Raw genomic sequence first — 112,403 nt, forward strand, 5'->3', positions numbered from 1 at the left:
GTTCGGGTCGTTCGGTGGCTCAGGTGATCTCCAGCATCCGTTCCCTGACGGCGTAGACCACGGCCTCCATCCGGGAGTGCAACTGGAGTTTGTCCAGGATGTTGCGCACGTGGTTCTTCACCGTGTTCTCCGAGATGAAGAGCTGCTTGGCGATCTCGCGGTTGTTCATGCCCTTGGCGACTAAGCGCAGCACCTCCATCTCACGGTCGGTGAGCCGGGGCACCGGCAGTTGCGGAGGCCGTTCGGCCTCCTTGCGGCTCATGCTGGCGAACTCGCTGATGAGCTTGGCGGCCATCGCCGGATTGATCAGGGACTGCCCCTCGTGCACCCCGCGCACGGCGTCGGGGACCTCGTCGAGCTGCACGTCCTTGAGCAGGTATCCGGTGGCGCCCGCCTTGATCGCCTCGAAGAGGTCTTCTTCCTCGTCGCTCACCGTCAGCATGATCATTCGTGTGCTCGGCACCGACTCCTTGATGCTCCTGGTCGCCTCGATGCCGCTGAGCCGCGGCATCCGGACGTCCATCAGCACCACGTCGGGGAGGAGGCGGTCGGCGAGCTCGACCGCCTCCTTGCCGTCGCTTGCCTCTCCGACCACCTCGATGTCCGACTCGGCGGACAGGGCGAGCTCCAGACTTCTGCGGATCAGCGCGTGATCGTCCACGATCAGCACGCGGATCGGCTCGTCGTTGCCGCCGCCCCTCCGGCCCGTCTCGGCGGATCCCGTCTCAGGCCCGGTCACAGGCCCTCCTTCACCGGCCTCGCGCACGCGGCGTCCCTCTCCTCGTACGAGACGCCGTGCCTCGTGGCTCGCTCGCTCACAACTCCTCCTCGCCGTGGGGTCTAGAGCCTCTGATCCGCCATGATTACACGGGTTCCGGCCTTCGGGACGGTCGAAAGGATCTTCATTTACCGGTTGTCACGCCTCCACGAGGCGAAGGACGCCGTAGTCGTATCCGCGGCGACGGTAAACGACGCTCGGCTGTCCGCTCTCCTTGTCGCGGAAGAGGTAGAAGTCGTGTCCGACGAGCTCCATCTCCAGCAGCGCCTGGTCGATGGTGATCGGGTCGGCACGGTGGAATTTCTCCCGGACCACCAGCGGTCCTTCGCCGTCCATCTCGATGGGCACGATGGGCTCCTCGTCACCGCGTGCGGTCGTGGTGGTCGGGGCCGCGCCGGCGACCGGGCGTTCGGCCGTCTCCAGGTTTCGCGGGGTCGGGGCGACCGCCGCGGGCTGAGGAACGATGTCCTGGTAGGCGGGGACGGAGGTCAGTTCGGCGATGGACGGGGGGTTGCGGTTGCCGTGGTGGACTTTGCGCCGGTCGGCTATCCGCCGGAGCCTGCTCTCCAGTTTGTCGAGCGCCAGGTCGAGGGCCGCGAACCGGTCGTCGGCCGATGCCTCGGCGCGCACGGCGGGGCCGCGCGAATGGATGGTGAGCTCGACGCGTTCCCGCTGGTCGGTGATCCGCGGGTTGCGTTCTTTGGACACCTCCACGTCGACTCGGATGAGCTTGCTGTCCAAACGCTCGATCTTGGCCAGCTTGACGGTCACATGGTCGCGGAACCGGTCACTCACACCGGTGTGCCGTCCCTTGACGATGACGTCCATGCAACAGCCCCCCTTCGTCCCTTGACAGTTGCAACGAACCCACCCGGTGGACCGGGTGACTTCCGGCGGACACGCAGATGACTCCTCCTTCACCTCGCAGTGGAGTCGTCACAGACGCTTCATTACCTGGAGGGGCGTCTGTTAACCGGGAATTTTGGTGGCACCCGTCCGGCCGACCTGGTCTTCGTCCCCACATCCGCCTGCTGAGGGGCTCGCGGCTCCATGCCACTACTGCCCTTCTCTCCTGGCGGAGGGCATCTGACCCTCCGGGGAGGCAGGACTTACCTCTAAGCCGCACCGTGATCGATCGACAAAAAGTCGTCTTACGTGGACCGTTTCGCCTGCGGCTGGCATCGGTTAGCAGAGCCGGGAGCCCCGGCCCTGCGCAACCACGGACCCGAACGGGTGCCATGTTCCGAACGCTATCCGGAACCTGCCCGAATGTCAGCCGTGGGATCTACCGGTTGATCACTTTGCGTGATTTTGTAGAGATGTGCCCACCCGGCAGATGCCCGGATTGCCAGGATTCGCCGTCACCACGGACCCGCCCACCGGCCGCTGAGCAGCACCGGCGACGGGACGGACACCGAGATGTGTCGCAACGGAGAGGGTAAGACGCAATACCACATATCACCCAACGTGACCAGCAGGTTTTCGGTCGCCTCGGCGTGTCGTTTCCGTCCCTCCACGGCCCCGCACATGGCGCGGACGCTCACCCGCGCGTTCCTGCGGCCTTTGGCGGGTCCTCGGGGTCGCCGCCAGGGTGACGGCCAATGGGACGCCTACTCCGGCCGCCCGTAGGGCACGTGCGGCCTCGGCGAGCGTCGCGCCGGTGGTCACCACGTCGTCGACGAGCACCGCGACGCCCTCGCCGCGCCAGGGCTCCCCGCCCCGGCGGGCCGGTGGGCACGCCCGGAAGGCCCCCGCGAGGTTGACGGCGCGCTCCGCCGCACCCAGCCGCGCCTGGTCGGCCACGTGGCCGCACGGCTCCACGGCACGGGCCAGGGTCACCGGCCACCCCTGCCGCGCGAGCGTGCGGACGGCGAGCGCGGCCAGCCGTCCGACTGGATCGTGCCCACGCCGCCGACCGGCCCCCGGCGCGCTCGGCACCGGCACCACCCCCACCGGCCCGCCGGGCACCACCTCCGCCATCGCCACCGCCAGCACCCCCGCCAACGCGTCCCCCAACGGCCCTGCCAGCGCCACCCGCCCCCGCTCCTTGTAGGCGATGACGGCCCGCCGCACCGGCCCCGCGTACTCCCCGGCCGCCCAGCACACCGGCAGCCCCAACGGCCCCGGATCCGGCCCCCGCACCGACGGCCTCCCCCGCACCGCCACCTCACACCCCTCGCACAGAACGGCCCCCGCCACCCCGCACCCCCCACACCGCGCCGGCAGCACCATCTCAAGCATCTCCCCGAACACACCCGCCACCCTGCCATCCACCACCGACAGTTTCCGTCCAGCCACCCTCCGCGGTTAGCCGAGGGGGAGGGTGGGGGAGGTGGTGTGGGATTTGGTCAGTTGTTGCCAGGTGCCCTTGGCGTCCCAGTAGAGGATTTCGCGTTTGTCCTTGTCGGTTTTGGAACCCTCGGCTCCCGCGAGGACGCGGTCTTCGAAGGCGGTGATGGAGGCGATGCGGGAGTCGGCCTTCAGGGGCTCGGTGGTGCCGTCGGTGACGGAGAGGGCCGTCAGTTCGCGGCCGGAGTTGCTGCTGGTGAGGATCAGGAGGGTGGTGGCGTCGCGCCAGGCGATGTCCTTGATCTCCTCGCCCTCGGAGGCCGTGACGAGTGTCTGCAGGTTGGCGATCTGGGGCTCGCCGCGTTCCAGGACCACGCCGACGCGGACGTGGGTGCCGGCGTCGTCCTCGACCACGGCGGCGACGCGGACGCCGTCCCTGGCCATTCGCAGGGCCTTGACGCCGACCGGTTCGAGGCTGGGGGCGGCCACGCGGACCTGCTGTTTGCCGTCGCTTCTGAAGACGCGGGAGGAGCGGTCACCCAGGCGTTCGACGGACCAGACGCGGTCGTAGCGGTCCCAGGAGGGCGCGGTGAGGGCCTTTCCGGTGATCCAGCGCCGCCACTGGCCGCCCTCGGTCAGAAAGGCCACGTCGACGCCGTCTCCGGGCTCGTTGAGCGCGGCGACCGCCCGGTTGCCCAATCCGGACATGGCGGGCTCGGTGTGCTTGCCGCCGGTCCGTCCGGCCTCTCCTGGGACGGGCGTCAGTTTGCCCTCGGCTCCGACCGACGACAGCGCGCCGTCCTTGAGCACGTAGGTGTCCTTGGGGCCGCCGGTCAGCCACGGGTCGAAGTGCCCGTAACGGTCGAATCCCACGCGCAGTACGCCGCCGGTGCCCGCGTAGAACGGCTCGCCGTTGATCCGGACCTCGACCTCCCAGCGCTCGGTGAGCTGGTTGAGGGTCCAGCCGATCTGGGCGGCCATGGCGTCGACGTCGCCGCCTCCGGCCCCCGTGGAGATCGCGTTGGCCGCGGCCTCGTTCACATCGACGATGATCTTGTCGTCCTCGGTCCAGATGTCGCGCAGCCGGGTGCCCGCGGGCAGCGCGTTGCCGACGGCCTCGCGCAGCGTGGCCGTCGGGCCCTCCAGCAGGCGCTTGACGATGCTCTCCGCGAAGTCGGTCCTCGGGTCCAGCGGGATCCGGACCTCGTCCACGACCAGGCCCCGCTTGCTGTGGTCGAGGTAGTAGAGCTTGACCGTGCGGTAGCTGCGCCGGACGTCGGCCTCGGTGAGCAGGAGCCCGTGGGGGACCTCGGCGATCCGCCACCCCTGGGGTTCCCGGACCAGCTTGAAGTCCTGGCTGAACGGCCGTCCCGACGGCTGCGGCTCGGCGGTGTACTTGCCCTCGTCGTTGATCGCCCCGGTGGTGGTGCCGCGCAGCGTGACGGTCGCCTCCTTGGCGTCCGGCGCGGGCGTGGACCCCGAGGGGATCGCCTGCTTGTCGTAGACCGTCACGCGCACGTTGGGCCGCCAGGTGGCGGCGGCCTCCGCCGTCAGGTAGCTCCTGGCCACGCTCCAGCCGGGATCGTCCACACCGGCCATCGCCGACAGGAAGCCCATCAGGACCTGCTCGGGCTTCCACTCGGGACGCGGCGGCATCGGGATCACCCGCACGTACGGCTTGCGCAGCGGGTCGCCCTGCACGCCCTGCTCGAACTCGGCCGGGCTGCCCGTCGGGATCGTCGCGCACGACGACGCGAGCAGCGAGCACGCCACCACGACGCCGCCCACGGCCAGCGCCCTGGCCCACCGGCCGATCACCGGACGCCCCCGCCGGGGATTCACCGGGCCCCTCCACCGGGGATTCACTGGGCGCCTCCGTCGAGAACGCGCTCGCCCGGAGCGGAGGTGAGAGCCGGGGTGATGTGCCCGCGCCAGGTGCGACGCATCTCGATCTCCGGCGGCACCAGCGACAGCGGCGAACCCTTCAGCTCGGTCCCGGCCACGCGCGGCAGCGAGAGCCGGAACTGCGACCCCTCGCCCGGCGAGCCCCACGCCTGCAGCCAGCCGCCGTGCAGCATGGCGTCCTCCCGGGAGATGGCGAGTCCGAGGCCGGTGCCGCCGATCGTGCGCGCCCGCGACGGGTCGGCCCTCCAGAACCGGTCGAAGACCATGTTCTCCTCGCCCGCCCGCAGCCCCACGCCGTGGTCGCGGACCGCGACCGCGACGGCGTCGCGGTCGGCTCCCACGGTGACCACGATCTCCTTGCCCTCGCCGTGCTCGATGGCGTTGAACAGCAGGTTTCGCAGGATGCGCTCGACGCGGCGGCTGTCGACGTCGGCCATGCACGGCTCGCTCGGCAGCCGCAGGTCGAACCGGGTGCCCTGCTTCTCCCCCAGCGCCTCGGAGTCGGCGACGGCGCGCAGCACGACGTCGCGCACGTCCACCGAGTCGACGTCGAGCGTGGCCGCCCCCGCGTCGTAGCGGCTGATCTCCAGCAGGTCGGCGAGCATCGACTCGAAGCGTTCGAGCTGGGCCTGCATCAGCTCGGCCGCCCGCGAGGCGGACGGGTCGAAGCCCTCACGGGCCTCGTAGAGCAGGTCGGCGGCCATCCGGACGGTGGTCAGCGGGGTGCGCAGCTCGTGCGAGACGTCGGAGACGAACTGCCGCTGCACCTGGGACAGCTCCTCCAACTGGTGGATCTTGAGCGCCAGGTTCGCCGCCATCTCGTTGAACGAGGCGGCCAGGCGGGCGAGGTCGTCCTCGCCGCGCACCTTGAGGCGCTCCTCCAGGCGTCCGGCGGCCAGGCGCTCGGCGGCCTGGCGGGCCAGCCGTACGGGGGTGACGACCTGGCGGGTGACCAGGGAGGCGATCGCCGCGAGCAGCAGGACCAGGGCGATTCCGACCACGACGAGCGTCTGCCGGACCGAGGACAGCAGTTCGGCCTCTTCCGTCAGCGGGAAGAAGTGGTAGATCTCGTAGCCGTTCTCGATGCGCACGCCGATCACCAGGCCGGGCTGGGGCTCGGGGTCGCCGATGTGGTAGAGCGTCGAGGTGAGCTGCGGGATCGGCTCGTTCAGTTCCTTGTCGCGCAGATCGTGTTCGAGCTTGGGCGGGATGCTGCGCGGATCGATCTCGTTGGTCGCCCGGGAGGCGCCCGGGACGGCGAGGTTCCTGATGATCACGGTGTACCGGCTGGACTCGCCCGCGCGGTTGGCCAGCGCCGTGGCGGCCCTGTCGATCGGCAGGTCGCCCGCGCTCTGCGGAGGGTCGCCCAAACCTCCGGCGCCGTGCTCGTCGGTCTCGGCCGACTGCTGGTTGAGCTGTCCCACGATCGCCGTGCGGTCGGCGAGGGCGTCCTTGCCCGCGGCGGCGACACGGCCCTGCACCACCGTGGTGGTGAACTGCGACATGAGGAAGAACCCGAGTACGGCGACGACCGCGACCGAGATCACCAGCGTGCTGGTGACCACCCGGAGCTGCAGCGACCGGCGCCAGAACCGCCGGATCCGGCCGGCGAGCCGGCGCGCTCGCCTGCGCACGCCGCGCACGATCTGCATCGGCGTCCTGCGCTTGGTCTTGCCTTTCCGCGGGGGCATGTCGGGTCCGTCGTCGGGGGGACGTTGCCGGGCCTTGGGGGCGGCCGTCAGGCCGGGCCGGCCTTGTAGCCGACCCCGCGCACCGTCACCACGATCTCAGGGTGCTCGGGATCCTTCTCGATCTTGGCGCGCAGGCGCTGCACGTGCACGTTGACCAGCCGGGTGTCGGCGGCGTGGCGGTATCCCCACACCTGTTCGAGCAGCACCTCGCGGGTGAACACCTGGCGCGGCTTGCGCGCGAGCGCGACGAGCAGGTCGAACTCCAGCGGGGTGAGGTTGATGGTCTCGTCGGTGCGCTTGACGGAGTGCCCTGCCACGTCGATGGTGATGTCGCCGATCTGCAGGATCTCGGGGGTCGGCTCGTCGGTACGGCGCAGCCTGGCGCGCACCCTGGCCACGAGTTCCTTGGGCTTGAACGGCTTGACGATGTAGTCGTCGGCGCCGGACTCCAGCCCGAGGACCACGTCGATGGTGTCGCTCTTGGCGGTCAGCATCACGATCGGCACCCCGGATTCGGCACGGATGCGCCTGCAGACGTCTATGCCGTCCGCTCCGGGCAGCATCAGGTCGAGCAGGACCAGATCCGGGCGGGTGTCGCGGAAGGCGTCGAGCGCCTTGTCACCATCGGAGACGAAGGAAGGTTCGAACCCCTCTCCGCGCAACACGATGCCGAGCATCTCGGCGAGAGCGGCGTCGTCATCGACGACAAGCACGCGTCCTTTCATGGCCCCTCTTTTGTTCTACGCAGTTTGGGAGTATTCGGGCGAACCCACACGATCCGTCGAAGGGTACCCTTGTCCAGCGGCCGGGCGGTACAAGGTCGAAAGCCATAGCCACCGGAAGCCGAATTTTAGGCGCATGCGACGTGAACGTGCCTGGATTCCCTCCCCCGAGTGGCCACAGCACCATCCGGCGGGGGCCGGACGGCTGTTGCCACAACCAGTCTGCGTTAAGGAACGGGCTTTCGGCCATCCCTCCGGGCCGATCGGCCGCACGATCATCATCGATCATCGCCGACCATCACACGGTCTCGCCCACCATGCCAGGATTGGGATATGTCAGACGGTCACGGCACCACGCCCGAGCCACCGCCTCACTGGGCGGCCGAACAGCCTCCCCCGTACGGCGGCGGCCCCGGCGCGTCCTCCTGGACCGTCCCGGGCGCGAACCCCGAGTCGGACGCTCCCGCCGGGCCACCGCCCCAGGGAGCACCGCCCCAGGGACCTCCGTTCCAAGCACCTCCGCCTCAAGGCCCCCCGTTCCAAGGACCCCCACCGCAGGGACCTCCGTTCCAAGGGCCTCCGCCTCAAGGCCCTCCTTTTCAAGGGCCTCCGCAGGGTCCGCCCTTCGGGCCGCCTCCGGGGCACGGCCAGGGGCCGTACCCCCAATGGCAGGGCCCGCCCCCCGCGCTGCGGCCCGGCATCATCCCGCTGCGCCCGCTCGGCGTCGGGGACATCCTGGACGGCACGATCAAGCTGATCCGGTCGAATCCCAAGGCCGTCCTCGGGCTGTCCACGATCGTCGCGGCCGTGGTGAGCATCCCCGTCGCCATCGGCCAGGCGGTGCTCGTCGGTGACTTCCGCAGCGTCCTCACCGACCCCACCCGCGCGAACGACCTTCCGTCGCAAGGGATCCTGGGTCAGTACGGCGGGGTGGTCCTCACCACGCTGCTCTCCTTCGTCGCGGTGACGATGCTGACCGGCGTGCTGACCCGCATCCTCGGCCGTGCGGTCTTCGGCGGGAAGATCACGGCGGGCGAGGCGTGGCGGCTGGTGCGGTCGCGGCTGCCGGCCCTGTTCGGCCTGGTCATGCTGATCGGCCTGGTCATGATCGCGCCGGCGCTGGCGCTCGTGCCGCTGATCAGCGTGGTGGCGTCCACCGCCGGCGTCGGCACGACGATGCTCGTCACCGTGGTGGGCGGGGCCGTGTACCTCGCCTGGGTGCTCTACTTCTACGCGCGGTTCGCCTTCGCCGCCCCGGTGGTCGTCCTGGAACGGCGCGGCGTGATCGACTCCCTGCGCCGGTCGTGGAACCTGGTCACCGGCAGTTTCTGGCGGGTGCTCGGCATCATGATCCTCGCCTACCTGATCGTGCTGCTGATTGGCTATGTCGTGAACATCCCGTTCACCCTGATCGCCTTCATCATCGGGTGGTTCGGCGACGGGTCGGTCGGCTCGATCATCCTCTCCACAGTCGTGTTCGTGATCAGCGGCACGGTCAGCGCGATGATCTCCTATCCCATCCAGGCGGGCGTCGCGGGGCTCCTCTACGCCGACCGCCGGATGCGCAGTGAGGCGTTCGACCTGGTGCTCCAGACCGCGGCCATCGAGCAGCAGCGCCAGGGCTGGGTCCACTCCTCCGCCGACGACCTCTGGATCCCCGGCTACGGCCAGACCGGACACGCCGGGCCCGGCCGGGATTCCGGGGGTTACGGGTAGCCGTGAGCCCGATCGAGATCGGACGCGACGCAGCCGCCGAGCGCGCGGCCCGGGAACTGGCCGAGGCCGGGTACCAGCACGAGCCGTTCACCGACTGGGTGGTCCGCGTGGTCCAGCAGTTCTTCGGCGACCTGCTGGATCCGCTCGGCAGCGGCGACGCCACCTCGGCCGGCATCTCCGCGCTGATCATCGTGGCCGTCGTCGCCGCCCTGGGCGGGCTGCTGTTCTGGAGCGCGCGGCGGGCCACCCGCTCGCGGGCCGCCACGGCGCGCGACGTCTTCGGCGACCATGTGCTGACCGCCGCCGAGCACCGCGCCCTGGCCGAACGGCACGCCGCCGAGGGCCGCTTCGCCGAGGCCGTCCGCGAGCGCCTGCGGGCCATCGCGCGCACCCTTGAGGAGCGCGCGATCCTCGACCCGCGGCCCGGCCGTACGGCGGGCGAGCTGGCCCAGGAGGCCGCGGCGGCGCTGCCCGTCCTCGCCGGTGAGTTCCACGCCGCCGCGCGGGTCTTCGACGACGTCACGTACGGCGAGGCCGAGGGCACCCCGGCCGGGTACGCCACGTTGCGCGACCTCGACGAGCGCCTCAAGACCACCAGGCCCGGCACACCCGCCGTCGCCGCGTCATCTGCGGCCTCCGCGTCCACCGTCCCCGGCCCTCCGGAGCGTCCCCGGTGAGCCTCTCCCCAGATACGACGGGAGATACGACGGCCAGGCCGTCCGAGCCCGTGACGCCCGAGCCTGTGGCACCTGAGCCTGAGACCTCCGCGCCGGTGACCCCGACGCTCCGTCAGGCCACCGCGCGCACCTGGCGCTCCTGGCGCGGGGCGTTGCTGCTCGCGCTCCTGGTGCTGAGCGGGGCGATCCTGATCGTCCTGATCTCGGGTGAGAACGAGCCCGGCAAGGAGCTCGACCCCGCCGACGGCAGCCTGGTCGGCAGCAGGGGACTGGCGGAACTGCTGGGCGAGGCCGGGGTCCGGGTCGTGCGCGTCACCGACGCCGCGTCGGCGGAGGCCGCGGCCACCGACGACTCCCTGCTCCTGGTCACCCACACCACCCGCGTCGACAGCGGTGAACTGGGCGAGCTGGAGCGGCTTCCGGGCGACCGGCTGATCGTCGGCGACTCCTACTACCGCAAGGTGCTCGCGCCCCAGCTCTCCCGCAAGGACGACGCGCGCACCCGGTCCCGTGACCCGGAGTGCGTGCTTCCCGCCGCCGCCCGCGCGGGCAGCGCCTACATGGGCGGCATGACGATGATGACGCCGACCGGCGGAACCGCCTGCTACCCGGCGGGCGAGGGTCACTCCCTGGTCTCCTACCCCTACGGCGGGCGCACGATCACCGTGGTGGGCGACGGCCAGTTCATGACCAACCTCCGGCTCGGTGAGGACGGCAACGCCGCGCTGGCCATGAACCTCGTGGGCACGCACCGCACCGTGATCTGGCTGACCGCGCCCGACGACACCGAGGGCGAACAGGTCGATCTGGCGGGGCTGGGCGGGCGGAGCCTCACCGACATGATCCCGCCGAGGTTCGGCTGGGCCGCGATCCAGCTCGCGATCGCCGTCGTCCTGGTGGCCCTGTGGAGGGGCCGCAGGCTCGGCCCCGTGGTGCCGGAACGGCTGCCCGTCGTGGTGCGGGCGGCCGAGACCGTCGAGGGCCGGGGGCGTCTCTACCGGGCGCGCAGAGCCCGCGACCGGGCCGCCGCCGCTCTGCGGTCGGGCACCCGTCACCGGATCGTCCCCCGGCTCGGGCTCGGGGCCGACGCGTCCATGGACGCGGTCACGACCGCGATAGCCACACGAACAGGGCAAGATGCACATCAGGTGAGAAGCGCCCTCTACGGGCCGCCGCCCGCCGACGACGCGGGGCTGGTCGCCCTCGCCACCTATCTGGACACCCTTGAGAGGCAGGTTCGAGACTCGTGAGCACACCTGACGTCGCCGCCGATCGCGCGCTGTCGGCGCTCTCGGAGCTGCGGGCCGAGGTCGCCAAGGCCGTCGTCGGCCAGGACGCGGTCGTCACCGGCCTGGTCATCGCGCTGCTGTGCCGGGGCCACGTGCTGCTCGAAGGCGTGCCAGGAGTGGCCAAGACCCTGCTCGTCCGCACCCTGTCGGCGGCGCTGGCGCTGGACTTCAAGCGCGTGCAGTTCACCCCCGACCTGATGCCCGGCGACGTCACCGGCTCCCTGATCTACGACGCGAAGACCGCCAGGTTCGAGTTCCGCCCCGGGCCGATCTTCACGAACCTGCTGCTCGCCGACGAGATCAACCGGACGCCCCCGAAGACCCAGGCGGCGCTGCTAGAGGCGATGGAGGAGCGCCAGGTCAGCGTGGAGGGCGACGCCCGGCCGCTGCCCACCCCGTTCGTGGTCTGCGCCACCCAGAACCCGATCGAGTACGAGGGCACCTACCAGCTCCCCGAGGCCCAGCTCGACCGGTTCCTGCTGAAGCTCACCGTGCCGCTGCCGCCCCGCGACCAGGAGATCGCGGTGCTCGAACGGCACGCGCAAGGTTTCGACCCGCGCGACCTCAGCCACGTCAAGCAGGTCGCCTCGGCCGAGGACCTGGCGGCGGGACGCGCCGCCGTCTCACAGGTCCACGTCGCCCCCGAGATCCTCGGCTACGTGGTGGACCTGGCCCGGGCCACCCGCCAGTCCCCCTCGCTGCAGCTCGGCGTCTCACCGCGTGGCGGAACCGCCCTGCTCGCGGCCTCCCGCGCGTGGGCCTGGCTGTCCGGCCGCACGTACGTCACGCCCGACGACGTGAAGGCGCTGGCCCGCCCGACGCTCCGGCACCGCGTCCAGCTCCGGCCCGAGGCCGAGCTGGAGGGCGCGACCGCGGACGGCGTGCTCGACGGCATCCTGGCCTCCGTCCCCGTGCCGCGATGACGGCCGCGACGAACACGAGGACTTCCGCGACGGGCCGGCGGGTTCCGCCGTGGCGCTGACCGGGCGGGCGGGGCTGCTCGCCGTACTGTGCGCGGTGGTGGTGCTGGTCGCGCCGCGATCCGTGCTCGCCATCGTCGGGGCGGGCCTGCTGCTGCTCGCGCTCATCGTGTTCGACCTGGCGCTCGCGGGCGGCGTCCGCGAGCTGCGGTTCCGCAGGGACGGCGACCGCCTGGTGCGCCTGGGCCAGGCCGCCCGCGTGGACCTGATCGTGGAGAACCCCGGCCGCAGGCGCGTCCGGGGGGTGCTGCGCGACGCGTGGCCGCCCTCCGCCGGGGTCACGCCACGTCACCTGCCGCTCGACGTGCCCGGCGGCGAGAGCAGGCGGCTCGCCCTGACGCTGTCGCCGACCAGGCGCGGCGACCGCGAGGCCGTCCGGGTGACGGTCCGCTCGCTCGGCCCGCTGGGCATCGCGGCCCGTCAGGGGTCGCACCATGTGCCGTGGTCGGTACGTGTGCTGCCGCCGTTCCTCAGCCGCAAGCACCTGCCGTCCAGGCTGGCCAGGCTGCGCGAGCTGGAGGGCCTGCACCCCGCGCTGGTGCGCGGCCAGGGCACCGAGTTCGACTCGCTGCGCGAGTACGTGGTCGGCGACGACGTACGCTCGATCGACTGGCGGGCCAGCGCGCGCCGTCACGACGTCGTGGTCCGCACCTGGCGGCCGGAGCGCGACCGCAGGGTCCTGATCGTGCTCGACACCGGGCGCACCTCGGCGGGCCGGGTCGGCGCGGCGCCGATCCCGCTGGCGGGCGAGATCCCCGCCGCCGCCCGCCAGGCCGACGCGCAGCGGGCGCTCGACGGCTTCCGGGGCGAGATCCCGATCCCGCCCGGCTGGCCGCGTCTCGACTGGTCCATGGACGCCGCGCTGCTGCTGGCCGCGCTCGCCGCCCGCGCGGGCGACCGAGTGGACTTCCTCGCCCACGACCGGTCGGTGCGTGCGTGGCTGTCGGGGGCGGGCCGTACCGAGCTGCTGTCGTCGCTGGTCAACGCGATGGCCCCGATCGAGGCCGAACTGGTCGAGGCCGACTCCAGCGGCATGGTCGCCGCCGTCCTGGCCAGGGCCAAGCGCCGCTGCCTGGTCGTGCTGCTCACCGACCTCAACTCCGCGTCGCTGGAGGAGGGCCTGCTGCCGGTGCTGCCGCAGCTCTCCTCGCGTCACCTGGTGCTGCTGGCGGCGGTCTCCGACCCCAAGGTCGCGGCCATGGCCGCGACCCGTGGCACGGCGGAGCAGGTGTACGACGCGGCGGCGGCCGAACGGCTGGCCGCCGACCGCCGGGCCATCACGGCGCGGCTGCGACGGCACGGCGTCGAGGTGGTGGACGCGCCGCCCGACGAGATCGCCCCGGCGCTCGCGGACGCCTACCTCGCCCTGAAGGCCGCCGGACGCCTCTAGCGCCACCGTGGCCCCAGTGCGCCCTTGGGGGTTCCGGAGAGGGCGTCCGGGGCCGCACAGGCGACCTCAGCGCCGCGGACGGCACGGCTCACCGGCCGTCCGCACTGCCGTCCCTGCCCTAGCCGGCCGTCGGGGCCACGTCAGGGGCGCGTTCGATGTCGCCGGTCTCGTCGCGGGCCAGCGCGCGGCGGCCGAACACCACGACGTACACGAGGAAGATCACCTCGGCCGCCGCCCCGATCGCGATCCGCGCCCACGTGGGCAGCCCCGAAGGAGTGACCATGGCTTCGATCAGGCCGGAGACGAACAGCACCGCGATCAGGCCGAGGGCCACGCTCATCACCGCGCGCCCCTGCTCGGCCAGCGCCTCACGCCGGGTGCGCGGTCCGGGGTCGATCACCGTCCAGCCCAGGCGCATGCCGACCCCCGCCGCCAGGAACACGGCGGTCAGCTCAAGCAGCCCGTGCGGGGTGATCAGGCCGAAGAAGACGTCGAGCCGGTCACGCGAGGCCATCAGCCCCGCCGAGACGCCGACGTTGGCCGCGTTCTGCCACAACACCCATGGAATGGGCAGGCCGAGGAACAGCGAGAACACGATGACCTGCATGGAAACCCAGGCGTTGTTCAGCCACACCTGGCCCGCGAACGACGTGGCGGGGTGCTCGGAGTAGTAGTCCGCGAAGTCGTGCTCGACGAGCTGCCTGATCTCCTCGGGCGAGCCCACCGCGGCCTGCACCTGCGGGTCGCCCGCGACCCAGAAGCCGAGCACGACCGCCACGACGGTGAACGCCGCCGCCGAGGCCAGCCACCACCAGCGGGCCCGGTAGGCGACCACCGGGAAGGTGACGGTGACGAAGCGGGCCAGCTCCCGCCAGGCCGGGGTGTGCGCCCCCGTGACGGCGGAGCGCCCCCTCGCCACCAGGCTGGACAGCCGTCCGATGAGGATCGGGTCGGCGCCCGCCGAACGCGCGATGGACAGGTGCGTAGCCACCCGCTGGTAGAGGTCGACCAGCTCGTCCACCTCGGCCCCGGTGAGCGAGCCACGACGGCGGATCAGCCGGTCGAGCCGGTCCCAGGCGGAGCGGTGCGCCATGACGAACGCGTCGATGTCCACACCGAGAGCCTATTCGTCCCGCCGCTGGGGAGGCGGAAACCACCGCGAACCGGACGGCCGACCGTGCCGGGTGGATCAGGAGGCCGGCGAGCGGGCGGGTCGGTAGGCTTTCCGGTGTGTCCGATGTCGTGATCGGCGAGGCCGTTGTCGTCGAGGTTCGTCACGCGCAACTGCCCAGCCGGGCGGTCGCGGTGTTCATCGACCTCGTCGTGCAGTTCGTCCTGCTCGTCGGCGCCAACCTGCTGCTTGAGAACATCGTGCCGTTCACCGACCTGGCCATGCTGACCGCGCTGTCGATCCTGCTGAGCGTGCTGGTGGTCGTCGGGTACCCGGTCGCCTTCGAGACCCTGTCGCGCGGGCGCAGCCTGGGCAAACTGGCCATGGGCCTGCGGGTGGTGAGCGACGACGGCGGGCCCGAGCGGTTCCGGCAGGCGCTCTTCCGCGGCCTGGCCGGGGTGCTGGAGTTCTACATGTTCCTCGGCGCGCCCGCGCTGATCAGCTCGCTGGTCTCCGAGCGGGGCAAGCGCCTTGGCGACGTCTTCGCGGGCACCGTCGTCATCTCCGAGCGCGCGCCGCGCGACCGCTCGCTGCCCGCCGCGATGCCGCCGCAGCTCGCGGCCTGGGCCTCGCGGCTCGAACTCTCCGCGCTGCCCGGCGAGGTGGCGAGCACCGCCAGACAGTACCTGGCCCGGTGGTACGAGCTCTCGCCGAACGTCCGGCACGAGATGGGCGTGCGCATCGCGACGCAGGTTTCGGCCTACGTCTCCCCTCCTCCGCCGCCGGGGGTGCCGCCGCACGCGTACCTGTCGGCGGTGCTGGCCGAGCGGCATCGCCGCGAGGGGATGCGCCTGGCCAGGCAGGCCCAGCAGTCGTCACAGGCCACGCAGGCGCAGTTCACGCAGGCGCAGTTCACGCAGTCGCAGTTCACGCAGGCGCAGTTCACGCAGGCGGCGGCCATGCCGTACGGCGGACCGGCCCCCGCCCCCACGTACCCGGCCCCCGCCCAGCCGTACGGCCCGCAGGGCGGATACGGACACGGAGCGCAGAACCAGGGACAGGTTCCCGGAAACACGCAGGTCAGCGGGCAGATGGGCGGCGATCCCGCCGGACCCACCCCCGGAGGATTCGTCCCACCTGCGTGAGATTAGCGCCACATTTCGGCATAGAGACCGCAAAGCAGGGCAAGTGGGTCAAAGCGGGCGATGGGGCATTGCTCGCTCAAGGGGGAGTGGGGACCGCTCGCGTATGAGGGAGAGGCTACGCGGGCGGTCCCCCTTTAATCCGGTGTCCCCCCATGTCCGGGAACGGCTCCATGGTGACTGGCCGGAGGAGCCGCCGCCCGGGGAGATGCCGCCTATGACGAAACCGTGTTTACGGCCTCCTGTCGAGATGGTGGAGCCGGAGGTTACGCAACCGTTGAGCGGGCGCGATCGCAGGGTGATACCAATCCCGTGTCGATCCATCACCGAATCACTACATGATCGGATTGACGCGCCGGTCTGACGGCCCCTCCCGGCCCCGGTTTCCGAAGGTTCCGGAGCCCGGGAGGGGCGCCTTCGCGTGGATCGGCGGACAGGGTCAGTCCCGGCCGTGACCCCGGCCGCGCTCGCCGTACGACTGCTGGGTCTGGACGTTGAGGATGTCCATCCGCACGCCGTTGGCCTGGTTGGTGCGCTTGTCGTTGAGCTTCAGGATGTCGAAGCCCTTGTTGAACTCGCTGCCGTAGATGTAGCCGTTGTAGTAGTACGCGGACCAGTACCCCGCGCTGAGCGGCACCGAGAACGGCCCGCGCTCGAAGTAGGCGATCTCCTGCGGACGCGTGGAGTCGGTGAAGTCCCAGACCGAGATGCCGCCCTGGTACCACGCCTGCACCATGATGTCCTTGCCCTTGACCGGGATCAGCGAGCCGTTGTGCGCCACGCAGTTCTCGGTGTCGGCCTGGTAGCGCGGGATCTTGAAGTAGCTCTTGAAGACCAGCCGGCCACGGTGGATGTCATAGATGGCGTCGGCTCCGCGCGTGGGTCCGGTGGCCTCGTTGCAGGTGGCGGCGCCGCCGCCGCCCAGCTCGTCGGTGAAGACGACCTTGTCGCCCCGGTTGTTGAACGTCGCCGAGTGCCAGAACGCGAAGTTCGGGTCGGTCACCCGGGCGATGATCCTCGGCTGCTCCCGGTTGGAGATGTCGAACAGCACACCGTCGCCCATGCACGCGCCCGCCGCGATGTCCTTCTCCGCGTAGGCGGTGATGTCGTGGCAGCCGGAGGTCGGCAGCAGCAGGCCCGGCTGAGTCTCGTTACCGCCGTCCGGGAACACCACGGGGGTGCTCACGATCGCGGCGGCCGACGGGTCGTTCAGCGGGACCTTGATGATGGTGATCTTGTCGTGCGGCGGCTTGCAGTTCGGGAAGTTGGGCGCGGGCAGGTAGGACGACACGTAGATGTAGACGGCCTTGCCCCGCTTGTCCGGGACGAGCGTGTGCGTGTGCGAGCCGCAGTCGGTCTCGATCGACTTGATGTACCTCGGATTGGCCTTGTCCCTGACGTCGAAGATCCGCACCCCCTCCCACGACTCGGGGATGGAGGCGCTCTGCGCGGTGCTGCTGCACGAGTCGTTGTTCCTGGACGAGTCCACCGACCCGAACAGCAGGTTGCCGTACACCGAGACGTCCATCTGCGACCCCGGGCACACGACCGAACTGACTGCGGTCGGTTTACGGGGGTTGCGAATGTCGTAGATGGAAAGTCCACCGTAGTTACCGACATACGCGTAGTTACCCTGGAAGGCGATGTCGGTGTTGATGGTGTTGGTGATCGGCGCGGGTTTGGGGATGTTGGCGATATGAGCCACATTGGGGCTCATCACGATCTCCTCAGGCCCGGGGATCGCCAAAGCCTGTGCCGGGATCCCCGAGAGGACCAGCGCGGCCGTGGCCCCCGCGGCGATGAGGATCCGAGCGGTCATACGGGCCCTTTTTAGGGTGGACACGAAGGACCTCCTAGCTCCCACTCACACCTGGTAGGTGCGCACAAATACGCCAAAGTCTCTCCCGCGTATCTCGTTCCATCTAGGCCGCAACGTGTCAAGAAAAGTGATTGTTTGTCACCTTTACGAAGGGCGTTGATCAGGGTTAGGGTGCACGCTTGATGAGTCATGCCAGGCGATTCGGTCAGGTCAGGCGAGCAGCCGAAACGCATGACGACGGAAGGGAGTGACGTGCGTCCCGCGCTATCCGTCGCCGCGGCCGTACTCACCATCACCGCCGTACTGACCGGCGGGTGCACGGCCACCTCCACCGGCGCCGCGGCGCCGTACACCGCCGCCCCGGACGGCCCGGTCATCGCACCGGGCAGGCCGGGCGAGGCGGCACGAACACTCTCCCCCGGCGAGGCGGCCACCGCCGTCCCCTCACCCACCGCGAACGCCGCCGACGTGCGGTTCGTCCAGGACATGGTGGTCCACCACCGCCAGGCCATCGCGCTCAGCGCGCTCGCGCCCACCAGGGCGTCGGCGGAGCCGCTCAAGCGCTTCGCCGCGCGGATCGAGGACGTCCAGGGGCCGGAGATCTCCATGATGGTCGCCTGGCTGCGCGAACAGGGCCAGAAGGTCCCCGACCACCACACCGCCCACCAGAACATGCCAGGAATGGCCACCCCAGAGCAGGTCGCCCAGCTCACCGCCGCGTCCGGTCCCGCCTTCGACCGCCTCTACATCCGGTTGATGACCGTCCACCACCGGGGCGCGATCACCATGACCACCAAGGTCCTCACCGAGGGCGCGCACACCCGCGTGCAGGAGATCGCCGAGGACATCTCTGTCACTCAGGCCGCCGAGATCGGCCGCATGTCCCGCCTCTGACGGGTAGGCCGAAAGGCGATATCGGATGGACCGTAAGAAGATGAGAGGAGAACCGTAAGGCGAATCCGGGAGTGTAGGCCGTGCCGGAAGCGAGCCGCACAACCGAGAGGTCCACCCCGATGAAGACCGCCGAGCACGAGATCGCCGGGCACAAGGCGACCGAGTACGAGATCGCCCGTGACTTCGCCGCCGTGCCGCCTGAGCAGGTGTACGCCGCGTGGACACGCCCGGAGCGCCTCGCGAGGTGGTTCGGGCCGCGCATCTTCACCACGCCTCCCGACCGGGTCGTCCTCGACCCGCGCCCCGGCGGCTCATGGCAGGCCACCATGCTCGGCGAGGACGGTTTCGAGGTCACGCTGGGCGGCGTCTACCGCGAGGCCGTCCCGCCGGCCAGGCTGGTCTTCACCACGGGCGACCCCGACGACCCCGGCGACGCACCGGCGTCGGTGGTGACCGTGACGCTCGAAGAGCGTCCGGACGGTACGGCGATGCGCTTCCATCAGTTCGGCATCAATACCACCGCAGAGCACGCCGAACAGGCCAGAGCGGGATGGATGGAGTTTTTCGACAGGCTCACCGAGCATCTTGCGGCTAAGCTCACGCCGATCGACTCGTGATCGTCAGCCGACCCATCCCATCCCCCACATTCGAGTCGAATAGGAGTCCGACCATGCGCAAGATCGTCAACGCCACCTACATGAGCCTCGACGGCGACATCTCCAACATGCAGGACTGGCACTTCGAGTACTTCGACGAGGACGCCGAGCGCGCGGCCAACGAGCAGCTCTTCGCCAGCGACGCGCTGATCATGGGCCGGGAGACCTACGACGGCTTCTCGACGGTCTGGTCCGAGCGCGGCGACGCCGACGAGTTCTCCGCCCGGATGAACGAGATCCCGAAGTACGTCGTGTCCTCCTCGCTGAAGGACCCGAGCTGGAACAACACCCACGTCATCTCCGAAGACGTGGCGTCCCGCATCAGGGAACTGAAGGAGCGGCCGGGCGCGAACATCCTGCAGTACGGCTTCGGCTCGGTGACCCGGCTGATGCTGGACAACGGCCTGCTCGACGAACTGCGGCTCTGGATCCACCCGGTCATCTCCGGCAAGGCATCCGCCGAGGAGCTGCTCTACCGCGACGCTCCCAAGACCAAGTTCACCCTCGCGGGCACCGACGTCCACAAGAGCGGCATCATCATCCTCCGCTACGAGGCCATCAAGCCCGAGTAACCCCGCCCGCCGCCGACCGGCCCCCTGACCCCACCGGTCGGCGGCTCCGCCGTACCGAAGACCTCCAAGCGGCCTCGCTCCGGCGCCCTGGCGTACACCTGACACTGTCGGTGGCCACACGTACGCTCAGTGCAGCTCCCTCCGCAAGCGCGCTCCGCTCCCTTCCGTAGCTCGTCCGCAGCTTGGAGGTTCTCCCCATGGCGTCCGTGCCCTCCCATCGGTCCCGCCCCCGCGTCTCCAACGCGGGCGCGTCGGCACATGCCCGCTACCGCACCGAACTCGCCGCCGGACGTCCCCGGCGCCTCGCGCTCCGCGCCGTCATGACGGCGGCGGCCGGCGTCGCGGGCTGGCTCCTCGTCGGCTGGCAGGCGGGCCTGGCGCTCGCCGTCATCGCCGCGGTCGCCGACACGGTGTACCGCTGGCGACGGCACGAGGCCGTCCGCACCTGGCGGCGCGGCGCGCTCGGCGAACGCCGTACGGCCCGCCGCCTCCGCCGCCTGGAACGCGCCGGATACCTCGTGCTCCACGACCGCGCCCTCCCCTACGGCCGCGCCAACGTCGACCACCTGGCCATCGGCCCGACCGGCGTCTTCGTCATCGACAGCAAGGTCTGGCACCGCGACCGCCGCATCACCCGCCGGGGCCGCTACGTCAACGTCGGACGCCGCTGGGGCTCGGACGAGGTCCGCTCGGCCGCTTACGAAGCCACCTCCGTGGCCAAGGCCCTGAGCAAACGGCTGGCCACCCCCATCGAGGTCACCCCGGTCCTCGCCGTCCACGGCCCGTACGTCCCCCTGCGCGGCCTGACGGTGGACGGCGTCAAAATGCTCCGCGCCACCGTCGTCCCCAGCTGGATCATGCGCCGCAAAACCCGAATCACCCCCGACCTGATCACCCGCCTCCAGTCAGCGGCTGAAGACCTCTTCCCCATCTACACCGAACAACCCTCCTCCCCCTCAACGTGACCGACAGGCCACTTGCCGATCGCATACGCGTAGCCGTACCGTCACGCTGAGCAGTCATCGAGGGAGGGGTGCCCATGGGCAAGCACGAAGACCCTAAGAGTCCTAAAGACCAGCCGGTCACCGGGCCGAAGAACCCCAACCCAGACAGGAACCCTCGCCCCGGCGGGGCCCACACCAAGCCGGGCGAGAAGAAGTAATGACCGACGCCACCGCCACGGAGATCGACCGTCTGATCGGCGAGATCGCCTTCGTCAACGCTCCCGAAGCCGTCATCGGCGCGTTGCGGGCGGTGGCGCGTCACCGGTTCATCCCGGCCCTCGGACTCGCCGCGCCGCTGGATGCCCCTCCGTACCTCATCGACCGCGACGCAGCCCCCGAAGACTGGCGAAAAGCCGTCTACAGCGACGTCTCCATCGTCACCCAACTAGACGACGGCGCGACGGACCTCGGCGGGAACCTTGCCGGGAACCTCGGCGAAACGGACTACACCTCCTCGGCCTCGGCCCCCAGCGCGGTGGCCGACCTGCTCACCCTGCTCGATCCGCTGCCCGGACATCGGGTCCTTGAGGTCGGCACCGGTACCGGCTGGACCGCCGCCCTCCTCTCCCACCTGCTCGGCGAGACGCGCGTGACCTCGATCGAGGTAGACGCGTCCGTCGCCCGAACCGCCGCCAAGAACCTCGGCGACGCCGGGTTCCAACCCCACCTGATCGTCGGCGACGGCGCGGACGGCTGCGCCGAGCGGGTGCCGTTCGACCGGGTGCACGTGACCTGCGGGATCCGGCGCGTGCCGTACGCCTGGGTGGAGCAATGCCGCCCGGGCGCGGTCATCGCCGCGCCCTGGTGCCCCGGATTCGGCACCGACCACGCGCTGCGCCTGGTCGTCACGCGGGACGGCACCGCACACGGCCGGTTCCCCCGCTTCGCCTCCTACATGATTATGCGCTCCCAGCGCCCTCTGGCCGATCAGCCGGCCCGCGACGACGCCGACAAACACCACCTCACCACGACAATCGATCCCCGCACGATCGCCTGGGCCCCACCCGGAGCCGACCTCGCCATCGCCGCCACCACCGGCCTCACGTCCAACACCGCCGGCGACACCGACGAAGCCGGCGACCTGCATCGCCTCTGGGTCTCCGACCCCACCGCCCCCCACAGCTGGGCAGCAGCCGTCTGGCGCCCGCACACCGACGAGTACCAGGTCTACCAAGTCGGCGACCGCCCGGTATGGGAGGAGACCGTCGAGGCCTACTTCCGCTGGATCTCCCTGGGCGAACCCGACCGCGAACGATTCGGCATGACGATCACCCCCGAAGCCCAACACATCTGGCTGGACCACCCAGACCACGTCATCTCCCCTGAGCGTCCTTAGCCCGTCCGCCGCGAACAGTCTGTCCGGGGGTCAGGCCGCGCCCGGACGGGGGCCCGTGCCCGCTCATGTGAGGATCTCCCATGCGTCCCCGGCCACCGTCACCGTCGCATCACCCCGCCGATGCGCGGTCACCAGCGTCATGCTGTACCGATAGACCGAACCAGCAGCGGTGAGCACCAACCGTGCCAGGCGCACCCGCCCCCGCCGATCGCGGCCTGTGGTTCGACCAGAGCCTGGTCTATACGCTCGCCGGAGACGCGAGCCGGGCCGGTGCGGTCCACGACGGGCTGCTTCGGGGCACCCGTCCGGAAGACGCCTCGTCATCTTGGAAACCCCACAGAACCGGACGCGACCGAGGACGGGGCGGTCGTTTTCGTTTTCGTTGGTGAGTGCGTGGGCACCTGGGGTTTCCTGGAGTTCGACCATGGCATCCCCGCGGACCATATTCTCACCGAACTCAGCAGAGATTCACGCGTGTGGACGGTCACCCTGGGCCCGCGCGGCCATTGCGCACCCCGCTACACGGCGGGCGGCAAGACCAGGGCCGAGATTCAGAGTTTCGTCTTCGGCGACCACATCGTCGAAATGGGCGATCCGAGCGTCCTCGCTGATTTCCGCACCACGCCGGCCGGCCTGGATCCGGAGGACTTCGACGGCAGGCGCGCTGCCGCCCTGGCCTTCGTCGAGGCAGCCACCGGCATGGGAATTGAAGGCGAGTGGCCCGACGCGGACGAGGCTCCTGTCGCCATACTCGACAACCCCGGCCGCCTGACTGCACCGCCGACCGCCTCTGCCTGAGCCCATCGGGCGGCCTCGCCGTCCTGCCATACGTGATCGGGCGCCCCTCGGATACGACCCTCTGCGGCGGGCGGCCCCGTCGGGCCAGTTCGGTTCCACGAGCGCCCGGTCCGCCATTGTGGACGACTCGGATCCCCCTCTATGCCGGTGGGCCGGGACTGATGTCGCCCCGGCCCACGTCGCGGTTCCGCTATTCGAGCCTCACGGCACGAACACGGCCCGGGCGCCCTCTTCCCACCGCCTCACGATCGCCTGCCTCAGATCCACTGGGCCCGGATCTTGAAGGTCATGATGTCGTCATTCCACTCATCACCGACGTATGGGACCGGCCCAGCCCGCGTGGGGCTCCACGTTCCCCACCGGTCGTTGTAGTCGGTGAGCCAGCACCGTCCGTGGACCCGGAAGGAACTGAGCGCCCAGCCCCAATACCTGGCGGAGAAGTCGAACGTGTAGCCGGCGGCGTCGCAGGTGCCGTAGTCGCCATAGATGCCGGAACTACCGCCACCGAAATTGGCGTGCTCGTAGAAGGTCATCAGCAACGAACGATCGGCGACCGCCGACGCGACCGTCTTCTCGTTTCCGCACACCTTGCGGAGCGGCTTGGGCTTCCTATTGGGGTCGGCCTTGTCGGCGATGAAAATGCATTTCTCTGGACCGCCGGTGGTGGCGGACGCGCTGGCGGAGGTCGCCAGCGGGGCGGCTACGAGCAGCGCTGTCATGACGAGCGCGTGCACCAACAACCGCCGGATGGATCGGATTCTCATGCTTCCTCTTCCCCCGTAAGGCTTGTAAAGCGTGACTATAAATTTCATCGATCCCACAAAGAAGACCGGATACTGACAAAAAGCGCGGGTTTCTGGACGATCGATGGCGGCGCGGATGTGCGCGGATGCGAGGGGGCGAGGAATTCAATGGGGCTACGGCCACGAATCAGCAGGAGAACGGCCACATGTCCGCGTCGGCCGCGTGTCCGCCTCGCCGTCACGCCGGACTTGATGCGGTGCCGCTTGATGGCAGACCATCCCGGCGCGCCATCTCGGATGTTCGACTCGTCGCTCTCCGAGGTCGGGAGGGGCCCTCTTGGCCGGTGCCGTAACGGCGAGATGTGCACGCGCTCGGTAAGCGCCGGACGCCGGGGCTGGGCCGGGCATGGGCGTCGGACGGTGGGGGCTTGCCGTACGCGAGCGGCCCCGGGACCCCGGCGGTGCGGCGTCGGGCGAAGGTGCCGGAGGTCAGGGCGGCGCGGGTACGGGGGTGGGGGTTGGTTTGGGGGGTGGGGAAGCATCGGTCAAAGAAACGGTCATCTAGGCCGTTGATCCGATATTTCCGCCCTTACAGTCGCAATAGGGATTAATGCCGACTTGGGGGGTCGCATGCCCGACTGCACTGTCGTCGTGATCGCGTACAACGATGCCGCCCGGCTCCCCAGAGCCGTGCGGTCTGTCCTGGGGCAGACGTTGCGCGGGGTTGAAGTGATCATCGTGGACGACGCCAGCACCGACGACACCCCCCAGGTCACCGCCGCGCTCTGTGCCGAGGATCCAAGGGTGCGTGTCATCCGGCGGGCCGCCAACAGTGGCGGGTGCGGGGCACCGCGTAACGACGGCATGGCCGCCGCGACCGCCCCCTTCGTGATGTTCCTGGACAGCGACGACACCCTCCCCCGCCACAGCTGCAAGAGCCTGCTGGCCGAGATCGAGCGGACCGGCGCCGACTTCGTGACCGGGCAGGTGCGCCGCGTCTACGAGTGGGACCGCAAGCCGCAGTGCTACTTCCCTTCCCTCTACCGCCGCCGCGTCGTCGAGGGGATCCGCAAGGACCCCGAGATGTTCCTCGACACCTTCTCCACCAACAAGCTCTACCGGACCGCGTTCCTGCGTGAGCACGACCTGCGTTTCGAGGAGCGGATCCACTTCGAGGACCACATCTTCACCGCCCGTCTGTTCTGCGCGTCGCGGTGCTTCGCCGTCGTCCCGTGGGTCGTCTACGACTGGCATCGCGCGCCCGACCGGCCGGGCGTCAAGACGTCGATCTCGCTGCGGCTGCGGCAGATGGACAACGTCCGGCAGCGGGTGCGCGCGGCCTGGGCGAGCGATGTGGTGCTGATGGCCAACGGCTTCGCCGACCTGATCCCGGAGCGGCAGCGGCGGTTCCTGCGCCAGGACATCCGCGTCTACCTCAACCCGCTGCCGTCCCGCGACCGGGTGTGGGTGAAGGAGTTCGCCTCGGTGGTCCGGCCGTACCTGGCGGAGATCAAGCCGGACGTGTACGCGGGCGTGGACGCGATCACGCGGGTGTGCTGCCGGCTGATCATCGCCGACCGGATCGAGGAGCTGGAGGTCGCGGCCCGGTCGATGAGCGGGCCACGGGCCGCGCCGAGGCGCGCCGTCCGGCAGGACGGCCGGACCTACTGGGGCGCCGAGCCCGACCCCGGCCTCGACATCACCTCCCTGCGGATGGCCGAGCTGCCGTTCACGGCGAGCCGGTTGCGCCATGAGGTGACCGAGATGTCGGTGTCGGGCACGGCCCTGTCCATGACGATCCGGACCTACGACCCGTTCCACGTCCTGGACGCCAACCCGGGCTGGCACGCCGAGCTGCGCCTGCGTCACGGGTCGGTACGGCTGGCCCCCGCCCTCCAGGACGACGGCGGCTACCTCAGCGAGGTCACCGTCGATCTGCGCAAGACGGTGTCCGGCCCGTTCGGTCACGACGGCTCGCAGGAGCCCCGGATCGCGATCGTCCGCCCGGACGGCCGCAAGACCACCGACCGCCTGCTCGTCGAGCCCACCACTCCCCCGATCGAGGTGCGCGTCCCGGGCCACACGGTCACGCTGCGCGCGGACGGCCAGGCCGCCGTGCTGCGCGTGCGCTGGCGCCGCGAGGGCCTGCGCCGCCAGGTGCCCAGACTGGCCCGCCTGGCCAGGCGGGTGCTCCGCACGGCCGCCGACCCCCGCCTCAAGCTGGGCGTCTACCACGGCCTGATCCGCCTGCTGCCCCGCCGCCCCGACCTCGCCGTCTTCGAGGCCGACGTCGGCAAGGGCTACACCGGCAACCCCCGCTACATCTACGAGGAGGTCCGCCGCCGGGGCCTGCCGATCAGCGCGGTGTGGTCGGCGTCGCGGCGGCGCACGGACTTCCCGGCCGACGTGCCGCTGGTCCGGCGGATGAGCTGGCGCTACGTCTGGACCCTCGCCCGCGCCGCCTACTGGGTGGACAGCCACGGTTTCCCGCTGGACTTCCCCAAGCCGCGCGGCACCCGCTACCTGCAGACCTGGCACGGCCAGGGGATCAAGACGATCGGCTACAACGCGCCCGACCTGCGCGGCGACTTCGACGGCCCGCGCCGCCAGTGGCGCTCGGCGGTGGCCAGGTGGGACGCCCTGGTGTCGCCCGGGGAGGAGTTCGAGCGCACGTTCCTGCCGTCCAACGGCTACGGCGGCCCGGTGCTCCGGTACGGCTCGCCGCGCTGCGACGTGCTGGTCAACGGCGATCCGGCGGCGGCCCGCCGGGTGCGCGACCGCCTGGAGATCCCGGACGGCCGGCGCGTCCTCCTCTACGCCCCGACCTACCGCGACAGCGCGAAGTACTCCGGCGCGTCGGTCCGGGCTGACCTCGTGGAGATGGCCGAGGCGCTGTCGGACGAGTGGGTGCTGGTGCTGCGCACGCATCCGGTGGAACGGTTCACCGTGCCGCAGCACGTGCGGCACTTCGTCCGGCCCGCCGGTTCGTACCCGGAGGTCAACGATCTGATGCTGGCCGCCGACGCGCTGATCACCGACTATTCCTCGCTGATGTGCGACTTCGCGGTGACCGGCAAGCCGATGCTGTTCCTGATCGACGACTGGGACGAGTACCGCCGCACCGAGCGCGGCGCGTACTACGACCTGCCCGCGATCGCCCCCGGCCCGTGCGTGACGACGACGAGCGGGCTGATCGAGGCGGTCCGCGAACTCGGGCCGCTGTCGGCGGCGTTCGCCGCGAAGTACGCGCGGTTCCGCGAGATGTGGTGCGCCGACGAGCGGGGCGAGGCCGCGGCGCGCGTGGTGGACGCGTTCTTCGAACGCAGGCCGGTCGGTGAGAAGACGCCGGTGCCGAGGTGAGCACGGTCGTGTTCGCCTGCCTGGACGCCGACACGCTCGGCGGGATCCAGCGGGTCACGCACACCGTCGCCCAGGGACTCGCCGCGCGGGGCCACCGGGTGCACGTGATCGGCCTGCACCGGGCGCGTCGCCCGTTCAGGTACGTCGAACGGCCCCGTTACCGCCGTCACGTGATCCACCGGACGGCCGCGGGCCCGGTGGCCCGGTGGTCGCGGCGGCTGGGCGACCGGCGGCTGCGCGCCCTGCTGGAGGGCATCGGGCCCGGTCACGTGGTGATGACGTCCCCGTCGGTGGTGAGCCGGATGCTGGCGCTGCTGCCGGACGGCCTGGCCGGGATCGGCCACTACCACGGCTCCTTCGAGCACGCGCGCGGCACCTGGCACCTGGGTTCGGTGCGCCGCAACTGGGCGCGGCTCGACCAGGCGGTCTTCCTGAGCGACGACGACGCGGGCCTGTTCGCCGAGCACGCGATGCTGCCCAACACCTGGTCGATCGCCAACCCGCTGCCTGGCTGGCCGGTCCGCACGGCCGACCTGTCCGCGCACCGCGTCCTGGGCGTCGGACGGCTGGCCGGGGTCAAACGCTTCGACCGTCTGATCACCGCGTTCGCCGAGGCGTCCCGCCGGGTGGGCGACCCGTGGGAGCTGCACCTGATCGGCGAGGGCGAGGAGCTGCGGCGGCTGCGCGAGCACGCCCACGCCTCGGGAGCGGGCGATCGGGTGGTGTTCCGCGGGAGGGTGTCGTCGAAGGCGATGGCCCGGGAGTACCTGGGCGGCTCGGTGCTCGGCCTGTCCAGCGAGCACGAAGGCTTTCCGCTGGTGGTGGCCGAGGCGGCGGCGTTCGGCGTGCCCGCGGTGGCGTTCGACGTGTCCGGCGGCATGCGGTCCCTGGTGGTGCCGGACGGCACCGGCGTCCTGGTCCCCCCGGGCGACGTCCCCGCCCTGGCCACGGCCCTGGCGAACCTGATGTCCTCCCAGGACGACCGGCGACGGCTGGGCGCCGCCGCCCGCGCCCACGCGGAGTCCTTCCGCCTGGACCCCATCCTGGACGGCTGGGAGGAACTCCTCACCCACCTCGCCCGGTGACCCGTCCGGCGTCCCCCATGGCGCCGGACGGGCGGTTCCGGGGTGTTACTTGGTGGCCAGTTCCGGGGACTCGGTGCGCTGGCGAGGAACGCCGGCGAGGGCGAGCTGGCCGTCGGTGAGCTGGGCGCCGACCGGGTTCTGCTCGCGCATGCGGACGAAGCGGTCGAAGGTCTTGCGCTTCATCCGGGCCAGCTTGCGGCGGGCGGCCACCCGCTCGTAGGCGGCGAGGCGGGCCATCGAGATCTTCTCCGCGCCGGTCAGGTCGTACCCGTAGGCGCGGAGCCGGTCGGCGAGGACGGTCTCACAGAGCGAGATCTCCCACGGTTCGAGGCGCTGTTTGAAGCTGCCGGAGCGGGAGGTGGTGACCTCGCCGTGGGTGCGGGCGTGCCAGACCTTGCGCTCGGGCACGGCCACGTCGGCCATGTGCTGCGGCTGGCACATGGCCGGATCGAAGTCCTCGCCGAGGAAGCCGCAGAGCGCCTTGAGCGTCGTCTCCGGGTCCTCGATGAGGTGCTCGTACTGCAACTCGTGGTAGCTGCCCTCGGGCATGCGCTGGGCGCCGTGCCTGGCGAAGTCGATGGCCTCGGCCCAGCCGGACACCGCGCTGTAGATGTTGCCCTTGTACCAGGGCATCTCCTTCAGCGAGGCGACGCAGTCGCGGCCGTCCCTGATCAGGTGGACGAACTGGGCGTCCGGAAAGAGGCGCAGCAGCACCTCGATGTGCTGGAAGTACGACGGCCGCTTGTCGCCCCAGCGGGCCTTGCCGAAGCGCTCGGCGTAGGCGCGCAGCACGATGCCGAGCGCCGAGCCGAGGGTGCCGGGGCCGTCCACGATCTGGCGGGTGACCTCCTCGCCGGACAGGCCCAGCTCGTAGAAGCGGGTCTGGCGGCGGTTGACCACCCAGTCGGCGAGCTTGCGCCGCCTGGCCGGGTCGCGCAGGTCGCCGAAGGCGAGCCTGCGGTGGTAGGCGCTCATCATGAACCGCGTCTCCGGCGGAATCGCGATGTTCGGGTGCGAGTGCATCATGAGCTGGAGCAGCGTGGTGCCCGAGCGCGGGCAGCCGATGATGAAGATCGGCCGATCCTGCTGGGCGAGTTGCTGGCGCATTTGTTGGAAACCCCCGTAGAACCCCGTGAGAAAACCCCGTGAGAGAAAGCTTCTGGAACCGGCCCCCCGGCCGGGCGACCGGACTCAGCCGATGATCGGCGCGTCGATCCGGTTCTGTTCGCGCGCCGCGCGCCGTTCGGCCTTCTCGGCCTTGACTGTGAGGCGGCGCATGGTGCGTTTGAAATCGCGGGTGGACATCCACAGCTTGTAGACCAGCGCGCTCTCGAAGAGCATCAGCAGCCCCCCGGCCACCGCCACCGCGTACGGCACCGCCGCCGGGCCGAGCAGCGGGCCGATCACGAAGACCGCCATCTGGTACTCGATCCCACTGATCAGGTGGGTGCGGATGCGGTGCGCGAGCAGCGCCTCCCTGGCCCGGGTGTACCAGGGGAACCGTGACCGGAACCCGGACTGCAACCCCTCCCTGGCCTGCACGCGCAGTTCCACGTGCTCCCCCGAGCCGGGAACCGGCGCGGCGGCGGGCGGGTCATGCCGGTGGTCGTCCGCCGACACGTGCTCGGCCTGCGCCTCCTCGGCGTACCGGTCGAGCCGCCGCAGCGCGGCGGACGGCTCGGTCTCCCGCGCCTCGGCCATGGCGGCGACCAGCCGCTCCCGCATGGCCCTGCGCACCTTGGCCATGTGCGGCCCGTTGAGGTAGCGGAACAGGTCGAACGCGATGATCACCGCGGCCAGGTAGGCGGCCTCGACCCGGCCGGTCTGCTGGTAGATGCCGTACGACAGGGCGAACGAGCACATCACCAGCCGGACCTGGTCGAGGCTGAAGTCCAGCCACAGCCCGAACGAGGTGCCGTTGCCCTTGAGCCTGGCCAGCTTGCCGTCCACGCAGTCGGCGATGAACCCCAGGTGGTAGAACACCGCGCCGAGCGCGAGGAACCCCCAGCTCCCCACGCTGAAGCAGGCCGCGGCGCAGGTGCCGAGCACGAACGCGACCGCGGTCACCTGGTTGGGCGTGATCGACGTACGGCCGGCCACCAGTCGCACCAGGCGGCAGGCGATCGGGTCCACCAGCAGCACAGTCCACCAGGCGTCCCGTGCCTTGCACACGGCACGCACATCCGCGAGTGAGTACGTCGTCATGACAGACAGCATGATGAGATCGGGCGTTGTGGCACCGGAGCCTAGCCACCTCCGGAAACTGTCCTGGCCGAGTCTTTACCGGCCTCTTGAGCAACATCGCCGACATCCGGCTGAACCAGCCGGATCCTGCACGGACCGGTCGGCCGTCGCCGTTCCACCAGCAATGACTCGCCGTCTTCGTCCTCTCTGACCAGCAGGCGCGACTTGCGGACGCGTCCGCGCCTGCGCAGGCCGCCGGGGACGGTGACCTCGGCGTGCAGCCGCCAGGGGCCCTCGCCAGGAGCGACACCGTCCGGGACTGTGCCGGTAAGGGTGCCGGTAAGGGTGCCGGGATCGATCTCGGCGGTGAACCGGCCGCCGGGCCCGCCGGTGTACTCGATCGGGATCTTCCGGCGGGTGCCGGTCTCCACGAGCCACAGCCGCAGGTCGGTCTGTGCGCGTTCGACGGGCGCGACGCGGGCGTGCCCGGCCAGCCACAGCCGCCCGTCCCGGTAGGAGACGCGTTCGACCCGCGCGCGGAAGGCGATCTCGTCGGTGACGTCGAAGACGTCCGGGGGCAGCTTGCGGGACCGGTCACCGAAGTAGGGATAGGTGGCGTACCAGCGGTAGGTCTTACGGCCCCGCCGTACGACGGGGGCCTCGGCGACGCGGCCCTCCTGGCGGGCCTGGCGCACCTCGGCGAGTTCGGCGATCATCCGGCGGCGCAGCAGGTGCAGCTCCAGCCGCCGGACGGCCGGCAGTTCCCGCACCGCCTCCTCGCGCAGGCCGTCCACGAACGGCGCGACCAGGTCGAGCAGCCGGGCCCGGTCGCGCTTGTCCTCGGCGGCGATCACGGCGGCGGCCACGATGCCCAGGTCCCAGGTGGCGATCATGCCGTCCAGGGCGGGCCGCAGGCCGGGCGCCTGCTCGTCCAGGAACTCCTGGACCCCGCGCAGCGAGGCGATCCGCTCCTCGACGTTGGCGATCTCGGCGCGGCGCTGGGTGATGGAACTCTGCCCCTGCTCGCGGATCCGCCACAGGTAGACCGTGTCGGGCAGCAGGTCCACCCGGGAGGCGTGGACGTGCGCGGCGATGGCCACGGGCGCGTCCTCGTACAGGCCGGGCGGGAAGCTCAGGCCGGACGCGGTCCAGAAGGACCGGCGGTAGACCTTGTTCCACACGGTCCGGTCGCGCATCAGGTTCGGGTACTTGGTGATGTGGGTCCGCTGGCGGGTGCGGCGGAACAGCTTGGCGTGCAGGACCGACGGCGACTCGCCGTCGGGGCCGATCCGCAGCACGCCGCCGCAGGCGATGTCCGAGCCGGTGCCCTCCAGGCTCTCGACGAGCATCTGGTAGGCGTTCGGCGGCACGACGTCGTCGGCGTCGGCGAAGGCCAGGTACTTCCCGGTGGCCTGACCGATCCCGAGGTTCCTGGCGATTCCAGGTCCCTGGTGGTCGCGGCGGATGAGGGTGAAGCGGGGGTCGGCGGCGGCGTACGACTTGGCGACGGCCTCGCCGCCGTCGGTCGAGCCGTCGTCCACCATGACGACCTCGATGCGGTTCAGGGACTGTGCGGCCAGTGAGGCGAGGCACTCGGCAAGGTAGTCCTCCACGTTGTGGAACGGCACGATGACACTGAGCAACGGCTCCATGGCGTCAAAGATGCCGTCGGCTGCCCAACGACGCCGACCGCACTACCGGGCGATGACCTTCGCTTTGCGCAAGCCTTTGCCTCTCGTCACCACCCGCTGTCGGTACTCTCTGTGTCAGCGCGACCACGAAAGGTGAAAGATCATGCTGAGACCGATCGGGGAGCACGAACTGGAACGGGTGCGGCGCTGGCGTAACCACCCCATGGTGCGGGCGGCCAGCTTCACCACCCACGAGATACCGCCCACCGAGCACGCGCGGTGGTGGGCCGCCGTCCGCGCCGACCCCTGCCGCAGGGTGCTGGTCTACGAACACGGCGAGCCGGAGAAGACCCCTGCGGGGGTGGTGACCTTCGAGGGGCTCGGCGCGTTCGACCGCAGCGCCTCGTGGTCCTTCTACCTCGACTTCACCGGCCTGGAGCGGGACGGCACGCTGCTGGCCGCGTGGATCGGCGTCGAGCGCGCGGCGATCGACCACGCCTTCGGCCCGCTCGACCTGCTCACCCTGCACGGCCAGGTGCTGGCCGCCAACGAGGCCGTGCTCGCGCTGCACCGGCGGTTCGGGTTCAGCGAGAGCGCGCCCTACCTGCGGGAGATCGACGGCGTGCCACGCGAGGTCGTCCGCATTCGACTGGAGAGGGAGGACGCCCGATGATGATCGCCGGACGGCCGATCGGCCCCGAGCACCCGCCGTACGTGGTGGCCGAGATGTCGGGCAACCACAACGGCGACCTGTGCCGGGCGCTGGCCATCGTCGACGCCGTCGCCGACGCCGGAGCCCACGCGATCAAGCTGCAGACCTACCGGCCCGACACCATCACGGTCGACTGCGACCTGCCCGCGTTCCGCGTCGGCGACGACCACGAGCTGTGGGGCGGGCAGACGCTCTACCGGCTTTACGAGGGCGCGCACACCCCGTGGGACTGGCACCGGCCGATCTTCGACCGGGCCGCGGAGCGCGGGCTGACCGCCTTCTCCTCGCCCTTCGACCCCACCGCGATCGACCTGCTGGAGTCGCTGAACACGGCGGCCTACAAGATCGCTTCTTCGGAGGTCGTCGATCTGCCGTTGATCGGGCTGGCGGCCCGGACCGGCCGGCCACTGATCGTCTCGACCGGGATGGCGAGCGTGGGCGAGATCGACGCCGCCGTGGCGGCGGCTCGCCGCGCGGGCTGCGCCGAACTGGCCGTGCTGGGCTGCACCGCCTCCTACCCGGCCCCGCCCGAGCACAGCGACCTGCGCGGGCTGCCGCTGCTGCGCGACCTGACGGGGGCCGTGGTCGGGCTGTCCGACCACACGCCGGGGATCGGCGCGGCGCTGGCCGCCGTGGCGCTCGGCGCGTGCCTGATCGAGAAGCACGTGACGCTGTCGCGCGACGACGGCGGCGTCGACTCCGCGTTCTCGCTGGAACCCGCCGAGCTGGCCGCACTGGTGACCGAGAGCGAGCGGGCCTGGCGGGCGCTCGGCACCGCGCGCCTCGGGCCCCGGCCCAGCGAGCGGGAGGGGCTGCGGTTCCGGCGTTCGCTCTACGTGGTCGCGGACGTCCGCGCGGGCGAGACGGTGACCTCGGGGACCGCGGGGAACGTCAGGTCGATCCGCCCGGCGGGCGGGCTGCCGCCGGACCAGATCCCGCTGGTGGTCGGGCGGCGATTCACCCGCGACGCCAGCGCGGGCACCCCCTTCACCTGGGACCTCGTCTGAGACCAGCGGTTCAGCGGATGCGGGCGAGCGCGTCGGCGGCGCGCTCGCGGCCCAGGCCGTCGATCACCTTTCGGCCGCGGCGGGCGTATCGGGCCCGCCGCCCCGGATCGGCCAGCAGGTCGCGCAGCGTGGGGACGGCGGAGCGCGGGTCGTTGCCCGCCCCCAGCCCGGCGGCCAGCCCGCGTTTGGTGACCGCGTGGTAGCCCAGGAGCTGGTTCTCCCGCACCCAGGTGAGCGCGGTGGGCACCCCCAGGTAGAGCAGCTCCCAGACCGTCGTGCCGGCCGCCGTGATGACCAGGTCGGCCTGGGCCATCAGCCGGGGCAGCTCGTCGGTCGGCGGCAGCACCGAGATCGGCAGGCCGGGCGGCGGCGCGACCGGCCCCGGCGCTATCACCGTGGCCGAGAACGGCACGCCGGTCTCGGCCAGCGCGTCGAGCCAGCCCACCGTGACCCCGGTGGCGTCGGTGCCGCCGAAGAAGCACAGCACGTGCGGTATGCCCCCGGCCGGAACCGACCGGTATCTCCGTACGTCATCGCGGAGCAGCACGTAACGGGTGCCGGCCAGCACCGGCAGGCCCACGTGGCGGTCCTCCGCGCCGAGGTTCTGGTCGAGGTAGAGGTCGGCGGACTGCCCCCGGGTGTCGCCGTCGATGATCGCGAGCACCGGGATGCCCGCCCGGCGCAGCGCCATCCCGGTCTCGGGGGGCAGTTCGTAGGAGTCGAGCACCACCGAGTCGAGGCCCAGGGCGGCGGCCTGCGCGCCGAGCGCCTCGGGGCCTGGCCGCGCGGGCACCAGCGGCAGCCCCCGGCGCTGGAGCTGGGCCGCCGCCCACGACAGCCCGCCCAGGTCGCCCAGGAAGACGACCTCGATGCCGCGGGCGCCCAGTTCCTCGGCCAGCGCCACGCACCGCACCAGATGGCCGACGCCGACCCCGGGGCCGGCGTCGCAGCGTATCCCCACCCGGCGTCTCACGCCTCCTGCAGCTCCTTCTGGCGCACGTGGGCGTTGATCCCGGCCAGCTCGGGGCGATCTCGCAGCCACCGCACCAGCGTGCCGACCGGCATCGGGTCGTCGCCGACATGACCGGCGATCGCCTGGATGAGCCGCCAGTCGTCCTCGGTGTCGAGGGTGACCCGCAGGTCGTCGGCGGCGGGCGGGTAGCCCAGGCCGAGCACCTTGAAGCGTTCGGCGTGCGTGTAGACGTAGGAGGTCACGTGGACGCGGTGGTAGCCGGTGGCGAGGCGGTCGGCCTCCTCCAGCGCGCCACGCCCGACGATCTCGACGTCGGTGCCGCGCGGCAGCGTGCCGCCGAGCCCGGTGGCCGCGTAGTCGAGCCCGGGGACCGCCCGGAAGACGCTTGCCACCTCGGCGACCAGGCCGGGGTCGAGCAGCGGGCAGTCGGCGGTGAAGCGCGCGACCGCGTCGGCCGGGCGGTCCCGCAGCGCGGCGGCGAACCTGGCCAGGACGTCGTCCACGGGGCCGCGGTGGCAGGCGACCGACAGCCGGTCGCACTCGTCGGCGACGGCGTCGTCGGCGGGCTCGGTGGTGGTGGCGACCACGAGGTCGTCGAGCGCCGCCGACGAGCGCGCGGCGCGCACCACCCAGCCGAGCACGGACCTGCCGGACAGCTCCCGCAACACCTTGCCGGGCAGCCGTGTGGACCCCATGCGAGCTTGGACAATCCCGATAATACGCACCGTTGCCCCATTCCCCCGTGTGACAGTGAGTGCCTATCCGGTCGCGCTATGCTACCGGCTCGACCGGACCGGAAGCATCCGGCAGTCTCAAAACTCGGGGGAGTCACGTGGGCGTTCTGACCGGATCATCGATCCTGATCACCGGGGGAACGGGGTCGTTCGGCAAGGCGTTCATCCGCTATGCCCTGGATCGGCTGGCCCCCCGCCGGCTGGTGGTCTTCTCCAGGGACGAGCTGAAACAGTACGAGGCCCGTCAGCAGTTCGGCGACGACGACCGGCTGCGCTGGTTCATCGGCGACGTCCGCGACCGCGACCGGCTGGTCCGCGCCATGCACGGCGTCGACCACGTCGTCCACGCCGCCGCGCTCAAGCAGGTCGACACCGCCGAGTACAACCCCTTCGAATACGTCCGAACCAACATCGCGGGCTCGCAGAACGTGGTGGAGGCGGCCATCGACACGGGGGTGCGCAAGGTCGTCGCGCTGTCCACCGACAAGGCGTCCAGCCCGATCAACCTGTACGGCGCGACCAAGCTGGTCGCCGACAAGCTGTTCGTGTCGGCCAACCACTACGCCGCCGGGCATCCCACCAGGTTCGCCGTGGTCCGCTACGGCAACGTGGTCGGCAGCCGGGGCTCGGTCGTGCCGTTCTTCCTGCGCCTGGCCAAGGAGGGCGGCAGCATCCCGCTCACCGACAAGCGGATGACCCGGTTCTGGATCACCCTGCCGCAGGCCGTCAGGTTCGTGGTCGAGTCCTTCGACATGATGCAGGGCGGCGAGCTGTACGTCCCGCGCATCCCCAGCATGCGGCTGCTCGACCTGGCCGAGGCGCTGGCCCCCGACTCCCCCACCTACGAGATCGGCATCCGGCCGGGCGAGAAGCTGCACGAGGAGATGATCGCCCCCGACGACGGCCGCAGAACGCTGCGGCTGGCCGACCGCTACGTGGTCCTGCCCACCATCGCGACCTGGGGCTACGTCCCGCCGCAGGCGGGCGAGACGGTCCCGGAGGGCTTCTCCTACCGTTCCGACGGCAACGACCAGTGGCTGACCGTGGCTCAGCTACGCGAGATGATCTCGGCGGAGGTCTGATGCTCCCCTACGGCCGGCAGTCCATCGCCGACGTCGACGTCGAGGCGGTCTGCGAGGTGCTGCGCGGCGACTGGCTGACCACCGGTCCCGCCGTCGCCGCGTTCGAGGCCGAGCTGGCGCTGTGGACGGGCGGCGTGCCGTGCGTCAGCGTCACCTCGGGCACCGCCGCCCTGCACACCGCCTACATCGCGGCAGGGGTGCGTCCCGGCGACGAGGTCGTCACCTCGCCGCTGACCTTCGTGGCCACCGCCTCCGCCGCCTGCCTGCTGGGCGCGCGGGTGGTGTTCGCCGACATCGAGCCCGACACCGGCGCGCTGCACCCGGACGCCGCCCGCGCGGCGGCCACCCCGTGCACCCGCGTGGTCACGGCCGTCGACTACGCGGGCCATCCCGCCGACTACGACGCGCTGCGCGAGGTCACCGACGCGGCGGGCGCGATCCTGGTCGCCGACGCCGCGCACTCCATCGGGTCCCGCTACAAGGACCGGCCGGTGGGGTCGCTGGCCGACCTCACGACGTTCTCGTTCTTCCCCACCAAGACGGTCACCACGGCCGAGGGCGGGGCGGTGGCCGCCGAAGACCCCCGGCTGCTGTCGGCCGCCGCGCTGTTCCGCAGCCACGGCGTGGTCCGCGATCCCCGGCTGATGCGCCGTCCGGGCGAGGGCGAGTGGTATCACGAGGCGCAGTCGTTCGGGCTCAACTACCGGTTGCCCGACGTGCTGTGCGCGCTCGGCATCAGCCAGCTCCGGCGGCTGCCCGCGTTCCGGGCGCGGCGCGTCGAGCTGGCCGCGCGCTACGACGCCGCGCTCGCGGCGGCCGACGGGCTGAGCCTGCCCGCGCGCCGGACGTACGCCGACCCGGCCTGGCACCTGTACCCGGTGCGGATCCACGGCGGGCGCAGGCGCGAGGTCTACGACCGGATGCGCGCGGCGGGGATCGGCGTCCAGGTGAACTACATCCCCGCCTACTGGCATCCGGTCTTCGAGGACCTCGGCTACCGGCGCGGTATGTGCCCCGACGCCGAGGCGTACTACGCCGAGCAGCTCTCGCTGCCGCTGTTCCCGGGCCTCACCGATGGGGCCCAGGATCGCGTCATCGCGGAGCTGCTGGCCGTCCTGGAATAGGTGATCACTTGGCGCGGCGGCGCAGGCGGCGGCGGAGCCGCGTGGGCATCAGGATCCGCATCAGTCGTTTGTGCAGCGGCTTCCTGCGCTTGTGCCGCGCCTTGGTGTTCCAGCGGGGCGCGACCGGTGCGGGCTCGGCGGGCAATGGCAACGTCTGCTCCTTTTCCTCTTCCTCCTCCGGCAGGCCCGGCGCCTGCGGAGTCTCCGCGCCCGGGGCGCGGTCCAGGTGGATCACCGTGCGCCCGGCGACGGGCTCGGTGTGCGAGATCCACTCGTCGGGGTGCCCGGCCAGCCACCGAGTCAGTTCCTCCTGCGGCGTGCCCGCGTCGCCCCAGGTGCCGTAGAACTTCTGCGGCGTCAGGCAGATCGGGTGCAGGCCGTGCGCGGTCACCGCCTCCCACACGGCGGCGGCGATGCCCGGCGCTCCCTCGAAGCGGTAGTCGTCCACCACCACGATGCCCTCGGCGACCAGCAGCTTGCGGGCCGCCGCGAGGTCGTCGCGGACGTCTTCGTAGGCACGGGACGCCGCCAGGTGGGCGAACCTGCACGAGTCGGGCTCGACGTGGTCCAGGATGACGGTGGACGGCCCCTGCACGATCTCCGGGAGCCGCTGGTGGAAGGCCAGGTAGTTGGACTCGAACCCGCCGCGCAGCCCGGCCTGGTCGAACCGGTCGCACACCACGAACCGCTCCTCCTCGCGGCGGTGGCGGCCGATCACGATGGCGCTCTTGCCCTGGTCGGCGCCCAGCTCGACGAGGTCGCCCGGGGTGAAGAAGCGGGCCTGGTAGCCGAGCAGCCAGTCGAAGACGCGCATGTCGGTCTCGTGGAGCCGGCCGGGTATGTTGTCGAGCGTCCAGGGCGCCGCGGGCAGTGCAGTCAACGCGGATCGGTCCTTTCTCTGAGAACCAGGTTGCAGTTGCCGGACCGCGTCACCACGAACCGGCGGTGGTCGGCCTCCCCCTCGACGTGCTCGGCGGAGTCGAACGCGAGGGGCACGGCGCGGGCGCCCCGGTGCCGCAGGGCGAACCGCCAGGCCGTCCCGGAGCCGATGCCCGCCAGCGGGATGTCGGCGGTGAACCGCGACACGCCCCCCGCGCGAGAACCGTCCAGTTCGGCGGGGAACGCGACCCCTGCGGCCGTCTCGTCCTGCGGGACCACGGCGACCTCGGCGGGCGGCGGCAGGTTGGCCCGCGCCCAGCCCGAGATGCGCAGCCCCGCGCCCTGGGGGACGCACCGGGTCACGGCGGCGCGGGCGCACCGCACGCGCAGCCGCAGGCGGCGGTGGTTGCCGACGGCCGGGATGATCCACAGCCCGTCGCCGATCCGCAGCGGCCCCTGGCCGAACAACGGGTCGGCGGCCGGGGCGGCCACGCCGGTCTCCAGGTCAAGGCCGCGCCCGGCCAGCTCGGCGCGGATCTGCCAGGTGCCCTCGGCGTCCTCGCACTCGGCGAGCGGCAGCGTCTCGCCCAGGTCGAGTTCGAAACGGACCTCGTCGCCGTCGGCGACGATCGCCGCGGCCTCGCCGTGCGCGGCCGTGCCGGGTGCCAGCCGCCACTGCCCGAGCGGGACGGCACGGCCCTCCTTGCCGCCCTGGCGCAGCGCGAGCCGCAGCCGGGCGCCCGCGAGGTCGGCGACCCCGGCGCCGGGCAGCCAGATCCGGCCCTGGGCGCGCAGGCCGCCGCCGCCGAACCGCAGGCGGTCGACCCCGGCGCGCAGCCGCAGCTCCCCGGTGACGTCGTGGCTGTCGGCCGGGATCCGGCGGTCGCCGCGCAGCGGGTAGTCCGCGTACCAGCGGCGACGGCGCAGCCCGCCGGGCCTGACCCGCACCGGCGCGTCGGTGTCGTGCGCGAGCACCGAGCGCAGCTCGGGCAGCATCCGCCGATGCAGCAGCCGCAGTTGCAGCCGGGTCAGCGCGGGCACCGCCCGCCAGGTCTCCTCCTCGACCCCGTCGAGGTAGTCGCAGGCGAGTTCGAGGAGCGGATCGCGCTCCTCGGGGCTCAGCGCCACCACGGCCTCGGCCGCCACGCGCAGGTCGATCTCCATCGACTCGGCGTCCAGCAGCGGCTTCAGCTCCGGGGCGCGGACCTCCAGGAACGCGGCCGTCTCGGTGACCGACAGCAGCCGGTCGCGGACGTTCTCCGGCTCCAGGCGGCGCTGGGTGATGGAGCCCGCGCCGTCGTCGCGCTCGCGCCAGTGGTAGACGACCTCGGAGTGGACGTCCACGCCGTCGGCGAGCACGTGCGCCGGGATCATCACCGGCTGGTCCTCGTACATCCGGGCCGGGAAGGCGAGGCCGTGGGCGTCCCAGAACGCGCGGCGGAAGACCTTGTTCCAGGCCATCCGGTCGCGGACCAGCTCGGTGTGCGCGCTGATGTGGGTGCGCGGCAAGGTCGCGGCGAACGCCTCCCGGTGCGCCCACGACTGGGTCAGCCTGCGGCCGGTCAGCCGCCGCACGTTGCCGCAGGCGAGGTCGGAGCCGGTGCGTTCGAGCGAGGAGACCAGCAACTGGTACGCCCTGGGCGGGATCACGTCGTCGCTGTCGGCGAAGGCCAGGTAGCGGCCGGTCGCGGCGGCGGCCCCGGCGTTGCGCGCGGGGCCGAGCCCGGCGTTGGGCTGGGTGATCAGCCGGAAGCGCGGATCGGCCGCCGCGTAGGCCGCCGCCGTCGCGGCGCTCGCGTCGGCGGAGCCGTCGTCCACGCAGATCACCTCGAAATCGCTGAGGGTCTGCGCGGCGATCGACGCCAGGCAGGCGTCGATGTACTTCTCGACGTTGTAGAACGGGACTACGACCGACAAGAGCGGCACTTCGGATACTCCTCCCTCAGCCTCGCCGTACCAGGCGGGCACCGGTTCGCAGCGGCCAGGTCATGCCGCGCACCGCGCGGTTGGCGAACGAGTGGCGCATGGCCACCACCTTCCTGCGGGCCCGGCGCAGCTTGCGCCGGGTCCTGCGCAGTTCGCGCTCACGGCCGGTGAGCTTGATCTCCAGGCGGTCGATCCGGGCCTGCGCCGAGGTCAGCGACTCCCGCATGCGGTCGCGGGCGGCGAGCACCACCCGGTAGGTCTCGGGCGGCGACGCCTGCGGCGCGGCGGTGCCGAGCGTGGCGGCGAGGTCGGCGTCCAGGGCCTTGGCCTCGGCCAGGGCTCCGGCGTCGAAGGGCAGGCCGCACAGCGCGAGCAGGGTGCCGGTGAGGCGGTCGGCGTCGAGGTCCCACGGCCAGGGGTGGTGGTGGCCGCCGGCGAGCAGGCCGTCGGCGAACCGCCACAGCACCCGGGACAGCGCCACCGGCAGCGGCACGGGGGCCAGCAGCGACCAGCCGGGGTCGATCGGCCACGGCCGGTCGTCGTCCCAGGCCAGGTTGTCGGTGGTGGCGAAGGCCAGGTGGCCGGGCAGCAGGCCGTCCACGGCCTGGCGGGACAGCCAGCCGCACAGCGACCGCAGCGTCTCACGGACGCGCGGCAGGTCGTCGAAGGCGCAGGCGGTGAGCAGCACCTCGTCCAGCAGCCGCCCCTGCGGGAGGGGGCCGGACAGGGCGTCGGGCTCGCGCAGCACGCGGTCCATGCGGAGAGTCGCGGCGACCGGGAGGGGACGGCGGGTCCAGGTGCCGTAGATCTCGTCGTGGACCAGCTCGCACACGCGGGTCCACGGGTGCTCGCAGATGTTGTCCTCGACCAGCGCGGCGGGGGTGGGGAACGTGTCGGACGCGTAGGGCTCCGGACGGTGGGCGACCGTCAGCCACAGCGGCGCGAGGCGGTCGGCCAGGCCGTACTTGAACGCCTTGGCGGCCAGGCGCACCGGGTCGGCGATCACCTGCCTGCCGTGGTGGCGCTGCGCGCAGGCGGCGACGGTCACCGCGTCGGGCAACGGCGGCGCGCCGTTCAGGGTCTCCACCGAGAACAGCGCGCGGGGCGCGTGCGCCGACGGGAACCCGGCGTAGCAGACGCGTTCGGCCAGCCCGTGGGAGTGCAGCTCGCGGGTCACGGCCTCGTGGCGGGCCGGGTAGGTGGGGTCGAGCCCGGCGGGGAACCAGTCGCCGTCGGTCCGTTCGTACGGCTTGGCCTCGACGAAGGCGTCCATGCCGAGATCGTTCCTGGTGGCCAGGACGAGCGTGCCGCCCTCCGACACCAGGCCCGTGACCTGGGCGAGCGTGTCGCGCCAGGTGTGGCCGGGCGACTCGGCCGAGTGCACCCGGTCGAACCCGTCGAGCGCGCAGACGACGTCGAACGGCGGCAGGTCGGGCAGCTTGTCGAGCCGTCCGCAGTAGACGGTGAATGCGGGCACCCCGAGGTGGCCCCGGCCGAGACGGCAGGCGTCGGGGTGGGAGCGGAGCACCACGGCCACCGACGCGGCGCGCTCGGCGACCCAGGAGACGAAGTCCTCCGGGTGCGGGCCGACGAGCAGCACGGCTGCGCCGTCGGGCATGATCCGGCGCAGCAGTTCACGGACGGCCTGCCCGCAGCGCGGCGGCCCCGCCGCACGGCAGGGGGCGGTGGCTTGCGCGGCGGGATGGTCGCTCTCCGGCGGCGCCGGGTCGTCGGACCACAGCAGCATCTCCCCGCCGACCAGGCGGACGTTTGGCGGGAGGTCGGCCACCCGCGCCGGTTCGTCGGCGGTCATGCGCATCTCTCCCGTTCGAGCACCAGGGGCCTGCCGCCGGGTCTGAGGTGACGGCGGGCGTGCCGGTCGGGGTCCCAGCCGAACAGGGCGCGCAGTTCCTCCGGGCCGGTGAGGTGGGCGAAGCCCAGTTCGTAGGTGGCGATCTCGCGGGCGGCGACCGGGTCCACGCTGGGGCCGTGCAGCTCGGGGTAGAGCCGCATGCGGCGGGCGGTGCCGCCGTACTCGGGGCGTTCCTCGGCCAGGGTCATCGGGTCGCCGTAGACGGCGATGTCGCAGCCGACGGACGCGCCGTAGAGGATGGCGCTGGTGAGCCGGTTGGAGGCGACACGCCGGTGGCTGCGGAGTTCGGCGAGCTGGCGGAGCAGGAAGTCGCGGCCCTTCTGGTCCCAGCGGGAACCACGTTCACCATGGCAGATAACCCGGAAGCCCGCTTTTTCGTACCATTTCCGGATTTCGGGGTTGCGGTATTCCAGCCAGTAAAGGCACACCGTCACCGGGCCGGTCTCCACGTCCCTGATCTCGTCCACCAGGCGCGCGTGGTCGCCGTGCACGGCGTGCTTCTCCCAGCCGTGGAACGGGTACCAGATGGTGCCCTCCCGCGCCGGCGCCGCGCCCGCGTCGGTCATGTGCGGCTCCATGGCCAGCAGGTACGCCCAGGGCGAGCCGATCACGTAGTGGCCGCGCCGTCCCATGGACCAGCCCCGCCGCGCCAGCACGTCCGACCAGACGAAACGCGGGTAGCCGGAGGTGCACCAGCGGTCGTTGGGCGGGAACCCGTGCAGGTAGTTCCAGCCGTGCTGGACGAAGCCGCGGATGCGCGGCACCTGGCGCTGCTGCAGCCGACTGATCCCGCAATAGCGGGCGAATATCCGCGAATGCCCGTACCAATGATTGGACTCGTCCATCACTCCCCCAAGCGCGCGTGAACGGCGCGGCGAATGCGCCGCCACGACGATGGCAGCCCGCCACCCGCGGTGCGGCGGCCTATACGCTTCCATTACCTTGAGGAGAAACGCACAGTAGCTACGCCGTTACGCAAATGCAACACTAACCCAGCGGCCACTCCGGAGCCGGTATCCACAACGCGTTCATTCCGAGTCGCACGCTTGGCTACACTCCGTGGATACTCGGACACGTTGAGTGGAGAGGGGCACGCGGTGAACACCACGGATCCGGTCCAGCGCCTGCGCGCGGTCTTCGCGCGCGCACTGGGCCTCGGCGAGGGCGCGCAGGTCGACGAGCTGGAGTACCGCTCGATCCCGCAATGGGACTCACTGGCGCACATGTCGCTGGTCGCGGCCATGGAGGACGAGTTCGACATCATGATCGACACCGACGACGTCCTCGACATGTCCTCCTTCACCAAGGCGGCGGCCCTGCTCGCCAAACACGGTGTCCCCGTCCCCGGCTGACCCGCCACCCTCGCCATCTGGTGGGCGGGTGGTGCTGGTGACGGGGGCGGCGCGGGGGATCGGGTATGCCGTGGCGCGGGGGCTCGCGCTGGGCGGGGACACGGTCGTGGTGCACGGGCGGACGCCCGAGTCCGCCGAGCGGGCAGCGGCGGCGCTGGCCCGGGAGACCGGCGGGAAGGCCGAGGCCGCGCACGGCGACGTCGCCGACGCCGAGGCCGTGGCTGCGATCATGCGCGGCGTGCACGGACGGCACCGGCGGCTCGACGGGCTGGTGGTCAACGCGGGCGTGCACGAGGCGGCGCTGCTCGGCATGATGGGCGCGGCCTCCGTGGAGCGGCTGTTCCAGGTCAACGCGGTCGGCGCGGCCCACACCCTGCAAGCGGCCGTCCGGCTGCTGCGCCGTGGGGTCAACCCGGCGGTGGTGCTGGTGTCGTCGGTGATGGGCGTGTCGGGCGGGCCGGGGCAGGCCGTCTACAGCGCGACCAAGGCGGCGGTCGCCGGGCTGACCCTCGCGGCGGCCAAGGAGCTCGGGCCCGCCGGAATCCGCGTCAACGCGGTCGCCCCCGGCTACATCGACACCGACATGCTCGCCACCCTCGACGCCACGGGCCGCGAGGCCCGAGTCCGCGCCACCCCCCTGGCCCGCCTCGGCACCCCCGCCGACGTCGCCTCCGCCGTCACGTTCCTCCTCTCCCCCGAAGCCTCGTTCATCACCGCCCAGGTCCTCTCCGTAGACGGCGGAGTCGCCGTATGACCCACTGCGGGGTGCGGAGGTGATCCATCGGCCTTGGGTGCCGCATCCGGGGGCTCGGGTGGTGGACGCCGGGAGCGGGCGGGAACTGGGCGGGGCCGAGTTGTGGGAGCGGGTCGAGGCGGAGGCCGCGCGGCTGGGCGGGCTGCCCGAGGGGTTGCTGCTCAGCCCCTCGCCCTCGCGCGTCGCGGCGGTGGTGCGTTACCTGGGGGCGTTGGCGTCGTGCCGTCCGGTCGCGTTGCTCGATCCCGCGATCCGGCCCGAGACGTTGCTGACGCTCGTCGAGCGCTACTCCCCCGCCGTGGTGGCCGACCCGCCGTCCGGCATGCCGGTTCCGGCCGGATACACGCCCGGGGCGCAGTGGATCCGCGACGACGCGCCGCCCGTGCATCCCGACCTGGCGGTGTTGCTGACCACCTCGGGGTCCACCGGCAGTCCCAAGCTGGTGCGCCTGTCGCGCGACGCCGTGCTCGCCAACGCCGGTTCGGTCGCGCGGGCGCTCCGGCTGACGCCTGACGACCTGTGGCCGACCACGCTCCCGCTGCACTACACCTACGGCCTGACCACGCTCAACGCCCATCTGGCCGCCGGAGCCGGGGTGATGCTGACCGGCGACGGCCTGCTCGACCGCCGGTTCTGGGAGACCGCCGACGCCTTCGGCGCGACCTCGATCGCGGCGGTGCCTTACCAGTTCGAGATGCTGCGGCGGCTGCGGTTCGACCCGGCCGCGCATCCGGCGATCCGCATGATCACCCAGTCCGGCGCGCGGCTGCGCGCCGACCTGGTCGCCGACTTCGCCGCGCGGATGGCCCGCTCCGGCGGTCACCTGGTCAAGATGTACGGCATGACCGAGGCCCCCCGCGTCGCGGTCCTGCCTCCCGAGCACCTGGCCGCCCGCCCCGACTCCGTCGGCCTGGCCGTCCCCGGCGGCTCGCTGTCCATCGACGACGGCGAGGTCGTCTACCGCGGGCCCAACGTGATGATGGGCTACGCCGAGAGCGCCGCCGACCTCCTCCGCGACGACGAGCTGGGCGGCGTGCTGCGCACCGGCGACCTCGGCCGGCTCGACCCTGAGGGGTTCCTGTTCCTGTCCGGCAGGCTGCGCCGGATCGGCAAGGTCTTCGGCCTGCGGGTCGGCCTGGACGACCTGGAGGAGCTGCTGCGCGGCCACGGCCCGGTCGCGGCCGTGGCGGGAGACGACCGCGTGGTGGTGTTCGCCGAGGCCGTCGAGCCGCGCATGCGCGAGGAGCTGGCGCGACGGCTGGCCGCGCTCACCGGCGCGCACTGGAGCGGGTTCGACGTGCGGGGCGTGGAGCGCCTGCCGTTGCTGCCCTCGGGGAAGGTCGACTATCGCACTCTGGAGGCCGGGCTATGACGCCGTTCTCACTGCCGCAGCCGGTCAAGGAGGCCAGGCTGCTGCCGGAGCTGGCCGCGCTGACCGAGCACCACCGGGCCGCGTGCCCGCCGTACGCGCGGATCCTGGCCGCGCTCGGCGAGGCCCCGCCGTACTCGTCGGTGGCGGCGCTGCCCTGGCTGCCGGTGCGGCTGTTCGCCACGCACGAGCTGAAGAGCGTCCCCGACGACGCGGTCTTCCGGACGCTGACCTCAAGCGGCACCACGGGCGGACCGCCCAGCAAGATCTTTCTCGACCGGGCGGCGGCGCAGGCGCAGGCCCGCGCGCTGGCCGCCACGCTGCGGGCGGTGCTCGGCGAGCGGCGGATGCCGATGCTGGTGGTCGACTCCCGGTCGGTGATCCGCGCCGCCGCGCTGAGCGCGCGCGGCGCGGGCGTGCTGGGCATGATGAACTTCGGCAGAGACCACACGTTCGCACTCGACGACGACGGCGCGGCCGACCTCGCGGCGGTCCGCGGCTTCCTGAGCCGCCACCGCGGCGACCCCTTCCTGATCTTCGGGTTCACCTTCATGACCTGGCGTCATCTCTACGAACCGGCCCGCGATCACGGCCTCGACCTCTCCGGCGGGGTGCTGATCCACTCGGGGGGCTGGAAGAAGATGGCCGACGAGGCCGTGGACAACGCCGAGTACCGCCGCAGGTTCGCCGCCGACACCGGCCTGACCCGGATCCACAACTTCTACGGCATGGTCGAGCAGATCGGGACGATCTTCCTGGAGGGCCCCGACGACGACGGCGACGGCGGCCTGTACGCGCCCGACTTCGCCGACGTGATCATCCGGGATCCCGAGACCTGGCAGGAGGTCCCGCCGGGCGTTCCCGGGCTGATCGAGGTGGTGAGCACGCTGCCCACCTCCTACCCGGGCCACGCGGTGCTGACCGAGGACCTCGGCGTCGTCCACGGCGTGGACGACGGCGTGTGGCCGGGCAAACGGTTCGGCGTGCTCGGCCGGCTGCCGCGCGCCGAGGCGCGCGGGTGCAGCGACACGTACGGCGGCGCGTCCCGGGAGGCCGCGTGAACGTCCGCCAGGTCTTCCCGCCCGGCCCCGACGCGCCGGTCCGCCGGGTCGCCGCCCAGGTGCGCGAAGCGCCGCCCGGCGGGCCGCTGACCGTGGGCGACGAGCGGATCCGCGCGTTCCTGGAGTCGGTGTCACGCCGCCTGGTCGCCCCCGCCATGGCCCGGCGCCATCCGGAGCTGACCGCGCTCGGCTACTTCCTGCGCCGCTCCGAGGTCACCCGGGTGCTGGCCCGGCTGCGGCCGGACGACGCCGATCCGGTGCTGCGGGTGCCGCGCGGGCTGGTCTTCCACATCCCGCCCGCCAACGTCGACACCCTGTTCGTCTACTCCTGGGCGCTTTCGGCGCTGGCCGGCAACCACAACGTGGTCCGCCTGTCGCCGCGCGCGGGCGGCCCGGCCCGCGCGGTGGTCGAGGTGCTGCTCGACGCGCTCGCCGACGCCCACCCGGCCGTGGCGCACTCCCAGCGGGTGGTCGGCTACGAGCGTTCCACCGAGGCCACCGGGTGCCTGTCGGCGGCGTGCGACCTGCGGGTGATCTGGGGCGGCGACGAGGCGGTGCGCGAGATCAGGCGGCAGCCGCTGCCCCCGCACGCCCGTGACGTGACCTTCCCCGACCGTTCGTCGTTCGCGGTGATCCGCACCTCGGCGTGGCTGTCCGCGCCGCCCGAGGAGCGCGAGCGGGTGGTGACGGGCTTCGCCAACGACGCCTACTGGTTCGGCCAGGCGGCGTGCGCGTCGCCGCGCACGGTGTTCTGGGTCGGTTCCGGCGACCGCGCGGCGGCGGCCGGCGACTTCAACGGACGGTTGACCGAGCACACCGCGCGGCGGTGGCGGGTGGACGCCGCGATGGCGGTGCGCAAGCGCGTCGCCGCCTACGGCCTGGCCGCCGACGGCGTGGCCGGGCGGCTGTCGTTCCCCGGCAACGAGGTCACCGTGCTTGAGCTGCCCGAGCCCGCCGACCCGGCCGCCCTGCCCCGGCGGTGGCTGGGCGCGGGCGTGTTCGCCCACACCGGCCTCGGCTCCCTCGACGGCCTGCTCCCGCTGGTCGATCGCAAGGACCAGACGATGACCCACTACGGCTTCGAGCGCGCCGAGCTGCGCGAGCTGGCCGAGGCGCTGGCCGGGCGGGGAATCGACCGGATGGTCCCGATCGGGTCGGCGCTGCGCTTCGACGGCGTGTGGGATGGCGTGGATCTTCCCGTCGAGTTCACCCGCCTGGTCAGCGTCGCCGCCCCTGGCGATACCGGGCTCAGCCCGTGACCAGCGCCCGGTCGCGGAAGACCCACCGGTCCAGCACCGCGAACCGCACGATCGTCATCACCACGTAGGCCGACAGCAGCGCGGCCAGTTCCAGCGCCCGCCCGTGCCCCGGCAGCGCGTGCACCACGCTCACCACCACCGTGGTGGTGAACAGGTAGTTGATCGCGAACAGCAGCCCGGCCCGGGAGTGGACCCGCGTCCGCGGCCCGCCGCGCCGTCCGAAGGTCCAGCGCCGGTTGGCCTCGGTGTTGGCCGCCGCGGTGACGGCCAGCGCGGCCAGGTTGGCCCATTCCGGCGTCCAGACCGTGCGCAGCGCCGCGTAGAGCGAGGTGTGCGCGACCGTGGAGACCACGCCGATCAGCGCGAACGACACCAGCTTGGCCAGCAGCGGGTTCGTCGGCGGGGCGACCACCGCGTCCGGGTGGACGGGGGCCAGTTCGCGGCGCGGCGGCAGGTCCACCCGCGCCTGGCCGCGCGACATGCGCCGGGCGACCCGGATCATCCCGCGCAGGTCCTGCCAGGCGGTGCTGACCACCTTGACGCGGGAGTCCACGTCCTCGAACCAGTCCACCGGCGTCTCGTGCACCCGCAGCCCGTTGTGCTCGGCGAGCAGCAGCAGTTCCGTGTCGAAGAACCACGCGTCGTCCTGGACACGCCCGAGCAGCGGGCGGACCACGTCGGCGCGCACGGCCTTGAAGCCGCACTGCGCGTCGCGGAACCCGGTGCCGAAGCTGAGCCGCAGCGCCAGGTTGTAGCAGCGGGAGATCAGTTCGCGCCGGGCGGTTCGCCGCACCCGCGAGGACCTGGCCAGCCGCGAGCCGATGCCGATCTCGGAGTGCCCGCTGAGCAGCGGGGCCACCATCGGCAGCAGCGCGTCGAGGTGGGTGGACAGATCGACGTCCATGTAGGCGACGATCTCGGCCGGGCTGGCGTTCCACGCGTGCCGGAGGGCCGCGCCGCGCCCGCGCGTCTCGATCCGGGTGGCGTGGACGCCGGGCAGGCGGGCCGCAAGGCCGGTGGCGATGTCCCAGGTGGCGTCGGTGCTGCCGTTGTCGGCGACGGTGATCCGCCAGGTCAGCGGGAAGGAGGCGGTCAGGAAGGCGTGCAGGGTCTCGACGCAGCCGGGCAGCGCGCGTGCCTCGTTCAGCACCGGGATGACGATGTCCACGGTGGGCTCCGGGGCCCGCGTGCCGGGCGTGGCGAGCGTCCCGGACACTGCCGGGGTGTGTGCGGCGACGGCCTCGCCGACGACGTTCTCCCGCATCGCGGCCCTCCGGCGGTCGACATGGCACGGGTACGCGGCCAGTCTCGGCCGGGGGCGCGGCGACGCCGGACGGTGACGCGCGACCTCGCCTAACAGATGACGCGGGGTTTACACGAAGGGGGAGAACGGGTCGGGGTTGGCGATCCACGGGACGATCTCGTAGACCGCGCAGTCGCCCGCCCGGTAGCGCAGCGCGGCGAACCGGGCGACCGCGCCGCGCAGCAGCGGGTCGCGTTCGTCCACCAGCAGCCAGCGCACCCGGTGGACGGCGAGCAGCCGCCGCGCCGCCGCCCGCGACGGCGATCGGAAGATCGCGTCGTTGTCGTCCAGCCGGGCCTGGTCCCAGAAGATGAAGTGGGTGTAGTGGTCGGCCAGGTAGTCGACCACCCGGCCGAGGTTGGTCGGGGTGTAGCCCCAGCCCTCCACGAGCAGCCGCCGTTCGGTGTAGGCCGAGACCCAGAAGTGCCGGTTGTCGCAGTAGCGCACCCGCACGCCCCGGCAGTGCACGTTGGTGGCGAGCACCTCGTCGGGGCGGGTGTTGGCGCGCAGCCACCGCGCCGCCTCCATCCCGCCCGCGGGCACCTCCGGCACCTCGGGGATCGTCTGCGGCGCGCCGGAGTACGACCGCACCAGGCCGTCCGCGCCCGGCGCCGAGCACAGGCCCGCGACCAGCAGCAGCACCACGGCCACACCCCCGGTCGCGCGGTGCAGGACGAGCGCGCCGACGGCGACCGCCCCGGCCAGCACGCACACCGGGACCAGCGCGGACTCGACCGTCAGCGCGGTGCCCGCGGCGCTCCGCGCGTCGATGCCGAAGGCCGCGCCACCGGCCAGGCAGAGCGCCACCAGCGCGGGCCGGACGGCACGCGGCACCCTGCCCATCGCGATCCGCAGCCCGGCCGCCGCCACGATCGCCAGGTAGGGCCAGCCGCCGCGCAGGAAGTAGAGCTGGCTCAGCCCGGGATGCCCGAGCAGCAGCGCGGCCCCGGCCGAGGACGTTCCCGCGCCGAGGCAGATCAGCAGCAGGGCCCGGCGACGCCGGGGGCACCGGAGATACGGACGGCGGCGCAGCAGCACCACGCCACCGGCGAAGACGGTCGCCCAGCCGAGCGCGAGCGCGCCGCTGACCGCGGCGGTCAGCGTGCCGGGGTCGTCGCCGGGCGCGGGGTGGGTGGCCACGAGCCAGGCGGCGAGCGCGCCCGGCCGTACGCTCATGCCCTGGGACGCGCCGCCGAACAGCACGAACTGGGCGAAGGCCAGCACGGCGGCGACCATGGCCAGCAGCCCGAGGACCAGGCGGTCGCGGCGGTGCAGCAGGAGGGCCACCAGGCCCGCGCCGATCAGCGGCACGTAGGTCGCCTTGGCCCCGGAGACCGCCACCAGCAGCGCCAGGATCAGCAGCAGCCCGGGGACGCCCGGCCTGCGCAGCGCCATGGCCACCGCGAGCACGAGCGCGGCGAAGATCGCCGAACCGAAGGTCTGGGTGGGACTGAGCCAGGTCAGCGTGCCCACCAGCGACCCGCTGGGCAGCGGGCTCTCCCGCCAGCCGAACAGGTCGGGGGTCGCGGCCAGGTACGAAAGCGCGACGGCCGCCGCGCCCGCCCACCAGGACCCGGCCGCCATGCGCCCGAGGCCCGCGATCAGGACGGTGAACGCGGCGGCGATGGGCAGGATGGCCAGCCGGTAGAGCACGGTCTGCGCCTCGATGCCGGTGGCCCAGGTCGTGGCGGCGACGTCGGCGTAGAAGAACCAGTGGTAGGCCAGCGGCTCCCCCGCCACCTCGGGGACGGTCGGCGGCATGTGGTGGCGCAGCTCGCCGACGAGCGAGAGGTGGAACGGCATATCCACGTACGGCGCGGCGTTGGACGGCCAGCTCAGCCCGTGCGCCCGGTAGAAGGCGGGCGCGGCCCACACCACGAGCGTGGCGACCAGCCCGGCGAGGGTCCAGGCGGCGGCGATGGGAACGTGTTCGCGCCGCGTGCGCGCGCACCGGCGGCGCAGCGCGGGGACCGCCGCGCAGGCCACGACCACGAGGGCGGGGGCGACCAGGAACCAGCGCGGCTGCCCTGCGGCCCGCGCGGCGGCGTAGGCCCCGATCTCCAGGGCGTATCCGGCGGCGGTGCCCGCCGCCAGCTCCACGGGCAGCGAGTGGCGCCCGGCCAGGCAGACCCGCCAGATCAGCGTGCCCGGCAGGACCACGCCCAGCGCGAGGTAGCCGAAGAAGGCCGCGATGTCGGCGCCCTGCGTGCCGTGCGCGGTGAGCGTGGCGACCGTCACGACGGCCAGCGCGACCCCGGGCATTAGTCGCACGACCGATATCGCACACCGGGCCGGTCCGGAACGGGTCCGCTGCTCGACTCGACGTGGAGCGGCGACGACAAGGGTCAAGGCTGGCTCGCAATCCGGCCCGGGAACGATCGAGCCTGGATGCGTAATGTAGCGAATCGATCACCGATGGGAGCCGAAGCGTAATCGTGTGTCCCGGAACACTTCCGACACTCATCGCGATAACCGTTTGATACGTGGTGATTTAGGAAAGCGAGGGTCTGATCCCCCTATTAGGTACGGTGTGTACGGTGACGCGCATTTTGCGCATGACAAATGGAGGAACGAGGCATATGCGGTGGCAGTGGCGATTCGGCGGCGCCCTGGTGACGGCGGGCGTCTTATTCTCCTCAGCCCTCCCGGCCCAGGCGGCCACACCACGGGCGACCACGGCCGCGAAGCCGGTCAACTGCGCCCGCCTCAAGTGCATCGCGCTCACCTTCGACGACGGCCCCTCCCCCTACACCCCGAAGCTGCTGGACACCCTGGCGAAGAACGGCGTCAAGGTGACGTTCTTCCTGGTCGGCGAGATGGCCGAGCGCCGTAAGTCGGTGGTGCGGCGGATGGCCCGCGAGGGGCACGAGATCGCCACGCACACCTACTCGCACCCCCGGCTGACCGACCTCGACACCGACGAGATCGCGGACGAGATCCAGGGCGGGCAGGAGGTGGTCCGCAAGATCACCGGCAAGCGCCCCAAGATGGTCCGCCCGCCGTACGGCCTGACGGACGAGCACGTGCAGTCGGTCGCGCAGTACCTCGGGCTGCCGCTGATCCTGTGGTCGGCCAGTTCCCGCGACTGGGAGCTGCGCCGCGCCGACGCCATCGCCAAGAAGACCATCAGCCTGGCCAGGCGCGACGGCATCGTGCTGATGCACGACATCGTCCCCGGCACCGTCGCCGCCATGCCGCGCATCCTGAAGGTCCTCAAGCAGCGCGGATACACGATCGTGACGGTCACCGAGGCCCGGCGCGGAAGGCTGCCCGGACCAGGCGAGACGTGGCCCGCGCGCTGACCTGCGGACAGCCGGCATTGTCAGAACACGGTCAGGCGACTGTCAGATTCGGAGCAGATCCTCAGGTGGTTGCCGGTGCAGAAGTGACAGATGTGGCGATACGGTAGTGCGCTGCCCGAGTTAGTCAATCTCGTATTAAAGCGAGGAGCACCCCGATGGCTCGCCATCAACGCGCCCGGCTCCCCCTCGCCGTGGCGCTCGCCTCGACGCTCGTCGGACTGGGCGCGGCAGCACCCGCCGCCCACGCCGACGCACCCAAGAAACCCGCCAAGACCGCGAAGCCGGCCAAGCCCGCGGCCAAGAAGAAGGGAGCGAAAGTCGACTGTGCGAAGGTCAAGTGCATCGCGCTGACCTTCGACGACGGCCCCGGCAAGTACGCCGGCAAGCTGCTCGACACCCTGAAGAAGTACGACGTGAAGGCCACGTTCTTCCTTGAGGGCCAGTACGTGAAGTCCCGGCCCGCGTTCGCCAAGCGGATGGCCGTGGAAGGCCACGAGCTGGGCAACCACAGCTACACCCACCCGAACTTCCGCGAGATCTCCGACCAGGAGATCGTCGACGAGCTGAAGTCGACGCATGACGCCGTGGTCAAGGCCACCGGCAAGGCGCCGACGATGATCCGCCCGCCGTACGGCGAGTTCGACTCGCGGACCGTCTCCGTCGCGGCCGAGATGGGCCTGCCGGTGGTGCTGTGGAACGGCGGCTCGCGCGACTGGGCCACCAAGAACGAGACGGCCATCTACAAGGAAGTCCTGCGCAACGCCAAGCGTGACGGCGTCATCCTGATGCACGACTGGGTTCCGGCCACCGTGACCGTGATGCCCAAGCTGCTCAAGGAGCTGAAGCGCCAGGGCTATCACATGGTCGGCGTGTCGTCGCTGCTGCGCAACGGCAAGAAGCTCCAGCCCGGCGAGATCTACCCGCAGGTCAAGCAGGAGGAGCTGGAGTCGCCCCCGGAGGACATGCAGTCCCCCGAGGACGGTACGTAGGGATCACTCCCACTCGATGGTGCCCGGCGGCTTGCTGGTGACGTCGATCACGACCCGGTTGACCTCACGGACCTCGTTGGTGATCCGGGTCGAGATGCGCGACAGCACGTCGTAGGGCACCCGAGCCCAGTCAGCCGTCATGGCGTCTTCCGAGGTGACGGGCCGGAGCACGACCGGATGGCCGTAGGTCCGCCCGTCGCCTTGGACGCCCACCGACCGGACATCGGCGAGCAGCACCACCGGGCACTGCCAGATCTCGCGGTCGAGCCCGGCGCGGGACAGCTCCTCGCGGGCGATGGCGTCGGCCTCGCGCAGCAGGTCGAGCCGGTCGCGGGTGACCGCGCCGATGATGCGGATGCCCAGCCCGGGCCCGGGGAACGGCTGCCGCCACACCATGGCCGCGGGCAGCCCCAGCTCTTCGCCCGCCCGGCGCACCTCGTCCTTGAACAGCGTGCGCAGTGGCTCGACCAGCTCGAAGCGCAGGTCGTCCGGCAGGCCGCCGACGTTGTGGTGCGACTTGATGTTGGCCGTGCCGGTGCCGCCGCCGGACTCGACGACGTCGGGGTAGAGAGTGCCCTGGACGAGGAAGTCGACCGGGGCGTCCTGCATGATCGCGCGCTGTTCGTCCTCGAAGACCCGGATGAACTCGCGGCCGATGATCTTGCGCTTCTCCTCAGGGTCGGTGACGCCGTCGAGCGCGGCCAGGAACCGGTCCGCGGCCTCCACGACCCGCAGCCGGACGCCGGTGGCGGCCACGAAGTCACGCTCCACCTGCTCGGCCTCGCCCTTGCGCAGCAGCCCGTGATCGACGAACACACAGGTCAGCCGGTCGCCGATGGCCCGCTGCACGATCGCGGCGGCCACCGCGGAGTCGACGCCGCCGGACAGCGCGCAGATCGCCCGGCCCTCGGGGCCGAGCTGCGCCCGGACCGCCTCGACGGCGTCTTCGACGATGTTGAGCATGGTCCAGTTCGGCCGGCAACCGGCGGCGTCGAGGAAGTGCTTCAGCACGGTCTGGCCGTGCTCGCTGTGCAGCACCTCGGGGTGGAACTGCACGCCGTACAGGCCCTTGGCGGGGTTCTCGAACGCGGCGACCGGGGTCTCGGCGGTGGAGGCGGTGACCGTGAAGCCCTGCGGGGCGGCGGCGACGCTGTCGCCGTGCGACATCCACACCTTCAGCTCGGCGGGCAGCCCGGCCAGCAGCACGCCCTCACCGAGGACGGCCAGCGGCGTGCCGCCGTACTCGGCCACGCCCGTGCGCTCCACCTGGCCGCCCAGCTCCCGCGCCATCGCCTGGAAGCCGTAGCAGATGCCGAAGGTCGGCACGCCGGTCTCGAACAGACCGGCGGGCACGGCGGGCGCGCCCTCGGCGTAGACCGACGACGGGCCGCCGGACAGGATGATCGCCTTCGGCTTGCGCTCCAGCATCTCCCCGACCGGCATCGTGCTCGGCACGATCTCGGAGTAGACGTGACACTCGCGCACCCGTCTGGCGATGAGCTGCGCGTACTGTGCGCCGAAGTCGACGACGAGGACGGTGTCGAACTCAGACAACGGTAAGACCTCCAAGGAGCGCGCGGTACTCCGAAGTCTATCGACCCCCGCCCTCATCGGCGCCTTCGCGTCGGCGGGGCCCTCTCAGGGCGGCGATCGCCGTGTCATCACCACAAGCGACGAGGCGTCCTTCATCACCGGCACCCACCTGCTGGTGGACGGCGGCGCCTCGACCATCGACCGCTGCCCCGCACGCTCTCGGGCCGGGTCACACCACCTTGCCGACGCCCGCCGCGACCTTGAGCTTGGTCATCGGGGCCGGGTCGTCAGGCCACCAGTCCTGCACGTCCACCAGGCCGGGTTCGAGCATCTCGAAGCCGCCGAAGAAGCGGCCGATCTCCGCTTTGGTGCGGAAGCGCATCGGCGACGGCGAGTTGACCGAGATCTCCTCCAGCTTCGCCCTGGCCGCCGGATCGCTGCCGTCGGCGCAGAACTGCGAGATCATCACATGACTGCCCGGCACCATCCGCTCCCGGAACCTGGCGACCAGCCCGGCCGGGTCGTCGTCATCGCCCACCAGGTGGAAGAGCCCGACGAAGAGCACCAGGATCGGCTTGCCGTAGTCGAGCAGCGGCGCGACCTCGGGGTGGTCCATGATCCCCTCTGGATCACGAACGTCCGCCTGGATCGAGACCACGGTCGGGTCGGTGGCCAGCAGCGCGTTGTTGTGCACGCTGACGATCGGGTCGTAGTCCACGTAGACCACGCGGGCGTCCGGGTTGATCGCCTTGGCCGTCTCGTGCACGTTGGGCGCCGTGGGGATGCCGGTGCCCACGTCGAGGAACTGGTCGACGCCCGCCTCCGCGCACATCCGCGTGACCCTGAGCAGGAACCGCCGCTGCGCCCTGCCCAGCACGGGCAGATCCGGCGCGAGCCGCATCACCTGTTCGGCGGCGGCCCGATCGACCGCGTAGTTGTCCTTGCCGCCCAGGACGTAGTCATAGGCCCTGGCGTGGCTCATCTTGCTGACGTCGATACCGGGCGGCACGCGCTCTTGCTCACTCACAGTGGAGATCCCCTCACTGCCGTACAGGTAGATCAGGGCCGGATCTTAACCCAGTAATTGCCGCCGCAACGGATAGTTCACCGTACTTTTTACGTATTAAAGCGGCATGACGTAAAAAACGGCGAAGACGCAGATGCCGAAGCGGGTCCAAAACCCCAGAGCGGACTTTTCCGCGCCTGCCGTCCCCTCCGGGCCGGGTGCCGACACTCCGCGCTATTGATGGTTTGACCTGCGCTTTCTCACTTCTGCGAGCGGACGGTCACCCCGGTTGGTCCATTCGCCGCGAGAATCGGACGGCCGGTCACATACTCGGGGTGACAGAGCGTGATCACAGGAGGTCCGATGCCCCCGATCCCCCGATCCCCCCGATCCCCCCGGTGCCCGGCGGCTCCCTCGCCCAGTACCGCGACCACAGCGCGGTCCTGCGCGCGCCGAACACCGCTACACCGACGGCCTCCGCACCGCCCACGAGCTGCGAGACCCACCCGCCTGGCGCACCACCACCTCCTGCTCGCGAACATGGCCCTCTACCAGCGGCGCCCCACGGTCGCGCTGGACCACGCGTTCGCCGCCGAAGGCCGGCTCCGCGACAACGCCCTCCCCTGCAACGGGCCGCCGGGCTCCTCACCCGCGCGCGTGCTCTCCGCCACCCGCCGCGACCCCGCGAACCTGGCGATGCTCGACCAGGCGATCGGCCTCGCCACCCGCCGCACGAACCCGACGCCGCCGCACCTGTTCTGGCTCACCCCGGAACGGATCTCCAGGCAGGTCCTCTTCTGCCAGGTCGGCCTGAAGCAGACCGACCCGCCATCGCTACCGCGCAACGCCTCCTCCGCACGTCAGAGCGGGGATGGGTGCGCGTGAACGGCGAGGTTCGTCTCGAAGGCCGTCTGCCCGACCTCATCGGCCAGGCCCGGGAACGCCTCCAGCCGTGGGCCACCACCCGCCACGTCCGGGCGCTCGACGACCGGCTCCACGCCCTGGCCATCGCGCCTCGCCGCCCAGGTCCCGCGTAGCCCGGCGGACATCCTCTACAAAGGCATGACGCCGTGTCAGCAGATGTGGACGATCGCACCATACCGAGGCATTGCTGCGACAGCGCGAAGCCCTTGAACTGGCGTAGTACACCTGCTAGATGCGACGATGCTGAACTACAGATGCGGTTCTACCGCTGTGCGGCGCGGATATCCTCGATGTTCAATCCAATGGTCAGGCAATAGAATGCTGGTTCGCGGGCTTACGATAGAAAATATAAAAGGATTCGGCGAGAAGGCGGGCAGGGTTTCTCTCAGTTTCGATCGGGACGATGGGAGTCTGCCTCGCTGGATCGTTATCGCCGGTCGCAATGGAGCAGGCAAGTCGTCATTTCTCCAGGCGATAGCCCTTGCCATCGCAGGCCCCTCGGTGGCGCGAACACTCCGCGAAACGTACGCGGACTGGATTCGAGAAGGCGCCGGCGAGGGGCACGCGACGGTGCATCTAAAGTTCTCGGACGTCGATGCCTTCGCGCCCGGCCGGAAACCGAATTTCGACCCCCGGGCAGGTCTCAAATGGATTCGACAGGACGAAGGACCCGAGCCTGCGATTGCAATGGCCCCTGTCAAGAAGAGTGAATCATCGACCCCCGGGCGTGGCCCTTGGGCCGCCAATCCGCAAGGCTGGTTCCTTGCCGGATACGGGCCTTTTCGTCGCCTATCGCTGGCACCCACTGAGGCCCAACGCCTGATGATGACGCCTGGACGCCCTGCCGGGCTTGCCAGTCTCTTTCGAGAGGAGGCGTCGCTCTCCGAATCCGTCCTCTGGCTTCAACAGCTCTACCTGCGCCGACTGGAAGGCTCTCAGGATGCCCACGCAGTCGAAAATGCGGTCCTGAAGCTGTTGGATGACGGCCTTCTCCCCGAGGGAATGCGGGTCGAAAAGGTGACCTCCGAAGGCCTTTGGGTGACGACGCCGGATGGAATCTCCCTTCCTCTGCGCTCGCTGAGTGATGGCTATCGCACAGTAGCGGCTCTGGTTCTCGACCTGGTCAAGAAACTGTATTCGGTATATGGCGATCTCAAGGAAATCGAGGGCGAGGCGATAGCCTTCGGACATGAAGGCGTTGTCTTGATCGATGAAATCGACGTGCACCTGCATGTGACCTGGCAGCAGAGAATAGGCTTTTGGCTCAAAGATCACTTCCCTAATCTCCAGTTCATCGTCAGTACACACAGTCCGTTCATCTGCCAGGCGGCCGATGACAGGGGACTGGTCCGGCTCTCTGCGCCAGGGGAAAACAACGGTGCTCGCATCGTGGAGGGCGAGCTGTTCAATCGAGTGGTGAACGGCACCGCCGATGACGCGGTCCTCACCGACCTCTTCGGCCTGGAAACGCCGTACTCCACGAAGACCATGGCGTTGCGCAGCGAAGCCGCCACGCTGGAGAAGAAGGCGGTAGCGGAGAGCATTTCCTCCACAGAAAAGGCTCGCCTTAAGGACATCAAGTCCAAACTGCCTCGCACACCCTCATCCGATGTCGCGGATGCCCTAAATCAACTAACGCTGAGCTTCGACGATGCAGAAGATTGAAAGACTATCCCTTGAGGATGCCACAGTTCAGAAGCTTGCCGATCTCACGCAGCGTGTGCGCACAGCAAGCAACCCGGGTAGCGAGGCACGCGATCAGTGGGTGAAGCTCGACAGAGAGCTGCGGAGAAAAATTCAGGCGGTACTACAAGATATGAGCACCGGGCTCAAGCGGTGCATGTACTGCGAGGATAGCGAAGGCACAGACATAGAGCACTTCTGGCCAAAATCCACTTATCCGCTCATGGCGTTCGATTGGCTCAACTATTTATTGGCATGCACTCGCTGCAACAGTAACTACAAGCGTGCTCGATTCCCACTGGACGGCCAGGGAATGCCGTTGCCCATTGATCCCACAACCGACGATCCGGCCGACCACCTGCAGCTCACTCCAACCACCGGCATATACGTGGAACTGGATGTGAAGGGCGAGAACACCATTGATATCTGCGGACTGAACCGAGATGTTTGCGTAGCCGGTAGGACCAACGCGTGGACGGCCATTGAGGTCCTCATCCCCGCTTACGGTCCCGAGCTTCTCTAGCAAGGAGATGAATCGGGCTTGCTTTACGTTCGGCGCGTTCGCCGTCACCAGCAGACGGCCACGTCCGGGCGCTCGACGACCGGCCCCACGCCCGGGCCATCGCGCCTCGCCGTTCAGGTCCCGCGTAGCCCCGGCCCGGCGTGGAGCTCACCCTCCACGCCGGGCCGGGGTCCGCGGCATCCTCCATGATCTACGCCATGCCCGAGAGAGGCCCCTCTACACACATCGGGCAGATCATTTTCGTGCGACATTCACCGAGAGAGGCCGACCTTGGACCCCATGGCCCTGAGCCGCTTCCACGAGCTCGCCGAGGCCGCCGACGCGCGGCGGCCACTGGAACCAGGCGAACTGCACGAGGTCGGGGCGCTGCTGAGCGAGGTGCTCCAGGCCGCCGCGACGTTGGCCGGGCATGTCACCGCGGAGACCGCGAGGTTCGCGAAGCGCGAGGATCTGCGCGACACCACCGGCGCCCCGGATCCGCGGGCGCGGCTCGCCGAGGTGCGCACCCGCATGGACCTGCTGGCCGCCTTCCTCCGCAAGGCCGACCAGCACGCCCGCCGTTCCCACGCGGCCATCGGTCACATCGTGACGACCACCGCCCCCGCCGCGGACTGACCACACCCGGAGGAAACGGGCGATTCACCGCGAACCTTTGCCTCCGCCGACGCATCCACTTCAGAGTGAACAGAATCCAGCGCGACCTCGCCCTATCGGCCGTCTCCCTCCTGTCGGCCGGGGCGCTCGCCGCGTCGCCCGCCCACGCCGCCGCCTCACCCGACAGCACCTACTGCCCCACCCCGTCCAAGGCGGAGTTCAGGAAGGCCAAGTACAACGAGCCGGAACACCCGCCGCGCGGGGCCGCCGCCGTCAAGGGGCTCCGCGTCGGCCACATCCCGAAGGGCTTCTTCCAGGGTCACGTGACCGCCGCCAAGCACGACGGCATGACCGAGTACGGCTATCGCTGGACCGACGGACGCGACGACGTCGATCGCGAGCACCGGTCCCTGTGGGTGCGGGTGGCCTGCTGGCCGGGCGCGAACAAGCCGACCCGGCTGAAGAACGTCCCCTTCGAGATCGGCCGGTTCCAGTCCGACGCGAAGACCAGGCGGATCGGCGGTCGCAGGGTGCTCACCCAGCGGGCCGACGGCGCACTGGGCCACGGGCGCTACGTCGGATGGGTCGAGCGAAAGGGAATCGTGATCACCGTGCTGGTGAGCGACCCGGTCGTGCCAAGGCTCGGCGAGATCGTCAGGGGGATCCGCCTGGCGAACCGCTGACGGCCCGCGCCCCGGTGCCGCCGGTGCTGGTGCCGCTGATGCCGGTTCGGCCGGTGCCGGTTCGGCCGGTGCCGGTTCGGCCGAACGCGCCCCACCGCGCGTGGAAGAGTCCCATCAGCAGCACGCCGGACGCGCCCGCCGCCAGCGCCCAGTCGGGCGCGCGGTCCGGGTGCGCCCACCGCACGCACAACACGGTCAGCACCAGGCCAGCCCATCCGGCGACGACGTTGATCACCGGAGAGTCCCCGAAGACGGTCGGGTACCGCTCCCCGGTGATGCCCCGGACGAAATGCGGGACGCTGTTCGCGCCGATGAGCCCGGCGAGAAAAGCGAGAAGTACCGTCTGTCCCATGTCCCGAACATAGGTCGATCAAGGGGCCGGGCCGGGGTGCTGCACGGTCTCCGCACGATCCCTCCCCATATCCGTCAGCCCCGTTACGCTGGAGTGCGTGCGACCCGGACGACGGATCAGGATCAGACGACGGAGGCGTGGAGGCACATGAGCGATGCCGATCCGCACATCCACGTCGAGCAGAAGGTGATGCAGGCCGGTGCCGCCTACCGGAACCTGATCGTGTCGTTGCTGGGCCGGGTGCCCGACTCGCCGAGCGTTGTCACCACCGGCTGCGGCCTCCAGGTCCCTTACGCGATGACCTCGTCCCGCCCGGAGAGCGTCACCTGCCTCGCCTGCCGCGAGCACGCCCACCGCGAGCACCTGCGCTTCGCCGACATGGTGGAACGCCTGAGCCGGATGCCCGGCAGCGCCATCCCCGGCGACCAGGCCGCCGAGGCCGTCCGGGGCGCGCGCGAGCGCGCCCAGCGCTTCTCCAGCGAGTAGGCGAGCCGGCCGCCCCCAGGCCGAGTCGCTACCGGGCCGCTACCGAGCCGGCGCGAGCCAGTGCCGGCCGAGGTCGCGGACGGCCGCCTGCCAGGCCTCCGGTTCCGCCCCGGCCGCGATCGCGTCGGCCACCCCGTGCAGGACGGTGAACAGCATCGTGGCCGCGATCTGCGGGTCGATCCGGCGGAACGCGCCGTCGTCCATGCCCCGGCGCAGCGCCTTGGCGATGGCGTCGATGACGGCCTGCCGTCCCTCGTCCACGGGCATGTGCGTGGGGTGGAAGACGGCGGCGTGCAGGCCGCCGGGCCGGGAGATCATCTCGACGGCCGCCGTGCACTCGGCGTCGATGGTGGCCCACCAGTCGATCGGCTCGGTGGACTCGGCGAGCTGGTGGAACCGGTCCACGTAGCCGCGCAGCACGCGTTCCCGCACGGCGGCCAGCATGTCATCCCATGAGGAGAAATAGACGTAGAAAGTGCCCTTGGCGGCGTCGGCCTCGGTCGTGACGGCCTGGACCCAGTTGGTCACTTCCTGCCCGGAGTCCAGGAGCCGGATGGCGGCGTCGATGAGTTCACCGCGCCTGGCCTCGGGAGTGAGGCGGCGCCGGCTCCTGGGGACGATCATCGCATCAGGGTAGCCGACCGTCCGGCTCACGCCGGGCGTCGCGCTCCGCCGCCACCGTCACCGTCGCCGTCACCGTCACCGTCACCGCCACCGTCACCGGATCACGCCCGAGTGGGCGACGCGCAGCTCGCTGACCCCGCGCAGGTTGATGTGCTCCCGATACGGCGGCGGGTCGGCGAGCAGCCTCGGCTCCCGGACCCGGCGCGCGAACGCGCCCAGCGCCAGCCGTCCCTCCAGGCGGGCCAGCGGCGCGCCGAGACAGAAGTGCGCCCCGAACCCGAACCCCAGATGCCGCACCTGCTCGCGTGCCGGGTCGAACCGGTCTGGGTCCGGATTCGCCTCGGGGTCCCGGTGCGCGGCGGCCAGCACGAGCATGACCAGCTTGTTCTCGGGCACCGTCACCCCCCCGACGCTCATCTCCTCCTTGGTGACCCGGACGGTGAGCTGCACGGGCGGGTCGTAGCGCAGGGTCTCCTCGACCACCGCGGACGCCGTCCCGGGGTCGGCGCGCAGGGCGTCGAGATGGACGGGGTTGCGCAGCAGCGCCAGCACGCCGTTGGCGATCAGGTTCACCGTCGTCTCGTGCCCGGCGACCAGCAGCAGCACGATCGTGGTGACCAGCTCGTCGTGGCTGAGCGCGTCACCGCCGTCCTCGGCGGCGATCAGCTCGGAGATCATGTCGTCCCCCCGCGGGCTCCTGCGCCGCTCGGCCACCAGCTCGTTGACATACCGGTGCATGTCGAGCATGCCGGCCGCCCACTCGGGGGTCTCGCCGTTCCCATCCTCGGGCCTGGAGAACCCGTCGAGCAGCCGGGTGAGCTGGGAGGACCACCGGTGGAACAGCCCGTCGTCGGCCTCCGGCACCCCCAGCATGCGGCAGATGACCGTCACGGGCAGCGGATAGGCCAGCCCGGACACCACGTCGAACGTGTCGCCGTCGGCCACGCGGTCGAGGAACCCGTCCACGAGTCCCGCGACGGAGTCCTCCATCCGAGCGACGGCCCGCGCGGTGAACGCGCTGCTCACCAGCCGCCGCAGCCGGGTGTGATCCGGAGCGTCCATGGACAGGAACCACGGCTGCCGCACGGACGACGGCGCGTCCGGAGGATAGGGATCGGCCCCCGATTCGGCCTGGAAGAACCGCCACCGCTCGGCGCTCAGCCGGGGATCGCGCAGCAGCGCCTCACAGTCGCGGTAGTTCGTCACCACCAGCGAGGACAGCTCGTCGATCCAGACGGGCCCACGCGCCCGGAACTCCGCGTAGATCGAGTACGGATCGACTCTGGCCGACGGTTCGAGCAACTTACCGACGAGCTGAATCCCGGACGCCTCGGCATCGGTCGCGACGGACATCTGCCCCCCTATGGGTGTGCGGTAGCTATTGACCTAAGGTCATTAATACTGACCCAAGGTCAATATGTCAACGGCGTCCGGAATCGCCCAGGCGATGCGCTTGTCAGCCTGGGTTGACAAATCCGGCTTTGTCAACTCAGACTGACAAACCTTCGGCGACACCCCCTCGGAGGACCCATGTCCAAGGCCCCACTCCTCTGCGGCCTGGCCACCGGCCCGTTGTTCCTGGTCAGCGTCCTGATCCAGGGCGCCACCCGCGACGGCTACGACCCGACGCGCCACCCGGTCAGCTCCCTCGCCCTCGGCGAGCACGGCTGGATGCAGACCGCCACATTCCTCATCGCCGGCCTGCTGACCGCCGCGTTCGCCATCGGACTCCGACGGACCCTGCCCCGGGGAACCGTCCGGCTGTGGGGCCCGCTGCTCATCGGCTCATGGGGGATCGGCCTCATCGGCGCGGGCCTGTTAAGCACGGACCCGGTCAGCGGCTACCCGCCCGGCACCCCGAACCTGCTCCCCGCCTACGGCAGCACCCACGCGGCCCTGCACGACGGCGTATCCCTCGTCACCTTCGTCGCGATCACGACCGTCTGCATGACCTTCACCCGCCGGTTCGTCCTCGACCGCAGGTGGGGCTGGGCGCTGTACACGGCAGGATGCACCCACTCTCGGGAAACGCCGGGCACATGGCCCCGGCCGCGCACGGGCGTCGGCGTTCAGGGGGCGTGCCGTACACGGTGGGAGCACTGGACGGTAACGGGCGTGCCGTCACGGGTCAGCCCGCGGGGAAGACGGCGAGAAGAGAGTGGCGCACGCCGCGCACGGGTGGGGGTGTGCGCGGCGTGCGCCGCACCGGGGCGGCGTGGGGCCGTCCACGGCGGGTCCGGTTGTGCTGACGCTGCGGTCAGGTCAGGCGCACAGGTCGACGTATGAGCGGGGCTGGGACGCGACGATCCCCTCGGTGCCCGCGATCTCCAGCCGCCACCGCCCGCTCTCCCCCGTCGGCGCCGTCCAGGGGTACCAGACGGTGCGCGGGTCCGTCGGCGGTGACCTGCACTGTGGCGACGAAGGCGGCGGACGGCGAGCAGAGGCCGGTGTAGGACACGGGCACGACCCCCGCGGGCGTCACCGAGACCCCCGGACCACCACTAGCCGGGGCCGCGCCGGCCGGCGACGTCACGGTCGCCGCCAGGAGAGCACTCCGCAAGCGCATGTCTCGTCCTTTCGATCACATCGAACGGGACGATAGTGATATGCCGCGTTTGGAACTCACTTGGAGGTCACCTGGATGCCCAAACCGGGCAGGATAGAACCACACCAAGTCGGGACGGAAGGTAAGGGACCGGTTACCGATTGAACGGGAAAATCTTCATCCCTTATCCGGATGCGAGCGAACCTCCGATATGAACCCCTTCCGGCGCAGGTCCGAGTTGCTGGCCGCGGTGCGCGGCTCGGCCCGAAGACCCGCCTCCACCGTCCCCCCATACGCCGCGCCGTACGCGAGCCGCGTGGCCGCCCTCGACGTGCTGCTCGCCGCCCTCCCCCCGCCCGCGTGGACGGCCACGGTCGTCCACGGCTGGACCCCGCTCCAACTGGTCGGGCACCTCATGGCCGTGGACGGCCTGCTGGCCGCGGCGATCGGCGCGCCCGTCACCGGCCCGCCCCTGTCCGCCGACGACCCGGAGGCGAGAACCGACGAGGTGCTCGCCCTCCAGGCGTCGCAGACCAGGGACGAGGCGCTCGCCCGCTGGCGGGAGCAGGCGGCGGCGCTCTGTGAACGCCTGAACTCGGGCGAGGTGGCCGAGCGGGACCGGGTCACGTCGGAGGGCGTCCCGATGCGGCTGCGCGACCACATCACCGTCCGGGCGTTCGAGACGTGGATCCACAGCACGGACATCGGGGCCGCCGTCCAGGAGCCGAAGCTGCCGCTCCCGGTGCCGGATCACGTGCACGCGCTGTCCGGCCTGGGCTGCCAGTGGCTGCCGCTGGCCATGCAGATAGCCCACGGGGACGCCGTCCCCCACCGTTCGGTGCGGGTGACGCTCACCGGCGACGGCGGCGGCACCCGCCTGATCCATCTCGGCCCGGAGCCGGTCGAGCCGTGCGCCGATGTCGAGATGGACGTGATCGACTTCTGTTTCCTGTTCGGCGACCGCCTGCCGCCGGAGGAGATCGAAGCCACGGTCTCGGGCGACGCCGGACTCGCCCGCGACCTCATCGCGGCCGCCCCCAACCCCGCCCGGCTACGCCGCTGACCCAAAGAAGCCCCTGCCAAAGGAAGCTGCCAAAGGAAGCCACTGCCCCAAAGGAAAACCCGCTGTTCCAAGGGGAAGACCCGCACACCGTCCCACGATCCGCCCCCCACCGGGCCGGACCTCACTCGTGGGCGGTGTCGATCACGCAGAACCGGTTCCCCTCGGTGTCGGCGAGCACCACGAAGTCAGGATTGTCCGGATACCGATCCCACTTCACCCGGCTCGCGCCGAGGGAGATCAGCCGTTCCACCTCGGCGGCCTGCTCAGCCGCGTCGGCCGCGTAGAGATCGAGGTGAACGCGCGGTTCCTCCTGCAAGGGCGTCTCGCTGAGCCCGAGGGCCAGCCCGAACCCCCGCCCGTCCGGCGGAACCAGCACCGCCCAATCGGCGTCCATCTCCTCGCGGAGCACGTAGCCGAGCGCCGTGGTCCAGAACTCCACGGCTCGGGGCACGTCCTCGACGCCCATGACGACCGTTCCGATTCGCAACATGCCCGCAAGTCTCACAGATCAGCGGTGTCACCGACTTCCCGGATACCGACGACAAAGCCCCGGCTCTTGGGTTAAGAGGAAGCATGGCGACGAACGTGGTGAGCGAGGCACCGCCCGCGCACGATCCGACCGGCCCCGTCACGGCTGACGGCGCGGCGCTGGTCGCCCGGGGCCGCTACCGCGCGGCCGACAAGGCGTTCCGCCGCGACCTCGCGGCGCTCCCCGAGGCGGCGCGGCCCGATCACTGCGTGGCGGTGGCGGAGCTGTGGCGCGCGCAGGAGGCGGGTCACCGGGGGCTGCCGTATCTCGCGCAGGCGCTGGAGATCGACCCCGACCACGAGGGCGCGCTGCGCGCCCTCGTGGACTGCCTGTCCGGCCCGTATCGGGCGGGCGAGGCGATCACGGCGGCCCGCGAGGCCCTCGCCCGCCGTCCCGGCGACGTCGGGCTGATGGTGCGGCTGTCGGAGCTGCTCGGCGCTGACCAGAGGCGCGGCGCGGCCGTGCAGGTCGCGGCCGAGGCGTTCGGCCTGGCCCCGGGCGATCCCGCCGTCCGCATGCGGTACGGCGTGGCGCTGCTCGACATGCACCGACACGCCGAGGCCTCCGCCGGAAGGGAGACGAGCGTGAGGCCGAGTCTCTGGCCCACGACCTCGCCCACCGCCATCCCGACACCGTGGACGAACTGTTCGACCTGGCGACCGAGCACGCGGAGAAGGGCCGCCACCGCGACGCGACGCGCATCCTGCGCACCATCGCGCACAGCCCGGCCGGGGAACGCGCGCGGGCGGCGGGCCGGGCGGTCGCCGTGATGGGCATCCCGATCGTGTGCGTGGTGGCGGCGCGGCCGATTTTCGCCCTGGACGCCGCCACCTACCGGACGGCGCTGCTGGTCGCCGCCGGGTGGGCGGTGCTCTACCTGCTGCTGGCGCTGGACCCCGCGCCGCGCGACAAGATCGACACAGCGCGGAGCCTGCTCACCAGCGCGCCGGGCAGCCCGAGTACCCCGAGCGGCCCCACTGAACGGGCCGCCCCGCGCGACGACCACCGCACGCCGAACCGCCCGCCGCCCGAAGGCGCCTGACTACGCGTCGTTGAGCGCGTGGGACAGCAGCCCGAGCGGCGGCGCGCCCAGGTCGAGCATGGCCTTGTGGAAGCGGTGCGGGCTGAAACCCGTCCCCCAGGCGGACCTGGCCTGTTCCCGCAGGTCCAGGATGGCCAGTTTGCCCAGCGTGTAACGGCCGTAGGTGGGGTCGTAGGCGGCGCGGGACGCCTCGGCCAGCGCCGCAGGCCCGGCCAGATGGGTGTCGGCGACGAACCGGCGCGCGCCGTCCTCGACCGTCATCGCGCCCGTGTGGACGCCGACCGCGCACGCCAGCCGGGTCACCCTGACCAGCGCCTCCAGCCACACGCCGATCTCGAACCGGGGGTCGTCGGCCTCGAAGCCCTCCTCCACGCACAGCTCCTCGGCGTAGTGGGCCCAGCCCTCGATGAACGCCGAGGACTGCAGCACCCGGCGGACCGGGGAGGGCGCGTTGCGCAGCGCCCGGCCGTGGGAGAAGTGGCCGGGGGCGACCTCGTGCACGGTGATGCCCGGCAGCGTGGTGTCGCTGAAGACCTCCAGCCACTCCTCGATGTCGGCCTCCGGCCAGGCCGGGTCGGGCGGGGTGATGTGGTACCAGGACGGGCCCTCGGGCTCGCCCGGCGCGGCCCAGCTCATCATGGCCATCGCCCAGCGGCGCGACTCGGGTGACAGGCCGACCCGGCACTCGCCGTCGGCGTAGGGGACGAGGTTCCGTTCCCGGGTGAAGGCGATGGACTTCTCCGTCCAGTGCCGGGCCGCCTCGATCACGCCGTCGCCGTCGGGGTGCTGCCTGACCAGCTCCCTGGTGAGGTCGAGGGGGTCGCGGTCGGGCTGCCCGTAACGGGCGCAGGCGTCGGCGAGCCGGGCCATCAGGCGGTCGCGTTCGGCGTCGGCGCGCCGGGCCAGGTCTTCTACAACCACCTCGATGCCGTCGTAGGCGCCCATCAGGGCGACCAGGCCGTCCGCGCCGAGCGAGGCGTCCGGGTCGCCTTCTGCGGCGGCCCGCTCGACGTGGGCGACCAGCCGGGCGTGGGCCTTGAGCGCGGGCTCGTCGTTGATCCCGGCGGCCAGGCCCCGGACGGCCCCGAGCAGCGCCTTGGCCACGGGCGCGCTGAGCAGGTCGAGGGAGGCGATCGAGCCGTCGATCGCGTCCGGCCACCGGGCCAGGTGGGCCCGCCTGGCCTCGGCCCGCTCCTCCGCCGGGGCGTACTCGCGGTCGTAGCAGGCGAGGTCCAGGTTGTTCAGGTGGTCCATCAGGTTGCGGCGGTGGAGCTGGAGACGGCCGAACCGCGCCCGCGCGGCCTCCTCGAACACCTGTAGGTGCGCGGCGTCGTAGGGGTCGTCGGGGAGCGGGCCGGCGCCGAGTGCGGCGAGCCCGGCCCGCACTCCCTCGGGTGAGAGGTCCTGCGTCGTCCCGTCGTACTCGTGGCGTCCGGCGGATTCCCTCACATCGGCCATGTCCAGATCGCAGACGGCGCGCAGCCTGCCGTCCACTCTGTCGAGTTCGCTCATGATCCGAAGGTAGCGGTCATGCCCCGGCGCGGGCCACGGCGTCCAGCAGGGCGGCGAGGGTCTTGTCATCGGTGGCCGGGGACATCACGGTGGCCCGCAGGTGGCGCACGCCGCCGATCTCCACCGAGGTCAGGTGGAAGGTCCCCGCGTCCATCAGGCGGCCGCGGATGGCCGTCTGGTCGGTGTCCGGGCCGCCGTAGCGGAAGCACAGGATGTTGCTCTCCGGCTCGTAGGGGCACGTGAAGCCGGGACGTTCGGCGGCCAGCTCCCACAGGCGGTGCGCGGTCGCGTAGCGGGCGGCGACGTGCTCGCCCAGGCCGCGCTCGCCGTGCCAGGCCAAGTTCAGGAAGATCTTCAGGCCGAGTTCGCTCTTGGAGCACTCCACGGTGCGGCCGATGGTGTCGAAGCCCCGGTCGCCGTAGAAGAGATAGCTGGCCTCCTGGTGGAAGGCCCGGTCGAGGTCGGCCTCGCGGCGCACCAGCACGGCGGCGGCGAGGCTTGAGGTGCCGAGCATCTTGTGGGCGTCCCAGATGATCGAGTCAGCGGTGCCGATGCCGTCGAGCAGCGCGCGATGGGCGGGGCTGAGCAGCGCGGAGGCCCCGTGCGCACCGTCCACGTGGAACCAGATGCCGTGCTCGCGGCAGAACGCGCCGACGGCGCGCAGGTCGTCGTAGAGGCCGGTGGCGGTGGCGCAGGCCCCGGCGGCGAGCGCCATGGGGCGCCGCCCGGCGGCCCGCGCGCGGTCCAGGGCGGCGGGCAGCCGGTCGGGCAGGATCCGGCCGAGCGGATCGGTCTCCAGCGGGACGACGGCGTCCTCGCCGAGGCCGAGGATGGCGGCGGCCCTGGTCAGCGAGTAGTGCGCGGACGGCGGTGCCAGCAGCGCGAGGTCGCCCGGCGCACCCGAGACCCACGCTTGCGGCGCGGCGGCGGCCCGCGCCGCCAACAGCGCGGTGAGGTTGGCCAGCGAGCCGCCGTGGGTGAGCACCCCGCCTCCCCCGTCGGCCAGGCCGACCCGTTCCAGCATCCAGCGGATCACCGCGAACTCCACGGTGGCGGCGGAGGCGCCCATCTCGTAGACGGCCATCGGGTTGTTGGTCGCGCCGTGCACGAAGTCGCCGAGCGCGGCGGGGAAGAACGGCGCGGCGACCTGATGCCCCAGGTAGGCGGGATGGTGCAGGCGGGTGCCCTCGGCCAGGTACGCGTCGAGGAAATCGCGGTAGGTGTCGCGGGTCATGCCGCCCTCGCGGATCCAGCGGTCAAGCCCGAGTCGTACGGCCAGCTCCACCGGCGGCCTGCTGCTGAGCACCGGGGGGAGTCCGGCCTGGCTCTCTTCGACGTAGGCGGCGAGCGTGTCCACGGTGTGGTGCGCCGCCCCGGCGAACTCATCGATGTTCCACACAGCCTGAATAATGGCTACAGATACGGAAATTTCATAGTTCCGCCGAATCAGAAGGCATACCGTATGGCTTCCCCCGAACTCGATTCGATCGACAGGGCCATTCTGGACGCGCTCCAGAAGGACGCACGCCTGCCCAACAAGGACCTCGCCGCCCGCCTCGGCGTCGCGCCGTCCACCGCGCTGGAACGGGTGCGCTCGCTGCGCCGCCGGGGCGTGATCACCGGCTTCCGGGCCGAGGTGGACAGCACCGCCCTCGGCCGTCCGCTGCACGCCCTGCTCGCGCTGAAGGTCCGGCCGCACACCAGCCAGATCGTCGAACCGCTGCGGGCCTTCGTGCTGAGCCTGCCGGACACCATCACGTTCTTCCACATCGCCGGCCCCGACGACTTCCTGGCGCACGTCGCCGTGCCGGACGCGGAGTACCTGCACCGGCTCATCCTGGAGCAGTTCCTGGTGCGCCCAGAGATCGTGCACCTGCAGACCACGCTGATCTTCCGGACCGAGTCGCAGCCGATCCGGCGGCCGTGAGCGTCAGCGTCGCGAGGCACGCCACCAGGCGTACATGTCCGGCACCGCGATGCCGGTCCAGGCGGGACGGCGCAGGCCGTCGAGTTCGTTCTCGGCCAGGAACCGGGCGTCGCCGATCTCCTCCTGGTCGGGCACGAGCGTGCCGCCGATCACCCAGCAGCCGTAGACGGTGATCACGTAGGAGACCTTGTCACCGTTGGGGTAGACGACGCGGAACTCCGGCCCGCCGTACGCGCCGATCAGGTCGCGCACCTCGATCTCCAGGCCGGTCTCCTCGCGGATCTCGCGGACGGCGGCGTCGCGGGGGTGCTCGTCCGGCTCGATGATGCCGCCGGGCGGGGCCCAGATGCCCTGGTGGTGGGAGGCGAACAGCAGACGGCCGTCGTCGTCGAAGACGGCCGCGCACACGGAGGGCAGTACGACCAGCGCGTTGCCGACATGGGCCCGCAGATCGGCGAGGAACTCGGGGATGGCCATATCGCCCAACCCTACGTTCCTGAACCGGCCGCCGCCCGCATCCGTCGTAGGGGCATGAGGTCATCGATGCGTACGGCGGGCTTGATCGCCCTTCTCGCGGCGGCCTGCGCCGCCTGCTCTCCCGGCACCACCGGCTCCCCATCCAAGCCGGCCGCCGGCGAGGAAGCCGGTACGGGAACCGTCGCCCTCGGCAACGTGCGCCTGGTCTCCTACTCGAACTGCGACGACATGCTGAACGAGCTGCGGATCAAGACCGAGCGGAACGTCGGCCCGTGGGGCTTCGGCCCGGTCTACCGAATGGACGTCCGCGCCGTCGAGGACAGCGCCGAGAAGCTGAGCACCCAATCGTCGGTCGGCACCGGCGACTCCGGATATTCGACGACCAACGTGCACGAGGCCGGGGTGGACGAACCCGACCAGGTCAAGACCGACGGCAAGCGGATCATCACGGTCAGCGGCGGCGTGCTGCGGGTGGTGGACGCCGCGACCCGCAAGGTCACCGGCAGCCTGTCGCTGACGTCGAAGGACATGGCCTACGCCCCGGCCGACCTGCTCCTGTACGGCGACCGGGCGCTGGTCCAGTTCCCCTCGGTCCCGCTGACCCGCTTCGGCGGCCGGGCCACGCGCCCGGAGGCCGTGGGCTCGCGCTACGTGCTGGTGGACCTCTCCGGCTCCACCCCGAAGAACCTGGGCACGCTCACCGCGCGGGGCACCCACATCGACTCCCGGATGGTCGGCTCGAAGGTGCGGCTGGTGGTCAGCAGCCGTCCGGACATCGCGGTGCCCGAGCCCCCGGTCGATCCCAGCCGGGAGCCGACCGACGAGGAGCGGACCGAGCGCATGCGCCAGGCGGTGCGCGAGGCCCCCATCGAGGCGTGGCTGCCGCAGTACGAGGTCACCGGCCCGGACGGCAAGCCCCAGGCCGACCAGCAGGCCAAGCAGGTGGACTGCGAACAGGTCAGCCACCCCGACGACTACAGCGGCACGACGATGCTCACCGTGCACACCCTGGACCTCGCCGGCCCTGAGCCGAGCCTGGTGCCCGACCGGCCGATCAGCGTGACCGCCGACGGCGACACCGTCTACGGCACCGGCAAGAGCCTCTACGTGACCAGCAACCCGACCTGGTCGATGCCGATCCCGATCGACCCGCCGCCGAACGTGCGCGAGAACCCGTCGGACCCGCCGACCGTCTCGCCGAGCGCGCCTCCCACGCCCACGCTGACGCCGTTCGAGCCCCCGGTGAAGTCCTCCGAGCCGGTCGCGCCCAAGGTGGAGCCCACCATCGACGAGCCGTCGGTGTCGATCGGCGGAGACGCGAACGGCGGGGTCCAGCCGGGCGTCCTGCCCGCCAAGCCGGTCGTCCCGACCTCGTCGTCCGCGCCGCCCGGCAAGACCGAGATCCACCGCTTCGACATCAGCGCGGACGGGCCGCCGCGCTATGTCGGCTCCGGCGCGGTGCCGGGGGTGCTGCTGAACCAGTACTCGATGTCGGAGCACGAGGGCTACCTGCGGATCGCCACCACGGTCATGACGGGCGACAAGAGCGAGAGCGGCGTGTACGTGCTCGACGCCGGGTCGCTGGCCCAGAAGGGCTCGGTCACCGGTCTGGGCAAGACCGAGCGGATCTACGCGGTTCGCTTCATCGGCCCGGTCGGGTACGTGGTGACCTTCCGGCAGACCGACCCGCTCTACACGCTCGATCTGCGCGACCCGGCCGCGCCGAAGGTCACCGGCGAGCTGAAGATCACCGGCTACTCGGCCTACCTGCACCCGGCGGGCGACGGCCTGCTGATCGGCGTGGGCCAGGAGGCGTCGGAGGAGGGCAGGCGGCTGGGCACCCAGGTCTCGCTGTTCGACGTGAGCGACCCGGCCGCGCCGCGCAGGCTGGCGCAGTTGCTGCGGGAGAAGACCGACACCGAGGCGGAGTGGGACGCCCACGCGTTCCTGTACTGGCCGAAGACGGGCATGGCGGTGCTGCCGCTGACCTCGCACACCCGCTCGGAGGGCCCCGCGAGCGAGGCGATGGTCCTGAAGATCGCTGAGAGCCGGATCAGCGAGACCGGACGGGTGTCGCACCCGAAGCCGAAGGCCAAGCGGGGATTCGCACCGGTCGATGAGAATATTCGGCGCTCGCTGGTCATCGGTGACACATTGTGGACAATGTCCGGCGCGGGACTCAAGGCGAGCAACGCCGCCACCCTCGCTGACCAGGGGTGGGTGCCCTTCAACTGAGCGTCTTACACCGCATTACAATGATCTAGCACACTTTACAAGGTCTTGTAATGATCGGTGGGCGGTGTTACCACTTGCGCAGGCCAACGGCGCCTTCACCCGCGCAGGAGGATTCGTGTCAAGAACCGCCCGACCCTGGTTACGCGCGACTCTGCTCGCCGCGACCGGCGTGGCACTCGCAATGTCCACCACCACGACGGCTCTCGGCGAACAGGGCGCACCGGTCCCGCGCGTCCTCGACTTCCAGGCGGAGGAACACGCCAAGCCGGACCTAGACAACCGGCGCGGCACGGTCGCCCCGCCCGCCATGCTGCGGGCGCGGTCCGATGTCTCGATCCGGTGGAACTCGCTCGGCACCCCGGCCGTCGTCACCGGGCGGACCCCGCTGGCCGAAGGCCTGGGCGCCGATCCGGAACGGGCCGCCCGCGCCTACCTGCGCGCCAACGAGGCCATGTTCGGCCTGTCGGCGGCGGGGGTGGACGCGCTGGAGAAGGTCGCGGCCAACCCGATCGGGGAGGGGCACGCGGTGCTGCTGCGGCAGCGCTTCGGCGACCTGCCGTCCGGGGTGGACGGCCTGGTCGCCGTGGGCGTCCACGACGGCAAGGTGGTCCACGTGACCTCCACGCTGTCCCGTGAGACCGGCGCGCCGCCCGCCGCCAGGATCGCCGAACGGCAGGCCGTCGAGGCCGCCGCCCGCGACGGCGGCATCGACCTGGCGAAGGCCACCGTCAACCGGGTCGCCAAGGTCGCCGTGCCCGCCCCCGACGGCGTGCACAGCGCCTACCAGGTCACGCTGACCGGCGGCGTGGAGGGCGAGGCCGCGGCCGTCACCACCCACGTGGACGCGGTCACCGGCGAGGTCCTGGTCCGAGAGAACCTGGTGGACCACGCGTGGAGCTCGCAGAGCCCCGACGACCCGCGCTGGAAGGTCTTCCCGGCCAACCCGCCCGCCGACTACTCGGCCAAGGACACCCGCAAGACCTGGTGCCTGCGCCCCGGTCCCGGCTGTCAGTTCGTGGCCGGGGGCGACCCCGCCACCGGCAAGGCGTGGGACGTGAACCACACCACCGGCGAGCCGTCCGGCACCAGCCTGGGCAACGCGGCCCGCACCTTCGAGAAGCGCGACACCGGCGACGACTTCGCGGTGGGCACCCGGCCCAACGTGGCCACGCCGAGCCGCGACTACTTCTACCCGTGGAAGAACGCCTGGTACACCGCCAAGTGCGACCCGGCGGCGCTGGACCAGCCGGGCGAGGCCGACCTCGAACCGGCGATCTCCAACCTGCACGCGATGCACAACCGCATGCACGACTGGAGTTACCGGCTGGGCTTCACCGAGACCGCGTGGAACATGCAGTCCGACAACGGCGCCCGGGGCGGCCTCGGCAACGACCCCGAGCAGGGCAACGCCCAGGCCGGTGCGCGGGTGCTGTCGGTGCGCGACAACGCCAACCAGATCACCTACCCCGACGGCATCGCGCCGATCACCAACATGTTCCTCTGGCAGCCCATCGCCGGGGCGTTCTACGCGCCCTGCGTGGACGGCGACTACGACATGTCGGTGATCGGGCACGAGTACACCCACGCGATCTCCGGCCGCATGATCGGCGGCCCGAACGCCGGGTGGAGCGGGGCCCAGGCGGGCGCGATGAACGAGAGCACCTCCGACCTGTTCGCCATGGAGTACCTGTCCCAGTACGGCTTCCGCCCGGCGGGCGACACGCCGTACGTGATCGGCGGGTACGTGACCGGCGACCACAAGGCGGGCATCCGCAACTACGACATGTCCCGCTCCCCGCTGAACTACAGCGACCTCGGCTACGACCTGGTCGGCTCGCAGGTGCACGCCGACGGCGAGATCTGGACCGCCACCCAGTACGACGTGCGCCAGGCGTTCCTGGACCGGTACGGCGAGGGCTCGCCCACCACCCGGCGCCTGTGCGCCGACGGCAAGCTCCCGCTGGACCAGTGCCCCGGCAACCGCCGCTGGGCGCAGGTCTCCTTCGACGCCCTGCTGCTGATGGCCTCCGGCGCGGTGAGCTACGTGGACCACCGTGACGCCCTGCTGGCCGCCGACGCCATCCGTTTCGGCGGCAAGAACCAGGACATCATGTGGAACGCCTTCGCCGAGCACGGCCTGGGCGAGGGCGCGGCCAGCAACGGGCCGGGCGACGCGGAGGCCACCCCGAGCTTCGCCTCGCCGCGCGCCGACAACGCGAAGATCACGTTCCGCCCCGACGGTGACGCCACCGGCGCTTCGGCGCGGCTGTACGTGGGCGACTACGAGGGCCGCGTGGTGCCGATCGCCGACACCGACCCGGCGACCCCGCTCGGCGACACCTTCGAGATCGTCCCCGGCAGGTACTCGTTCGTGGCGGTGGGCGCGGGCTTCGGCCACACCCGCGTGTCGGAGAACATCCGCAAGGGACAGGACCGCACGCTGACGGTCCGGCTCGACCGCAACGTGGCGTCGGCGGCGCTGGGCGCGACCGCGTCCGGCGACGGCGTCAACCACGCCAAGCTGATCGACGAGACCGAGGCGACCAACTGGGCCTCGCTGAGCGGCGCGGTGGCGGGCCGGTCGGTGACCGTGGACCTGGCCGGCGACCAGCCCGCCAAGGTGCGCAGGGTCCAGGTCAGCGCGATGCTCCGCCCCAACGTGGGCGACACCGCCGACCCCGGCGGGCAGAACCGGTTCAGCGCGCTGCGGTCGTTCGAGGTGCTGGCCTGCAACGCCGCCGCGGGCCGGAACTGCGCCGACCCGACGGCCTACACCTCGATCTACAAGAGCCGGTCCGACGCCTTCGCGACCCGGCTGCCGCGCCCGCGCGGCGCCGACCTGCTGATCAAGTCGTTCGACGTCAAGCAGACGGCGGCGACCCACCTGATCCTGCGGGTGGGCAGCAGCCAGTGCACCGGCAACCCGCTCTACCTGGGCGAGCAGGACGCCGACCCGAACTCGGCCACCGACTGCGCGACCGCGAGCGCCACCCGCGAGCAGGTCAGGGCCGCGGAGTTCCAGGCGTTCACCCGATGAGCACCCGATGAGCACCCCCATGAGCGCCGCCTGAAATGTACGGCCCGCGCGGCAGCCGGTCGCGCGGGCCGTACCACTCGGCTCCTCCGGGACGGCTCGGCTACTCCTGGACGGCAAAATCCACCAAAAACTGGGTCGGCGGTGCGAGGCGGTACATCATCGGGGCTGCCCCAATGATGAGCCTGATCCCTATGTGTGATCTTCCAAGGGGCCATCGCCGCCTCATGTTCCTCACCGTGCTGCTGCTCGCGTTGTTCGCCGCCGCGCCGAGCGCGGTGATCGCGGCCACTGACCCGATCGAGGAGACCGACCGCTACATCGTGGTGCTGCGGCCCAGCGTGTTCAGCGCGGACGCCGTCGCGGACGACCACGTCAAGGCGCACAGCGGCCGGCTCGTCGGCGTCTACCGGCACGCGTTCACCGGCTACACCGCCGCCTTCACCCCCGCCGCCGCCGACGAGGTGCGCCGGCTGCCCAACGTGGTCAGCGTGGAGCGCGACGCCCGGGTGGTCGCGTTCGACCAGGCGGTGCCGACCGGGATCCGCCGGGTCTTCGCCCCGCAGAACCCCAACCTGAGCATCAACGGCGTGGACGACCGGCGCATCAACACCGACATCGCCGTCGTGGACACCGGCGTGGACGCCGGGCACCCTGACCTCAACGTGGTGTCGCGGACCGACTGCACCAGCGGAGTGTGCCGCGACGGCGCGGGCACCGACGGCAACGGCCACGGCACCCACGTGGCCGGGATCGCGGGCGCCCTGGACAACGGGATCGGCGTGGTGGGGATGGCCCCCGGCGCGCGGATCCACTCGGTGCGGGTGCTGGACGACGAGGGCGCCGGGTCGCTGTCCGGGATGGCCGCGGGCATGGACTGGGTGGCCAGGAACGCGGCCACCATCGAGATCGCCAACCTCAGCCTGGGCTGCGAGAACTGCGCCAGCAACGCGATCAACACGGCCATCGCCAACGCGGTGAACCGGGGCGTGGTGGTCGTGGCCGCCGCGGGCAACGGCAGCACCGACGCGGCGGGCTTCTTCCCGGCCAGCCATCCCGACGTGATCACCGTCTCGGCGCTCAACGACATCGACGGCCTGCCGGGCGGGCGGGGCGGCGACCGGCCGGCCTGCCGTCCCGACACCGACCGCGACGACACGCTCGCCACGACCTCCAACTACGGCCGGACGATCGAGCTGACCGCCCCCGGCGTGTGCATCAACTCCACGTGGCCGGGCGGCGGGTACGCCATGCTGACCGGTACGTCCATGGCCACACCGCACGTCAGCGGCGCGGCGGGGGTGCTCGCCGCCGGGTCGTTCAAGCCCACCGACCGGGCCGGGGTGATGGCGATCAGGCAGCGGCTGATCAGCACCGGGAACTCCGCGTGGACCGACGAGTCGCCCGACGGCGTCAAGGAGCCGCTGCTCGACGTGCACGACGCCACGCAGTTCCCGCTGCTGCGGGCGAACCGCTGAATCCCCGGTCGTCGACCGGCTAGCCCCAGTGCTCCGGGGCGGCCACCGGGACGATCTCGGGCGCTCCCAGGCGGATGGCGTCGGCCTCGTGGTCGGTGTCCTCCTCCTGGGAGGCCCGTTCGGCCTCGACCCGCTTGGTGTAGTACTCCACCTCGCGCCCGATCTGGTCGTCGTCCCAGCCCAGCGGCCCGGCGACCAGTTCGGCGGCCTCCTCGGCCACGGCCAGCCCCCGGTGGAAGGTCTCGATGGAGATGTGCGTACGGCGGGCCAGCACGTCGTCCAGGTGCCTCGCCCCCTCGTGCGTGGCCGCGTAGACGATCTCCGCCCGCAGGTAGTCGTCGGCCCCCGCGAGCGGCCCGGCCAGCGAGGGGTCCTCCTCGATCAGCGCCAGCACCTCCTCGGTCATCGAGCCGTACCGCTGAAGCAGGTGCTCGATGCGCGCCACGTGCAGGCCGGAGGAGCGGGCCAGCCGGTGCCGGGAGTTCCACAGCGCCTGGTAGCCCTCCGCCCCCGCCAGCGGCACCCGGTCGGTGCACGACGGCGGGACCCGCTGGTCGAGGCCGTGGACGACGGCGTCGACCGCATCCCGCGCCATCACCCGGTAGGTCGTGTACTTGCCGCCCGCGATCATCACCAGGCCGGGCACCGGATGCGCCACCACGTGCTCGCGCGACAGCTTGGAGGTCTCGTCGGACTCCCCGGCGAGCAGCGGGCGCAGCCCGGCGTAGACGCCCTCGACGTCGTCGCGGGTGAGCGGCACCGAAAGGACCGCGTTGACGTGGTCGAGCACGTAGTCGATGTCGGACCGCGAGGCGGCCGGGTGGGCCTTGTCCAGCGACCACACGGTGTCGGTTGTGCCGATGATCCAGTGGCGTCCCCACGGGATCACGAACAGCACGGACTTCTCGGTGCGCAGGATGATCCCGGTGTGGCAGTGGATGCGGTCGCGCGGCACCACCAGGTGCACGCCCTTGGACGCCCGGACGTGGATCTGCCCGCGCCCGCCGACCAGCCCCTGGATGTCGTCGGTCCAGACGCCGGTGGCGTTGACCACCTGGCGCGCGTGGACGTCGAGTTCGGTGCCGCCCTCCAGGTCGCGCACGCGCACGCCGGTGACCCGCTCGCCCTCCCGCAGGAAGCCCACGACCTGGGCGCGGGAGGCGACGTGCGCGCCGTAGGAGGCGGCGGTGCGGAGCATGGTCATCACGTAACGGGCGTCGTCCACCTGGGCGTCCCAGTACTGCACGGCCCCGGTGAAGGAGGCCCTGCGCAGCGCCGGGGCCAGCCGCAGCGCGCGCTTGCGCGACAGGTGACGGTGGCCGGGCACGCCCCGGGTGAAGCCGAAGGAGAAGCCGAGGCTGTCGTAGAGGGCCAGGCCCGCGCCGACGTAGGGGCGTTCCCACGCGTAGTGGGTGAGCGGCATCAGGAACGGCACCGGCCGCACCAGGTGCGGGGCCACCCGCTGCATCAGCAGGGCGCGCTCCTGGAGCGCCTCTCTGACCAGGTCGAAGTTGAGCTGTTCCAGATAGCGCAGTCCGCCGTGGATGAGTTTGGAGGAACGCGACGAGGTGCCGGAGGCGAAGTCGCGCGCCTCCAGCAGGCCGACGTTGAGCCCGCGCGTCGCGGCGTCGAGGGCGACGCCCGCGCCCACCACGCCGCCGCCGACCACGACGAGGTCGAGTTCCTGCTCCGCCATGTCCGCAAGGGCGGCCGATCGCTCGGCCGGGCCGAGTCTGGTCGTGCCCATCCGCGACTTCATTCCGCTCCCCCCTGAGCCGCCACCGGCCCTCAACCTCTTTCTACCCTCACGCCCTGATGACCTGCACTCCGGCCTCGGTGAAGGCCGCGACGGCCGCCTTGTCGGCGTTCGCGTCGGTGACCAGCACGTTGACCTCCTCGATCGGGCAGATCCGGGCGAACGCCCGGGTCCCGACCTTGGAGGAGTCGGCCACCACGACGACCTTCGCCGCCCTGCTCATCAGCAGGTGGTTGACGCTCGCCTCGCCCTCGTGGTGGGCGCTGGCGCCGGACTCCACGCTGATCGCGTTGACCCCGATGAAGGCGATGTCCAGGGCGACCTGTTCAAGCACGCCGGCCGCCAGCGGGCCGATCAGCTCGTAGGACTGCGGCCGGGCGACCCCGCCGGTGAGCACGATCTTGATGTGCTGGCGGACGGTCAGCTCGTTGGCGATGTTCAGCGCGTTGGTGACGATGGTGATCTGCGGTGCGGGGTCGGCGTTCAGGTCGGCGCGCGTGGCCAGCGACCTGGCCAGCTCCGACGTGGTGGTGCCGCCGTTCATGCCGACGATGGCCCCCGGCGTCACCAGCTCGGCCGCCTTCTCCGCGATGCGGTGCTTCTCCCCGGCGTGCCTGGCGGTCTTGTACCGCAGCGGGAGATCGTAGCTGACGCTCTGCGCGACGGCTCCGCCTCTGGTCCGCATGAGCATCTGCTGCTGCGCGAGCTGGTCGAAGTCGCGCCGGATGGTGGCGGTGGACACGTCGAGCGAGGCCGCCGCCTCCTCCACGCTCAAGCGTCCCTCCTGCGCGAGGAGTTCCAGAATCGCGTTCCAGCGTTCGTAGCGAGCCACCTGTGACCTCCCTCTCGGCTCTGATCACCAAAGCCTGGCACACCGCCACAGTCATCTAACCACCGATGCACAATATTGCTCGTTTCTGCTATATATAGAGCATAAAACGACGTATTCGGAGAGGCCCGCTCATGAGCACGCACACCGAGGCCGAGATCGCCTCCCAGCCCGACCTCTGGCGCCGGGCCGTGTCCACGCTCCCCGGGATCCCCGCGTCCGCGCTGCCCGCCCTGGGCGAGCGGGTCGCCGTGGTGGGCTGCGGCACCTCCTGGTTCATCGCCAAGGCGTACGCGGCGCTACGCGAGAGCGCCGGACAGGGCGAGACCGACGCGTTCGCCGCCTCCGAGACCCCCGCCGGGCGGGCCTACGACCGCGTGCTCGCGCTCACCCGATCCGGCACGACGACCGAGGTCCTGACGCTGCTCCGGGAGATCCGCGCGGCGAGCGGCGGGCCCGCGACCTCCGTGATCACCGCCGTCCCCGGCTCGCCGGTCACCGGCCTCGCCGACCACGTCGTCGTCCTCGACTACGCCGACGAGACCTCCGTGGTGCAGACCCGCTTCGCCACCACCCAGCTCACGCTGCTGCGCGCCCACCTGGGCGAAGACCTCGGCGGCGCGATCCACGACGCCGAGCGGGCCCTGGCCGAGCCGCTGCCGTCCGGGGCGGTCGACGCGGAGCAGTTCACCTTCCTCGGCCGCGGCTGGACCTTCGGGCTCGCCGAGGAGGCCGCGCTGAAGATGCGCGAGGCCGCCCGCTCGTGGACCGAGGCGTACCCGGCCATGGAATACCGGCACGGCCCGATCAGCATCGCGGGCCCCGGACGGATCACCTGGATGCTCGGGCAGGCCCCCCACGGCCTCGCCGCCGAGGTCGAGCGCACCGGCGGGGACTTCGTCTCAACCCCCGCCGATCCGCTGGCCGAGCTGGTACGAGTCCAGCGCACGGCCGTCGCCCGCGCCCATGCCCGCGGACTGGACCCCGACCACCCCCTCCACCTCACCCGATCTGTGATCCTTTCCTCATGAGCATCACACTCGCCGACGCCCGCCTCGTGACCCCCAGCGGAGTGCACCACGGCTGGCTGACCATCGAAGACGGCCGGATCACCCACGTGGGCCAGGGAGCCGCCCCCGGCAGCGGGCGCGGCCTCGGCGGCCGTCACGTCGTGCCGGGCTTCATCGACATCCACAACCATGGCGGCGCCGGCGGGTCCTTCCCGGAGGGCGACCCCGAAGGGGCGCGCCGCGCGGCCGAGTTCCACGCCCAGCACGGCACCACCACCACGATGGCCAGCCTGGTCAGCGGCGGGCTGGACAGCCTGGCGGCGGCGGCCTCCGCGCTCGCCGACCTGTGCGAGGACGGCCTGCTCGCCGGAATCCACTTCGAAGGCCCCTACATCTCGGCGGCCAGGTGCGGCGCGCACGACCCCGACCGGCTGCGCGCCCCCGACCGGGGCGAGTTCGCCGCACTGGTCAAGGCCGGGCGCGGGCACGTGCGGATGCTCACCATCGCGCCGGAGCTGCCGGGCGCGCTCGACGTGATCCGCGACGCCGTGGACGCCGGGGTGATCGCCGCCCTCGGGCACAGCGACGCCTCCTACGAGCAGACCATCGCGGGCATCGAGGCGGGGGGCACCGTCGCCACCCACCTCTACAACGCCATGCCGTCCCTGCACCACCGGGCGCCAGGGCCGATCGCCGCGCTGCTCCAGGACGACCGGGTCACCGTCGAGCTGATCAACGACGGCGTGCACTCGCATCCCGCCATGGTCAAACTGGCCTTCCAGGTGGCGGGCGCCGACCGCACCGCGCTGGTCACCGACGCGATGGCGGCCACCGGCATCGGCGACGGCGTCTACGAACTGGGCAGCATGCGGGTGCGCGTCGAGGACGGCGCGGCCCGGCTCGTCGAGGGCGGCTCCATCGCGGGCAGCACCCTCACCATGGACGTCGCGTTCGAGCGCGCCGTCCACCTGGCCGGGCTGTCGCTCGTCGAGGCCGCGCGGGTCACCGCGCTCACCCCGGCCCGCGTGCTCGGCCTGGAGTCGCGCGCCGGCTCCATCGAGGTCGGCAAGGACGCCGACCTTGTTGTGCTCTCCGACGACCTGAAGGTGGAGGCCGTGATGAGACACGGCACATGGATCATGGAACCACCCTCCGTATGACGATCCTCACCGTCACGCTGAACGCCGCCCTCGACGTCACCTACGAGGTCGAGGGCGCGGACTGGAACGGCGTCAACCGCGTCGGGGCCGTGCACCGCAGGGCGGGGGGCAAGGGCGTCAACGTCGCCAGGGTCCTCGCCGCCCTCGGGCACCCCGTGCTCCTCACCGGCCTGACCGGCGGCCCCACCGGCGCCCTCATCGAGGCCGACCTGACGGCCGCCGGGCTCCCCCACTCCTTCTCCCCCGTCCACGCCGCCTCGCGCACCACCCTCGCCGTCACCTCCTCGACGGGGACGGCCCTGTTCAACGAATCGGGCCCGGCGGTGGACGCCACCGAGGTCACCGCATTCCTGGAACGTTACGATCGCCTCCTCCGCACGGGGGCGGAGGCGGTCGTGATCTCCGGCAGCCTCCCGCCCGGACTGTCCGCCGACTTCTACGCGTCCCTGTGCAGCCGTGCGGGGGAAGCGGGCGTCCCCACCATCGTGGACGCCGACGGCGAGCCGCTCCGCCACGCCCCCGGCGGACGCCCGGCCATCCTCAAGCCCAACGCCGAAGAACTCACCCGCGCAGTCGGCACCATGGACGCCGTGGCGGGCGCGCGAGCGCTGCGAACGGCGGGAGCCGGAGCCGTCGTGGTCTCCCGGGGCGCCGACGGCCTGGTCGCGGTCACGCCGGACGGCGAGTGGACGGCCCGCATGCCGTACCCGGTGGCGGGCAACCCCACCGGCGCGGGCGACGCGTCAGTCGCCGGCCTCGCACTCGGCCTGGTCCAGGGAACCCCCTGGCCCACCCGCCTCCGCACAGCCGCCGCCCTCGGCGCCGCCGCCGTCGCCACCCACGTGGCCGGTGACATCGACCACCAGGTATTCGAGTCGATCCGCGACCAAATCCAAATCACCCCTCACTAGCCCCACTCCCTCAGCCCCGCCCCCATCAACGCCGCACCACCCCGGGCCCCGCACCCGTACGCGTGGCCCGCCCCTGGAACGGAGCAGCACGTTGCCCCTGGTAAGCACCGGTGAGATCGTCCGCGCAGCGTCGGGCGGGGTCGGCGCGTTCAATGTGATCCAGCTCGAACACGCCGAGGCCATCGTGGCCGGGGCCGAAGCCGCCGGAGCCCCGGTCGTGCTCCAGATCAGCGAGAACTGCGTCCGCTACCACGGGGCCCTGGCCCCGATCGCCCTCGCCTCCCTCGCCGTGGCGCGGGCCGCCGCCGTACCGGCCGCCGTCCACCTCGACCACGCCACCGACCGCGCGCTCGTCGAAGAGGCCGTCGCCCTCGGCATCGGCTCGGTGATGTTCGACGCCTCCGCGCTCCCCGACGACGAGAACGTGGCGCAGACCGCCTCGGTGGCCGCCTGGTGCCACGAGCGCGGCGTCTGGGTAGAGGCCGAACTCGGCGAGGTCGGCGGTAAAGACGGCGTCCACGCCCCCGGTGTCCGTACCGACCCCTCCGAGGCCGCCCGCTACGTCACCGCCACCGGCATCGACGCTCTAGCCGTCGCCGTCGGCACCTCCCACGCGATGACCACCAAGGACGCCGTCCTCGACCTCGCCCTGATCGCCCGCCTGCGAGAGGTCGTCCCGGTCCCACTCGTCCTGCACGGCTCCTCCGGCGTACCCGACGAGACCCTGCGCGAGGCCGTTCACCACGGCATGCAGAAGATCAACATCGCGACCCACCTGAACAAGGCCTTCACCACCGCGATCCGCCACCACCTGGACGCCCACCCCACGGTGGTCGACTCCCGCAAATACCTGGCCACAGGCCGCGACGCGGTCGCCCGCGAAGTCACTCACCTGCTGGAAATCCTGGGGAGCTGACTTGGGGAGCTGACCTCGCCGCCGGTCGGCGTCTCTCCTGCAAGCCCGGCCATCGAATCAGCACTGCCTCCATGAGCTGATCTGGTCGTTGAGGTAACCGATGCGGTCCAGCCACCCACCCGCAGCGATCTTAATCCGTACCCCACCATAGTTTTGGTCAATGTAGAAGCAGATGGATTTGTCGCTGCGGTTCCACAGGGAAGACGCCCTATCGTTCCCAGCACCGAGACTGGCCTTCTCGGTGCCTCCCTCCCACACCAGCCCGTTGCCTTCGAAGTGCTGGTACACACATACCCGGCCGGGGTCGCAGAAGTCCCAGGCGGCCACCTTCGCCTGCGCCGGCGCTGCAGTGACCAGTGCGGTGACCGCGCAGGCCGCCGCGATCGAACCTGCGAGCAAAGTCTTTCGCTTGTTCATCTTTCACCTTTGTTCGTTTCCGCTGTCACATGCCGGTAATGCGCGCATACCCGCTCGCGCCATACGGCCTCCTCGATGCGTGGACAGAGTCCACCCGGCGGATGACCAAAGACAAGTCCGCTTGCTATCCGTTTTCCGCCCGCCACCGCGAACGGCACCGCGATCCCGCCGGCGAACCGCCACCGGCTCTACGATCCAACGGCTCGGCTGACGGGAGTCACCAGGTCACTCACCTGCCGGGACTCCTGGCGAGCCGGCTTCGCCATCCGCCAAGCGGACGGTGACGGTGACACGGCCCGCTTCGTCACGTGTGGCGATCGCGTGCCCGGCCCGGTCGACGCCGTCCAACTCCAGGGATATCGGACCCCCCTCGCCCAGGAAGTTGCGCCACCACTTCTTGATGTCGGGGAACATGACGCGGATTCTCACGATGTCGCCCCTGCGCTGGAAGCCGACGGGCGTGCTGAAAGTGCCTCCGGAGCGGCGTCCCGTGTAGGTGATGATCGTGAGATACCTCCTGATCACCGCACCCCATCGAGGGGAGGAACGCAACGCCAGGACAAATGCGTTGAACCGCCCGACCGCCCGCTTCGGCAGCGAATCTTGGGATCGCATGGAACCTCCATCACGGCACGTGGTTACTACCGCCAACGTAACTCGCCTAACGGAGATCCCCGTCCACTCGCCTTCAAGTGAGAAGCATCAGGCCCGGGACATCGCACATACCGGCCACCCCGCCGCTATCTCGCGGGACATGGATAGTCGGGTACGTGAAAGTCCGGACAGTGGACGACTGCGAGCACGGCATACCGCTCGCCGTTCAGCCAATACCCCCGGCACACGCTATCGGCGTGACTCAGGTATTTGACCGCTTCCTCCAGCAGAGACGTTCGAGGGTCGGGCTCCAGACGTCCCGGATGGGCGATCGAAGGCGCCAGTTCATCGAACTGTTCGGCCAGCCAATCGGCGGCTTCCTCCACGGACGCCGTGGTTTTGCAGATCTGCCCCGGGGCCTTCAGCAAGTAGTCACACATCCGGAACGGTGGAAATGGTGAATTTTTCACCGCAAAGTCGGTCAGATCTATCGGCGTGCGCCGCATGCCGTCCTCCTTGTCGAGGATCACCCGCTGGCCGACCCAGCGATAGGCATGGAAGTGCTCCACCGCTCGCATTATGCCTCCGGCAGTGAGCGGCGCCCCTGCGGTCGAAGCAATGCGGGGACGCCGGATCTCGTGTTCAGATCTTTGTGGTGTCGATTCCCCAGGCCCGCAACTCGGACCCGAAGAATCTCAAGGGTGTGGTGTCGCTGTTCTTGGAGTCACCGATGAGGTAGGCGTCCGGCTCGCCGGGAATCCGTCCGATGATAAGGCACGCCTCACCTTCTCCGTCCTCGTTGTTGTTCCCACCGCACGGCGCGGTCATGGCGATACCCTCAATGGGAATTACGTAGAGGTCTGCGGACATGGACTACTCTTTTCCGGTTGGAGTGGTGTGGGTGACTTCGTATGACTCTGTTGGCTGATCACGGACATCTCCGATTGGCGCCGCCCGTCGGAGGAGAGCGAATGGTGGCGTAGACCACCTTGATCCACGGCAGGGCGGCGTCTTTCGGGTAGCGATATCCCCAGCTCGCCGCCAGGCCGTCCACAATGGCGAGGCCGCGGCCGTGCTCTGAATCGATGCCGGGCCTTCCGGGACGCGCGGGGGCGCGGGGGTCGGCGTCCCACACCTCGATGAGAAGGGCGTCCACGCCGGGCACCACCTCCAGGACGAGACGAATCAGCGACTCGTCTGCGAGTAGGGTGCTGACCTTCGGCATGACGACATGCATGCCGAGTGCCTGGACGGCGTTCGTAACCAACTCGCTCACGAGTAACCGGGCATCGTCCACGAATTGCTCGTCGCTGAAACCCCACCCGCGAAGAGTGGCCGCCGTGTACGCCCGCGCGAGCCATACGGCATTGGGAAGTGCCACGAGGGTCAGCGAATCGTGGCGAATAGCGGGGAAAGCAGAAAATGCACTGATCGGCGAGGCCATCAATTGGTGCCACCCTTGCGCATTGCCGGGGATCGTGGTTCATACTTTGCCGTAGCAGAGGCACGATCGGCCTGAATACCGCCTTACACAGGACGCCAGACGGCTCCAACGGTTGTAACCAGGTGTGACTTTCTGTGCGCAGCACGAGGAGGCCCCTATGGCCAGGAAAGCGAATAGCCCTACAAAGACCCAATTTGGCGAAGAGCTACGAAGGCATAGAGATGCCCGCGAATGGACACAACGGGCACTGGCCAGCCGCCTGGGCTGCTGTTACACCCTGGTCGGCGCCATCGAGCGCGGCACCAGGAATCCACAGCGCCGATTCGCCGAGAAGTGCGATGAGGCGTTTGGGCTGGATGACCATTTCGTCAAGCTATGGAAGAAGTTGAATACTTCGTTCTCAGGCCCACAGTGGTACGCACACTGGGCCGACGAGGTCGAGCCGAAGGCCCACACCTTGCGATCCTGGGACCTACTCCTGATTCCCGGACTGCTGCAAACCGAGGACTACGCACGAGCACTGTTCACGTGTGGGATCGCCGAAGAGGAAGCGGTCGAAGGCCATGTCCGCACGAGAATAGCCCGGCAGGTGGTGCTAGACCGGGAGAAGCCGCCCACCTTGTGGATACTGCTCGACGAGTGGTCACTACAGCGCCGCGTGGGCACTCCGAAACTTATGGTCGCGCAACTCGACCACCTGCTGACGCTTTCCGAGCGCTCCAGAGTGAACATCCAAGTAGTACCAGCCGATGCCGAGACCACCGCCGGCCTCGCCGGGAGCTTCGCCGTCGCCGAACTCACCGATCAGCGGATCATCGGCTACATAGATTCAGCAGCGTCAGCAGATGTGACATCAGACCCCGAGGTAATGTCCATCATTCTGCGTAGGTATGACAAGCTTAGGGCAGACGCGCTTCGCGCCGGAGAATCACAACAGGTGATCAAGAGGTGGCGAGACAAATGGAACTGCAAGTGAGCCTCGACACAGCGATCTGGCGAAAGAGCACCCGTTCCTCCGACAACGGAGGTAACTGCGTGGAAGTAGCCACCAACCTCCCCGACCGGATCGCCGTACGAGACAGCAAAGACCCCACCGGCCCCGTCCTCACCTTCACCCCCGCCGAATGGCAGGCCTTCCTCTACCGGATCCGCCACCCGGCTCTCTGAGACTCCGGGTCATTGCCCGGATGCGAAAGGTGACACCGATCTGTCCGTGCGGTCTCTACCGCCCCTGACTTCCCCCGGCGCACAGTAGGACCCCTTCCGGTGCGGGACATCTCGGGGCCAAAGAACCACACGAGGCGATTGGAGCATCCCCTCATGGCGCGTCCTCACTTCCACAACGCCCGCCGGCTCGTGCGCGCCATGGCACGGCGCGCCCAGGCGGTACGCGGCTTGTCCGGACGTCAGTGCGCGGCCGGGCCGCACCGACGTGGTGCGACCCGGCCTTGAGCCGTCAGGCGGGGTCGGTGGGGGAGACCGGGAGATAGATACGGCCGCCGGAGGCGTTGAACTCGGCGGCCTTCTCCCGCAGCCCCTCGGCCAGGGCCTGCTCGTCGTCCAGGCCGCGGCCCGCGGCGTACGCCCGTACATCCCGCGTGATCTTCATTGAGCAGAAGTGCGGGCCGCACATCGAGCAGAAGTGCGCGGTCTTCGCGGGCGCGGCCGGCAACGTCGCGTCGTGGAACGCCCGCGCGGTGTCCGGGTCCAGGGACAGGTTGAACTGGTCCTCCCAGCGGAAGTCGAACCGCGCGTCCGACAGCGCGTCGTCCCACGCCTGCGCGCCCGGATGCCCCTTGGCCAGGTCCGCGGCGTGCGCGGCGATCTTGTAGGCGATCACGCCCGCCTTGACGTCATCGCGGTCCGGAAGCCCCAGGTGCTCCTTGGGCGTGACGTAGCAGAGCATCGCGGTACCGTACCAGCCGATCATCGCCGCGCCGATCGCCGAGGTGATGTGGTCGTACCCCGGCGCGATGTCGGTGGTCAGCGGCCCGAGCGTGTAGAACGGCGCGTCGTCGCACCACTCCCGCTGCAGATCGACGTTCTCCTTGATCTTGTGCATCGGGATGTGCCCGGGGCCCTCGTTCATCACCTGGTTGTCATATTCGGCGGCGATCCGCGTGAGTTCGCCCTGGGTGCGCAGTTCGGCGAACTGGGCCTCGTCGTTCGCGTCGGAGATCGATCCGGGCCGCAACCCGTCGCCCAGCGACCAGGTCACGTCGTACGCGGCGAAGATCTCGCACAGCTCCCGGAAGTGGGTGTACAGGAAGTTCTCCTGGTGATGCGCCAGGCACCACGCCGCCATGATCGAACCACCACGCGACACGATCCCGGTACGGCGGCGGGCCGTCAGCGGCACGTACTCCAGCAGTACGCCCGCATGCACCGTCATGTAGTCCACGCCCTGCTCGGCTTGCTCGATCACCGTGTCTCGGAAGACCTCCCAGGTCAGCTCGGCCGGATCGCCGCCGACCTTCTCCACGGCCTGGTAGAGCGGCACCGTTCCGACCGGTACGGGGGAATTGCGCAGGATCCACTCGCGTGTGGGGTGAATGTCCCTGCCGGTCGAAAGGTCCATGACGGTGTCGGCACCCCAGCGGATCGCCCAGGTCATCTTGGCCACCTCGTCCTCGATCGAGGACGCCACCGCCGAGTTGCCGATGTTGGCGTTCACCTTCACCAGGAAGTTCCGGCCGATGATCATCGGTTCGAGTTCGGGATGGTTGACGTTGGCGGGCAGCACCGCCCGCCCCGCCGCCACCTCGGCCCGGACCACCTCGGGATCCACCCCCTCGCGGAGCGCCACGAATTCCATCTCGGCGGTGATCTCCCCGCGCCGCGCGTACGCCCGCTGTGTCACCGCACCCGGACCGCTCGCCCGTCGGGGCGAGCGCTCGGGGAACGCCGCCGCGTCGCGCAGCGGGTCGCCCGAATGACGCCCGTCGTCCTGGGGCCGTACGGCACGGCCGGTGTACGGGGTGGTGTCGCCGCGCTCGGCGATCCAGTCCGTACGCAGCGCGGGCAGGCCGCGCCGCACGTCGGCGTCGTGGTCCGGGTCGGTGTACGGCCCGGAGGTGTCGTAGAGCACGATGGCGCCGCCATCGCTGAGCGGCACCTCCCGCATCGGCACCCGCAGGTCCGGTCGCGTCCCGTGCAGGTACACCTTGCGGGCGCGTGTCATCGCAGTGTCGGTCATGAGGCCTCGATCTCTCCCTACGCCGGCATTACCCGGTCAGGTTCCAGCGGTCAGCGGCCGTCTCAGCCGCTATCTCAGCCCGGTTCGCCGGGCCCCCGCGATCTGTCCGCCCAACCTAACCCACATCCGTCGCATACGCACCAGTGCGGAACCTAGCCGCCAGGACGCCGAGTAGGACATGTTGCATATGTCGGCGATATCCCGGGGTGCCTAAACTGCAGGGATGCGCGTGCTGATCGTGGAGGACGAGCCCTATCTCGCCGAGGCCGTGCGTGACGGGCTCCGGCTGGAAGCGATCGCCGCCGACATCGCCGGGGACGGCGAGACCGCCCTGGAGTTGCTCAACGTCAACTCCTACGACCTCGCCGTCCTCGACCGCGACATCCCCGCCCCCTCCGGCGACGAGATCGCCCTGCGGATCGTCGCCTCCGGCAGCGGGATCCCGATCCTCATGCTCACCGCCGCCGACCGGATCGACGACAAGGCGTCCGGGTTCGAGCTCGGCGCCGACGACTACCTCACCAAGCCGTTCGACCTTCGGGAGCTGGTCATGCGGCTGCGGGCGCTCGACCGCAGGCGGGCACACGCCAGGCCGCCGGTCCGTGAGATCGCGGGGCTGCGGCTGGACCCCTTCCGGCGGGAGGTGTTCCGCGACGGACGCTACGTCGCGCTCACCCGCAAGCAGTTCGCCGTCCTGGAAGTGCTCGTCGCCGCCGAAGGCGGCGTGATCAGCGCGGAGGAGCTGCTGGAGCGGGCGTGGGACCAGAACGCCGATCCCTTCACCAACGCCGTCCGCATCACCGTCTCCGCCCTGCGCAAACGACTCGGCGAACCACGGAGGCGTGGCGGATGTCGCTGGCTGAGGTCGGCATCGTCTACGGGACGGTGCCGTGGGTGTGGATCATCATGCTGCCGGGCGGCCAGGCCGGGACCGTCCCCGGCCGGGTGAGCCTGGTGCCGCTGCGGGACCTGATCGAGATCCTCGCGGAGGGCCCGCTGCGCGCGACGGGCCAGATCGTCGGCAACCTGCTGGTCTTCGCGGCCCTCGGCCTCCTCGCCCCGCTGCGCTTCACGGCCCTGGCCTCGCTGCCGCGAATCCTGGCCCTCGCGGCGACCTGCTCGATCGCCGTCGAGACGGCGCAGTACGCGCTGCGCCTGGACCGCGTCTCCTCCGTGGACGACGTCCTGCTCAACACCGCCGGCGCCGTCCTCGCCGCCCTGGCCTCCCGCCACTGGTGGCGCGCGACGGCCAAAGCCTCGTCGGATCGACCTCGACCGGCACCCGTACCAGGGCGCTGAGCCGCCCCCCGCCTACTTGGGGGCGACGACCACCTCGACTCGCTGGAATTCCTTGATGTCGGAGAAGCCGGCGGTGGCCATGGTGCGGCGGAGGGCGCCCATCAGGTTCATGGAGCCGTCGGCGACGGTGGAGGGGCCGTGCAGGATCTGCTCCAGGGTGCCGACCGTGCCGAAGGTGACCCGCCGGCCGCGCGGGAGGTCGGGGTGGTGGGCCTCGGAGCCCCAGTGGTGGCCGCGGCCGGGGGCCTCGGCGGCGCGGGCGAGGGGGGAGCCGACCATCACGGCGTCGGCGCCGCAGGCGATCGCCTTGGCGATGTCGCCCGAGGTGCCCATGCTGCCGTCGGCGATGACGTGGACGTAACGGCCGCCGGACTCGTCCATGTAGTCGCGGCGGGCGGCGGCGACGTCGGAGATCGCGGTGGCCATCGGGACGGCCACGCCGAGCACCGTGCGGGTGGTGTGGCCCGCGCCGCCGCCGAAGCCGACCAGCACCCCGGCCGCGCCGGTGCGCATCAGGTGCAGCGCGGCGGTGTAGGTGGCGCAGCCACCGACGATCACCGGGACGTCGAGTTCGTAGATGAACTGCTTGAGGTTGAGCGGCTCGGCCTGGCCGGAGACGTGCTCGGCCGAGACGGTGGTGCCGCGGATGACGAAGATGTCGGCACCCGCGTCGATCACCGCCTTGTGGTGCTGGGCGGTGCGCTGCGGCGACAGCCGGGCGGCGGTGACGACGCCCGCGGCGCGGATCTCCTCGATCCGCCGGCCGATCAGCTCGTCGCTGATCGGGGCCGAGTAGATCTCCTGCAGCCGCCGGGTGGCCGCCTCGCCCTCCAGCTCGGCGACCTCGGCGAGCAGTGGCTCGGGGTCGTCGTAACGGGTCCAGAGCCCTTCGAGGTCGAGCACGGCGAGCCCGCCCAGGCGGCCGACCTCGATCGCGATCTTCGGCGACACGACGCTGTCCATCGGGCTGACCACGACCGGCAGCTCGAACCGGTAGGCGTCGATCTGCCAGGCGATCGACACCTCTTCCGGGTCGCGCGTACGGCGGGACGGCACGATGCCGATCTCGTCGAGCGCGTAGCCGCGCCTGCCGCTCTTGCCCCGGCCGATCTCCACCTGAGTCATGCTGTGCTTCTTCTCTTCCTGGTCTCGCGGCCCGGACCGACTAGCGGCCGTGGTAGTTCGGCGCCTCGACGGTCATCTGGATGTCGTGGGGGTGGCTCTCGGTAAGCCCCGCCGAGGTGATGGGCATGAGCTGCCCCTTCTCGTGCATCTCGGGCACCGTGCGGCAGCCGGTGTACCACATCGCCTGGCGCAGCCCGCCGACGAGCTGGTGGGCCACCGCGCCGATCGGGCCCCGGTAGGGGACCTGGCCCTCGATGCCCTCGGGGATCAGCTTGTCCTCGCTGCTGACGTCGCTCTGCGAGTAGCGGTCCTTGCTGTAGGAGCCACCGCGCTCGCGGTTGCGCATCGCGCCCAGGGAGCCCATGCCCCGGTAGGTCTTGAACTGCTTGCCGTTGATGAAGATCAGATCGCCGGGCGACTCCTCACAGCCGGCCAGCAGGCTGCCCAGCATGACGGTGTCGGCCCCGGCCGCGAGGGCCTTGGCGATGTCGCCGCTGTACTGCAGCCCGCCGTCGCCGATCACCGGGATCCCGGCGGGGTGGGCGGCCAGCGACGCCTCGTGGATGGCGGTCACCTGGGGGGCTCCCACGCCCGCGACCACGCGGGTGGTGCAGATGGAGCCCGGCCCGACGCCGACCTTGACGGCGTCGGCCCCCGCGTCGACGAGCGCCTGCGCGCCCGCGCGGGTGGCGACGTTGCCGCCGATCACATCGGCCTTGCTGTTGGACTTGATCTTGGCGAGCATGTCGCACACGCCACGGGAGTGGCCGTGCGCGGTGTCCACGATGATCACGTCGGCGCCCGCCTCGACCAGCGCCATCGCCCGCTTCTCGGCGTCGCCGGCCACGCCCACCGCGCCGCCGACGACCAGCCGTCCGTTGGCGTCCTTGGTGGCCAGGGGGTACTGCTCGCTCTTGGTGAAGTCCTTGACGGTGATCAGGCCGCGCAGCCGCCCGCCGGAGTCGACCAGCGGCAGTTTCTCCACCTTGTGCGAGCGCAGCAGCCGGAACGCCTCGTCGCTGGAAACCCCGACGGGGGCGGTCACCAGCGGCATGGGGGTCATCACGTCGCGTACGGGGCGGCTCTGGTCGGTCTCGAAGCGCATGTCACGGTTGGTCACGATGCCGACCAGCACGCCTGTGGGATCGGTCACCGGGACGCCGGAGATGCGGTAGCGGGCGCACAGCCGTTCGACGTCGGCCAGGGTGTCGTCGGGGGCGCAGGTGACCGGGTTGGTGACCATGCCGGCCTCGGACCGCTTGACCAGGTCGACCTGCTGGGCCTGCTCCTCGATGGACAGGTTCCGGTGCAGGATGCCGATGCCGCCCTGACGGGCCATCGCCACGGCCATGCGGGCCTCGGTCACGGTGTCCATCGCCGCCGAGACCAGGGGAATGCGCAGCACCAGGTTTCTGGAGAGCCTGGTGGAGGTGTCGGCGTCGCCTGGCTGCAGATCGGAATATGCCGGAACGAGCAGGACGTCGTCGAACGTCAGCCCGGTCTCGGTGAACTTGGCCATGCTGAAACCCCTCTGCCGCGTGCCCTTCGTGGAGAAGCTCTCGGTTGTGCAAAAGCCCTTGTGGAGTGCTACCAGATCAGTTTAATGGGCGCCGCGAGCGCTGACATGCGGCCCCGGCGTCCGGGCGGAGGTTCGCGCGCCCCGGAGCGCGGGCCGGAGCGCGGGCCGGAGCGCGGGCCGCTCGCGTGGACCCGAGGTCGGACGACGATCCCCACGAACCGCCGTCCGGCCACGGGCCCACGAGGGCGAACACCACCGACGGCCGGAACGGGGCCGGACGACGACCGGTCCCGGTCCGGCGGCCCGTGGGCGCGTGGCCGGAGACGAGAAGACGGGGAATCGGACGGGTCGGTGATCCGGCCGATCCCCCGGCCACCGGCACCGGCCGGTCCGGAGGTCCGCCGCCGAATCCCCCTCCGTCTCCGGCTAGCGGGCCGCCGTTCGCGGGCGATGCCGACGCTGAGTCAAGAGTGCGTCACGCGGTGTGGAGGTGGCAACGTGACAACGTGCAATTGCACAAAGTTGCATTCTGGTCCTGGAAGTAAGCGCAAGCCCGGGACTTGGCCCGGTGGCCGGGTTATCCTCACGGCACGTCGTGTCCCCCCAGGAGCCCCGCCGATGCGCAACGACTCCCGAACGCTACCGGACCCGCTCGGAAGCCTCGGACTCACCCCGGCCCAGACCACGCTGTACACCGCGGTCCTGCGGCTGCACCGTGCCTCGCTGGCCGAGCTGGCCGAGGCGATGAACCATCCGGAGGAGCCGCTGGGCGAGCAGCTCGCCGCGCTGGTACGCCTGGGCGTGGTCGACCGGCAGTCGGGCGAGTACTTCGCCCGGCATCCGGCGGCGGCGCTCGGACGCCTGATCGCCGAACGGCTCGACCGGCTGGCCGCCGAGAGCCGGCAGATCGACTCCGCGCTGGGCTCGATCAGCGACCTCGCGCGCGACTACGACGCCGGGCAGGACCACCAGCGCGGGCCGTTCCCGGTGGAGCTGGTCAACGGCGCGGAAGAGCTGTTCGAGAGCATGGTGGGGATGGCGGTGGACGCGCCACCGCTGCAGGTGTGCAGCGCGATCCCGGACCACCGCACCATGGCGGACTTCGCGCATAAATACGCCGACACCTGGATCGACGCCCAGCGGCACGGCCGTCTCTCCCTGCGGACGATCATCCCGGCCAGTTCGCTGAGCGTCCCCGGTCTGGCCGCCAAACTGCGCGCGCTCGACGAGAACGGGGCCACCACCCGCGCCCTCGACAAGGTGCCGAGCTGGTTCCTGACCGCCGGGAACGACACGGCGGGCCTGCCCGCCGTGTGGGGCGGCAACCTGCCGGAACACGCCTACAAGTTCTACTTCGTGCGCGCGCCGATCGTGGTCGGCGTGATGCGCGAGCTGTTCGACGAACTGTGGGCGCGGGCGGAGCCGATGCCCTGGGCCGCCAGACCCGCCGACGGCGTGGTGCGCGTGCTGCGCCTGGCGGCACAAGGATTGTGCGACGAGTCGATCGCCCGGCATTTGGGGGTTTCGGTACGCACGGTGCGGGCACGTTTCGCCGACGCGATGGCCGAACTGGGCGCACGATCCCGCTTCCACGCGGGGGTGCGCGCGGCCAGGCGAGGGTGGTTGGAGGAGGTCGGGCACTGAGGGTGAAGAATGACGGCAAACACTGTCTCATCAGGCGCGTCAGTCACCGAGCCAGGCGGGGACCCAGACTATAGGCTCTTTCCCCATAGTCATTGACAAGGTGGGATGCGTGGAAGATCTCCCCCGCGACCCGTTCGCGGACGATCCGGAAGATCCGGCCGGAGCCTTTGGCGGGCTCACGGAGAGCGAACCGCTCACCCCGGCCGAACGCGACGAGGCGATCACCGACCTCGCCGACGTCGAGGTGTTCCGCTCGCTGCTGGAGCCACAGGGCGTGCTGGGCTTGGTGCTCGACTGCCCGGAATGCGGTGAGCAGCACTACTTCGACTGGGACCTGCTCCGCGGCAACCTGCGACAGATGATCGACAACGGTCGCCCGCAGGTACACGAACCCGCCTTCCAGCCCGATCCGACCGACTACGTGAGCTGGGAATACGCCAGAGGTTACGTGGACGGCGTGATCGACACGGAGGAGCGGCGCTGATCGACGTCCTCGATCAGCGCGCGTAGCAGGCGGACCGCCGGGTCTCCCGTGTCGGGAAGCGCTTCCCTGCGGGCCAGTGCCCGGCAGAGGGCGTCGTCGGAGACGACGCCCGACTCCTCGCCGCCGGGCCTGAGCGAGCGGGCCTGACAGAAGGGGTCGACAGCTTTCAAGCTATCGACTCCAGCTCGGCCATCGCGCGCAGTCGCGCCAGCGCCCTATGCTGGGCGACCCGAACCGCACCTGGTGACATGCCGAGTACATTACCGGTCTCTTCCGCGGACAGGCCCGAAACCACCCGAAGGATGATGAGCTCCCGCTGGTTGTCCGGCAGCTTGGACAGCAGCCGCCGGGCGTGCTCCGCCTCGATGTAGCGGACCACGGTCTCTTCCGGCCCTGGCCCGTCGTCCGGGCCGTCCGGGAGGTCCTGCGTCGGGACGGCCGAGCGCACCGAACTGCGCAGGGCGTCAGCCACCTTGTGCGACGCGATCCCGAAGACGAAGGACGCGAACGGCCGTCCCATGTCCCGGTAGCGCGGCAGCGCCGACAGCACCGCTATGCACACTTCTTGAGCCACGTCGTCGGCAATGTGATACTGACCGGCGACCCGGCCGAGTCGTGCGCGGCAATAACGCACCACCATCGGGCGTAGACGCCCGAGCAAAGATTCGATCGCACTGCGATCCCCCTGAACGGCCAGGCTCGTCAGTTCCCTGAGGTCGGACTCATCCGATCTCGTCGCAAGCCTTACCCCACCTATGGCGTCGGCGACGCTTCCCTCGGTCACGTTAGGCATGATGCCCGTACTGATCGGGCCTGTCCTCATGGCGAACGGCTACGGATTGGTCACATTGAGGGGACGGCGACCGGCCGTAATCGAATGGCGACAGTGCGGATTAATAGACGCGAAATATTTCATAGCATTAGCCAATATGCCGCCTATTGGGGGGTGTCTTCGCCGACGCTTTAGCCCCGAGACAGGTTTACCACGAAACAGATCTCTATCCGCCACACTTCCGTCTCAGAGATCACATGGACGCGAAAGTCGTGCCGCCGGAGGGCCGTCGGAGGGCTGCGGAGGGCCGTCGGCGCACCGCCGGGGGACCATACCCACGGGCCGTACCCCGACACGCGAACGGCCCGCGGCCCCGTCGTGAGACGGGGACGCGGGCCGTGGCACCGACGGTTCCTGGGCGGCCCGTTGGACGCGCCTGGACGCGCTCTGGACGGGCCTGGACAGGCCGTAGCGGGGCTCAGTGGCCGTGGCCGTGCCCGTGACCCTGGCCGGCGGCGCCCGGGGCCTCCTCCTCGGGCTTGTCCACGACGAGCGCCTCGGTCGTCAGCAGCATGCCGGCGATGGAAGCGGCGTTCTGGACGGCCGAGCGGGTGACCTTCACCGGGTCGTTGACGCCCTGGGCGATCAGGTCGCCGTACTCGCCGGTAGCGGCGTTGTAGCCGTGACCGGCGGGCAGGTCGGAGACCTTGGAGGTCACGACATAGCCCTCCTGACCGGCGTTCTCGGCGATCCAGCGGGCGGGCTCGACGAGGGCCCTGCGGACGATGGCGACGCCCGTGGCCTCGTCACCGGTCAGGCCGAGGTCGCCGAGGTCCTTGCCGACGTGGATGAGGGCCGAGCCACCGCCGGAGACGATGCCCTCCTCGATGGCGGCGCGGGTCGCGGAGATCGCGTCCTCCAGGCGGTGCTTCTTCTCCTTCAGCTCCACCTCGGTGGCCGCGCCCACGCGCAGCACGCACACGCCACCGGCCAGCTTCGCGAGACGCTCCTGGAGCTTCTCGCGGTCCCAGTCGGAGTCGCTCTGCTCGATGCCCAGCTTGATCTCGCGGATGCGGTCCTCGATGGCCGAGGCCTCGCCCGCGCCGTCCACGATGGTGGCGGTGTCCTTGGTGACCACGATGCGGCGGGCCGTGCCGAGGACGTCGAGACCGACGTGCTCCAGCTTCAGGCCGACCTCCTCGGAGACCACCTGGCCACCGGTCAGGATGGCCATGTCCTGCAGCATCGCCTTGCGGCGGTCGCCGAAGCCCGGGGCCTTGACCGCGACCGAGGTGAAGGTGCCGCGGATCTTGTTGGTCACCAGAACGGCGAGGGCCTCGCCCTCGACGTCCTCGGCCACCACGAACAGCGCCCGCTTGGTCTGGGCGACCTTCTCCAGGATCGGCAGGAAGTCGGCCACGGAGGCGATCTTGCCCTGGGTGAGCAGGACGTAGGCGTCCTCCAGGACGGCCTCCATCCGGTCCTGGTCGGTCACCATGTAGTGCGACAGGTAGCCCTTGTCGAACTGGAGGCCCTCGGTGAACTCCAGCTCCAGGCCCATGGCGTTGGACTCTTCGACGGTGATGACACCGTCCTTGCCCACCTTGTCGAACGCCTCGGCGATCAGGTCGCCGATCTTGGCGTCCTGGGCGGAGATCGTCGCGACGTCGGCGATCTCCTTCTTGTCCTCGACCGGGCGGGCCGACTCGAGCAGCTTCTCGCTGATCGCGCGGGCCGCCGCGTCGATGCCGCGCTTGAGCGACATCGGCTGGGCGCCGGCGGCGACGTTGCGCAGGCCCTCACGGACCATCGCCTGGGCCAGCACGGTCGCGGTGGTGGTGCCGTCGCCCGCGATGTCGTTGGTCTTGGTGGCGACCTCCTTGGCGAGCTGCGCGCCAAGGTTCTCGTACGGCTTGTCCAGCTCTACTTCGCGAGCGATGGTCACACCGTCGTTGGTGATCGTCGGCGCACCGAACTTCTTGTCGATGACGACGTTGCGGCCACGGGGGCCAAGGGTCACCTTGACCGCGTCGGCGAGGGCGTTCACGCCACGCTCAAGAGCGCGCCGCGCGTCCTCCTCGAACTCCAGGATCTTCGGCATTGAGAGTCCTCTCTGACGGAGCCCTCAGCGGCTCCGGGGGTACAGCGGGAGACGCATCGAAGCCCCGGGCTGACGTGCTGCCCGGGGCTTGGATACGTCATGTGAGTAAGGCCCCGTGGGCGCTTACTTCTCGATGATGGCGAGCACGTCGCGGGCGGAGAGCACCAGGTACTCCTCGCCGCTGTACTTCACCTCGGTACCGCCGTACTTGCTGTAGAGGACGATGTCGCCCTCCTTGACGTCGAGCGGAATCCGCTTCTCGCCGTCCTCATCCCAGTTGCCGGGGCCCACCGCGAGGACCTTGCCCTCCTGCGGCTTCTCCTTGGCGGTGTCCGGGATGACCAGGCCAGAGGCGGTGGTCTGCTCGGCCTCAAGCGGCTGAACCACAATGCGGTCGCCGAGCGGCTTAACGGGAACCTTGGTGGCGGTCGTCACGATCGGACCTCCCCTTCAGATTTCGATGATCAGAAGAGGCGACCAGCGGCCTGCCGTCGCGGGTGTCAGACCTGCCTCGTCGCTTGTCATTGGCACTCTCATAGGCAGAGTGCCAACACGAAACAGTATGCAAGGGGGCGCGAGTCGTCAACACGAACCGCCCGCAGGTCAGACCCTGTCCTGTCCGCTCGCAGAGGAATGTGCGCCTGGACGGCACGGACGACTACGCTCCACGCCACACGTGTGGCCACCATCCACCCTACGCGCACGAGCCACACCCACCGGACCCGCACTGGCCTCCCGGCCCGCCCTGGCCTCGCGCACGAAGGAGCCGGCGCCTTCGAGGCGCCGGCTCCTTCATGTGGTCGATCAGGTTTCCTCTGATCACGGATACCAGGTTAGTTCTGGTACGCCCGGACGCTGCAGTCCACGGGCTTCTGAGAGTTGATGGTAACCGGAGAGAGCGGAATCAGCGGGATGGTGATGTCGCCGATGGCACTGTTGCCACAAACGATTACGTTGCCCGACTGCTGAGCGACGTTGTTTTCGTCGGGCCCGACGGTGGCGTGGGCCGGAGCGGCAAGCCCCACTCCGGCGAAAGCCGCCAGCACCGCGCCACTAAATGCGAGCTTCTTGAGCATCTAAATCTCCCGAACTTCCCGATCGATCTCGGTATGAGGATCCAGCTCGTACCACCTGAAGGTCCGAGCCGGTAGCCAGTAGACCGATCCGGGACACGAACAGCAAGCCAATTGCACCATAACCGCCGTAAAGAAAAGGCAAATCACCATCCTGGCGAGACGAAACAGTGCCGAATTCACGGGCCCACGCATGCTTTGGGGGGAGCAATAGGAGAATTGGCTACATGCGATGCTTGGTGGATTGTGTCCAGATCTGCCCAGCTAGATACCGTGATCGTGGGATGAGGATGGCTGCTCACCTATTTATGGGCGGCCCCTGTCCGTAATGCACCCAGAGGCTGTGGCCGTATGCCAGGGACGCCGACTCCCTGTCCTGAACCTGACACGGCCGGCGCGGCCACATCCGGACCGGCGATGAGGCGCGGCATGGACTATCCGGAATCCCCGGAGGCCGTCCGCCGTCCTGCCGGGAAGATCAATGAAGATCAATAAGGATCGGGCGGTGCGTGGAGCAGAAGGGGGTCGGTACATGGAAAAGGGGGAGACCCCGGTCAGGAGGTCTCCCACCGGTGTCTCCCCCGGAGCCTTCGCACGGAAGGCGGATCCGGTGCCGAAGACCGGTCGATCAAGGCCCCTGGCCCGAGGTCCGCGTTTGCGTCCGCGTCCAGTCACCTTTCGCGAACGACCTCAAGCAACGAGGTTCAGTTCTGGTAGACGCGAATGCTGCAGTCCACCGGGTCCTTCTTGGAAACGGTGACCGGTGCCAGGGTCAGCAGGCCGATGAAGATGTCGCCGATGGTGCTGTTGCCACACACGACCACATTGCCGGACTGGGTGCTGGTATTGAGGTCCTGGTCCTGCGGCCAAGGCGTGGCGGCCATCGCCGGTGCGCCGATTCCCGCGACCGCGAAAGCCGCCAGAGTCCCGCCGATTGCGAGCTTCTTGAGCATTTGAATTCTCCTGATCGATCTTGCATGAGGTTCCGGCACCCAGAAATGGGTACGGGACCGATAGCAAGTAGACCTGCGGCAGACCCGAACAGCAAGCCAATAGCATCGTTATTGCCGTAAAGAAACGGCAATCAACCAGAAATGCACCTTCTCCCCTCATCCCCACGTATGCCGCACACTCTGACAAATCGGTCCTTGCACGCACAAAAAAGGGGCACCGCGGCGTGAGCAGCGGTGCCCGCACAACCGAACCCACTTCGAACTCCGGTCGCCCGGCAGGCAGGCCGTCCTGGAAAGAGGACGTTCCTCCGGATGCCGTGGCCTCCTCCGTCGGACCGCCATCCGCCGGACAGCCATATCCGGCGGATCTCCGCGTGCTCCGCGGACGCACGCCGTCGGGCGCGGTCCGCCCAGAGCCCGCGCGTCGAGAAGGGCCTGCTCTCGACCGCGCGGCGGCAATGGCCGTCTTCCTCCGAGCCCTCGCCCTCGGCAGGGGGAGAAGATCGACGATGGTGCGTTGCCATGCATTGCCATCGTCTCCCACCATCCCCGGGCGATGGCCGCAAGGAGGCGGACGGCCGGCTGAAGGCCCTCGCCACGAAGTTCCCTACCGGCCTCCGCTCGGGCCACCGGTCATGAAGGGGAACTGAAGGTCAACTGAGGGTCAACGTCTCAGCTCTGGTTGACCCGGACGCCACAGTCGATCGACTTGCGGTCGGCAAGGGTCACCGGGGTCAGGTTGAGAAGGGTCACGGCCACGTCGCCGATCGCCGTGTTGCCACAGGTGATCGTGTTGCCGTTCTGCTGCGAGGCGTTGTTCTCGCCGCCGGGCCACGGCGTGGCCGCCTGGGCCGGCGTAGCGAGAGCCATGCCGGCAAATGCGGCGATCATGGTCCCGCTGAGTGCGAGCTTCTTGAGCATCTAGATCTCCCGATCGATCTCGGAATGAGAATTCAGCTCGTACCACCTGAAGGCCGAGCCGCTAGCCAGTAAATCGACGCTCGACAAGAACGGCAAGCCAATCAGCACTCAAACGACCTCAAAAGAATATCAAAGCCCGGCCATGCGCCTCCCAGATAATCACGGCTCTATGCGTGCCGAGGTTAACGCGAAGCGGGTGACGGCTTGACCCAGCCGTACCCGACGACAAACTCTCATACCAGAACCGGCCAGGCCGAGACCTGCCAGAACGCAGAAAGAGAGCGGGTGCCACGGCTTTCCCCGTGGCACCCGCAAACCCAACTTTATCCTCGCGTAGCCGATGCGTCCCCCATACGGGATTTCATGGCATCGGAGGTGTATCCCCTCGAAGGTCCGCAGCCCACGATCACGCGGCGGATCCCCGACGTTCTCAACGCGCCGAGCGTGAACAATCAGACCAGGTCTGGCGATATACGGATCCGCTGCTGAGCAAACCCTTTTCGCGCCAACCGGCCCTCGGCCGTCCGCCACATCCGGCGGTCGTGGGCCCACACGCGGGAGAGCGCCCGACCGGAAATGACGGACTGGCCATAAAGGCCAAATTGAAAGGTTTCGCCTACGGACCGCGAGCAACTCGATGCGCTGCCACCGACTCCGTGAGGTACGTCAGAAGCACCCTTAGTTCTGGTTGGTCCGGATGCTGCAGTCCGTCGCCTCGTTGTTGGAGAACGTGACCGGGGCGAGGTTCAGAATGGGAACACTGATGTCGCCGATGGTGCGGTTACCGCAGACGATCGTGTTACCGCTCTGGGTGGCAACGTCATTGTCGTACTCATCACTGGCGTACGCCGGAGCGGCGAGGCTCAGGGCAGCGAAGCCCGCGACCACGGCACCGCTGACGATGAACTTCTTGAGCATGTCAATCTCCTGTTGGATCTGTCTGACGACTCCGGCCCGTCCCCTTCGAGCGGAGCCACTAATCAGTAGACCTGAGACATTGCACTAAAAGCAAGAGAATAGCGGTAAAGAAAGCCTAAGCCTCATCGGTATACCCGTAAGACAATAAATAGGACATTCTGGATGCCCTTACCATCACAAATTGGACCTCATATCAGCAAACCTCTCATGGGCACAAACATTTCCGCCCCGTGCCCCCATGCCACCGCAAGCCGTCCACCCCGCTCGCAGGGCCTCCCGAGCCGATCGAGGGCATGGCCCGGCAGAGGGCGGGTGGGGCATGCGGCGGTTCCAGTATCAGCGCCTGCCCCGGCGGGCGGGCCTGGGGCGGTGCCGCCTCTGACGGCCGGGATCGAGCGCACGTCCTCGACCCGCTGAGGCGGACGCCGACCGCCCCCAGCGGGGTCGGCGACGCCGCGTCTCCGTACGCGGCGCATAGCGCGGCCGGGCGTTGGCGGAGGCCGGCCGAGCCGGCGAAGCGGGGACCTGAACGGGCCATCAGCGGTGACTCCGAACCGGCCACGTGTAGGGCTTCTACTGGCCACGGACAGCCGGTGTCATCAGCGGGCCTTCTCCAGGCCGTACACGGCGTCCAAGCGACCAGCCGATGGCGCAAGCGTCGGGCGAGCCCGACCCAAGAAGAACAGTCCGAGCGCAGCGAGGGCGATCAGCGTCCGCCCAGCAGCAGCGACGGCAGAGCCGACGGTGGGTGGCGCGCAGGCGGAAACATGCGGCGGGGGTGGCGGGGCGTGCGGCCTATGGGGAATGCGGGCGGCACGCGGGGGCGTGGTGGCTTGGGTTGGCGTGGGGGGTAGGGACGGCAGGGTTGTGCGAACGGCCTTGGGTCCCTGACGGTGGCGGTCGATGGTCGGGGGTGGCGGACGCGAGAGGGCCGGCATGAACAAATGCCGGCCCCCCGTGGGCCCAACCGCACTGCACCCAGCTTGTCGGGAGCCGGGTGCGCACGTCGTCACTTAGTTCTGGTTGCTCGCGCTGCTCGTGGACGCCACGGAGTCATTGAAGTTCCAGACCACCGGGTCGGCGCCGGACCTCTTGTGCTCGTGCTTCTTGGGCCACTTGTGCTCGGGCTCGTGCTTCTTGGGCCACTTGTGCTCGGCCTCGTGCTTGTCAACGTCGACATACGAGTTGTGCTCGTACTTCTTCTCCCACGAGTGGCGGGACTCTTCTTCCTTGTTGAAGGAGTCCTTCGCCGTGGCCTCCTTGTTGAAGGATTCCCGGGTGGACTCGTCCTCGTTGAAGGACTTCTCGATCTCAACCTCGCGGTCGAAAGAGTCCTTGATCTTCTTGTTCTTGAAGTCCTCGTTGAAAGACTTCTCGGTGTAGGTGACCCGGTTGCAGGTCTTGCTGCGATGCTTCTTGTCCTCGGCGTTGTAGATGCCGTCGAACGACGTGCCGACCCACTGGCCGACCGGGGCGTTCTTGGCGACGTCGCACAGGTAGACGTAGTAGACGGCGCTGGTGGGCTCGGCCTTCTTCTTCTCTTCGGGCTTGGGCTCGGTGCCCGCGTTCGCCTGGGTGGCGAAGGTCATGGCCAGGGCCGCGGCCAAAAAGCCGACGGTTGTCATTTTCCTGATCATCGCTTTGCGACTCCGTACTTCGTGCTTGCCGGGCAAGTGCTGGTCGTTCCGAACCGCGTTACGCCAGCTTGCCACTCGATTTCTTCCGTCATGTTGAATACCTCTGATTCCCGAAAAACAAACAACACCATTTCTTTTCCTACCATCGCCTACTTGTACCCTATTTGCACACCGGCGAGGTTTCCGTTGGATGTCTGCTAATCACAGCTATGCAAGATCTATCGCCTATGCCCTATATGACAGGACATATCCGGTTATTTCCGCCCTTCGCGACCGGAGGGGGTGACACCCTGCGATAGCGTCGGGAACATGAACCTTGACGCATTTCTTGAGCTCCTGACGTCCCGTGGGCAGGAGGCCCTGGCGGCGGCCGAGGAGCTTGTGTCGAGGAACGACCCGGTCGCCGCCGCGACCTCGATGCGCCGCGACCATCCCGCCGAGCTGGCCGCGGCTGCGCTGACCCAGGCCGGGCTCCGCTCGCGCGCGGTCGCCAAGTTCGGCCACGACGCCGGGCGCATGTACTTCACCCCGGACGGCCTCGAACAGGCCACCCGCCCCGAGGTGGCCGGCCACCGCGCCCGCCGTGTCGCCGCCGTCCTCACCGACCGGGCTGGCGACGGGGCCGTGGCCGATGTCTGCTGCGGAATCGGGGGCGATGCGATCGAGCTGGCGCGGGCGGGGTTGAGGGTGCTCGGTCTGGACCGTGATCCACTGGCCGTCGCCGTCGCGCGGGCCAACGCTGCGGCGCTCGGGCTCGCCTCGCTCGTCGAGGTCCGGACGGCCGACGCCGCCGACGTGGACCCCCACGCCCACCGGGCCCTGTTCATCGACCCCGCCCGCCGGAGCTCCGCCAGGCGGATCTTCGACCCGATGGCCTACTCCCCACCGCTCCCCCAGGCCCTGGCGCTGGCGTCGGCCGCGCGTGGGGCGTGCCTGAAGGTCGCGCCCGGCCTGCCGTACGAGTTCGTCCCGGAGGGGTCGGAGACCGAGTGGGTGTCCTACCGGGGGGAGGTCAAGGAGGCGGTGATCTGGCTGGGCGAGGCGGCCGGGGCGTTCGGGGGCCGTGCCGCCCCGGGCGAGGAGTTTCTGCGCAGGGCCACGCTGCTGCCGTCCGGGGAGACCATGCTCGCCGACCCCGACGCCCCGGTGCCCGCGACCGGTCCCGCCGGGAGGTACCTGTTCGAGCCGGACGGCGCGGCGATCCGGGCGCACCTGGTCGCCGAGATCGCGGCCTCGGTCGGCGGGTGGCTGCTGGACCCGCGGATCGCCTACATCACGGGCGACGAGCCGGTGGCCACGCCGTGGGCGTCCTGCTACGAGATCGAGGACGTGATGCCCTTCTCGCTAAAGCGGCTGCGCGCGGCCCTGCGGGAGCGCAAGGTCGGGACGCTCACGGTGAAGAAGCGCGGGTCCGCCGTGGACGTCGAGCGGTTGCGACGCGATCTGCGGCTTTCTGGTGATAATTCCCTTGTCGTAGTGCTTACCAGAATTGCGGAGAAACCGATCACACTCCTTTGCACACCGGTTCCGGCGAAAGTCACCGAGCCCCTAAAATAGGGACGATTCCGGGATAATCGCAAAGTTTTCAATTACCGGAGTACGCGGGCTCCCTGACGGGCTACAGTTTTGGAGCCTCGGAGACCACCTTCCATCGACACGGGCGAGATCGGCCAGGCCGGGCGAACCGCACGCCGTCCGGGCTCCGGGGATCCCGACAATCCCACCGCCGCGCGGCCGACGTCGGCGAGTGAAGGAGCCATTCGGTGGATCACTCCAGCAACACCGTGCTGCAGGCGGGCAGCCAGACCGCCGTCTCCGACCGCATGCGCGAACTGCTCGCGCGCGCCGCCCAGGACCACGTCTACGAGCAGCGCACGCAGGGCGCGGTACTCGACGAGATCCGGCAGCGGCTGGAGGGGATGGAGTGGTTGCTGCGCGAGGTCCGCGAACGCGAGCTGGGCGGGCTCACCGGCAGCCTCGACGCCGTGTCCGGACGGCTCGACGACATCGCCACCCGGCCCCCGACCTGGGCCGAGAGCCTGGCGCAGCACATCGAGGCGATCCGTGACCACGTCGACGTGGTCGGCGTCCGCGTCGACTCGGTCGGCGAGCAGGTCAAGCCGGTCGCCGAGCTGCCCAGCCTGTGGGCCGACGTCGGCGCGGTGGGCGAGAGCATGGAGGAGGCCCTGTCCCGGCTGGCGACGGTGGTGGAGGGCGCCCAGGGCATCTCCCAGCGGATCGGCGACCTCGCCGCCCGCCTGGGCCAGCTCCAGAGCAGCATGGAGGCTGCCGCGGGGCGGTTCAGCCGCCTCGACAAGTCGGTCGCCGACCTGTCCCAGCGACACGACGACGACATCGCGGCGCTGGGCGAGCGGGTCGATCGGGTCGCGGCGCTGCTGAGCGCGGCCGAGGCCCGGATGACCGAGCGGGTGGAGGCGGCCGAGAGCCGGGCCGGCGCGCGGCTCGACGCCGTCGCGACCCGCCTCGGCGAGACGGTCACCAACGCCGAGACCAGGATGGGCGAGCGCATCGACGGCGTGGGCGCCCGCGTCGGGGGGCTCGGCACCCGGCTGGAAGGCGTCGAGACCCGCGTCCAGGGCTTCGACTCCCAAATGGACGGCATGACGACCCACGTCCAGGGCGTGGGTGCCCAGATGGAGGACATGACGGCCCGCGTCCAAGGGGTCGGCGCCCTGATGGAAGGGGTGGAGGCGCGGGTCGAGGACGTCAGTGCGCACGTCAGGGGGCTCGGGGCCCGGGTCGATGACGTGGACGCGCGGGTGGAAGGCGTCGGCACCCAGGTCGAGCGGGTGGGCACCCGCGTCGGTGAGGCCGACGCCCGGATCATCGGGCTCGACTCCCGTTTCGACGGCAGGCTGTCCGCCATCGACGGCCGTTTCGACGGCGTCAACGCCCATCTCGCCCGCCTGGCCGCCGACGCCGAGGAGACCAGGGAGCAGATGGAGGCGGTGGACGATCACGTGGAGGCGGTCAACCAGCGCATCGGCAGGCTCCCGTCGTCGCTCAACATCGGCGAGCGGGTCGGCGAGCTGCTCACCACCCACAGCGAGGAGCACGCCGTGCGCTTCGAGTCGCTGGCCAAGGCCGCCGACACGCTGCTTGAACTGGTGAAGAGCCGCCCGGACGGCGAGCGGCTCAGCGAGGTGGTGGGCGAGGTGGTCCAGCCCGCGCACGCCGATCTCACCCGCCGCCTGGCCGCATTGGAGGAGACCATGCTCGCCCTGGCCGAGGCGCTGCTGCGCCCCTCACGCCAGGGCAAGGACTGAACGGCTAGACGTGCACCGTCGTGATGGGCATCGACGAGTCGGCCGGGATGCCCAGCGTGGACGGCGCGACGCCCGCCCGCACCAGGTCTGATCCGAGCGTGGCCACCATGGCCCCGTTGTCGGTGCACAGCCCGGGCCGGGGCACGCGCAGCCGCACCCCGGCGGCGTCGCAGCGCTCCTGGGCGAGGGCCCGCAGCCGGGAGTTGGCCGCCACTCCCCCGCCGATGAGCAGGTCGTGCACGTCGTAGCGGCGGCACGCGGCGATGGCCTTGCGGGTGAGCACGTCGACCACCGCCTCCTGGAAGGACGCGGCGACGTCGGGCACGTGGACGGCCTGCCCGGACGCCTCCCTGGCCTCCACCCACCGCGCCACGGCGGTCTTCAGGCCGGAGAAGGAGAAGTCGAGCGTGCCGTCGTCGTACTTGCCGCGCGGGAAGGCGATGGCCGTGCCGGAGCCGTCGCGGGCGGCGCGGTCGATGTACGGGCCGCCGGGGAACGGCAGGCCGAGCACCCGGGCGACCTTGTCGAACGCCTCGCCCGCCGCGTCGTCCACGGTGGAGCCGAGGGAGATCACGTCGCGGGCGACGTCGGGCACCAGCAGCAGCGAGGAGTGCCCGCCGGAGACCAGCATGGCCACGCAGGGCCGGGGCAGCGGGCCGTGTTCGAGCTGGTCCACGGCGACGTGCGCGGCCAGGTGGTTCACCCCGTACAGGGGGACGCCCAGACCCAGCGCGTACGCCTTGGCCGCCGCGACGCCGACCAGCAGCGCCCCGGCGAGCCCGGGACCCGCGGTGACCGCGATGGCGTCGATGTCGGTGAAGGCGAGCCCGGCCTCGCCGAGCGCCCGCTCCACGGCGGGCGTCATGGCCTCCAGGTGCGCCCGCGAGGCGACCTCGGGGACCACCCCGCCGAACCTGGCGTGTTCCTCGACGCTGGAGGCGATCGTGTTGGCCAGCAGGGTGTGGCCGCGGACGATGCCGATGCCGGTTTCGTCGCAGGAGGTCTCGATGCCGAGCACCAGTGGTTCGTCAGCCATCCAGCTTCCTCATCATCGTGATCGCGTCGGTGCCGTCGTCGTAGTAGCCGCGCCGCACGCCGATGTCCTCGAACCCGAACCGCTGGTAGACGGCGCGAGCCTGCGGGTTGTCGGCGCGGACCTCCAGGAAGACGGCGGCGGCGCCGCGCCGCAGCGCCTCCTTCATCAGCTCGCGCAGCAGCGCCCCGCCCACGCCGGTGCCCCGGTGCGCGGCGGTCACCGCGATGGTCTGCACGTCGGCCTGGTCTCCGGCGGCGGCGAGCCCGGCGTAGCCGATGATCTCGTCGTCCAGCTCGGCCACCACGTAGTGGCGGGTGCGCGGCTGGTCGGCCAGTTCGGCGCGGAGCATGGCCTCGCTCCAGGCGTCGGACGGGAAGGTGTCCCGTTCGAGCTCCAGCACCACGGCCAGGTCGTCGTCGGTCATCTGGCGGAGCGTGGCGGCGGGACGGCTCATGCCGTCACCTTCTTGGGCGCTCCCGGGACCCGGGCGTCGGGGCGGCGCAGGTAGATCGGCAGCGCGGGGCCGAGGGTCTCACCGGCGGCCATGCGCTCGACGGCGAGGGCGGCCAGCGCGCCCGCCGAGGGGTGCTCTGGAGCCTCGGCCAGGCGGTCGGCGCCGACGATCTCGGCGTACATGCGCCCGCCCGCGCCCACGACGGGCAGGCCGGGAGGCAGATCGCGCGGCAGATCGACGGACGGCCCCGCCTCGCGGGTGCGCGCGTCGGCGTAGCGGGCCCAGAAGACCTCCTTGCGGCGGGCGTCGGTCGCCACCAGGAAGGGGGCGTCGAGGCCGCTCTCGAAGGCCAGGGCGTCGAGCGTGCACAGGCCGTAGGCGGGGACGCCGACGGCGGTGGCGAGCGCCTGTGCGGTGACGAGCCCGACCCGCAGGCCGGTGTAGGGGCCGGGGCCGGTGCCCGCGACGATGGCGGTGAGGTCGGCGGGCGTCACGCCCGAGTCGCCCAGAATCGCCTGGACGGCGGGGACGAGCAGCTCACCGTGCCGACGGGCGTCGATCGCGGTGGAGGCCGCGAGGACGCGCTCGCCGTCGTGGAGCGCGGCGGTTACGGCGGGGGTCGCCGTGTCAAAGGCCAGGACCAGCACGAATGTCAAGCCTAGCGGCTCCCGGCGATGCCCGTGCCGTTCACTCGAACGTTCCAGCCCGCGCCGATCAGGCGTCCCAGCCGGTGCGCAGGCGCAGCGAGTCCAGCGCCACCGCGCCCTGGCCCCGTTGGAAGGCGCGCACGGTGGGCAGGCCGGGCGGGTCGGGCTCCCCGGACTTCCAGAGCAGGAAGCCGGTGAACCCGGCCAGCGCGGCCGTCACCGCGCCGGGATCGGCCAGCGCTTTACGGGCGCCGGCCGCGCCCCGCGGGCACAGATCCGCAGGTCAGGCGGGCTTCGCCAGGGAGGCGTAGACGATGATGTTGTCGCGGTACTCGTGCTTGGCCCAATCGAACGTGCCGCCGCAGGTGACCAGCCGCAGCCCTTCGTCCACGTAGACGCGGCGGGCCGGGAAGCGGTCCTTGTCCACCTGCTCCACCGACTCGACCCGGTACTTGGCCACCTTGCCGTCGCTGCGCTCGACGCGGATCTCCTGCCCCTTGCGCAGTTGCCGCAGCTTGTAGAAGACGGCGGGCGCGGTCTTGGTGTCGACATGGCCGATGATCACTGATGCGCCCTTGTCGCCGGGGACCGCGCTGTGCCGGAACCATCCGGCGGTGTCGGGCTTCTCGTAGGGGGGCAGCTCGACCTCGCCGTCGTCGTTCATGCCCAGCTTCATCAGCGGCGCCTCCAGCTTCAGCGACGGGATGTCGATGCTGCGGGGCACCACGGAGGCGCGCGGGGCGGCGCGTTCGTCGTCGCCGCCCCGGTTCACCGCGACCAGAACGGCTCCGGTGATCGCGCCGGCCAGAATGATCCTGCCCCACCGGTTGTCTGCCATACCGGAATCGCGTGTTCGTGGTTCGTCGTGCGGTCGTGGCTAGGAGCGCCGACGGCGTACCAGGGCCAGGCCGGCGCCGCCCGCCACGGCGACGACGAGGATGATCGCGGTCAGGCCGGGCGAGAGGCCGGAGTCGTCCTGCTCGGATCCGGCGGCGGTGCCGCCGCCGCCCGCTCGGGGGGCCTTGGTCGGCACGACGGTGCCCTTGTCGTCGTCCTTGTCGCCGGACTCGGCCGCGACCCGCAGGCGGGCCCTGCCGGTGTCGTTGGTGCCCTCGCACCGGACGTCGACGTTGTAGCGGCCCGCGTCGATGCTGCTGGGCACCTGGGCCTCGCCGCGCACCCACGGCACGGGGGCGGACTGGCCGTCGGCCGAGGCGGTGGGCGTGGGCGGCGGCACGGGGTCGAGGGTGACGGCACGGACGAAGGCGTCGGAGGTGGCGCTGCCGCTGTGCTCGGGGCCTCCGTCGGGGACGGGGCAATTGGCGAGGATCCACACGGTGGACTCCTCGCCCTCGATCACGTTGTCGGGGTTGAGGCGGACCGTGATGTTCTGCCGCCCTGGACCGGACGGCGTGGCCGACGCCCCCGCGTCGGTCGGGGTCGCGGCGGGTGTGGGGGACCCGGTGCCCGCCTCCGCCGAACAGCCCATCACACCGAACATGGCGATGGCCCCGACGGCCGTGACACGCCTGATCCTCGACATCGTCCTCACCGATGACACCGCGTGCTCCACTTCGCCGTCCAACGTCGATCGCCCAACCACACTGATACCCTGATTAATCAGGTCAACCCGCCCCAAGCGATCTTCAAGACCGATGATCTATACCAACTGGGACTGAGGTCAAGCGTGCCAGGAAGACGACCCGCGTGGAGGCCGAAAACGTAAGAGCTACCTGGCGGATATGGCGCCGGACCACCGGGCGCCGACGCCGCGCAGGCGGACGGTCCGCTCCTCGTCGCCCTCGCCGTCCGCCTCGGCGGGACGCTCGATGGCGATCTCCAGGCGTTCGTCGGCCAGGCCCTCGACCAGGCCCTCGCCCCACTCCACCACGGTCACCGACTCGTCGAGCGAGGCGTCGAGGTCGAGGTCGTCGACCTCCAGGCGTCCGCCGAGGCGGTAGGCGTCGGCGTGCACGAGCGCCGGGCCGCCGTGCAGCGACGGGTGGACCCGCGCGATCACGAACGTGGGCGAGGTGATCGGCCCGCGCACCTTCAGGCCGTCGGCCAGGCCCTGGACCAGGGTGGTCTTGCCCGCCCCGAGCGGGCCGGACAGCAGGACGAGATCGCCCGGCCGCAACAGCCCGGCCAGTTCCGCGCCGATCGCCCGCATGTCGTCGGCGGTGGCCGCCACCCGGCGGTCCTGCATCCGGATCATCCTTCCCTGTCGGCTCGTTTGAGCAGGTCGCGCAGCGCGTCGTTGACCACCTCGGGGCGTTCGAGCTGCACCAGGTGGGAGGTGCCGGGGACCTCGGTGAGGCGGGCGCGCGGCAGCGCCGCCGCGATCGCCTGCGAGTGCTCCGGCGGGGTCAGCCAGTCCTTCTCCCCCACCATGATCGCGGTCGGCACGTCGTCGAGGACGCCGAGCGCGCTCAGCTTGTCGTGCGACATCAGCGCCGGGTAGAAGCCGGCGATCACCTCGGTGGGCGTGGACCGGATCATCGACTCGACGAAGTCGACGACGGTCGGGCTGGCGTTGGCCGAGTCGCCGAAGCCGAACAGGCGCAGCCCCAGGAAGGCGA

General features: G+C 70.6%; 107 protein-coding genes, 1 pseudogene and 1 riboswitch (1 of these 109 running past the window's edge). Of the genes and pseudogenes, 52 read left to right on the forward strand and 56 right to left on the reverse strand.

Annotation, left to right across the window (positions count from 1 at the left end):
• Positions 1-19: 19 nt before the first annotated feature.
• From P3X83_RS01895 to mtrA, 6 genes are all read right to left on the reverse strand, one after another.
• Positions 20-739: a response regulator transcription factor gene (locus P3X83_RS01895; RefSeq protein ID WP_277303468.1), complete on the reverse strand. Its 720-nt coding sequence runs from the start codon at positions 737-739 to the stop codon at positions 20-22.
• A 177-nt stretch (positions 740-916) separates the two neighbouring features.
• On the reverse strand, positions 917-1,606 hold the full coding sequence (gene raiA, locus P3X83_RS01900) for a ribosome-associated translation inhibitor RaiA (protein ID WP_277303469.1): 690 nt from the start codon (positions 1,604-1,606) through the stop codon (positions 917-919).
• 630 nt (positions 1,607-2,236) lie between these two features.
• Entirely contained in the window at positions 2,237-2,920 is a 684-nt protein-coding gene (locus P3X83_RS01905) for a phosphoribosyltransferase family protein (RefSeq protein ID WP_277303470.1), read from the reverse strand.
• A gap of 165 nt (positions 2,921-3,085) precedes the next feature.
• Complete coding sequence (locus P3X83_RS01910; RefSeq protein WP_277303471.1) at positions 3,086-4,909, reverse strand: LpqB family beta-propeller domain-containing protein; 1,824 nt, start codon at positions 4,907-4,909, stop codon at positions 3,086-3,088.
• A 20-nt stretch (positions 4,910-4,929) separates the two neighbouring features.
• Positions 4,930-6,663 carry an MtrAB system histidine kinase MtrB gene (gene mtrB / locus P3X83_RS01915; RefSeq protein ID WP_277303472.1) on the reverse strand — a complete coding sequence of 578 codons (1,734 nt, stop codon included), beginning with the start codon at positions 6,661-6,663 and terminating at the stop codon, positions 4,930-4,932.
• 47 nt (positions 6,664-6,710) lie between these two features.
• Complete coding sequence (gene mtrA, locus P3X83_RS01920) at positions 6,711-7,388, reverse strand: MtrAB system response regulator MtrA (RefSeq protein WP_277303473.1); 678 nt, start codon at positions 7,386-7,388, stop codon at positions 6,711-6,713.
• Positions 7,389-8,195: 807 nt separating this feature from the next.
• Between mtrA and P3X83_RS01925 the strand changes: the two genes are divergently transcribed.
• The 5 genes from P3X83_RS01925 (at position 8,196) to P3X83_RS01945 (ending at position 13,437) form a co-directional block, all read left to right on the forward strand.
• Positions 8,196-9,101, forward strand: a complete 906-nt coding sequence (locus P3X83_RS01925) for a glycerophosphoryl diester phosphodiesterase membrane domain-containing protein (protein WP_277303474.1) — start codon at positions 8,196-8,198, stop codon at positions 9,099-9,101.
• A gap of 2 nt (positions 9,102-9,103) precedes the next feature.
• Complete coding sequence (locus tag P3X83_RS01930) at positions 9,104-9,778, forward strand: DUF4129 domain-containing protein (RefSeq protein ID WP_277303475.1); 675 nt, start codon at positions 9,104-9,106, stop codon at positions 9,776-9,778.
• 65 nt (positions 9,779-9,843) lie between these two features.
• Positions 9,844-11,028, forward strand: a complete 1,185-nt coding sequence (locus P3X83_RS01935; protein WP_277303476.1) for a DUF4350 domain-containing protein — start codon at positions 9,844-9,846, stop codon at positions 11,026-11,028.
• Positions 11,025-11,990: a MoxR family ATPase gene (locus tag P3X83_RS01940; RefSeq protein WP_277303477.1), complete on the forward strand. Its 966-nt coding sequence runs from the start codon at positions 11,025-11,027 to the stop codon at positions 11,988-11,990. Before P3X83_RS01935 ends, P3X83_RS01940 begins: the two co-directional genes overlap by 4 nt.
• A 49-nt stretch (positions 11,991-12,039) precedes the next feature.
• Complete coding sequence (locus P3X83_RS01945; protein ID WP_277303478.1) at positions 12,040-13,437, forward strand: DUF58 domain-containing protein; 1,398 nt, start codon at positions 12,040-12,042, stop codon at positions 13,435-13,437.
• Positions 13,438-13,555: 118 nt separating this feature from the next.
• Here P3X83_RS01945 and P3X83_RS01950 read toward each other — a convergent pair whose 3' ends face one another.
• Positions 13,556-14,551 carry a stage II sporulation protein M gene (locus tag P3X83_RS01950; protein WP_277303479.1) on the reverse strand — a complete coding sequence of 332 codons (996 nt, stop codon included), beginning with the start codon at positions 14,549-14,551 and terminating at the stop codon, positions 13,556-13,558.
• A gap of 116 nt (positions 14,552-14,667) precedes the next feature.
• On the opposite strand from P3X83_RS01950, the gene P3X83_RS01955 reads away from it, so the two are divergent.
• Entirely contained in the window at positions 14,668-15,693 is a 1,026-nt protein-coding gene (locus tag P3X83_RS01955) for an RDD family protein (RefSeq protein WP_277303480.1), read from the forward strand.
• 436 nt (positions 15,694-16,129) lie between these two features.
• Here P3X83_RS01955 and P3X83_RS01960 read toward each other — a convergent pair whose 3' ends face one another.
• Complete coding sequence (locus tag P3X83_RS01960; RefSeq protein WP_277303481.1) at positions 16,130-17,509, reverse strand: hypothetical protein; 1,380 nt, start codon at positions 17,507-17,509, stop codon at positions 16,130-16,132.
• A 252-nt stretch (positions 17,510-17,761) separates the two neighbouring features.
• Between P3X83_RS01960 and P3X83_RS01965 the strand changes: the two genes are divergently transcribed.
• The 6 genes from P3X83_RS01965 to P3X83_RS01990 all read left to right on the forward strand — a co-directional run bounded on the left by P3X83_RS01965 (position 17,762) and on the right by P3X83_RS01990 (position 22,769).
• Positions 17,762-18,403 carry a DUF305 domain-containing protein gene (locus P3X83_RS01965; RefSeq protein ID WP_277303482.1) on the forward strand — a complete coding sequence of 214 codons (642 nt, stop codon included), beginning with the start codon at positions 17,762-17,764 and terminating at the stop codon, positions 18,401-18,403.
• 119 nt (positions 18,404-18,522) lie between these two features.
• Positions 18,523-19,020 (forward strand): SRPBCC domain-containing protein, encoded by a 498-nt coding sequence (locus tag P3X83_RS01970; protein WP_277303483.1) that lies wholly within the window; start codon positions 18,523-18,525, stop codon positions 19,018-19,020.
• 53 nt (positions 19,021-19,073) lie between these two features.
• A complete protein-coding gene (locus tag P3X83_RS01975) occupies positions 19,074-19,631 on the forward strand; it encodes a dihydrofolate reductase family protein (RefSeq protein WP_277303484.1) in 558 nt (185 codons plus the stop codon).
• Between the two features lie 197 nt (positions 19,632-19,828).
• Entirely contained in the window at positions 19,829-20,596 is a 768-nt protein-coding gene (locus P3X83_RS01980; RefSeq protein ID WP_277303485.1) for a nuclease-related domain-containing protein, read from the forward strand.
• A 196-nt stretch (positions 20,597-20,792) separates the two neighbouring features.
• Entirely contained in the window at positions 20,793-21,971 is a 1,179-nt protein-coding gene (locus P3X83_RS01985) for a methyltransferase domain-containing protein (protein ID WP_277303486.1), read from the forward strand.
• A 393-nt stretch (positions 21,972-22,364) separates the two neighbouring features.
• The gene (locus tag P3X83_RS01990) at positions 22,365-22,769 is read left to right on the forward strand and encodes a hypothetical protein (protein ID WP_277303487.1); all 405 of its coding nucleotides are present in this window, start codon (positions 22,365-22,367) and stop codon (positions 22,767-22,769) included.
• Positions 22,770-23,026: 257 nt separating this feature from the next.
• Here the strand turns inward: P3X83_RS01990 and P3X83_RS01995 are convergent, their stop codons facing one another.
• On the reverse strand, positions 23,027-23,533 hold the full coding sequence (locus P3X83_RS01995; protein ID WP_277303488.1) for a hypothetical protein: 507 nt from the start codon (positions 23,531-23,533) through the stop codon (positions 23,027-23,029).
• A gap of 609 nt (positions 23,534-24,142) precedes the next feature.
• Here P3X83_RS01995 and P3X83_RS02000 point away from each other — a divergent pair.
• Positions 24,143-26,872: a CDP-glycerol glycerophosphotransferase family protein gene (locus P3X83_RS02000; protein WP_277303489.1), complete on the forward strand. Its 2,730-nt coding sequence runs from the start codon at positions 24,143-24,145 to the stop codon at positions 26,870-26,872.
• Entirely contained in the window at positions 26,869-27,957 is a 1,089-nt protein-coding gene (locus P3X83_RS02005; RefSeq protein WP_277303490.1) for a glycosyltransferase, read from the forward strand. The genes P3X83_RS02000 and P3X83_RS02005 overlap by 4 nt, the downstream gene beginning before the upstream one ends.
• Positions 27,958-28,002: 45 nt before the next feature.
• Here P3X83_RS02005 and P3X83_RS02010 read toward each other — a convergent pair whose 3' ends face one another.
• The 3 genes from P3X83_RS02010 to P3X83_RS02020 form a co-directional block, all read right to left on the reverse strand.
• Positions 28,003-29,064: a sulfotransferase gene (locus P3X83_RS02010; RefSeq protein WP_277302726.1), complete on the reverse strand. Its 1,062-nt coding sequence runs from the start codon at positions 29,062-29,064 to the stop codon at positions 28,003-28,005.
• Positions 29,065-29,148: 84 nt separating this feature from the next.
• Positions 29,149-30,162, reverse strand: coding sequence for a CDP-alcohol phosphatidyltransferase family protein (locus P3X83_RS02015; RefSeq protein WP_277302727.1), 1,014 nt, complete (start codon positions 30,160-30,162; stop codon positions 29,149-29,151).
• Positions 30,163-30,203: 41 nt separating this feature from the next.
• On the reverse strand, positions 30,204-31,793 hold the full coding sequence (locus P3X83_RS02020) for a glycosyltransferase family 2 protein (RefSeq protein ID WP_277302728.1): 1,590 nt from the start codon (positions 31,791-31,793) through the stop codon (positions 30,204-30,206).
• Between the two features lie 142 nt (positions 31,794-31,935).
• Between P3X83_RS02020 and P3X83_RS02025 the strand changes: the two genes are divergently transcribed.
• Together P3X83_RS02025 and pseI are read left to right on the forward strand one after the other, a co-directional pair.
• Positions 31,936-32,445 carry a GNAT family N-acetyltransferase gene (locus P3X83_RS02025; RefSeq protein WP_277302729.1) on the forward strand — a complete coding sequence of 170 codons (510 nt, stop codon included), beginning with the start codon at positions 31,936-31,938 and terminating at the stop codon, positions 32,443-32,445.
• Complete coding sequence (gene pseI, locus P3X83_RS02030) at positions 32,442-33,491, forward strand: pseudaminic acid synthase (protein ID WP_277302730.1); 1,050 nt, start codon at positions 32,442-32,444, stop codon at positions 33,489-33,491. Before P3X83_RS02025 ends, pseI begins: the two co-directional genes overlap by 4 nt.
• 10 nt (positions 33,492-33,501) lie before the next feature.
• Here the strand turns inward: pseI and P3X83_RS02035 are convergent, their stop codons facing one another.
• Together P3X83_RS02035 and P3X83_RS02040 are read right to left on the reverse strand one after the other, a co-directional pair.
• Positions 33,502-34,464, reverse strand: coding sequence for a glycosyltransferase (locus P3X83_RS02035; RefSeq protein ID WP_277302731.1), 963 nt, complete (start codon positions 34,462-34,464; stop codon positions 33,502-33,504).
• Positions 34,461-35,189, reverse strand: coding sequence for a glycosyltransferase family protein (locus tag P3X83_RS02040; protein ID WP_277302732.1), 729 nt, complete (start codon positions 35,187-35,189; stop codon positions 34,461-34,463). Before P3X83_RS02040 ends, P3X83_RS02035 begins: the two co-directional genes overlap by 4 nt.
• Positions 35,190-35,296: 107 nt before the next feature.
• On the opposite strand from P3X83_RS02040, the gene pseB reads away from it, so the two are divergent.
• Both pseB and P3X83_RS02050 read left to right on the forward strand, forming a co-directional pair.
• Complete coding sequence (pseB, locus tag P3X83_RS02045; protein WP_277302733.1) at positions 35,297-36,280, forward strand: UDP-N-acetylglucosamine 4,6-dehydratase (inverting); 984 nt, start codon at positions 35,297-35,299, stop codon at positions 36,278-36,280.
• Positions 36,280-37,404: a DegT/DnrJ/EryC1/StrS family aminotransferase gene (locus P3X83_RS02050; RefSeq protein ID WP_277302734.1), complete on the forward strand. Its 1,125-nt coding sequence runs from the start codon at positions 36,280-36,282 to the stop codon at positions 37,402-37,404. Before pseB ends, P3X83_RS02050 begins: the two co-directional genes overlap by 1 nt.
• A gap of 4 nt (positions 37,405-37,408) precedes the next feature.
• On the opposite strand, the gene P3X83_RS02055 is transcribed toward P3X83_RS02050, so the two are convergent.
• The 4 genes from P3X83_RS02055 to P3X83_RS02070 are packed head-to-tail and all read right to left on the reverse strand — an operon-like array spanning position 37,409 to position 42,927.
• Positions 37,409-38,284, reverse strand: a complete 876-nt coding sequence (locus P3X83_RS02055) for a class I SAM-dependent methyltransferase (protein WP_277302735.1) — start codon at positions 38,282-38,284, stop codon at positions 37,409-37,411.
• Complete coding sequence (locus P3X83_RS02060) at positions 38,281-40,209, reverse strand: glycosyltransferase (RefSeq protein WP_277302736.1); 1,929 nt, start codon at positions 40,207-40,209, stop codon at positions 38,281-38,283. The genes P3X83_RS02055 and P3X83_RS02060 overlap by 4 nt, the downstream gene beginning before the upstream one ends.
• Positions 40,210-40,225: 16 nt before the next feature.
• Complete coding sequence (locus P3X83_RS02065; RefSeq protein ID WP_277302737.1) at positions 40,226-42,022, reverse strand: hypothetical protein; 1,797 nt, start codon at positions 42,020-42,022, stop codon at positions 40,226-40,228.
• Complete coding sequence (locus P3X83_RS02070; protein WP_277302738.1) at positions 42,019-42,927, reverse strand: hypothetical protein; 909 nt, start codon at positions 42,925-42,927, stop codon at positions 42,019-42,021. The genes P3X83_RS02065 and P3X83_RS02070 overlap by 4 nt, the downstream gene beginning before the upstream one ends.
• A 252-nt stretch (positions 42,928-43,179) precedes the next feature.
• On the opposite strand from P3X83_RS02070, the gene P3X83_RS02075 reads away from it, so the two are divergent.
• The 5 genes from P3X83_RS02075 to P3X83_RS02095 are packed head-to-tail and all read left to right on the forward strand — an operon-like array spanning position 43,180 to position 47,877.
• Positions 43,180-43,434: an acyl carrier protein gene (locus tag P3X83_RS02075; RefSeq protein ID WP_277302739.1), complete on the forward strand. Its 255-nt coding sequence runs from the start codon at positions 43,180-43,182 to the stop codon at positions 43,432-43,434.
• Between the two features lie 31 nt (positions 43,435-43,465).
• A complete protein-coding gene (locus P3X83_RS02080; protein WP_277303501.1) occupies positions 43,466-44,188 on the forward strand; it encodes an SDR family oxidoreductase in 723 nt (240 codons plus the stop codon).
• Between the two features lie 19 nt (positions 44,189-44,207).
• Positions 44,208-45,560: an AMP-binding protein gene (locus P3X83_RS02085; protein ID WP_277302740.1), complete on the forward strand. Its 1,353-nt coding sequence runs from the start codon at positions 44,208-44,210 to the stop codon at positions 45,558-45,560.
• Positions 45,557-46,618 carry an acyl-protein synthetase gene (locus P3X83_RS02090; RefSeq protein ID WP_277302741.1) on the forward strand — a complete coding sequence of 354 codons (1,062 nt, stop codon included), beginning with the start codon at positions 45,557-45,559 and terminating at the stop codon, positions 46,616-46,618. Before P3X83_RS02085 ends, P3X83_RS02090 begins: the two co-directional genes overlap by 4 nt.
• Entirely contained in the window at positions 46,615-47,877 is a 1,263-nt protein-coding gene (locus tag P3X83_RS02095) for an acyl-CoA reductase (protein WP_277302742.1), read from the forward strand. Before P3X83_RS02090 ends, P3X83_RS02095 begins: the two co-directional genes overlap by 4 nt.
• On the opposite strand, the gene P3X83_RS02100 is transcribed toward P3X83_RS02095, so the two are convergent.
• A complete protein-coding gene (locus P3X83_RS02100) occupies positions 47,867-49,141 on the reverse strand; it encodes a dolichyl-phosphate beta-glucosyltransferase (RefSeq protein ID WP_277302743.1) in 1,275 nt (424 codons plus the stop codon). The genes P3X83_RS02095 and P3X83_RS02100 overlap by 11 nt on opposite strands.
• A gap of 108 nt (positions 49,142-49,249) precedes the next feature.
• The gene (locus P3X83_RS02105) at positions 49,250-51,451 is read right to left on the reverse strand and encodes a hypothetical protein (protein ID WP_277302744.1); all 2,202 of its coding nucleotides are present in this window, start codon (positions 51,449-51,451) and stop codon (positions 49,250-49,252) included.
• Between the two features lie 308 nt (positions 51,452-51,759).
• Between P3X83_RS02105 and P3X83_RS02110 the strand changes: the two genes are divergently transcribed.
• Both P3X83_RS02110 and P3X83_RS02115 read left to right on the forward strand, forming a co-directional pair.
• Entirely contained in the window at positions 51,760-52,482 is a 723-nt protein-coding gene (locus P3X83_RS02110) for a polysaccharide deacetylase family protein (RefSeq protein ID WP_277302745.1), read from the forward strand.
• A gap of 155 nt (positions 52,483-52,637) precedes the next feature.
• Positions 52,638-53,471 carry a polysaccharide deacetylase family protein gene (locus P3X83_RS02115; RefSeq protein ID WP_277302746.1) on the forward strand — a complete coding sequence of 278 codons (834 nt, stop codon included), beginning with the start codon at positions 52,638-52,640 and terminating at the stop codon, positions 53,469-53,471.
• Between the two features lie 3 nt (positions 53,472-53,474).
• Here the strand turns inward: P3X83_RS02115 and guaA are convergent, their stop codons facing one another.
• Positions 53,475-55,025, reverse strand: coding sequence for a glutamine-hydrolyzing GMP synthase (gene guaA / locus P3X83_RS02120; protein WP_277302747.1), 1,551 nt, complete (start codon positions 55,023-55,025; stop codon positions 53,475-53,477).
• A gap of 208 nt (positions 55,026-55,233) precedes the next feature.
• Positions 55,234-56,031: an SAM-dependent methyltransferase gene (locus P3X83_RS02125; RefSeq protein ID WP_277302748.1), complete on the reverse strand. Its 798-nt coding sequence runs from the start codon at positions 56,029-56,031 to the stop codon at positions 55,234-55,236.
• 519 nt (positions 56,032-56,550) lie between these two features.
• On the opposite strand from P3X83_RS02125, the gene P3X83_RS02130 reads away from it, so the two are divergent.
• The 6 genes from P3X83_RS02130 to P3X83_RS02155 all read left to right on the forward strand — a co-directional run bounded on the left by P3X83_RS02130 (position 56,551) and on the right by P3X83_RS02155 (position 60,417).
• Positions 56,551-56,895 (forward strand): hypothetical protein, encoded by a 345-nt coding sequence (locus tag P3X83_RS02130; RefSeq protein ID WP_277302749.1) that lies wholly within the window; start codon positions 56,551-56,553, stop codon positions 56,893-56,895.
• Positions 56,892-57,047: a hypothetical protein gene (locus P3X83_RS02135; protein ID WP_277302750.1), complete on the forward strand. Its 156-nt coding sequence runs from the start codon at positions 56,892-56,894 to the stop codon at positions 57,045-57,047. Before P3X83_RS02130 ends, P3X83_RS02135 begins: the two co-directional genes overlap by 4 nt.
• Before the next feature lie 205 nt (positions 57,048-57,252).
• Positions 57,253-58,599 carry an AAA family ATPase gene (locus tag P3X83_RS02140; RefSeq protein WP_277302751.1) on the forward strand — a complete coding sequence of 449 codons (1,347 nt, stop codon included), beginning with the start codon at positions 57,253-57,255 and terminating at the stop codon, positions 58,597-58,599.
• A complete protein-coding gene (locus tag P3X83_RS02145) occupies positions 58,586-59,140 on the forward strand; it encodes a hypothetical protein (protein WP_277302752.1) in 555 nt (184 codons plus the stop codon). Before P3X83_RS02140 ends, P3X83_RS02145 begins: the two co-directional genes overlap by 14 nt.
• Positions 59,141-59,419: 279 nt before the next feature.
• Positions 59,420-59,755 carry a hypothetical protein gene (locus tag P3X83_RS02150; protein WP_277302753.1) on the forward strand — a complete coding sequence of 112 codons (336 nt, stop codon included), beginning with the start codon at positions 59,420-59,422 and terminating at the stop codon, positions 59,753-59,755.
• Positions 59,756-59,820: 65 nt separating this feature from the next.
• Positions 59,821-60,417 carry a hypothetical protein gene (locus P3X83_RS02155; protein ID WP_277302754.1) on the forward strand — a complete coding sequence of 199 codons (597 nt, stop codon included), beginning with the start codon at positions 59,821-59,823 and terminating at the stop codon, positions 60,415-60,417.
• Here the strand turns inward: P3X83_RS02155 and P3X83_RS02160 are convergent.
• Positions 60,389-60,769 carry a hypothetical protein gene (locus P3X83_RS02160; protein WP_277302755.1) on the reverse strand — a complete coding sequence of 127 codons (381 nt, stop codon included), beginning with the start codon at positions 60,767-60,769 and terminating at the stop codon, positions 60,389-60,391. The two genes, P3X83_RS02155 and P3X83_RS02160, sit on opposite strands and share 29 nt — an antisense overlap.
• Before the next feature lie 147 nt (positions 60,770-60,916).
• Between P3X83_RS02160 and P3X83_RS02165 the strand changes: the two genes are divergently transcribed.
• Positions 60,917-61,255, forward strand: coding sequence for a hypothetical protein (locus P3X83_RS02165; RefSeq protein ID WP_277302756.1), 339 nt, complete (start codon positions 60,917-60,919; stop codon positions 61,253-61,255).
• A gap of 39 nt (positions 61,256-61,294) precedes the next feature.
• Here the strand turns inward: P3X83_RS02165 and P3X83_RS02170 are convergent, their stop codons facing one another.
• Together P3X83_RS02170 and P3X83_RS02175 are read right to left on the reverse strand one after the other, a co-directional pair.
• Positions 61,295-61,879 (reverse strand): TetR/AcrR family transcriptional regulator, encoded by a 585-nt coding sequence (locus P3X83_RS02170; protein ID WP_277302757.1) that lies wholly within the window; start codon positions 61,877-61,879, stop codon positions 61,295-61,297.
• 93 nt (positions 61,880-61,972) lie between these two features.
• Positions 61,973-63,232, reverse strand: coding sequence for a cytochrome P450 (locus tag P3X83_RS02175; protein WP_277302758.1), 1,260 nt, complete (start codon positions 63,230-63,232; stop codon positions 61,973-61,975).
• 177 nt (positions 63,233-63,409) lie between these two features.
• Here P3X83_RS02175 and P3X83_RS02180 point away from each other — a divergent pair, with 177 nt between their 5' ends.
• Entirely contained in the window at positions 63,410-64,165 is a 756-nt protein-coding gene (locus P3X83_RS02180) for a DUF998 domain-containing protein (protein ID WP_277302759.1), read from the forward strand.
• Positions 64,166-64,635: 470 nt separating this feature from the next.
• Complete coding sequence (locus P3X83_RS02185; protein ID WP_277302760.1) at positions 64,636-65,487, forward strand: maleylpyruvate isomerase N-terminal domain-containing protein; 852 nt, start codon at positions 64,636-64,638, stop codon at positions 65,485-65,487.
• Between the two features lie 121 nt (positions 65,488-65,608).
• On the opposite strand, the gene P3X83_RS02190 is transcribed toward P3X83_RS02185, so the two are convergent.
• Positions 65,609-65,977 carry a VOC family protein gene (locus tag P3X83_RS02190; RefSeq protein ID WP_277302761.1) on the reverse strand — a complete coding sequence of 123 codons (369 nt, stop codon included), beginning with the start codon at positions 65,975-65,977 and terminating at the stop codon, positions 65,609-65,611.
• An 83-nt stretch (positions 65,978-66,060) separates the two neighbouring features.
• Here P3X83_RS02190 and P3X83_RS02195 point away from each other — a divergent pair, with 83 nt between their 5' ends.
• On the forward strand, positions 66,061-66,786 hold the full coding sequence (locus tag P3X83_RS02195; RefSeq protein WP_277302762.1) for a hypothetical protein: 726 nt from the start codon (positions 66,061-66,063) through the stop codon (positions 66,784-66,786).
• A complete protein-coding gene (locus P3X83_RS02200) occupies positions 66,786-67,058 on the forward strand; it encodes a hypothetical protein (protein ID WP_277302763.1) in 273 nt (90 codons plus the stop codon). Before P3X83_RS02195 ends, P3X83_RS02200 begins: the two co-directional genes overlap by 1 nt.
• Here P3X83_RS02200 and P3X83_RS02205 read toward each other — a convergent pair whose 3' ends face one another.
• Both P3X83_RS02205 and P3X83_RS02210 read right to left on the reverse strand, forming a co-directional pair.
• Positions 67,059-68,570 (reverse strand): DUF885 family protein, encoded by a 1,512-nt coding sequence (locus P3X83_RS02205; RefSeq protein WP_277302764.1) that lies wholly within the window; start codon positions 68,568-68,570, stop codon positions 67,059-67,061.
• 16 nt (positions 68,571-68,586) lie between these two features.
• The gene (locus tag P3X83_RS02210; RefSeq protein ID WP_277302765.1) at positions 68,587-69,969 is read right to left on the reverse strand and encodes a pyridoxal-dependent decarboxylase; all 1,383 of its coding nucleotides are present in this window, start codon (positions 69,967-69,969) and stop codon (positions 68,587-68,589) included.
• Between the two features lie 63 nt (positions 69,970-70,032).
• Between P3X83_RS02210 and P3X83_RS02215 the strand changes: the two genes are divergently transcribed.
• A complete protein-coding gene (locus P3X83_RS02215) occupies positions 70,033-70,497 on the forward strand; it encodes an Lrp/AsnC family transcriptional regulator (protein WP_277302766.1) in 465 nt (154 codons plus the stop codon).
• A 3-nt stretch (positions 70,498-70,500) separates the two neighbouring features.
• Here the strand turns inward: P3X83_RS02215 and P3X83_RS02220 are convergent, their stop codons facing one another.
• Positions 70,501-70,974, reverse strand: coding sequence for an NUDIX domain-containing protein (locus P3X83_RS02220; protein ID WP_277302767.1), 474 nt, complete (start codon positions 70,972-70,974; stop codon positions 70,501-70,503).
• A 66-nt stretch (positions 70,975-71,040) separates the two neighbouring features.
• Between P3X83_RS02220 and P3X83_RS02225 the strand changes: the two genes are divergently transcribed.
• The 3 genes from P3X83_RS02225 to P3X83_RS02235 all read left to right on the forward strand — a co-directional run bounded on the left by P3X83_RS02225 (position 71,041) and on the right by P3X83_RS02235 (position 77,721).
• Entirely contained in the window at positions 71,041-73,209 is a 2,169-nt protein-coding gene (locus tag P3X83_RS02225; protein WP_277302768.1) for a beta-propeller domain-containing protein, read from the forward strand.
• Positions 73,210-73,324: 115 nt separating this feature from the next.
• On the forward strand, positions 73,325-76,246 hold the full coding sequence (locus P3X83_RS02230) for a M36 family metallopeptidase (protein ID WP_277302769.1): 2,922 nt from the start codon (positions 73,325-73,327) through the stop codon (positions 76,244-76,246).
• 224 nt (positions 76,247-76,470) lie between these two features.
• Positions 76,471-77,721, forward strand: coding sequence for a S8 family peptidase (locus tag P3X83_RS02235; RefSeq protein ID WP_277302770.1), 1,251 nt, complete (start codon positions 76,471-76,473; stop codon positions 77,719-77,721).
• 19 nt (positions 77,722-77,740) lie between these two features.
• Here the strand turns inward: P3X83_RS02235 and P3X83_RS02240 are convergent, their stop codons facing one another.
• Positions 77,741-79,468, reverse strand: a complete 1,728-nt coding sequence (locus P3X83_RS02240; protein WP_277302771.1) for a glycerol-3-phosphate dehydrogenase/oxidase — start codon at positions 79,466-79,468, stop codon at positions 77,741-77,743.
• A gap of 58 nt (positions 79,469-79,526) precedes the next feature.
• Positions 79,527-80,309, reverse strand: a complete 783-nt coding sequence (locus tag P3X83_RS02245; RefSeq protein WP_277302772.1) for a DeoR/GlpR family DNA-binding transcription regulator — start codon at positions 80,307-80,309, stop codon at positions 79,527-79,529.
• 131 nt (positions 80,310-80,440) lie between these two features.
• Between P3X83_RS02245 and P3X83_RS02250 the strand changes: the two genes are divergently transcribed.
• The 4 genes from P3X83_RS02250 (at position 80,441) to P3X83_RS02265 (ending at position 84,303) form a co-directional block, all read left to right on the forward strand.
• On the forward strand, positions 80,441-81,337 hold the full coding sequence (locus P3X83_RS02250) for an SIS domain-containing protein (RefSeq protein WP_277302773.1): 897 nt from the start codon (positions 80,441-80,443) through the stop codon (positions 81,335-81,337).
• Complete coding sequence (gene nagA / locus P3X83_RS02255; protein ID WP_277302774.1) at positions 81,334-82,476, forward strand: N-acetylglucosamine-6-phosphate deacetylase; 1,143 nt, start codon at positions 81,334-81,336, stop codon at positions 82,474-82,476. The genes P3X83_RS02250 and nagA overlap by 4 nt, the downstream gene beginning before the upstream one ends.
• Positions 82,473-83,387 carry a 1-phosphofructokinase family hexose kinase gene (locus tag P3X83_RS02260; RefSeq protein WP_277302775.1) on the forward strand — a complete coding sequence of 305 codons (915 nt, stop codon included), beginning with the start codon at positions 82,473-82,475 and terminating at the stop codon, positions 83,385-83,387. Before nagA ends, P3X83_RS02260 begins: the two co-directional genes overlap by 4 nt.
• A 91-nt stretch (positions 83,388-83,478) precedes the next feature.
• A complete protein-coding gene (locus tag P3X83_RS02265; RefSeq protein ID WP_277302776.1) occupies positions 83,479-84,303 on the forward strand; it encodes a class II fructose-bisphosphate aldolase in 825 nt (274 codons plus the stop codon).
• Between the two features lie 57 nt (positions 84,304-84,360).
• On the opposite strand, the gene P3X83_RS02270 is transcribed toward P3X83_RS02265, so the two are convergent.
• From P3X83_RS02270 to P3X83_RS02290, 5 genes are all read right to left on the reverse strand, one after another.
• Complete coding sequence (locus tag P3X83_RS02270) at positions 84,361-84,720, reverse strand: peptidase inhibitor family I36 protein (RefSeq protein ID WP_277302777.1); 360 nt, start codon at positions 84,718-84,720, stop codon at positions 84,361-84,363.
• 225 nt (positions 84,721-84,945) lie between these two features.
• Positions 84,946-85,335, reverse strand: a complete 390-nt coding sequence (locus tag P3X83_RS02275; RefSeq protein WP_277302778.1) for a hypothetical protein — start codon at positions 85,333-85,335, stop codon at positions 84,946-84,948.
• A 125-nt stretch (positions 85,336-85,460) separates the two neighbouring features.
• Complete coding sequence (locus P3X83_RS02280) at positions 85,461-85,883, reverse strand: hypothetical protein (protein WP_277302779.1); 423 nt, start codon at positions 85,881-85,883, stop codon at positions 85,461-85,463.
• A gap of 73 nt (positions 85,884-85,956) precedes the next feature.
• Complete coding sequence (locus P3X83_RS02285) at positions 85,957-86,184, reverse strand: hypothetical protein (protein ID WP_277302780.1); 228 nt, start codon at positions 86,182-86,184, stop codon at positions 85,957-85,959.
• A 58-nt stretch (positions 86,185-86,242) separates the two neighbouring features.
• Positions 86,243-86,758 (reverse strand): ATP-binding protein, encoded by a 516-nt coding sequence (locus tag P3X83_RS02290; protein WP_277302781.1) that lies wholly within the window; start codon positions 86,756-86,758, stop codon positions 86,243-86,245.
• A 157-nt stretch (positions 86,759-86,915) separates the two neighbouring features.
• Between P3X83_RS02290 and P3X83_RS02295 the strand changes: the two genes are divergently transcribed.
• On the forward strand, positions 86,916-87,734 hold the full coding sequence (locus P3X83_RS02295; RefSeq protein WP_277302782.1) for a helix-turn-helix transcriptional regulator: 819 nt from the start codon (positions 86,916-86,918) through the stop codon (positions 87,732-87,734).
• Positions 87,731-87,925: a DUF397 domain-containing protein gene (locus P3X83_RS02300; protein ID WP_277302783.1), complete on the forward strand. Its 195-nt coding sequence runs from the start codon at positions 87,731-87,733 to the stop codon at positions 87,923-87,925. The genes P3X83_RS02295 and P3X83_RS02300 overlap by 4 nt, the downstream gene beginning before the upstream one ends.
• 289 nt (positions 87,926-88,214) lie before the next feature.
• Here the strand turns inward: P3X83_RS02300 and thiC are convergent, their stop codons facing one another.
• Positions 88,215-89,954 carry a phosphomethylpyrimidine synthase ThiC gene (gene thiC, locus P3X83_RS02305; RefSeq protein WP_277302784.1) on the reverse strand — a complete coding sequence of 580 codons (1,740 nt, stop codon included), beginning with the start codon at positions 89,952-89,954 and terminating at the stop codon, positions 88,215-88,217.
• A riboswitch (TPP riboswitch) is annotated at positions 89,952-90,063 on the reverse strand. (Overlaps the previous gene by 3 nt.)
• Before the next feature lie 114 nt (positions 90,064-90,177).
• Between thiC and P3X83_RS02310 the strand changes: the two genes are divergently transcribed.
• Entirely contained in the window at positions 90,178-90,903 is a 726-nt protein-coding gene (locus tag P3X83_RS02310) for a response regulator transcription factor (RefSeq protein ID WP_277302785.1), read from the forward strand.
• Positions 90,795-91,253, forward strand: a pseudogene (locus P3X83_RS02315) (VanZ family protein); the annotation flags it as partial. The gene P3X83_RS02310 and the pseudogene P3X83_RS02315, both read left to right, overlap by 109 nt.
• Positions 91,254-91,265: 12 nt before the next feature.
• Here the strand turns inward: P3X83_RS02315 and P3X83_RS02320 are convergent.
• Together P3X83_RS02320 and guaB are read right to left on the reverse strand one after the other, a co-directional pair.
• The gene (locus tag P3X83_RS02320; RefSeq protein WP_277302786.1) at positions 91,266-92,378 is read right to left on the reverse strand and encodes a GuaB3 family IMP dehydrogenase-related protein; all 1,113 of its coding nucleotides are present in this window, start codon (positions 92,376-92,378) and stop codon (positions 91,266-91,268) included.
• Between the two features lie 40 nt (positions 92,379-92,418).
• Positions 92,419-93,897, reverse strand: coding sequence for an IMP dehydrogenase (gene guaB / locus P3X83_RS02325; protein ID WP_277302787.1), 1,479 nt, complete (start codon positions 93,895-93,897; stop codon positions 92,419-92,421).
• 618 nt (positions 93,898-94,515) lie between these two features.
• Here guaB and P3X83_RS02330 point away from each other — a divergent pair.
• Positions 94,516-95,541, forward strand: coding sequence for a LuxR family transcriptional regulator (locus P3X83_RS02330; RefSeq protein WP_277302788.1), 1,026 nt, complete (start codon positions 94,516-94,518; stop codon positions 95,539-95,541).
• 109 nt (positions 95,542-95,650) lie between these two features.
• Positions 95,651-96,025, forward strand: a complete 375-nt coding sequence (locus tag P3X83_RS02335) for a DUF5319 domain-containing protein (protein ID WP_277302789.1) — start codon at positions 95,651-95,653, stop codon at positions 96,023-96,025.
• On the opposite strand, the gene P3X83_RS02340 is transcribed toward P3X83_RS02335, so the two are convergent.
• The 9 genes from P3X83_RS02340 to P3X83_RS02380 all read right to left on the reverse strand — a co-directional run bounded on the left by P3X83_RS02340 (position 95,986) and on the right by P3X83_RS02380 (position 104,388).
• The gene (locus tag P3X83_RS02340) at positions 95,986-96,195 is read right to left on the reverse strand and encodes a hypothetical protein (protein WP_277302790.1); all 210 of its coding nucleotides are present in this window, start codon (positions 96,193-96,195) and stop codon (positions 95,986-95,988) included. The genes P3X83_RS02335 and P3X83_RS02340 overlap by 40 nt on opposite strands.
• Positions 96,192-96,818: a sigma-70 family RNA polymerase sigma factor gene (locus P3X83_RS02345; RefSeq protein ID WP_277302791.1), complete on the reverse strand. Its 627-nt coding sequence runs from the start codon at positions 96,816-96,818 to the stop codon at positions 96,192-96,194. Before P3X83_RS02345 ends, P3X83_RS02340 begins: the two co-directional genes overlap by 4 nt.
• A gap of 457 nt (positions 96,819-97,275) precedes the next feature.
• Positions 97,276-98,898 carry a chaperonin GroEL gene (gene groL / locus P3X83_RS02350; RefSeq protein ID WP_277302792.1) on the reverse strand — a complete coding sequence of 541 codons (1,623 nt, stop codon included), beginning with the start codon at positions 98,896-98,898 and terminating at the stop codon, positions 97,276-97,278.
• A 123-nt stretch (positions 98,899-99,021) separates the two neighbouring features.
• Positions 99,022-99,336, reverse strand: coding sequence for a co-chaperone GroES (groES, locus tag P3X83_RS02355; protein WP_093171720.1), 315 nt, complete (start codon positions 99,334-99,336; stop codon positions 99,022-99,024).
• A gap of 395 nt (positions 99,337-99,731) precedes the next feature.
• Positions 99,732-99,974, reverse strand: coding sequence for a hypothetical protein (locus P3X83_RS02360; protein WP_277302793.1), 243 nt, complete (start codon positions 99,972-99,974; stop codon positions 99,732-99,734).
• Between the two features lie 701 nt (positions 99,975-100,675).
• A complete protein-coding gene (locus tag P3X83_RS02365) occupies positions 100,676-100,924 on the reverse strand; it encodes a hypothetical protein (RefSeq protein WP_277302794.1) in 249 nt (82 codons plus the stop codon).
• A gap of 672 nt (positions 100,925-101,596) precedes the next feature.
• Complete coding sequence (locus P3X83_RS02370; protein WP_277302795.1) at positions 101,597-101,845, reverse strand: hypothetical protein; 249 nt, start codon at positions 101,843-101,845, stop codon at positions 101,597-101,599.
• A gap of 678 nt (positions 101,846-102,523) precedes the next feature.
• Positions 102,524-102,763, reverse strand: coding sequence for a hypothetical protein (locus P3X83_RS02375; protein WP_277302796.1), 240 nt, complete (start codon positions 102,761-102,763; stop codon positions 102,524-102,526).
• A 1,013-nt stretch (positions 102,764-103,776) separates the two neighbouring features.
• On the reverse strand, positions 103,777-104,388 hold the full coding sequence (locus P3X83_RS02380; protein WP_277302797.1) for a hypothetical protein: 612 nt from the start codon (positions 104,386-104,388) through the stop codon (positions 103,777-103,779).
• A gap of 321 nt (positions 104,389-104,709) precedes the next feature.
• On the opposite strand from P3X83_RS02380, the gene P3X83_RS02385 reads away from it, so the two are divergent.
• Positions 104,710-105,957, forward strand: a complete 1,248-nt coding sequence (locus P3X83_RS02385; RefSeq protein ID WP_277302798.1) for a class I SAM-dependent methyltransferase — start codon at positions 104,710-104,712, stop codon at positions 105,955-105,957.
• 206 nt (positions 105,958-106,163) lie between these two features.
• Positions 106,164-107,687, forward strand: coding sequence for a hypothetical protein (locus tag P3X83_RS02390; RefSeq protein ID WP_277302799.1), 1,524 nt, complete (start codon positions 106,164-106,166; stop codon positions 107,685-107,687).
• Positions 107,688-107,691: 4 nt separating this feature from the next.
• On the opposite strand, the gene tsaD is transcribed toward P3X83_RS02390, so the two are convergent.
• The 8 genes from tsaD to P3X83_RS02430 form a co-directional block, all read right to left on the reverse strand.
• Positions 107,692-108,723: a tRNA (adenosine(37)-N6)-threonylcarbamoyltransferase complex transferase subunit TsaD gene (gene tsaD / locus P3X83_RS02395; protein ID WP_277302800.1), complete on the reverse strand. Its 1,032-nt coding sequence runs from the start codon at positions 108,721-108,723 to the stop codon at positions 107,692-107,694.
• Positions 108,716-109,177, reverse strand: coding sequence for a ribosomal protein S18-alanine N-acetyltransferase (gene rimI / locus P3X83_RS02400; protein WP_277302801.1), 462 nt, complete (start codon positions 109,175-109,177; stop codon positions 108,716-108,718). Before rimI ends, tsaD begins: the two co-directional genes overlap by 8 nt.
• Complete coding sequence (gene tsaB, locus P3X83_RS02405; RefSeq protein ID WP_277303502.1) at positions 109,174-109,824, reverse strand: tRNA (adenosine(37)-N6)-threonylcarbamoyltransferase complex dimerization subunit type 1 TsaB; 651 nt, start codon at positions 109,822-109,824, stop codon at positions 109,174-109,176. The genes rimI and tsaB overlap by 4 nt, the downstream gene beginning before the upstream one ends.
• 67 nt (positions 109,825-109,891) lie before the next feature.
• Complete coding sequence (locus tag P3X83_RS02410) at positions 109,892-110,044, reverse strand: hypothetical protein (RefSeq protein ID WP_277302802.1); 153 nt, start codon at positions 110,042-110,044, stop codon at positions 109,892-109,894.
• A gap of 63 nt (positions 110,045-110,107) precedes the next feature.
• The gene (locus P3X83_RS02415) at positions 110,108-110,662 is read right to left on the reverse strand and encodes a class F sortase (RefSeq protein WP_277302803.1); all 555 of its coding nucleotides are present in this window, start codon (positions 110,660-110,662) and stop codon (positions 110,108-110,110) included.
• A gap of 39 nt (positions 110,663-110,701) precedes the next feature.
• Complete coding sequence (locus tag P3X83_RS02420) at positions 110,702-111,367, reverse strand: hypothetical protein (protein ID WP_277302804.1); 666 nt, start codon at positions 111,365-111,367, stop codon at positions 110,702-110,704.
• Between the two features lie 186 nt (positions 111,368-111,553).
• Complete coding sequence (gene tsaE, locus P3X83_RS02425) at positions 111,554-112,030, reverse strand: tRNA (adenosine(37)-N6)-threonylcarbamoyltransferase complex ATPase subunit type 1 TsaE (RefSeq protein WP_277302805.1); 477 nt, start codon at positions 112,028-112,030, stop codon at positions 111,554-111,556.
• Positions 112,031-112,035: 5 nt separating this feature from the next.
• On the reverse strand, positions 112,036-112,403 hold the 3' portion of the coding sequence (locus P3X83_RS02430; RefSeq protein WP_277302806.1) for an alpha/beta hydrolase. 682 nt of this gene lie beyond the right edge of the window; 368 of the gene's 1,050 nt are visible here — the last part of the coding sequence; its start codon lies beyond the right edge, outside the window; the stop codon is at positions 112,036-112,038.

Origin of the sequence: Spongiactinospora sp. TRM90649 (genome assembly GCF_029382225.1) — a bacterium.
In the GTDB taxonomy this organism is placed as follows: Bacteria; Actinomycetota; Actinomycetes; order Streptosporangiales; family Streptosporangiaceae; genus Spongiactinospora.

What these genes read in the sequence shown, in the direction of transcription:
- raiA (WP_277303469.1), bottom strand. Translation starts at nt 1,606, where the DNA reads ATGGACGTCATCGTCAAGGGACGGCACACCGGTGTGAGTGACCGGTTC.
- mtrB (WP_277303472.1), bottom strand. Translation starts at nt 6,663, where the DNA reads ATGCCCCCGCGGAAAGGCAAGACCAAGCGCAGGACGCCGATGCAGATC.
- mtrA (WP_277303473.1), bottom strand. Translation starts at nt 7,388, where the DNA reads ATGAAAGGACGCGTGCTTGTCGTCGATGACGACGCCGCTCTCGCCGAG.
- P3X83_RS01960 (WP_277303481.1), bottom strand. Translation starts at nt 17,509, where the DNA reads ATGACCGCTCGGATCCTCATCGCCGCGGGGGCCACGGCCGCGCTGGTC.
- P3X83_RS01970 (WP_277303483.1), top strand. Translation starts at nt 18,523, where the DNA reads ATGAAGACCGCCGAGCACGAGATCGCCGGGCACAAGGCGACCGAGTAC.
- P3X83_RS01975 (WP_277303484.1), top strand. Translation starts at nt 19,074, where the DNA reads ATGCGCAAGATCGTCAACGCCACCTACATGAGCCTCGACGGCGACATC.
- P3X83_RS01980 (WP_277303485.1), top strand. Translation starts at nt 19,829, where the DNA reads ATGGCGTCCGTGCCCTCCCATCGGTCCCGCCCCCGCGTCTCCAACGCG.
- P3X83_RS01985 (WP_277303486.1), top strand. Translation starts at nt 20,793, where the DNA reads ATGACCGACGCCACCGCCACGGAGATCGACCGTCTGATCGGCGAGATC.
- P3X83_RS01995 (WP_277303488.1), bottom strand. Translation starts at nt 23,533, where the DNA reads ATGAGAATCCGATCCATCCGGCGGTTGTTGGTGCACGCGCTCGTCATG.
- P3X83_RS02000 (WP_277303489.1), top strand. Translation starts at nt 24,143, where the DNA reads ATGCCCGACTGCACTGTCGTCGTGATCGCGTACAACGATGCCGCCCGG.
- P3X83_RS02010 (WP_277302726.1), bottom strand. Translation starts at nt 29,064, where the DNA reads ATGCGCCAGCAACTCGCCCAGCAGGATCGGCCGATCTTCATCATCGGC.
- P3X83_RS02015 (WP_277302727.1), bottom strand. Translation starts at nt 30,162, where the DNA reads ATGACGACGTACTCACTCGCGGATGTGCGTGCCGTGTGCAAGGCACGG.
- P3X83_RS02020 (WP_277302728.1), bottom strand. Translation starts at nt 31,793, where the DNA reads ATGGAGCCGTTGCTCAGTGTCATCGTGCCGTTCCACAACGTGGAGGAC.
- P3X83_RS02025 (WP_277302729.1), top strand. Translation starts at nt 31,936, where the DNA reads ATGCTGAGACCGATCGGGGAGCACGAACTGGAACGGGTGCGGCGCTGG.
- pseI (WP_277302730.1), top strand. Translation starts at nt 32,442, where the DNA reads ATGATGATCGCCGGACGGCCGATCGGCCCCGAGCACCCGCCGTACGTG.
- P3X83_RS02050 (WP_277302734.1), top strand. Translation starts at nt 36,280, where the DNA reads ATGCTCCCCTACGGCCGGCAGTCCATCGCCGACGTCGACGTCGAGGCG.
- P3X83_RS02065 (WP_277302737.1), bottom strand. Translation starts at nt 42,022, where the DNA reads ATGACCGCCGACGAACCGGCGCGGGTGGCCGACCTCCCGCCAAACGTC.
- P3X83_RS02070 (WP_277302738.1), bottom strand. Translation starts at nt 42,927, where the DNA reads ATGGACGAGTCCAATCATTGGTACGGGCATTCGCGGATATTCGCCCGC.
- P3X83_RS02090 (WP_277302741.1), top strand. Translation starts at nt 45,557, where the DNA reads ATGACGCCGTTCTCACTGCCGCAGCCGGTCAAGGAGGCCAGGCTGCTG.
- P3X83_RS02100 (WP_277302743.1), bottom strand. Translation starts at nt 49,141, where the DNA reads ATGCGGGAGAACGTCGTCGGCGAGGCCGTCGCCGCACACACCCCGGCA.
- P3X83_RS02110 (WP_277302745.1), top strand. Translation starts at nt 51,760, where the DNA reads ATGCGGTGGCAGTGGCGATTCGGCGGCGCCCTGGTGACGGCGGGCGTC.
- P3X83_RS02115 (WP_277302746.1), top strand. Translation starts at nt 52,638, where the DNA reads ATGGCTCGCCATCAACGCGCCCGGCTCCCCCTCGCCGTGGCGCTCGCC.
- P3X83_RS02130 (WP_277302749.1), top strand. Translation starts at nt 56,551, where the DNA reads ATGGCCCTCTACCAGCGGCGCCCCACGGTCGCGCTGGACCACGCGTTC.
- P3X83_RS02140 (WP_277302751.1), top strand. Translation starts at nt 57,253, where the DNA reads ATGCTGGTTCGCGGGCTTACGATAGAAAATATAAAAGGATTCGGCGAG.
- P3X83_RS02145 (WP_277302752.1), top strand. Translation starts at nt 58,586, where the DNA reads ATGCAGAAGATTGAAAGACTATCCCTTGAGGATGCCACAGTTCAGAAG.
- P3X83_RS02150 (WP_277302753.1), top strand. Translation starts at nt 59,420, where the DNA reads ATGGCCCTGAGCCGCTTCCACGAGCTCGCCGAGGCCGCCGACGCGCGG.
- P3X83_RS02160 (WP_277302755.1), bottom strand. Translation starts at nt 60,769, where the DNA reads ATGGGACAGACGGTACTTCTCGCTTTTCTCGCCGGGCTCATCGGCGCG.
- P3X83_RS02165 (WP_277302756.1), top strand. Translation starts at nt 60,917, where the DNA reads ATGAGCGATGCCGATCCGCACATCCACGTCGAGCAGAAGGTGATGCAG.
- P3X83_RS02170 (WP_277302757.1), bottom strand. Translation starts at nt 61,879, where the DNA reads ATGATCGTCCCCAGGAGCCGGCGCCGCCTCACTCCCGAGGCCAGGCGC.
- P3X83_RS02175 (WP_277302758.1), bottom strand. Translation starts at nt 63,232, where the DNA reads ATGTCCGTCGCGACCGATGCCGAGGCGTCCGGGATTCAGCTCGTCGGT.
- P3X83_RS02180 (WP_277302759.1), top strand. Translation starts at nt 63,410, where the DNA reads ATGTCCAAGGCCCCACTCCTCTGCGGCCTGGCCACCGGCCCGTTGTTC.
- P3X83_RS02185 (WP_277302760.1), top strand. Translation starts at nt 64,636, where the DNA reads ATGAACCCCTTCCGGCGCAGGTCCGAGTTGCTGGCCGCGGTGCGCGGC.
- P3X83_RS02190 (WP_277302761.1), bottom strand. Translation starts at nt 65,977, where the DNA reads ATGTTGCGAATCGGAACGGTCGTCATGGGCGTCGAGGACGTGCCCCGA.
- P3X83_RS02195 (WP_277302762.1), top strand. Translation starts at nt 66,061, where the DNA reads ATGGCGACGAACGTGGTGAGCGAGGCACCGCCCGCGCACGATCCGACC.
- P3X83_RS02200 (WP_277302763.1), top strand. Translation starts at nt 66,786, where the DNA reads ATGGGCATCCCGATCGTGTGCGTGGTGGCGGCGCGGCCGATTTTCGCC.
- P3X83_RS02205 (WP_277302764.1), bottom strand. Translation starts at nt 68,570, where the DNA reads ATGAGCGAACTCGACAGAGTGGACGGCAGGCTGCGCGCCGTCTGCGAT.
- P3X83_RS02215 (WP_277302766.1), top strand. Translation starts at nt 70,033, where the DNA reads ATGGCTTCCCCCGAACTCGATTCGATCGACAGGGCCATTCTGGACGCG.
- P3X83_RS02220 (WP_277302767.1), bottom strand. Translation starts at nt 70,974, where the DNA reads ATGGCCATCCCCGAGTTCCTCGCCGATCTGCGGGCCCATGTCGGCAAC.
- P3X83_RS02225 (WP_277302768.1), top strand. Translation starts at nt 71,041, where the DNA reads ATGCGTACGGCGGGCTTGATCGCCCTTCTCGCGGCGGCCTGCGCCGCC.
- P3X83_RS02235 (WP_277302770.1), top strand. Translation starts at nt 76,471, where the DNA reads ATGTTCCTCACCGTGCTGCTGCTCGCGTTGTTCGCCGCCGCGCCGAGC.
- P3X83_RS02240 (WP_277302771.1), bottom strand. Translation starts at nt 79,468, where the DNA reads ATGGGCACGACCAGACTCGGCCCGGCCGAGCGATCGGCCGCCCTTGCG.
- P3X83_RS02250 (WP_277302773.1), top strand. Translation starts at nt 80,441, where the DNA reads ATGAGCACGCACACCGAGGCCGAGATCGCCTCCCAGCCCGACCTCTGG.
- nagA (WP_277302774.1), top strand. Translation starts at nt 81,334, where the DNA reads ATGAGCATCACACTCGCCGACGCCCGCCTCGTGACCCCCAGCGGAGTG.
- P3X83_RS02260 (WP_277302775.1), top strand. Translation starts at nt 82,473, where the DNA reads ATGACGATCCTCACCGTCACGCTGAACGCCGCCCTCGACGTCACCTAC.
- P3X83_RS02270 (WP_277302777.1), bottom strand. Translation starts at nt 84,720, where the DNA reads ATGAACAAGCGAAAGACTTTGCTCGCAGGTTCGATCGCGGCGGCCTGC.
- P3X83_RS02275 (WP_277302778.1), bottom strand. Translation starts at nt 85,335, where the DNA reads ATGCGATCCCAAGATTCGCTGCCGAAGCGGGCGGTCGGGCGGTTCAAC.
- P3X83_RS02285 (WP_277302780.1), bottom strand. Translation starts at nt 86,184, where the DNA reads ATGTCCGCAGACCTCTACGTAATTCCCATTGAGGGTATCGCCATGACC.
- P3X83_RS02290 (WP_277302781.1), bottom strand. Translation starts at nt 86,758, where the DNA reads ATGGCCTCGCCGATCAGTGCATTTTCTGCTTTCCCCGCTATTCGCCAC.
- P3X83_RS02295 (WP_277302782.1), top strand. Translation starts at nt 86,916, where the DNA reads ATGGCCAGGAAAGCGAATAGCCCTACAAAGACCCAATTTGGCGAAGAG.
- thiC (WP_277302784.1), bottom strand. Translation starts at nt 89,954, where the DNA reads ATGACCGACACTGCGATGACACGCGCCCGCAAGGTGTACCTGCACGGG.
- P3X83_RS02310 (WP_277302785.1), top strand. Translation starts at nt 90,178, where the DNA reads ATGCGCGTGCTGATCGTGGAGGACGAGCCCTATCTCGCCGAGGCCGTG.
- P3X83_RS02320 (WP_277302786.1), bottom strand. Translation starts at nt 92,378, where the DNA reads ATGACTCAGGTGGAGATCGGCCGGGGCAAGAGCGGCAGGCGCGGCTAC.
- guaB (WP_277302787.1), bottom strand. Translation starts at nt 93,897, where the DNA reads ATGGCCAAGTTCACCGAGACCGGGCTGACGTTCGACGACGTCCTGCTC.
- P3X83_RS02330 (WP_277302788.1), top strand. Translation starts at nt 94,516, where the DNA reads ATGCGCAACGACTCCCGAACGCTACCGGACCCGCTCGGAAGCCTCGGA.
- P3X83_RS02345 (WP_277302791.1), bottom strand. Translation starts at nt 96,818, where the DNA reads ATGCCTAACGTGACCGAGGGAAGCGTCGCCGACGCCATAGGTGGGGTA.
- groL (WP_277302792.1), bottom strand. Translation starts at nt 98,898, where the DNA reads ATGCCGAAGATCCTGGAGTTCGAGGAGGACGCGCGGCGCGCTCTTGAG.
- P3X83_RS02360 (WP_277302793.1), bottom strand. Translation starts at nt 99,974, where the DNA reads ATGCTCAAGAAGCTCGCATTTAGTGGCGCGGTGCTGGCGGCTTTCGCC.
- P3X83_RS02365 (WP_277302794.1), bottom strand. Translation starts at nt 100,924, where the DNA reads ATGCTCAAGAAGCTCGCAATCGGCGGGACTCTGGCGGCTTTCGCGGTC.
- P3X83_RS02370 (WP_277302795.1), bottom strand. Translation starts at nt 101,845, where the DNA reads ATGCTCAAGAAGCTCGCACTCAGCGGGACCATGATCGCCGCATTTGCC.
- P3X83_RS02375 (WP_277302796.1), bottom strand. Translation starts at nt 102,763, where the DNA reads ATGCTCAAGAAGTTCATCGTCAGCGGTGCCGTGGTCGCGGGCTTCGCT.
- P3X83_RS02380 (WP_277302797.1), bottom strand. Translation starts at nt 104,388, where the DNA reads ATGACAACCGTCGGCTTTTTGGCCGCGGCCCTGGCCATGACCTTCGCC.
- P3X83_RS02385 (WP_277302798.1), top strand. Translation starts at nt 104,710, where the DNA reads ATGAACCTTGACGCATTTCTTGAGCTCCTGACGTCCCGTGGGCAGGAG.
- tsaD (WP_277302800.1), bottom strand. Translation starts at nt 108,723, where the DNA reads ATGGCTGACGAACCACTGGTGCTCGGCATCGAGACCTCCTGCGACGAA.
- rimI (WP_277302801.1), bottom strand. Translation starts at nt 109,177, where the DNA reads ATGAGCCGTCCCGCCGCCACGCTCCGCCAGATGACCGACGACGACCTG.
- P3X83_RS02415 (WP_277302803.1), bottom strand. Translation starts at nt 110,662, where the DNA reads ATGGCAGACAACCGGTGGGGCAGGATCATTCTGGCCGGCGCGATCACC.
- P3X83_RS02420 (WP_277302804.1), bottom strand. Translation starts at nt 111,367, where the DNA reads ATGTCGAGGATCAGGCGTGTCACGGCCGTCGGGGCCATCGCCATGTTC.
- tsaE (WP_277302805.1), bottom strand. Translation starts at nt 112,030, where the DNA reads ATGCAGGACCGCCGGGTGGCGGCCACCGCCGACGACATGCGGGCGATC.